A 115,343-nucleotide genomic window follows, 5' to 3' on the forward strand; every position below is an offset into this window, starting at 1 on the left:
ACTCGCAAGGCGGGTTCGGATGGAGGGTCCGTCAGGCAGCGCTTTGCTGGCTCGTGTGCGCGGGCGTAAGGTGGGTCAGCATGCAGCGCCACTGTCCATCCACTCGCCGGTAGATATCGGTGATGTACTCATCGGCGGCCATTGGCGCGCCGTTGAACGTGCCGGTGTTCTGGCCGCGGCCGGTTATCCAGGCCACATCTCCGGCTACGCAGGCATGCGTCGCGACTTTCGTCATCGTGGCGTGGGTAAGAAGACCGGAGGCAATCACGCCGAGGATGCGAGAGCGGGGCACGGGGCCGGCCTCCGGAGTCACCAGTATCCAATCGTCGGTGATGCAGCGCGAAATCTGCTCTACATCGTTGGAGATCATCGCCTTGTTGAAGGCATCCTCGAGTTCCATCAGGAAATCCGGGATATCAGCATGGCTCGTTGTGTTCACGTCCGACTCTCCTGGTGCGTAGTGGCGTCTGATACCTGATTCATCCGGTCCGCGATTAGCCGCTTTTCCGCGTCGGCGACCCCAGCTGCGACCGCCAGTGTCGGGGCATCGGCGCTGAAGCCGCCCTCACAATGTACAGGCCATGGGCGGGCGCAGGGAGAACCCTTCGGCGGCCGCTATCCGGGCCGCGCCGCGAAGCAGCGATGGACCGAATGCATGGGCAAGTGCTGCCGGGTTCGCCATGGCTAGTCCCACTGAGTGGCGTTCTTCGGGAAACCAGGGCGCTGCACCCGGACGACACAGAACCGCTGGCCTGTGGGCGCCTGCATCACGACCCAGCGCTCCAACCGCTCGACGACCGTGGCGCCAAGCGCTTCAAGGCGGGCAACCTCCGCAGGAATATTGTCGGTTTCGATATCGAGATGCACGCGGCTCTCATGGCTGACGCGTTGAATCTGAACGATGGGCTCGTCCGGTGGCGTGTCCAGCATGCGATAGTCGCCGCGTGTACCCGGATGTTCGGGATCGACCGGGCGTCCGAGGGCAGCCGCCCAGAACCGGGCAGCCTCGTCGATATCCGATACCAGGCAGTCGACCAGCAGTGCGCAAAGCCGGGAATGATGCATTTTTCCTCTCCAATGTACGATGCAGACTGATGCCCGGAAGCCGAGCCGGGGTTGTTGGCGGAGGCTCGCCACCTGAGCCAGGCAGAGGTTGGCAAAGAGCCTAGGCAGCGCTTTCGCCAGGTGCAATATCGAAGTGCAGAACGTCTTCGCGGACTCCCAGCTTTGTATACAGGGCAATCGCTGGATCGTCGCCATAATCCGCCTGGACGAAGATTACATAGATACCTCTGGCTGCGGCCAGCCTCTTGAGTCGTTCGATGAGCCCTGTGGCGATGCCGCGCCGACGGTAGGCTTCCTCGACAGCGAGGTCATAGATGTAGAACTCGGAGCGGGCCTGCTCGAACTTGGGGAGCACATAGCCAGCCAGCCCGCCGATCACGCTGGTACCGGCCAGGGCAACGATGGCAACGAAGGTGTCGCCTTCAAGCAGATTCTGCAGATAGCGGTCATCCGGCTGCTTGCCGCTGTATGTTTGCTCATCGTCGAACCCGCGTCCGAACATGGCGAGCATCGCACGAGCCAGCGCCACGTCCTGCGCGCCAAGGACCCGGACTTCGAAAGACTCGGCAGACGATAAAGCACTAGCCACTCGACCTCCTGCTGCTGTCCGACGGCGAATTGCGACGACCCGCGAAGCGGCGCCGGCCTGAATGTTAGATGCTCGGCTGCATCTGCGCCAGCATGAGTACGTAGCCATCCGGGTCCTCCAACCTGCACTCGCCGCCAGGCATGTAGAACGGATGCTTGATCTCGCCAGGCGAATACCCAAGCTCTTCCAAAGCGGCGCGTGTCCGCTTGATGCTGTCGAAATACAGATAGAACAGAATGGCCTGTTGGGATGCGTCGATAGGTCCGGAAGCCAAGTCAACCATCAAGTTGGCCTTCTCACTCTCCAACCAGGCCCAGACTGGCGCCGATTGGCCCTCTGGAACGACGGTGCGCGCAACCTTGAAGCCGAGGCCTGCATAGAACCTGATGCTGCGTTCGACGCTGGCGACGTGCACGAAGGCTACAAGCGGTTGAGTCCGAGCGGCCATATTGCCTCCAAGGCCATCTGACGCCTGGGTTGAGCCGGGCCGAAGCGGGTCCGGCTTGACTGAGTACAAACACCCACCCTTGCTCCCGAAGCCTTGAGCTGGTGCCGATGATGCGCATGCGAATGGCTAGAGCGAGCCCGCGGCGATGACTGCCAAGCAGGCAAAGCCCAGCGAGAACGACACGATCCGCTGCCAAGTCCTAGCGGCACGGTTGGTGACGAGCGAGTAAGCCGACGCCAAGACAAGCCCTAACAGGGCCAGTAGAGCAAAAGCGAGAGTCCATGAGCCAATTTGCCACGCGAGCAAATTGCCCGGGAAAGCCAAGAGGGCTATCGTCGCAACTGCCGCGAGGGCTAAAGCGCCGAAGATGAGCGAGCTTTTGACCACAAATGTCCGATTGGCTGTCATTGCTGCCTAATGCTTGAGTTAAGCCGCCTGCGAAGCGGGTCCGGCTTGAACGAACTGATAGACCTACGTGTGGCCATGATTGAACCCGCCCTCTACGTCTGAGGTTGGGTCGCCGAGCTCGTTGTCAAAAGATTGTCGGATATCAGCGAGAGTGTCCCCTGGGTCCAGCCCGTATTCCTCCTGAAGTGCGTTGGCGATGTGTCGCGCGGCGTCCGCCAGAAGAATGCCCCAACTCAGGGGCTCATCACGTCCGCTGTCGTGCCAAAGGCCAATCTTCATGGCGCAGTGGAGCCCATTCTCCGCCGCCCATGCACTGAATAGCTGTATCGCCTTTTCGTCTCGCTGTGCAGCCGGTGGGACTATTAATGGTTTCATCAGTGGGTCTAACGTGGCTGTAGAAAAAGTCCGACGCCGATTCTACCGCCTCCCGGGGCACCGACAAAAACGCTATGGCTTCCAGATACCCGCGCAGAGAATCCAACAAGCATCAGAAGCGTTGCACTTGGAGTGTTAATTCACCGCACACTGTCGCACCGTACATGCTGCGGCGTAAAGGAATCAACCCTTGCGAAAGCCGGCTTGCCCTCAAACTCGATTGGCTCAGGGATTACTGTTACTTGGTACTCAGCAAGAGTATCGAATGGACAGTTGGAACATTCCCGAGCTGCGAGAACCCGCATGCGAGTCCCCGGTTCGAGTGGGAGGAGAAACGTCCTTTCCGGCCCGCTAAACCCAGGGTTCCAGATAGATACGTAGTCAGTCTTCTTCTCCCGCTCGATCCTGTTCGTAACCCCATGGGCCCGCAGGGTTACAAGCAGCTCGCATGTGTCTCCTATAAGGTCCCGGTACTCAGGCTCGTTAGAAGCGTCCCGATGTGACTGTGTCATTTCGCAGCCGAAGAGCGAGATGGCAAGAACAAGAATCGCGAGCGGCTGAGATAGTTTCATGTGCGCCCTAACGCCTGAGTTAAGCCGGCCCGCCCTGGCCAACTGTCAAATCAAAGCCATAACGATGCGGGCTCGGCTTGAACGAATTGTTAGGCAGTGGGTGGCCGGAATGGCTTGGATGATGCCACCGTGCTCCCCGCACTGCCGCCTGGGGCGAGTGTGCCACAGGTTGCGGGACGGAGCTTGCCCCGCAGCGCCGGCAGCGGAATGCGGCCGAAGACAAAGGCAGCGAGCGCAGCGGGGTAATCACGTCAGGTGGCGAAGCCGCGGCCGAACCGATGACAGCGAACGTGAGAACTACGCCCCGGAGCCGCCCACAGGTAGGTCGCTAAACTAGCCGAAGTGGGAAGCCGCAATGCACTTGCTCCACCACAGCCTAACGCCTGAATTAAGCCGAGCCGCGAAGCGGCTTCGGCTTGAATGAATTGTTAGGGCCCAACCCGCGGCACAGAACGTGGGTCAAGGACGCGACGATGCCCCCGCAAAGGGTAGCAAAGATACCTAGAAAAACGTCGAGTGGCATCGTGGCAACGCCAGGGCCAATACCAAGAAGAATTACGTAGATCCACCGCGGTTTACCGCAGCGAAGCAGTGCAAAATAGAGGGGTGCACCAACAGCTGCTGTAGGAATAGCTCCAAAGAACAATGTAGATTGAAAGAAGAACCTTGCTCCGCCAGTTGGGCCGGTATCAACGGCACCAATCAAGGCCATTCCAGCAGCGACAAGAAGCAGAGACACAGTAGCGGCGATTTGAACAATGAGGAACAACCGGAATGTTCGCATTGGGGCCTAACGCCTGAGTTAAGCCGGCCCGCCCTGGCCAGCTTTCAGATCAAAGCCGTAACGATGCGGGCTCGGCTTGAACGAATGGTTAGGTTGCAACCGAAAGAACCACTGAGACGGCCGATAGTATGGCAGCGAGTGCGCTCAACAGTAGCGGAAGAACGGAATGGGCGCGTCCGGCGATCTGAGCTTGTGCTCGAACCAGTGAAAATCCAAAGGTTGGGATCCAGGCCGCAGCCGATAGCAAGCCAACCATCAGAATACCGCCCAAATACTCCTCCCTGTACGGATTCAGCGGAGCTCTGAAGTAATCAATCAGGTACGACACTTGGAGGTACGAGGCATACGCACATGCCGAGGCACCGAGATATAGAAGTGTTGTACCAACTCTCATTGCAACCTAACGCCTGAATTAAGCCGACTTGCGAAGCAAGTTCGGCTTGAATGAATTGTTAGGCCCCCCCGGCCCTAGCCTATACGGACATTGCGACTGAAAAGAAGCCAGAACTCACCCAGACAATAAGGAGCAGAATCACAGCAGGCACGTGCAGATCTTCGTGCAAGGCGCCGATAATCGCCGTCCCCGCCAACACAGCGGTACAAACCCAGTACATCGTAGATGTGCTTCCCCAGACTAGCAATGTGGTCGGCCCGAGCATAGCGACCTGAAGTATTGATCTTGCAGGTATCCAGTCTGGTTTGTAGGCGGCGATAAAACTAAGCGCCGCATACGTGGCGATGATGGCGAGAATGACAACAACAGCCACCCATCGAGCTATGCTCGTAGCGCTACTTCTTTCTGCATCTACCACCATAGCAATACTCCGGGGCCTAACAACTATTCGACCCCTCAAATGGGGCGTTGCGCGGAGTATGGGGTAGTTTTCGGACAAATCCAATCAGAAGATTCCTACCTGTAAACAAGGGGTTAGGCGATAGGCGCGTGGTCGGAGAAAAGGCAAGCTCCATGCGTTATCGGGCTGAAGTGGGGGCGTATGAAATACGCAGGTGCCAAGGAGGGCGTAACGAACGGGGGAGGGCGCTCGCCCAGGCTGCTGGATCAGGTGCGGGCAGCGGTGCGGATCCGTCATTACAGCCGGCGTACGGAGCAGGCTTATGTAGCCTGGATAAAGCGCTTTGTGCTGGTCAACGGCAAGCGCCATCCGCGCGAGATGGGCGGGCGCGAAGTGGAAGCCTTCCTCACCGACCTTGCTATCCGCCACAACGTGGCCGCAGGCACGCAGAACCAGGCCTTGGCGGCATTGCTGTTCCTGTATCGCGACGTACTTGGCGTTGAGCTGCCCTGGATGTCGGACATGGTGCGGGCCAAGCGGCCGCGGCGAATTCCTGCGGTGCTCGCGCGCGAAGAGGTGGTGCGGCTGCTGGCCGTGCTGGACGGGCAGGCCTGGTTGATGGCGGCCTTGCTGTACGGCACTGGCATGCGTCTGATGGAATGCGTACGGCTGCGGGTGAAGGACGTGGATTTCGCCCGTAACGAAATCACGGTGCGGGGAGGCAAGGGCGGCAAGGATCGGCGCGTGCCGTTGCCGCGACGGCTGTGCGAATCGCTGCAAGCTGCTGTGGAGCGGGTACGGGTATTGCATGCGCGCGATCTGGCCAACGGCGCGGGCGAGGTGTGGCTGCCGCATGCATTGGCGCGCAAGTACCCTGGCGCCGCCCGTGAGCCCGGCTGGCAGTACTTGTTTCCAGCACAGAACCTGTCGCGCGATCCGCGCAGCGGGCGGCAGCGGCGCCACCATGTGGACGAAAGCGTGCTGCAACGTGCCATCAAGCGTGCGCGGGAGCAGGCGGGTATCGAGAAAGCGGCGAGCTGCCATACCCTGCGCCATTCCTTCGCCACCCATTTGCTGGAATCGGGATCGGACATCCGCACCGTGCAGGAGCTGTTGGGTCACAAGGATATTTCCACCACCCAGATCTATACGCATGTGCTGAACCGCGGCGCTGGCGGCGTGCTGAGTCCGCTGGATCGTTGACATGGGAAATGCCGTAGTTCGGTCGGCACCGTCTCGTCTGGGCATTGCCACGGCGGCGGCAACGCTGGCAGGAGTTGGCGCGTGCCTGTGCCTGCCGGCATTGGCGCCCTGGCCGGTCATTGTTGTCTGTCTGTTGCTGGGCGTGGGGATCTGGGCGCGTGGGCGCAGGGCTTATCTGTTGGGGCCGGTCCTGTTCGGATTCGGCTGGGCCAGCCTTCACGCGTCCTGGGGACTGTCGGCGCAACTGCCTGTGGCGATGGAACAGGCCGAACTGTCGGTGGAAGGACGCATTGTCGGTCTTCCGGAAATGGAGGTGCGGCGTACCCGTTTCCGTTTTCGCGTCGACGACAGCCCGACGCAGCCGCAAGCGCTGCGCGGCCGGCTGCTGCAGTTGTCGTGGTACGACGATTTTGGCGCCACCGAGCCAGGGCCGCGCAAGCACCTGCAGGCCGGCGCGCGCTGGCGAATGACGGTAAAACTGCGTGCACCGCGTGGGCTGATCAATCCCGGCGGCTTCGACAGCGAGCGCCATGCGTTGGCGCAACGCATCAGCGCCACCGGCTATCTGCGCCAGCCGCAGACGGCCCGGCGACTGGCCGGGCCGGTCGGTATCGATGCCTGGCGCGAGGCGATGTCCGCACGCATCCAGGCGTCGGCGCCGGCATCTTCTTCGCGCTACGTGCGGGCACTGGCGTTGGGCGATACCAGAGCGCTGGATGACCGCGACTGGGAAATTCTGCGCGCCAGCGGCTTGACCCATCTGATTGCCATTTCCGGGTTCCATGTCGGGCTGGTGTCGGGATTCTTCGCCTTGCTGGGCGCCGGCATCTGGCGATTGTTCCCTCACTGGTCGCGCCGCATGCCGCGGCCGCAGGTGGCAGGGTTGGCGGCTTTGCTGGGCGCTTGCGGCTATGCCGCGGTGGCCGGGTTCGCGTTGCCTACCGTGCGCACGGTCTTGATGATTGCCGTGGTGGTGGCGGCACGCCTGTGGCGCAGGCCGGTGCGGGTGGCAGACGCCTTGGCGCTGGCGATGACGGCGGTACTGCTGTTCGACCCGCTGTCGGTGCTGGTGGCCGGTTTCTGGTTGAGCTTTGCCGGGGTCGCCTGGCTGGTCTGGTGCCTGCCGCAGCAGACTTCGGTTTGGAAGGGGTTCCTGTCGGCGCAGGGCGTGGCCACGCTGGGGTTGCTGCCGCTGACGGTCATCCTGTTCGATCAGGCGTCGCTGGCGGGACCGTTCGCGAATCTGCTGGCGATTCCGTGGTGGAGTCTGGTGGTGGTGCCGTTGTCGTTGATTGGCACTGCGCTGGAAGCGCTGCGGCCGGGCTGGGGCGACTGGGCCTGGCAGGCGGCGGCCTGGTGTTTCGACCTGGCCTGGCCGGTCTTTGTCTGGCTGGCCGAAAGCCGCTTCGCCTTGTGGTGGTTGCCGGAATCGCGCTGGTTTGCGCTGCCGCTGGCGATGCTGGGGGCGTTCTGGCTGCTGCTGCCGCGTGGAGTGCCCGGCAAGGCGCTGGCGGCGCTGCTTTGGCTGCCGTTGCTGTGGCCGGATAGGGAGTTGCCGGCGCAGGGAGAGGCGGAACTGGTGATGGTGGATGTGGGGCAGGGTCTTGCGGTGCTGGTGCGCACGGCCAGTCATGCGTTGCTGTACGACGCCGGCCCGGCCGTGCGCGACGGTTTCGATGCCGGGGAACGCGCGGTGGTCCCTGCGCTGCGCGCCCTAGGCGTGCCGCGGTTGGATCGGGTGGTAGTCAGCCACGGCGACCAGGACCATGCCGGCGGTGTGGAGGCGGTACTGAGCGTCGTGCCCGCTGGCGAGGTTCTGGCGCCGGCCGGGTCGCCGACGCCGGCGGATGCGGCCTGCCAATCCGGGCAGTCCTGGCAATGGGATGGCGTGCGCTTTCGTTTCCTGCATCCGACCGCGCACTTCCCGTACCTGCGCAACGAGGCCAGTTGCGTGCTGCGGGTCGAAACCCGGCATGGCACGGTCCTGCTGACCGGCGACATCGGCGAGGTGGTGGAGCGCGAACTGGTGCGGCGGGACCCGGCGGCGGTGCGCGCGCAGGTGGTCCTGGCGCCGCACCACGGCAGTGCCGGCTCCTCCGATCCGGCGTTCGTCGCCGCCAGCGGCGCCCGGCTGGTGCTGTTCTCCAGTGGTTATGGCAACCGGTTCGGGCATCCCAGGAGCGAGGTGATCGAGCGTTGGCGGGATGCCGGTGCCGAGGTGCTGGTGACCGAATCCAGCGGCGCGGTGCGGGTCTGGCTGGGTGCGGACGGCCTGCAACTGCGTGAACGTCGTCACGACCGGCGCCGGTTATGGCGGGCAACGCGGTGAGGCGGCAGCGTTCTTGAGGGCGGTGCGCAGAACGACCGTTGCCGGGGCAACGTCCGGCGTTGTTGACCGGGTGGCCTGGCCGGCGCTGCCCTGTTCATTGTGTTCCGTTTCTCCTGCGACCGGCACGCCGCCGCTGGCGCTGCGTCTTTGCCGCCGATAACACCCTTCGGGCGCCTGGGCTATCCTATCGGCCATTGAGCGAACGGCCGCAGGGGCTGGAGGACTGAACGTGCTGGAATTGGTCAAGGCCGGTGGTTGGCCGATGATCCCGTTGTTGCTGCTGGCGGTGCTGGCGGCGGCCATCGTGGTTGAACGTTTCTGGACCTTGCGCCGCAAGGAAGTCCTGCCGCCCGGATTGGGCCAGGAAGTGCGTACCTGGGCCACGCGCGGGCAGTTGGAGCCGGCCCATATCGAATCGCTGCGCCGCACCTCGCCGCTGGGCGAACTGCTGGCGGCTGCGCTGGATGTGCGCAACCGGCCGCGCGATCAGATCCGCGAACGCATCGAAGACAGCGGCCGGCATGTGGTGCACCGGATGGAGAAATTCCTCAACACGCTGGGCAGCATTGCCTCGGCCGGTCCGCTGCTGGGCCTGCTGGGCACTGTGGTCGGCATGATCCAGATGTTCCTGGGCATCCTGGACAGCGGCGTGGGCGATGTGAACCAGTTGGCCGGCGGTATCGGCAAGGCGCTGGTCTGCGCGGCGGCGGGCATGATCGTCGCCATTCCGGCATTGATGTTCCACCGCTATTTCCGCGGCCGCATCGCCGATTACGTCATCGAGATGGAAAAGGAAGCCACCGCGCTGGTCGATGCGCTGGAAGCGCGCCACCCGCGTCCGGCCGTGCGTCCGGTGGCCGCGCCGGCCGCCGCCACGGCCGGTGCCTGAGTCTTTCCGATGCGGATACGCGACGACCGTGCCCATGAGGAACCGGAGATCAATCTGGTTCCGCTGATCGATGTGATTCTGGTGCTGATCATCTTCTTCGTGATTACCACCACTTTCGACTCCCGCTCCATGCTGCAGCTGCAACTGCCCAGCGCCACCGGCGAACCGGTGGCCGCGCAGACCAAGGCGCTGAGCCTGCTGGTCAATGCCGATGGCCGCTACTTCGTCGATGAGCGCGAGGTGCTGCGCACCGACATCGACGCCCTGAAGCAGACCCTGTCGCAGGTGGCGGGCGAAGACCGCGAACGCCCGGTGCTGCTGCGCGCCGATGCGCGTACGCCGCACCAGGCGGTGGTGACCGCGCTGGATGCGCTGGGCCAGTTGGGTTTCCGCAAGGTCTCCATCGCCACTGCGCCCGAGGCCCGTCCTTGAGTGCGGCGCAGCAGCCGGTCTGGCCGGTCTACCGCCGCCTGCTGGGCTATACACGGCGCTATTGGCCATATCTGCTGATCGCCATCGTCGGCATGCTGATCGAGGCCGGTGCCGGCGTCGCGTTCGCCCGGTTGATGGAACCGCTGACCAACAACTTCGTCAGTCCGCAGCCGGACATGGCCTGGAAGCTGCCGTTGACCATCGTTGGGCTGTTCGTGCTGCGCAGCACGGCCACCTTCGCTACCGACTACGGCATGGCCCGTACCGGCCGCAGCGTGGTGCGCGATCTGCGCGAACAGGTGCTGGCCAAGTACCTGCGGCTGCCGTCCACCCATTTCGATACCGAATCGACCCCGGTGATGGTCAGCCGGCTCAACTACGACACCGAGCAGGTCACCGAGGCCAGCGCCAATGCGCTGAAGACGCTGGTGACCGATGGCCTGACCATCTCCGGCCTGCTGGGCCTGATGCTGTATACCAGCGCCAAGGTCACCCTGGCGATGCTGCTGATTACGCCCCTGATCGGTGTGATCGTCTGGTACGTGGGCAAGCGCTACCGGCGCATCAGCGGCGGCATCCAGGACAGCATGGGGCAGATGGCGCAGGCCGCCGAGCAATCCCTGGCCGCCCAGCAGGAGGTCAAGGTGCACGGCGCGCAGGCGCTGGAGACCTCGCGTTACGCGGGGCTGGCCAACCGGATTCTGGGTTTGAACATGAAGGTCGAGGCGACCCGCGCCGGGGCCTCGGCAATGGTTCAGTTGCTGGCCGCGATCGCGCTGGCGGTGATCGTGGCGGTCGCAGCCCGCGAGGCGCTGGCAGGGCGCTTGGACGCGGGCCAGTTCATCATGCTGATGACGTCAATGATGGCGATTATCCCGTCGCTGCGCCGGGTCACCAGCGTGCAGACCTCGATATCGCGCGGCATGGCCGCCTCCGAGCGGCTGTTCTCGATTCTTGATGCGCCCGAGGAACGCGATGCCGGCCAGGTCAGCGTCGAGCGCACCCGCGGCGAGCTGGTGTTCGAGCACGTCAGCCTGCGCTACCGCGATCACGACAAGCTGGCGCTGGACGATGTCAGCTTCACCGCGCGGCCGGGCACGGTAACGGCCATCGTCGGGCGTTCGGGCAGCGGCAAGACCAGCCTGGTGCGGCTGGTGCCGCGCTTCTACGAGGCCGACGGCGGCCGTATCACCCTGGACGGGGTGCCGCTGCAGGACTACCGGCTGGCCGATTTGCGCCGCCAGATCGCGCTGGTCGGGCAGAAGGTGATGCTGTTCGACGAAAGCATCGCCCAGAACATCGCCTATGGCGCGCAGGCCGATGCCGCGCGCATCCGCTCGGCCGCAGAAGCGGCCAACGCCTGGGAATTCATCGAGCGCCTGCCGCTGCAGCTGGACACCCGCGTCGGCGAAAACGGCGCGCTGCTGTCCGGCGGCCAGCGCCAGCGCCTGGCCATCGCCCGCGCGATCCTGCGCGATGCCCCCATCCTGATCCTGGACGAGGCCACCGCCGCGCTGGACAACGAATCCGAGAGGCTGGTGCAGAACGCCCTGCAGAAGCTGATGCCCGACCGTACCACGCTGGTCATCGCGCACCGGCTGTCGACCATCGAACATGCCGACCAGGTGCTGGTGCTGGATCACGGCCGTCTGGTCGAACAGGGCACCCACGCCGAACTGCTGGCGCGCGGCGGCCTGTACGCGCATCTGCACCAGATGCAGTTCCGCGAAGGCGAGGCCGGGTGAGCAAGAACGCCAGCAAGACCCCGGGCTACTGGTTCGGGGAGCAGGCCGTGCCGTTGCCGGCGCGCGCGCTTTCCCGGCTGTACGGCGCGCTGGTGGCGCTACGGTTGCGCTTGTACCGCAAGGGCTGGTTGCGCAGCCAGCGTCTGCCGGCGCCGGTCGTCGTGGTCGGCAATGTCAGCGTCGGCGGTACCGGCAAGACGCCGCTGACCATCGCGCTGGTGCAGCGCCTGCGCCAGGCCGGCTTCAAGCCGGGCGTGGCCAGCCGCGGCTATGGCCGTCGCGATCCCAAGCAGGCGCGCTGGGTGGACGCGGCTACGGCGCCGGCCGATGGCGGCGACGAACCGGTATTGATCGCGCGCCAGACCGGATTGCGCGTGCGTGTCGACCGCGACCGCAACGCGGCCGCGCGCGAACTGATCGCCGCCGGTTGCGATGTCATCGTCTGCGACGACGGTCTGCAGCATTACCGGTTGCAGCGCGATATCGAAATCGAGGTCATCGACGGCCAGCGCCGTTATGGCAATGGCCGGCTGCTGCCTGCCGGGCCGCTGCGCGAACCGCCCGAACGCGGCCGCGACTGCGATTTCCGGGTGGTCAACGGCGGCGAGGCCGGCTTTGGCGAATGGCCGATGCGGCTGCACAGCGAGGGCGCGCTGCCGCTGCGCGGCGGCCGTCCGCGGCCGTTGTCGTCCTTCGCCGGGCAGCGCGTGCATGCCATCGCCGGCATCGGCAACCCGCAGCGCTTTTTCGACATGCTGCGCGGCTACGGCATCGGCGTGGTGCCGCACGCCTTTGGCGATCACCACGTCTACGCGGAAGCGGATTTTTCCTTCGGCAGCGAACTGCCGGTGCTGATGACCGAGAAGGACGCGGTCAAGTGCGCCGCGTTCGCCGACGACTGGTTCTACAGCGTGCCGGTCAGCGCGCAGCTGCCGGAGGCGTTCTGGGTCGCCTTGCTGGATCGATTGAGCGTGCTGGCCAGGCCCGCCGCGGCGGATTGACGGCGCCCGCTCCGCTTGCGGCCGCGCCGGTGGCCGGTCCAGTATGACGGCCGTACCCAGCAACGGCGGATGTATGGCACGCGGCCGCTTCACATCGCTTCGCAGCAGCATGCCCGGCATGTTCGCAGTGATCGCCGAATCCGGGCAGTCGTTCGCGCGGCATACCCATGAGCAGTTCGGCATCGGCGTCATCGAGCGTGGCGCCCAGCATTCGCTGAGCGGGCGCGGGCGGGTCGAGGCCGGCCCGGGCGATGTCATCACCGTCAATCCGCGCGAAGTCCACGACGGCACTCCCATCAGCGATGGCGGCCGCTGCTGGCGGATGCTGTATATCGAGCAACAGCTGATGGCGGGTATTGCCGAAGACCTTGATGCAAGCGGCCGTGGCGCCTACGAGTTCTCGAACCCGGTCATCCGCGATGGCCATCTGGCGGATCGGTTCCGCAGGCTGTTCGCGGCCGTTACCGGCATGGCCGCGACCGATGCCCTTCAGCGCGAGGAACTGCTGCTGGGCGTGTTGGCGGCGGCAACGCAGGCAGGCGGGGTCGCGCGGGAACCGCCATCGTTCCCGCCGGCGTTGCTGAAGGCTCGGGCGCGCATCGACGACGACCCGGCGGCACCGGTCAGCTTGGCCGAGCTTGCCGGCGAAAGCGGACTGAGCCGTTTCCAGCTGTTGCGGGCGTTCACCCGTGCCACCGGAATGACGCCGCATGCGTATCTGGTCCAGCGCCGGATCGATCTGGCGCGCCAGCTGATTGCCGCCGGTAGCCCGTTGACCGATGCCGCGCTTGCCAGCGGGTTTGCCGACCAGAGCCATATGACGCGAGTGTTCACCCGCAAATACGGCCTGTCGCCGCGCAGCTTCGCCAACGCCATCGCCTGAGCCGCTGCCGCAATTTCGTTCAAGACCACCCGTGCCGCTGCCTCCAGTCTGGACGTCCGCCAACGTCGATGGAGGTACCCCGATGAAGAACCTGTTGAAGAGCCAGTTGGGACCGGCACTCCTTTGCCTGGCCGGAGTCTGCGCCGCCCCGCAGGCCGCCGCCGGCAGCGCCGAGGAAGTGGTCCGCGCCTATGCCGACGCTGCCAGCCGCAACGATCTGGAGGCGTTTCTGGCGCTGTATGACCCGGATATCCGCAAGTTCCGTTTCCCCGGGGAACTGAGTTCGCAGGGACTGGAACACAACCGCCGCGCGTACGCGCAATCGTTTCCGCGTCATCCGCAGTTGCGCGTCGACATCGTCCAGCTGATCGCGCTGGGAAACAAGGTGATGGTGCATGATCGCGTCAGCGGCCTGCCGGACGGCGCGGTGGTTGACGAGCTCACCGTCTACGAAGTCGACGACGGCCGCATCGTCAACATCATGTATGTGGAGCGGCTGGCGCAGGAGATGCCGCGATGAGCGGGGCCGCCGGGCGCTACGTGCACGGCTACCGGAGCGCGGAAGCCCGCCGCCTGCGCGACCAGGCCGCGGCGCTGGAGGAACTCATCCATGCCGGTACCGTCTACACCGCCGGCAGCGCGGTGCTGGAGGTGGGCTGCGGGGTTGGCGCGCAGACGGTGGCGCTTGCCGGCCGCCATCCGGCGGCGCGCATCACCGCGGTCGACATTTCCGCCGTTTCGCTGGCGCAGGCCCGCGCGCGGGTGGCAGCGGCAGGGTTGGGCAATGTCGAGTTCCTGCAGGCCGACATCCATGCGCTGCCGTTCGCCGCCGCCAGCTTCGACCACATCTTCGTCTGCTTCGTGCTGGAGCATCTGCCGGATCCGGCCTTCGCGCTGTCGCTGCTGAAACCGCTGCTGCGGCCGCGCGGCACCATCACCGTGGTCGAGGGGGATCATGGCTCGGCGTATTTCCATCCGGACAGCGAAGCCGGGCGCGCGGTCATCGCCTGCCAGGTCGAACTGCAGCGCCGCCGTGGCGGCGACGCCTTGCTCGGCCGCCGGCTGTATCCGCTGCTGCGCCAGGCCGGTTTGGCCGGCGTCAGCGTCGAGCCGCGGCTGGTCTACGTGGACGGGAGCCGCCCGGGCCTGGCGGAGGCCTTCACCCGCAATACATTCGCCGCGATGGTGGCAGGCATCGGTGAAGCGGCCATTGCGGAAGGGCTGATCGAACCGGAGCGGTTCGCCGCCGGCATCGAGGCGCTCTGCCGCGCCTGCGAGCCCGATGCGGTGTTCTGCTATACCTTCTTCAAGGCGGTGGCCGCTTGCGCCGATGCGGATCATGACGGCGCCAGGCTGGCGGTAGGCGCTGGCATCGACGCGCCGCAGGCGCCGGGCTCGCGGCTTCGCGCATCGACAGACCCGGCTATCCGGCATGCATGCCCGAGGATGCACCGTATCCGACGGATAACCGCAGGAGCGCCGGCCCGATGCCGGTAGAATCGCCTGTCTCCGAAAGAGGATGCGGGCGATGGACGAACAACGGGCAGGCGAGGCGGGCCAACGAAGCGACAACGCGCCGATGCTCGACAGCGCGGATTTCATCGTCGCCATTCCGGCCCGCTACGCCGCCTCGCGGTTGCCCGGCAAACCGTTGCGGCTGCTGGGCGGCACGCCGCTGGTCATCCATGTGGCGCAACGGGCCATTGCCGCCGGCGCGCGGGAGGTATGGGTGGCCACCGACGACGAACGCATCCGCGATGCCCTGCAGGGCACGCCGGTGCAGGTGGCGATGACTTCGGCGGCGCACGCTTCTGGCAGCGACCGCCTGGCCGAATGCGCGCGCATCGCCGGCTGGTCCGACGAGGCCATCGTGGTCAACCTGCAGGGCGATGAACCGTTCGCGCCGCCGGCGGGCATTCGCGCGGTAGCCGACGCGCTGGCCGCCAGCGGCGCTGAGATGGCGACCCTGGCCACCCCGGTCGAGGATGCCGAGGCGCTGTTCGACCCCAATACGGTCAAGCTGGTGCGGGCAGCCAGCGGCGATGCGCTGTACTTCAGCCGCGCGCCGATTCCCTGGCACCGCGAGGGCTTTGCGCAGAACCGGCAGGCGCTGCCGCCGGGGCAGTGGCTGCGCCATATCGGCATCTACGCCTACCGCACCGGCTTCCTGCAACGCTTCGCGGCGCTGCCGCCGGGCCGGCTGGAACAGGCCGAATCGCTGGAACAGTTGCGGGCGCTGGAAGCGGGGTTCCGCATTGCCGTGGCGCTGACGCCAGAACCGTTCCCGCCTGGTGTCGATACGCCCGAGGACCTGGCCCGGGCCGAAGCGCGGCTGGGCGGCGCATGAAGCTGCTGGTCGTCTGCCTGGGCAACATCTGCCGCTCGCCGATGGCCGAGGGCGCTTTGCGCGCGCAGATTGCCCGCTCGCCGCTGGCGGGGCGGGTGGAAGTGGACTCGGCCGGCACCGGCGACTGGCATGCCGGCCAGCCGCCGGACCGCCGCGCCATCGCCTGCGCGCGCCGCTACGGGGTGGATATTTCCGGCCTGCGCGCACGCCAGCTGGTCGCCGCCGATTTCGAGCGTTTCGATTGGCTGCTGTGCGCCGACCTGCAGAATCTGCGCGATGTGCGGCAGCTGGCGCCGCCGCAGGCGCGGCACAAGGCGGTGCTGCTGCTGGAATGGGCCGGCATTGCCGCCGGCAGCCCGGTGCCGGACCCGTACACCGGCGGCAGCGAGGATTTCGAGCGCACATGGCGACTGGTCGATTCGGCCGCGTCAGCGGTCGTGGCGCGGCTGTTGGCCGGGTGAGTCTGCGGCATAATGCTGCGGACAATGAATATGGATATCGCGCCTGAACTTCCGCAGGGCCTGCAATGGCTCAACGCTCCCGGCGGTTCGCTGCACGAACAGCGCGGACGGATCGTCGCGCTGGCGTTCGTCAATGCCGCCTCGGCCTGGTGCGGGCAGCGGCTGAACGAAATCGCCCAGTTGCAGGCGCGCTATCTGGGGCGCCTGCAGGCGCTGGCGGTGCATGTGCCCCGGTTCGACAGCGAACGCGACCCGCAGCAGGCGCTCAAGCGGCTGCGCCGGCACGGCGTCAGCATGCCTATCGGCCACGACGCCGACTGGGTCGCCTGGCAGCGCTTCGGCATCGAGGCCTGGCCGACCGTGCTGCTGATCGATGGCGAGGGCCATATCCGCCACCGGCTGGTCGGGCTGGAACCGCTGGCGGAGCTGGAGCGAATGGTCGCAACGTTGTGCGACGGACTGCAGTCGCCGCCGGATGACGATCTCGACACCCCGCGGGAACTCCATCCCGAGCCGCGAACGGCGCTGCGGTTTCCGACCGGACTGGCGGTGACCGGCGAGCGCCTGTTCGTTGCCGACAGCGGCCACCACCGCGTGCTCGAGTGCACCCATTCCGGCCGCATCCTGCGCCAGTTCGGCATGAAGGCCGCCGGTTTCGCCGATGGCGAACTGACCCTGGCCGGCTTCTGCCGGCCGCACGGCCTGGTGCTGGAGCGGGAGGCGCTGTATGTGGCCGACACCGGCAACCATGCGCTGCGCCATGTCAATCTGTTCACCGGCACGGTCAATACCTTGTGCGGCAACGGCCGCCCCGGCGACGCGGTCGAAGGCGTGGTGCGGTCGCCGCGCAACGTCGCCCTCAATCACCCGCACGCGCTGGCGCTGGTCAACAACCGGGTGTACCTGGCCCAGGCCGGCGACAACCGGATCTGGAGTTACGACCTGGGTAACCACGAACTGCGCCAGCGCGCCGGGTCCGGCCAGTTGGACGTGCGCGACGGCAGCGGGGCGATGGCCGCCTTTGCACAGCCGGTTGCGCTGGCGGCGGTGCACCAGGCGCTGTACGTCTGCGACGCGGTCGGTTCGGCCGTGCGTTCGATGCAGTTGCGCAGCGGGGTTGTGCAGACGCTGCTGGGCCAGGGCCTGTGGGAATTCGGCAACGAGGACGGCCCGCGCGACACCGCGCGGCTGCAGAACCCGCAGGCCATCGCGCTCAGCCCGGATGCGCCGCAGATGTGGATTGCCGACAGCGGCAACGGCAGCCTGCGCATGCTGCGCCTGGGCGGCGGTGAGCTGACCACGGTGGCGCTGCCGCGGCCGTTGCAGGGGCCGGCGGGGCTGGCGGTGGCGGCCGGTGCGGTCTGGATTGCCGAAACCGACGCCCACCAGGTGTTGCGCTACGACATCGCCAGCGGCGAACTGAGCACAGTCGCCATCGAAGAATGAGCGGCAGCGGAACACCGGACTTCGATGGCAAGGCATACGCCGCGCGGCTCAGCACCGCGCCGGGCGTCTACCGCATGTACGCGGCCGACGACAGCCTGCTGTACGTAGGCAAGGCCGGCGCGCTGCGCAAGCGTGTAGGCAGCTATTTCAGCAACACGCCCAAGGCGCCGCGCACGCTGGCGATGCTGGCGCAGGTGGCGCGGATGGACGTCACCGTCACCCGCACCGAGGCCGAAGCGCTGCTGCTGGAAAACCAGCTGATCAAGTCGCTGGCGCCGCGCTACAACGTGCTGCTGCGCGACGACAAGAGCTACCCCTACGTATTGCTGACCGACCAGGACTGGCCGCGCATCGCCTTCCATCGCGGTCCGCGCGCGGTGCCGGGGCGCTATTTCGGCCCGTATCCGGGCGTCACTGCGGTCCGCGAAACGCTCAACCTGATGCAGAAGCTGTTCAAGATCCGCAACTGCGAGGACAGCGTGTTCCGCAACCGTTCGCGGCCCTGTCTGCAGTACCAGATCGGCCGTTGCAGCGCGCCCTGCGTGGATCTGGTGGCGGCGGAGGAGTATGCCGAATCGGTGCGCCGCGCCGGCCTGTTCCTGGATGGCCGCAGCGACGAGCTGACCGGCGAACTGAGCGCGGCGATGGAGGCGGCCAGCGCCACGCTGGATTTCGAGCAGGCCGCGCGATTGCGCGATCTGATAGCCGCCATCCGCACGCTGCAGGCGCGCCAGTACGTCGACGGCCGCGCTGCGGATCTGGATGTGCTGGCCTGCGTGATGCAGGGCAGTACCGCCTGCGTGCTGCTGCTGGCGTTCCGCGACGGCCGCAACCTGGGCACGCGCACGTTCTTCCCCAAGACCAACGGCGAGGACAGCGCCGAGGAGGTGCTGGGCGCGTTCGTTTCGCAGTACTACGCCGAGCAGACCCCGCCGGCGGAGATCGTGCTGGACCGGCAGATACCCGATGCGGCGATGATCGAAAATGCGCTTGGCGTTTCGGCCAATCGCAAGGTGCAGCTGAAATGGAACGTGCGCAGCGAACGCGCCGGCTATCTGGAACTGGCTCGCCGCAACGCCGAAATCGCGCTGGCCACCGAAATCTCCAGCCGCGGCGCGCAGACCGCGCGCAGCGAAGCGCTGCAGCAGCTGCTGGGCCTGCCGGAGCCGGCCCGGCGCATCGAGTGTTTCGACATCAGCCATACCATGGGCGAGGCGACAGTGGCCTCGTGCGTGGTGTTCGACGCCAGCGGCCCGGTGCGGTCGCAATACCGCCGCTTCAACATCACCGGCATCGAGCCGGGCGACGACTACGCGGCCATGCGCCAGGCCATCGAGCGGCGCTTCCGCCGCGCGTTGGAAGACCATTCCGCCGAAAAGCCGGGCGTGCTGCCGGACGTGCTGTTGATCGATGGCGGCGCCGGGCAACTGGCGCAGGCCAGGGCGGCGCTGGCGGATCTGGGCGTGGACGGGGTGGTGCTGGTCGGCGTGGCCAAGGGCGAGGAGCGCCGCGCCGGCCACGAAACGCTGATCCTGGACGATGGCCGCGAAGTGCGGCCGGGCGCGGCATCGCCGGCGTTGCAGCTGATCCAGCAGGTCCGCGACGAAGCGCACCGTTTTGCCATCACCGGCCACCGCGGCAAGCGGCAGAAGGCGCGCATGACCAGCAAGCTGGAGGATATCGCCGGCATCGGTCCGCGCCGGCGCGCCAGCCTGCTGAAGCATTTCGGCGGACTGGCCGGGCTGAAAGCCGCCGGCGCCGACGAAATCGCCCGTGTCGATGGCATTAACGCCGCACTCGCCGAGCGGATCTACGCTAACCTGCACGGGTTGCCCACGCCGACCACGGGACACGAGTAAGCCTGTAATGAAGTTGACCATCCCCACCTGGCTGACACTGTTGCGGATCATGCTGATCCCGGTGCTGGTCGTGGTGTTCTACCTGCCGTACAAATGGACCAATTTCGGCGCCGCCTTCATTTTCATCCTGGCCGCGGTGACCGATTGGCTGGATGGCTGGATTGCGCGCCGCTATCACCAGTACTCGGCGTTCGGCGCGTTCCTGGACCCGGTGGCCGACAAGCTGATGGTGGCCGTGTCGCTGTTCCTGATCGTGCAGGACAATCCGACCATGTGGATGGCGATCTGGGCCGCGGTCATCGTTGGCCGGGAAATCGCCGTGTCGGCCTTGCGCGAATGGATGGCCGAACTGGGCCAGCGCGCCACGGTCAAGGTTGCCGCGCTGGGCAAAATCAAGACCATCGTGCAGATGGTGGCGCTGGGCTGCCTGTTGTACGCGTCCACCCCGGGCAACATCCAGCGGGCGGATATCTGGCTGGGCGAGTGGGTTTTCGTGATCGGCGACTGGCTGCTGGCCATTGCCGCGTTGCTGACCCTGTGGTCCGGAATCCAGTACCTGCACGCGGCCTGGCCGATTCTGCGCGCGGATGAAAAAAAGGCTGTTGACAGTTCGCGAGATGCAGGTAAAATTTCGCACCTCACCACGCGGGAATAGCTCAGTTGGTAGAGCGCAACCTTGCCAAGGTTGAGGTCGCGAGTTCGAGTCTCGTTTCCCGCTCCAAGACGTGGATCCCTTAGGGAAGTTTCAGAGGGATGGAACAAAACCCCGCTTGCGGGGTTTTGTTTTGTAAGAACCTGTTCGAAGTCTTGCTGCGCTTGCCATCTGGCGCGCGTGCGGTGCTCGAAATGCTCATGTACTGTATGTACACTGCGCTTTTCTGCGCTCCGCCACGCGCCACCTGGCTGCGCTCGCGACAGACTTTGAACAGGTTCGGCGCTTGAAAAGGCGCCTTGATTGCGCCAGTCTGGCGCAGTCGTCACCGGCCTGGTGGCAGAGTGGTCATGCAGCGGACTGCAAATCCGCGTACGCCGGTTCAATTCCGACCCAGGCCTCCATATTTGCCGACGATTCGGCGTAAACCGGCCCTTGCGGCCGGTTTTTGTTTATGCCGGCCGGAGCGGTCCTCAGCGCCTGGCCGCCGCCGGCAACGGCAGGCGCCGCTTTCCAATCGGAGGCGGCTGAGGCAGGCTATCCCCATGCCCGGATGGCGAAATTGGTAGACGCATCGGACTTAAAATCCGCCGGCCGCAAGGCCATGCCGGTTCGATTCCGGCTCCGGGCACCATCTAAGGCCTGTTGCACGCTCGGATGGGACGCGCCGCACGCTGAAACAGGCCTTGCCGCCAACGCGCTCAATCGCGCTTGCGGTTGCGCTCGTCCTCGCGTATCCGGCGGCGCAGGAATACCGCCACCCAGATACCGATGCCGAACATGACAAAGCTGCCGCCTATGGCCAGCCAGCCGACCGGTTCCAACAGTATTTCGCGCAGTATCGGGTGCATGCGTGTTCATCCTTCGGTAGGTGGGCACAGCGTAGTGGCTGGGCAGAACCGGGCATTGACTTCAATCAATCGCCATCCCTCTTGGGGGCACCCCGGGGGGGGGAGGGGGATGCGACTCGGCCGGTTCGAACCGGGACTTGCCGCAAACCAATAGAATCGGGTGCCGGATACGCTTGGCCGAGCGCCGGGCCGCCCCGACTTTCCTGGCCATGGAGTTCCGATGGGACGCTATCTTGCATACGCCGCCAGCCTGCTGCTGACCTTGTTGACGCTGGCGCTGGCCCTGCGCTGGCCGCAGTGGGGTTGGGCGACGCTGGTCTTTGGCCTGCTGGCGCTGCTGGGCAGCTGGGACCTGCTGCAGACCCGCAGCACGCTGCGGCGCAACTATCCGATCCTGGCGCATTTCCGCTACGGGCTGGAATCGGTGGGCCCGGAAATCCGCCAGTACTTCATCGAAGGCGATACCGCCGAGGTGCCGTTCTCGCGCCAGCAGCGTTCGCTGGTGTACCAGCGCGCCAAGGGCGTGATGGATGTGGTGCCGTTCGGCAGCCAGCAGGACGTCTACAGCGTCGACTACGAGTGGATCAACCATTCGATGGCGCCGGCCTCGATCGATTCGCATGACTTCCGCATCGTGATCGGCGCGGCCTGCGCGCAACCGTATTCGGCCAGCGTGTTCAACATCTCGGCGATGAGTTTCGGATCGCTGTCGGCCAACGCGGTGCGGGCGCTCAACGAAGGGGCGCGGCGCGGCAACTTCTACCACGATACCGGCGAAGGTTCGATATCGCCCTACCACCGCGAGAAGGGCGGCGACCTGGTCTGGGAAATCGGTTCGGGCTACTTCGGCTGCCGCGACGAGCATGGCCGGTTCAGCGAGGCGCGCTTTGTCGAGAATGCGCAGACGTCGCAGGTCAAGATGATCGAACTGAAGCTGTCGCAAGGCGCCAAGCCGGGCCATGGCGGGGTGTTGCCGGCGGTCAAGGTCAGCCGGGAAATCGCCGCCACGCGCGGCGTTCCGATGGGCCATGACTGCGTGTCGCCGGCCAGCCATTCGGCGTTTTCCACGCCGGTGGGCCTGCTGCAGTTCGTCGCCCGCCTGCGCGAGTTGTCCGGCGGCAAGCCGACCGGCTTCAAGCTGGCCATCGGCCATCCATGGGAGTGGTTCGGCATCGCCAAGGCCATGCACGAAACCGGATTGCTGCCGGATTTCATTGTCGTGGACGGCGCCGAAGGCGGTACCGGCGCGGCGCCGGCCGAGTTCATCGACCATGTCGGCGTGCCGATGCACGAGGCGCTGCTGCTGGTGCACAACACGCTCATCGGGCTGGGCCTGCGCGACCGCATCCGCATCGGTGCGGCCGGCCGCATCACCAGCGCCTTCGACATCGCCAGGACCATGGCGATGGGGGCGGACTGGTGCAATGCCGCGCGCGGTTTCATGTTCGCGCTGGGCTGCATCCAGTCGATGAGCTGCCACACCGACCGGTGCCCGACCGGCGTGGCCACCCAGGATCCGCGGCGCTGGCGCAGCCTGGACGTGGCGGACAAATCCGTGCGCGTGCAGCAGTTCCATGACAACACGCTGAAAGCGCTGCGCGACATGCTGTGCGCCGCCGGCCTGGAGCATCCGCAGCAACTGGGGCCGGAGCACATCCTGCGCCGGGTCTCGCCGACCGAGGTGCGTTCGCTGGCATCGATTTACCGGTTCGTCGAATTTGGCGAGTTGCTGGACCGTATTCCTGCGCATGCGGTGTTCCGCGACTTCTGGGCCGATGCGCGCAGCGACAGTTTCGCCGCGCCGCGCAAGGTCAGCGCGCTGTGCGATTCGAAGGACCGGTAACGGGCGGAGACTGCGGCAGGGTGGCGCCGGGCGCCGCCCGCCCGAGCGCCGCTACCGGTCCAGCAGTTCCAGCACCCGCTCCGGTGGCCGGCCGATCGTCGCGCGGCCGGCGTGGACAAAGATGGGGCGTTCGATCAGGCGCGGGTGCGCGGCCATGGCGGCAATCAGGGCCTCGTCGGCCAGGGAGGCGTCGGCCAGCCCCAGCGCGGCGTACTCGGCTTCGCCGGTACGCAGCAGGGCACGGGCGGGCAGGCCCAGCAGGGCCAGCAGTTCCCGCAGCGCGGCCGCGGAAGGCGGCTGCTGCAGATAGGGCACAAGCTGCGGCTGGATGCCATGGGCGGCCAGCAGATCCAGCGCCGCGCGCGACTTGGAACAGCGGGGGTTGTGGTACAGCAGGGTCCGGTTCATCCGGCCAGTCTAATCCGATTGACCAAAGCCGCCGGCCCCATTACCATTTGCGCCCCGAACATCGGGCGGTTAGCTCAGCGGTAGAGCACTGCTTTCACACGGCAGGGGTCACAAGTTCAAACCTTGTACCGCCCACCATATTGGCCTCTCGGCCAGGAAACGAAGCCACCCCTGCGGTGGCTTTTTTTCGCCCGCCATCTTCACATCCTGCCGCTTGCCTGCGGCAAAGCGCCGTCGCTACTCTCGGCCGTCGACAAGACAAGATGGGAGAAGGAAATGAACGAACTGCTTAGCGGTGGCATGGGCATCCTCGGCATCGTCATCTTCGTTTTTCTGCTGGCGCTGGCGATCCTGTGGTTTCTGTTGCCGTTCGCGATTTTCGGCACCAAGGACAAATTGAATGCACTGATTGCCGAAAGCCGCCAAATCAATGCCGAACTGGCGCGGGTAACGGCCGAACTGCAGGCCACGCGCGCGTTGATCGCGACGCCGCGGGCGGTAGCGGCGGCGCCGCTGCCCGGCGAGCGGCCGATTCTCTGAGCCGCCGTTTTCGGTCTGCCGCGCCGCCATTTCCGCCGCACAAAAAAACACGCCACCCGAAGGTGGCGTGATGGCTGCAATAGCGGCCGTGGTTACTTGCCGGCGTTGCCGGTGGCCGGGGCGGTCAGGCCGCGTTTTTCCAGCAGCGGTTCGATCTTGGGGTCATGGCCGGCGAAATCGCGGAAGATCTTCATCGCGTCCTGGCTGCCGCCCTGCGACAGCAGGGTCTTGCGGAAATGGTCGCCATTGGCGCGGGTCAGGCCGCCATTGTTCTTGAACCATTCCACGCTGTTGGCGTCCAGCACTTCCGACCAGATGTAGGCGTAGTAGCCGGCCGAGTAGCCGCCCATGATGTGGCTGAAGTAGGGCGTCTTGTAGCGCGGCGGCACCGGCGGGTAGTTGATGCCGTCGGCGGTCAGCGCGTCGGCCTCGAACTTCATCACGCCGGCGGCAGCGGGCACCTGATCGGCGGTGATCTGGTGCCAGCGCTGGTCCAGCATGGCCGCGCCCAGGTACTCGGTGGTCTTGAAGCCTTCGTTGAACTTGGAGGCGGCGATCACCTTGTCCAGCAGCGCCTGCGGCAGCGGTTCGCCGGTCTGGTAGTGCTTGGCGTAGTTCTGCAGGATCGACGGCCAGTCGGCCCACATCTCGTTGACCTGCGACGGGTACTCGACGAAATCGCGCGGCACGCTGGTGCCGCTGAAGTACGGATACTTCACGTTGGAGAACATGCCATGCAGGGCGTGGCCGAATTCATGGAACGTGGTGGTCACCTCGTCCCAGGTCAGCAGGGTCGGTTCGCCGGCCGGCGGCTTGGGGATGTTGAGATGGTTGGCCACCACCGGCTGAAGGCCGCTCAACGCCGACTGCGATACGTAGGAGTTCATCCACGCGCCGCCGCGCTTGGATTTGCGCGCGTACATGTCGGCGATGAAGATGGCCAGTTGGCTGCCGTCTTCGTTGAACACGTCATAGACGGTCACGTCAGGATGGTAGACCGGCAGGTCGGTGCGCTTCTTGAAGCTCAGCCCGTACAACTGGTTGGCGGCGTAGAAGACGCCGTTTTCCAGCACGTTGTTGAGTTCGAAGTAGGGCTTGAGCTGCGATTCGTCGAAGTCGTACTTCTCCGCGCGCACTTTTTCGGTGTAGAACGCCCAGTCCCACGGCTCCAGCTTGAAGCTGGGCTCGCCCTTGGCGGCCTGCTCCTTGTCGATCATCGCCTGCAGATCGGCGGCTTCGCGCTGGGCGTTGGCCACGGCGGCCGGGGCCAGCTGGCCGAGCATCGCGTTGACCGCTTCCGGCGTGCGCGCGGTCTGGTCTTCCAGGCCGTAGGCGGCGTGGTTGGGGTAGCCCAGCAGCTTGGCGCGGTTGGCGCGCAGCTTCATCACCTTGCTGACGATTTCGCGGTTGTCGTATTTGCCGCCCTTGCTGCCGCGGCTGACCGAGGCCTCGTGCAGGCGCTGGCGCAGCGCGCGGTTGGTCAGCTGCGACTCCGGCGGCTGGCCGGTGGTGTTGAGCAGGGTCAGCACGTACTTGCCTTCCAGGCCGCGCGACTTGGCCTCGTTGGCGGCAGTGGCGATCTGGGCTTCGGTCAGACCGTCCAGTTCCTCGGCGCTGTCGACGATCACGGCCGATTCATTGACCTCGTCCAGCACGTTCTGGCTGAACTGGGTGCCCAGGCTGGCCAGTTCGGCATTCATCTGCTTGAGCGTGGCCTTGTCGGTTTCGGACAGGTTGGCGCCGGCGCGGACGAACTGGGTGTGGTAGCGCTCGATCAGGCGTACGCCTTCGGCGTCCAGACCCAGCGAGTCGCGCTGCTCGTACAGCGCCTTGATGCGCGCGAACAGCCTGGGATTGAGGTTGATGGCATCGCCGTGGGCGGCGAACCTGGCCGAGTAGTCAGCGCGCAGCTTGTTGCGGGCATCGTTGGTGTCGGCCCCGACCAGGGCGAAGAACACGGTGGTGGCGCGGTCCAGCACCTGGCCGCTTTTTTCCAGCGCGATGATGGTGTTGTCGAAGGTTGCCGCCTCGGGATTGTTGGCGATGGCCTCCACTTCCTTCAGCTGCTCGGCCATGCCGGCGTCGAAGGCGGGGCCGAAATCGCTGTCGGCGATCTTGTCGAACTGCGGGTAGTGCAGCGGCAGCGGGCTTTCGGCAAAGAAGGGATTGGCCGCCTGGGCGGTCTGTGAGGCCGGGGTGGCGGCCTGGCTGTAGGCGGGCATGGCGAGTCCAAGGGTCGCGGCAAGCGCGATGGCGAGGCGGGTGGTCATGAAACGCAACTTCCTTCCAGATATGGTCCATCAAGGGTAACCCAAGGGTCCGCTGCCAACCCATGACGAAAGGCATAGGCGGCAGCGCCCCGGGGCGGCCATGCTGCGGATTGGACTGCCGCCTGGAGGAAGAGAACCGTGAAGCCGAGCCTCGCCGTTTGTCTGCTGCTGTTTTCCTCTCCGCTGATGGCGGCCGAAACCATACGCTATGTGGCACTGGTCGATGGCGGCACCCAGGCCGGCAGCCAGGTGGTCGTCCATGGCGATGATGGCGTCACCCGGGTCGATTTCATCTTCAAGGACAACGGCCGCGGGCCGGAACTGAAGGAAGAGTACGAACTGGCCGAGGATGGCACTTTCAAGCGCTACCAGGTCAAGGGCAGCTCCACCTTCGGTGCGCCGGTGGATGAAACCTTCACCCGCGATGGCGATACCGGTCGCTGGAAATCCACTTCCGATCAGGGCGAGCACCGCTTTTCCGGCACCGCGCTGTACACGCCGCTGGGCGGCACGCCGCAGAGCTCGTCGGTGGCGATAGCGGCGTTGGCGCGGCGTGCCGACGGCAGGCTGCCGCTGGTTCCCAGCGGCGCGCTGAGCGCGCGCAAGGTCGCCAGCACCGAGGTCGCCAATGGCGCGGACAAGCGCCAGGCGGAGCTGCTGGCGCTGACCGGCATCGGCCTGACGCCGACGTTCGTATGGGTGACCGCTGGAGCGCAGCCGCGGCTGTTTGCCTACATCTTCCCCGGTTTTCTGCAGCTGATCGAAGACGGCTGGCAGGGCAATGCCGACGCCTTGGAGAAGATCCAGAAAGACGCCGAAGGCGAGGCGCTGGCGGACATGCAGAAGCGGCTGGCCCGTCCGTTGGCCGGCACCACGCTGATTCGCAATGCGCGCATCTTCGACAGCGAGAACGCCGTGCTCGGCGATGCCGCCGACGTGGCGGTACGCGACGGCCGCATCGTATCGGTCGGGCCTGCCGGAAGCGCCAGCGTGGACGCGCAACAGGTGGTGGATGCCGCAGGCCGCGTACTGCTGCCGGGCCTGTACGACATGCACGCCCATGCCGGGCGCTGGGACGGCGGCCTGCAACTGGCAGCCGGTGTGACCAGCATGCGCGACATGGGCAACGACAATGCGACCCTGCAGCAGTTGATGGCCGAGCAGAAGGCCGGCACCCTGCTTTCGCCGCAGGTGATAGCCGCCGGATTCATCGAAGGCGAAAGCAAGATGTCCGCGCGCCACGGCTTTGTGATCAAGGACCTGGCCGAAGCGAAGAAGGCAGTGGACTGGTACGCCGACAACGGCTACCCGCAGGTCAAGATCTACAACTCGTTCCCGAAGGAACTGCTGCGCGAAACCGCCGCGTATGCGCACCAGCGCGGACTGCGCGTCAGCGGCCACGTACCGGCTTTCATGCGCGCGCAGGAGGTGGTGGAGCAGGGCTACGACGAGCTGCAGCACATCAATCAGCTGCTGCTGAATTTCTTCGTTACCCCCGAAACCGACACCCGCACGCTGGAGCGGTTCTATCTGGTGGCCGAGAAGACCGACGGCCTGGATTTCGACTCCAGGCCGGTGCAGGACTTCATTGCGTTGCTGGCGGAAAAGAAGATCGTCGTGGACCCGACCCTGGCCACGTTCGAATTCCTGCATCAGCGCGAAGGCCAGCTGTCGCCCATCGTTGCCGATGTGGCCGAACACCTGCCGCCGGACGTGCAGCGCAGCCGCCGCGCCGCCGAGATGAACATCCCCGACGACGCCACCGGTGCGCGCTACAAGCGTTCGTTCGACAAGCTGGTCGATTTTGTCGGCCGCATGTACCGCGCGGGCGTACCGCTGGTGGCCGGCACCGACGAACTGCCCGGTTTCACCTTGCAGCGCGAACTGGAACTGTACGTGCAGGCCGGGCTGACGCCGGCCCAGGCGCTGCAGGTGGCGACCTGGAACGGCGCCAAGTACAGCGGCACGTTGGCCGACAGCGGTTCCATCGCGCCCGGCAAGCAGGCGGATCTGATCCTGGTCGACGGCGACCCGACCCGCGATATCGCCGACATCCGCAAGGTGGCGCTGGTGATCCAGCGCGACAAGGCCTATTACCCCGGCGAGATCCATCAGGCGCTGGGCATCGAACCTTTTGCGCCGGCGGTGCAGGTGCAGACGACGGCGACCGCGGCCACGCGCTGAAGCGAAAACCGGGATTGTGGGCTAGGGCATGTGGAATGTGGGAGCCGTGCCGGCATGCCGGCACGGGTCAGTCGCGATGAAGCTTTACCGATAGGCCGTCGCGACTGATGTCGCTCCTACAAGCGATGAGCAGTGCTAAGCCAGCACCTCGTAGCGGCGCACGATCCAGGACAGCTCATACAGCAGCGCGGCCACCGCGAAGCTGCCGTGGTAGGCGGGCCGGCGGGTGGCGATGGCGCCGATGCAGGCGACCACGTACGCCGCATTGCGGAACCAGTATTCGCCGCCCAACTGGTGCAGATATCCGGCCCCTTTGATGGCGGTGTCGCCGAGATCCACGACGAACATCACCGCCAGCAGGCCGAAGAACCAGTGCCGGCGCGTGTAGAAATAATCGCGGTAGTCCTGATAGTCGTCCACGCTTTCGGGAAATATCAGCGCGCACAGCAGGTACAGCAGCAATGCGTACAGGGTGACGAAGAAATACAGATTGAAATCCCAATGCGCCTGATGCGCCAGGCGGAACTCCCACCACCAGAAATGCAGCAGGTAAATGAACATGAAAAGCGCCCATGCCAGATGCACCCAGTAGACCCTGCGCGCCTTGGGCCGTTCGACGATCTTGGCCAGATTGCGCAACAGATGGGTCAATCCCAGGCCGACGATCATCCCCAGCAGGATGCGGACGTGGACGTAGAGGGTGGCCATCGATGAGGGATCGGGGGCGTGCTGCATCGTCGGCTCCGAGCTGGACAAGGCGTCGGCAAGGCTAGAGCATTTTCGTATCGGCTGCTCGGAACCGGTAACCGGTAACCGACAGCGGCGGGCGGAAAGCGGGAGCATTTGATATCGGATGTCTGTTCGAATCGACAATCCGGCCTCATCCCGGGCGCAGGGCCGGGATGACGATTCTGTCGCGACTGGGGCGCAAGGGTTCTGCCGGCCCATGGGGCGGCTCCCCGGCGGCACGCAGCTTGCCCAATACGGGCAGGCGGTGTCTGATAGCGCAAATCCCAGGGAGACGGCCATGACCACTGCATACGATTTTTCCGCCACGGACATCGACGGTTCGGAGCGTCCGCTGTCCGACTATCGGGGCAAGGCGTTGCTCATCGTCAACGTCGCATCCAAGTGCGGCTTCACTCCGCAATACGCCGGTCTGGAGCAGCTGTGGCGCGATTACCAGGACCGCGGCCTGGTGGTGCTGGGGTTTCCCTGCGACCAGTTCGGGCATCAGGAGCCGGGCGACGAAGCCGAGATCCGCAGTTTCTGCTCGCTGAATTATGACGTCAGCTTTCCGATGTTCGCCAAGATCGAGGTCAATGGCGACGGCACCCATCCGCTGTGGCAGTGGTTGAAGCAGCAGAAGAGCGGGCTGTTGGGTATTTCCGCCATCAAATGGAATTTCAGCAAGTTCCTGATTGGTCGCGACGGCAAGGTGATCAAGCGTTACGCCCCAACCGACAAGCCCGAATCGCTGGCCGGCGATATCGAAAAGGTGCTGGGATCATGAAGAACCTGCGAACACCAATGCCCGGGTAGGAGCGGCCTTTTCGCGGGATCTTTCGCTGTTCGGGTGCTGTTGAGAGGCCCGCGCCGGGGACGGCGTTCCCACGCCGACTATGGCGAATCGAAGACGCCTACTTCTCGACGAATGCGCGCTCGAAGACGTAGTGGCCGGGCGTGCCGATGCGCGGTGCGGCGACAAAGCCGCGGCCATCCAGCAGCACCCGGAAATCGGCCAGCATCTGCGGGCTGCCGCAGATCATCGCGCGGTCGCGTTCGGCATCCAGCGGTTCGATGCCCAGCGTGCGCATCATTTCGCCGCTGGCCATCAGATCGGTCAACCGGCCGTGGTTGCGGAAGGCGTGCCGGGTCACCGCCGGGTAATAGAGCAGCTTCTGGCGAATGACCTCGCCCAGGAACTCGTGCTGCGGCAGTTCCTTCTCGAAATAATCGCGATAGGCCAGATCGGCTTCGTTGCGCACACCATGGGTCAGGATGACGCGTTCGAAGCGCTCGTAGGTTTCCGGGTCCTTGATGATCGACAGCCACGGCGCCAGGCCGGTGCCGGTACCCAGCAGGTACAGGTTGCGGCCGGGATGCAGATCGCTGATCAGCAGCGTGCCGGTGGGCTTGCGACCAATCAGGATGCTGTCGCCGGGCTGGATGTGCTGCAGGCGCGAGGTCAGCGGGCCGTCGGGCACCTTGATGCTGAAGAACTCCAGTTGCTCTTCCCAGTTGGCGCTGGCGATCGAATACGCGCGCATCAGCGGCTTGGTTTCGGTCTGCAATCCGATCATCACGAACTGCCCGTTGTCGAAACGGAAGCCGTCGTCGCGGGTGGTGGTGAAGCTGAAGTAGTCGTCGGTCCAGTGGCGGACGTCCAGCACCGTCTCGGTGCCAAAAGCGGATGACATGGGGAGGAGCGCATCGGGTCGAGTCAGTCGCGTATTGTAGCCCACTGCCGCAGGCCGGCCTTGATCCTGCTCAATGCGTCCGACCGCGCCGCGACGACGGTTCGATCGCATGATGACCAACGCGCCGCAGCGCGTCCGGATGCGAACAAGATGGCTGCGCGCGGCCAACCGGCAGGTGCTCGCGATTCACCCGTGCCGGCACGGCTCCTGCGAGAGCTGCACAAAAGAAAAAGAGCGCCGGAGCGCTCTTTTTCTGTGCCGGTATCAACCGTGCTGGCCGCCGCCGCGCGGACCGCGGTTGCCGCCGCCGGGGCGGCCGCCCGGCCCGCGGGGGCCACGCGGACCGGTGTGCTGCGGCCGGTTGCCGCCGCCCGGGCGGCCCTGCGGCCGCGGACCGCGCGGTTGGCCGTACGGGCTGAAACCGGGGTTGGCGTGGTCGGAGGGAAAGCTGGGGGCATTGCCGGGATGGCCGTAGGGCTTTGCGCTGCGCTGTTGTCCCTGCGCGCCGCGCGGGCCGCGTTCGGCGTTGAAGCCGCTGCGGTCATTGCCGAAGCGATCGCCGCCGAAACCGCCGCCGCCCTGGCCGCGTTCGCCATAGGGCGAGCCGGTGCGTTTGGCGCCTGCCCCGGGGCGGCCGCCCGGCTTGCCGCCATAGGGCTTTTTGGGGCCTTGCGGGCCGGCATTGCGGTGGCCGCTGGGGCCGGTGTCCACGCCTTCGGGCACATACCAGCTGCGGAACGCGGCCGGATTGCCATCGGGCAGCGGCTTGGGGCCCTTGGCGGGGCGCGACTTGAACGGTTTCTGCGACTGCTTGGCCGCCGCTTCGCCGCTGACGGTCAGGCCGCCATGGGGCTTCTTGCCGCGGCCACGGCCACGGTCTTCGCGCACATGATCGAAACGGCGCAGTTCGCGCCCTTCGTCGGCGACGTTGTGGCCGTTGACGTAAGCCTGGCTGCGGCCGTCGCGGGAAACATGCACGGTCGCCTTGGCGGCCTTGCGCTGGCCGATGACCGGCTGCAGCGTCAGCGCGGCCGGCGCGCCGTCTTCCAGGCCCAGTTCCTTGCGCAGCGCTTCGACCTGCGCATCCGACAGTTCCTGCGACTGGCCGCGCAGCAGCGGCTGCGGCAGCGCGACCTTGCCGTAGCGGGTGCGCTTGAGCCGGCTGACCTGGCAGCCCTGCGATTCCCACAGGCGGCGCACTTCGCGGTTACGGCCTTCCTTGACCACCACGCGGAACCAGTCATGCGAATCGGTGCCGCCGATGCGCTCGACCTCGTCGAACTTGGCCGGGCCGTCTTCCAGCGCCACGCCGCGGCGCAGCCGGTCGACCAGATTGTCCGGTACGGTTTCCTGGCCTTCCGGCGCGCGCACGCGCACCACGTATTCGCGTTCGACCTCGTAGGACGGATGCATCATCGCATTGGCCAGCTCGCCGTCGGTGGTCAGCAGCAGCAGGCCGGTGGTGTTGATGTCCAGGCGGCCGATGGCGATCCAGCGCGCGCCCTTCAAGGCCGGCAGCGCTTCGAAAATGGTCGGGCGGCCTTCGGGATCTTCGCGCGTGGTCACTTCGCCTTCGGGTTTGTTGTAGATCAGCACGCGCGACGGTTCGGTCAGCGCGCTGGCGACAAAGGTCTTGCCATCGAGCTCGATGCGGTCGCCGCCCTTGACCGACATGCCGGTCTGCGCGACTTCGCCGTTGACCTTGACCAGGCCATCGGCGATGCGCTGTTCCAGCGCGCGCCGCGAGCCCAGGCCGGCCTGCGCCAGCACCTTGTGCAGGCGCTCTTCCAGCCTGGCGGTGGTTTCGCCGCCATCGGCGCCATCGCGCTTGAGCGAGAGTTTGTTACGGGGGGTAGTGCTCATTGATTCTGCTCCGACGGTGCCCGGCTTTCCTCATCGGAATCGGCGGCGTCGTCATCTTGGGTGGGGTTGTCTTGGTGGGGGGCGCCGGCCGGTTCGCCGGTATCGTTTGGCTGGCCGTCATCGCCGGCAACGTCTTCGGCGCCGGCGGTGGAGGTGCTGTGCCGGAGGTCGTCTTCCTGCTGTCCGTCGGCGAGGCTGTCGTCGGCGACCTGCGGGTTGGCGCTGTCGTCGCCGGCATCGCCGCTTTCGTCTGCGGAGGCTCCAGCGTCCGCCCGGTCTTCCGTACCGGCGCCGGCGTCTTCGGCGGGGCCATCGCCGGAGGCGATGCTGATCGGCAGCGGCGCGTCATCCAGTTGCAGCTGCGGTTCCAGTTCGCCGATGTCCTTGAGTTCGGACAGCGGCGGCAGTTCGTCCAGCCGCTTGAGGCCGAAATAGTCCAGGAAGCCCTTGGTGGTGCCGAATAGCGCCGGTTTGCCGGGCACGTCGCGGTGGCCGACCACGCGGATCCATTCGCGCTCTTCCAGCGCCTGGATGATGTTGCTGCTGACCGCCACGCCGCGAACCTGTTCGATCTCGCCGCGGGTGATGGGCTGGCGATAGGCGATCAGCGCCAGCGTTTCCAGCGTGGCGCGGGTGTACTTGGTCTTGCGTTCGGTCCAAAGGCGGGCGACCCAGGCGTGCACGTCGGCCTTGACCTGGTAGCGGAAGCCGGACGCCACCTCGACCAGCTCCACGCCGCGGTCGGCGCAGGCTTCGCGCAGCTGTTCCAGCGCCTGTTCGACGCTGCCGGGCGGAGCGGGCTGTTCTTCGGGGAACAACCCATGCAGTTGCGCCAGTGTCAGCGGCTGGGTGGCCGCCAGCAGGGCGGCTTCGACAATGCGATTGATCAACGCTTGATCCATGCGGAAGTGGCTTGCGGATGCGGTTGCGGTAGGAAGGGTCAGACTTCGTCGTTGGCGGCGTCGCCATCGTCGAACTCGCTGGAGAACTGCAGCGGCTCGTTGGTGTTGTTCAGCGCCAGCGACTTGACGTAGATGGGCGCCAGGGGAGCTTCCTGGACGATGTCCAGCAACTGCTCCTTGGCCAGTTCCAGCATGGCCAAAAAGGTCACCAGCACGCCCAGCTTGCCTTCCTCGGCGGTGAACATCGACTCGAAGCGGTGGAACCGGCCGTCTTCCAGCCGGGTCAGCACATCGCCCATGCGCTGGCGCACGCTGAGCGCTTCGCGCTTGATGGCGTGGCCGGTGTACAGCTCGGCCCGCTTTAGCACGTCGTACAGCGCCAGCAGCATCTCGCGCAGTTCCACCGGCGGCGGCAGTTTTACCGAGGCGCGGTCCGGCACATGCGCCTGCACCGGCGTGGTGTCGCGGTCCTGGCGGGGCAGGGCATCCAGGTCTTCGGCGGCCTGCTTGAAGCGTTCGTATTCCTGCAGGCGGCGGACCAGTTCGGCGCGCGGGTCGCCTTCCTCGCCTTCCTCGGTCACCGGCCGCGGCAGCAGCATCCGCGACTTGATCTCGGCCAGGATGGCGGCCATGACCAGGTATTCGGCCGCCAGCTCGAACCGCAGCTCCTGCATCACATTGATGTAGTTCACGTACTGGCGGGTGATTTCCGCCACCGGAATGTCCAGGATGTCCAGGTTCTGCCGGCGGATCAGGTACAGCAGCAGATCCAGCGGGCCTTCGAAGGCATCCAGGATGACTTCCAGCGCATCCGGGGGAATATACAGATCCTGCGGGATCTGCAGCACCGGCTGCCCATGCACCACCGCCAGCGGCATTTCCTGCTGCTGGGGGGACTGGCGCTGGGTTTGTGGATTCGCGTCTTGCGCGAGGTCGGAGCTCATCAAAAGAAAGCCGTAGTGCTACTCAAGCCGTAGGTGGCAGGCGTCACGCGGTGGGGGCGTCGCGTTTCCGGCACTGCACGAAATCTGCGCCGCCATTGCGAACGCATTCCCTGTACATCAACAAGCAAGCACGCCGCAGAAGTCGTTGCGGCGGCAGACAGCGGGAGGTGGTCGGGCCCGGGCGGTGTGGGGCAGCGAATCGGTCGTCGTGAAGGGCGGCGGGCGGGCCGGTTCGGGACGGGCCGCTGCTTCCGGCCGTGCAACGGGACAAAGAGTAAGCGCTGACGCGCGCGCTGTCCAGCACCCGGCGGGCGGGAGGGGCACGTACAATTCAGGCCCCGCCGCCATCAGCAATGGAGAACGCCGGATGTGGTACGCCATCGAAGGCTATGACGCCCCCGACGCCCTGCCCAGGCGGCTGGCGGCAAGGCCGCAGCATCTGGCGCGATTGACCGCGTTGCGCGACCAGGGACGGCTGTTGCTGGCCGGCCCATGTCCGGCCATCGATGCCGAAGACCCGGGACCGGCCGGTTACAGCGGCAGCATCGTGATTGCCGAATTCGATTCGCTGGAGGCCGCCCGGGCCTGGGCCGAGGCCGATCCATATGCCGTCGCCGGCGCGTACGCGCGGGTGGAGGTGCGGCCTTTCCGGCGGGTATTGCCGTGAGCCGGGTCGAACGCATCCGTGCCGCGCTCCAGGACGCCTTCGCCCCGTCCCGGCTGGAGGTCGTGGACGACAGCCACCGCCATGCCGGCCACGCCGGAGCCCGTGACGGGCGCGGACATTTCAACGTCGAAATCGTCAGCCAGGCCTTCGCCGGCCTGTCGACGCTGGCCCGGCACCGGCGGGTCTATGCCGCACTTGGGGACATGATGACCACCGACATCCATGCCCTGTCGATACAGGCCATGACGCCGGACGAGGCCAGGTAGGACCGCCGCTGTCCTGCTGGTCCGGGATGCTGCGTCGCAGCAGCCATTTCGACCCCGGAAGGCTTTCAAGTCATTAATTATTAAGGATTTTCTGGCGCAATGCCGGTTGGCTTTACAGAGCGTTATGAAAACGTTTACAGTCCGCGCCACCAGAGCAGTCACAGCCGCGGAGGGCGGTAGATGGCGCGAACCGCAGTCACCATCAAGGATGTTGCCCGTGAGGCCCGGGTTTCCGTGGCCACGGTGTCGCGCGCGCTGAACGGCCACGACAATGTCGCCGAGGCGGTCCGCCAGCATGTGATTGCCACCGCCGACCGTCTGCGCTACCAGCCGCATGCGGCCGCCCGCAGCCTCAGCAGCCGGCGCACCCAGACCATCGGCGTGGTGCTGCCGGACCTGTATGGGGAGTTCTTTTCCGAACTGATCCGCGGCATCGACCAGGTCGCCCGCGCGCACCGCCAGCACCTGCTGGTCTCCAGCTACCACGGCCTGCCGGAAGAGCAGGGCGAGGCGCTACGCGCGATGCGCGGGCGGGTGGACGGCCTGCTGGTGCTGTCGCCGTACTCCGAACGTCCGGGGTTTCTGACCGACAACCTGCCGTCGTCGCTGCCGGCCGTGCTGATCAACACCAATCTGCCGGGCACCGATTACCCGGTGCTGAGCATCGACAACTATGGCGGTGCGGTGGCGATGATGGAACATCTGATTGCGGCCGGGCACCGGCGCATCGCCTTCATTTGCGGCCCGGAAAACAATTTCGATGCGCGCGAACGCCTACGCGGCTATCGCGACGCATTGAAGAAGGGATTGCCGGATGCCGCGCCCTGGGAGTTGCCGGGCGATTTCGACGAAGCTTCCGGCTACGAAGCGGCAAGGCGCATCCTGCAGGCCGAGGAGCGTCCGGATGCGGTTTTCGCCGCCAACGACATGATGGCGCTCGGCTGTCTTTACGCCTTCAACCAGGCCGGCCTGCGGGTGCCGGCCGATATCGCCCTGGCCGGTTTCGACGACATTCCGCTGGCGCGTTTCGTTCACCCCACCTTGACCACGATGAAGGTCAATATTGCCGGATTGGGTGGCGGAGCCATGCAATGCCTCCTGCACTCGATCGATGCCAGGGACTCCACGCCGGCGGCGTCGCAGACCCTGGTCCCCGAGCTGATGGTCCGCGATTCCAGCGTACCGCCGCCGCGGAAACCGGAACCCACGAAAAAGTAGATGCGCCGATGAGGCGCCGTGTTTTTGTCCTTGGATGTAAACGATTACATAACTGGCCACACCGACTTGTATCCCTTGGGAGGGAAATGTCATGAAGCAATCGCGTAACCGGATTCACCGGCCGAACCGCAAGCTGCTGACTTGCGCACTGGCCAGTTGCCTGGCGCTGGCCGCACCGTCGGTGCTGGCCCAGTCCACCGCCGCGACCATCCGCGGCCAGGTGATGGCCGATTCCGCACCCGCCACCGATGCGCGGGTGACGGCCACCAACATCAATACCGGTTTGACCAGGAGCGTGCAGGCCAACGCCAATGGCGGCTATTCGCTGGGCGGCCTGCCGCCGGGCAGCTACCGGATTGACGTCACCGCGGCCGGCCAGACCACCAGCAGGACGGTGACCGTCGCGGTCGGCCAGACCGCGACGCTGAACCTTGGCGTGGGCGGAGTGGCGGAAACGGCGGCGCCGGGCGCGACGACGGATCTTGAGACGGTGAGGGTGACGGCGGATCAACTTGTCGAGACCAGAACTTCTGAAGTTGCCACCTATATTTCGCAGAAGCAGATTGAAGCCCTGCCCCAGGGCACTCGGAACTTCCTAGCCTTTGCCGATACGGTGCCTGGCATGCAGTTCACACAGGGCTCGGATGGTTCTACACGCCTGCGTTCTGGTGCGCAAAGCGCGAACGGCATCAATGTCTTCATCGATGGCGTGGGACAGAAGAACTACGTCCTGCCTGGCGGCATCAGCGGCCAGGACTCCACGCGCGGCAATCCTTTTCCGCAGTCGGCCATTGGCGAGTACAAGGTCATTACGTCGAACTACAAGGCAGAGTACGACCAGCTCAGCAGCGCGGCCATTACCGCCGTGACTCGTTCAGGCAGCAATGAATTCGGTGGCAGCTTCTTCTGGGACAGGACGTCGACCGATTGGCGGCAGCCGTTAGAAAGCGGCGAGAATCCGGAGTTCAAGGAGGAACAGTATGGCGCTTCTTTCGAGGGGCCCATCATCCGTGATCGGCTGCAGTTCTTCCTGGCCTACGAGGCCAAGGAGTACGTTCAACCGCGTGCTGTTGTTCCGGGGCAGGGTTATGCCAGCCGAGTGAGCGAGTTGCCTGATTTCCTGCAACCATTGGTCGGCACCTTCAGCGCTCCATTCAAACAGGACATGTATTTCGGCAAGCTGACCTGGACGCCGGGGGACTCCCATCTGGTCGAGTTGAGCGCGAAAGTGCGCGAGGAAACGGAGTTCAGCAACTTTGATGGCACGCGCACAGCCATGTACGGAAGCAACAAGGACAACGAAGATACCCGCATCGACCTGCGCTACCAATTCAGCGGCGGCCGGTTCCTGAACGATCTGCATGTCACCTACGAAGACGCCTCCTGGCAGCCTCGCGCAGCGAACATCGGGCCGGGATATGTGCTGACCACAGCCGATCAGAATCAAGTGATCTTGGAGGCCGGAGGCGGGCCGGACTACCAAGACAAGGGTCAGAAGGGCCTGGGCTTTCAGAACGACCTGACCTGGAACGCATTCGAATGGGCAGGCAGCCACATCATAAAAATGGGGTTCAAGTTCAAAGATGTGGAAATCACATCGCTGGAGCAAAATCCCTATAACGCTCAATACCGCTACGATATCAATCAGGATGTTGAAATCCCCTATCAGGTGAGGTTTGGAGCGCCGTTGGCAGGAATAGGGACCGGCAGCGTCACGACCCAAGGCAAGCAATGGGGTCTGTACATACAGGATGATTGGGAAGTCAACGACAAGTTGACCCTCAATCTCGGTCTGCGCTGGGATTATGAAACCAATCCCAGCTATACCGACTACGTGACGCCGGATGACTTCGCCACGGCGCTGAGGAACTGGGAGAACATCAATGCGCCGGGGTCCGGGATCAATATCGAGGACTACATCTCCAATGGTTCCAATCGCAGCGATTTCAAGGATGCCTGGCAGCCGCGTGTCGGTTTTTCCTATGATCTGAACGCAGATCAGCGCCACGTCATATTCGGCGGTGCAGGACGCGCTTACGACCGGAATCTCTTCAGCCAATTGGCGCTTGAGACGGTGAAACATTCGTTCCCGGCTTACAACTATTCGTTCAATACTAGCGGCCATGAATGCGACACCTCGCAGCCGACTTGCCTGGAGTGGGATTCCAGCTACTACGACCCCGCAGTGCTGGCTGCACTGGTGGCCGACAACCCCAATCTGGGCGGGGAGCGCTACGTGATGCACAACGACATCAAGACGCCTTACTCCGACCAGTTCAGCTTGGGTATGAGGAACGCGTTGGGAGACTGGGTCAGTGAAGTCACGCTGTCCAGAATCGAAAGCCATGATGGTCTTGTGTTCTTCCTTGGCAATCGCCGCCCTGGAGGGGACTTCTTTGCGCCAGGCACCACTTGGGGGCCGCCATGGGACGATGCTGCCTTCGGCGTGCCTGGCTTTGGACGCTTGATCATCGGAACCAATGGTCTGGAGACCAAGGCCAACTCCGTGTCCCTGAAGATGGACAAGCCTTACACCGCGACCTCCGGATGGGGCGTCACGCTTGCCTACACTTTCACCGATGCCGAACAGAACGCCAACACGACTTCCGGTGGGGCATTCGACTACCCGGACCTTTCCGGGTTTGGCTGGCTGGCGTCCACTGGCGTTCCTGAGCACAGGTTCGTGGCCACGGGCATCTACGATGCCTTCTGGGGAATTACGTTATCCGGCAAGCTGGTGCTTGCTTCACCGAGTCCGCGCCAAGGCACCAACTGCCTGCTGGGCTGGAACGACTGTTTCATCGACTACTACACGCCTGATGGGACGATTGGCTTCAAGCAACTGGATCTGGCAGCGACCAAAACGTGGGATACCGGTACGGATCTCAGCTTCTATGTCCGGGCCGACGTACTGAACGTTTTCGATTGGGTCAACTATGACGGCAGGGACGATTGGTTTGGCGCTCCGGGCGAGCCGAACGCCAATCTCGGCAAACCTACCAGCCAGTTTGCAACGACCCGTACTTTCAAACTTTCATTCGGATTCAACTGGTAACGGCGATAGTGCCGGCTGCCGCGGAGCGGCCGGCTTTTCCAAGCAGCGGATGACAACGTTTCCTCCAAAGGTTCCCGATTTTGAAGAACTCATCTCATACGACCGTATTCGCATGGCTCGCAATCGGAATGCTGTCGGTCGCATTGACGGCCTGCAAGAAGCAGGAAGAGCCGGCCAGGGCGCCGGTTGCCAAGCAGGCGCCTGCGCCGGCAGCGGAGCCCGGGCAGGCCGATGAGCAGCCCAAGCCGCCGGTCAAGCAGGAACTGCCGCCGTTGTTCCGCGATATCGAGCGGCGGACTTTCCAGTTCTTCTGGGACACCAGCAACGAGGTCAACGGGCTGACGCCGGATCGCTATCCGTCGCGGCCGTTCGCCAGCATCGCGTCGGTGGGCTATGCGTTGACCGCTTATCCGATAGGCATCGAGAACGGCTGGGTTAGCCGCACCCAGGCGGTGGACCGCACGCTCACCACCTTGAAATTCTTCCGCCAGCTGCCGCAGGGGCCGCAGCGCGAAGGCAAGGGGGGCTACCACGGCTTCTACTATCATTTTCTCGACATGCGCGATGGTCACCGCTACGACAGCTGGGTGGAGCTTTCCAGCATCGATACCGCGCTGCTGATGATGGGCGTGCTGTTCGCGCAGTCCTATTACGACCGCGACGACCCGCGCGAGAAGGAGATCCGCGAGCTGGCCGAACAACTGTACCGGCGCGTGGAATGGCCCTGGCTGCAGGTCAACAAGCCGTTGATATCGATGGGCTGGTTTCCGGAAAGCGGGTTCATCCCGCACGACTGGATGGGCTACAACGAGGCAATGCTGCTGTACATCCTGGCGATGGGATCGCCGACCTATCCTGTCAGTCCGGACGCGTGGCAGGTATGGACGCGCACCTACAACGATTTCTGGGGCGTCTACCAGGGACAGGAATACCTCACCTTCGGCCCGCATTTCGGCCATCAGTACAGCCATGTGTGGATCGATTTCAGGGGCATCCAGGACGACTACATGCGCGAACGCGGCATCGACTATTTCGAGAACAGCCGCCGCGCCACCTACGCGCAACGCAACTACGCCATCGAGAATCCGATGAAATGGAAGGACTATGGCGAAAACATATGGGGGCTGACCGCAAGCGATGGTCCGCAACAGACGCTGCAGGACTACGAAGGCGAACAGCGGACGTTCCGCCATTATTCCGCGCGCGGAGCCGGCTTCCGCGAAAACTTCGACGATGGCACCATCGCGCCGACCGCGGCGATCGCTTCGTTGCCGTTCGCGCCGGAGATCGTCATTCCGGCGACCGAGGAAATGCACAACCGCTTTGGCGAGTACCTGTATTCCAGCTATGGCTTCCTGGATTCGTTCAACCGCAGTTTCGACTACGACATTCCGTTGAAGACCGGGCGGCTGGTGCCGGATAACGGCTGGGTGTCCAGCGACTACATCGGCATCGATCAGGGGCCGATTCTGGCGATGATCACCAACTACCGCAACGAGTTCGTCTGGAACGTGATGAAGGAAAATCCGCATATCCGGCGCGGCCTGGAACGGGCGGGCTTCAAGGGCGGCTGGCTGACGCCGCCGGGCGAGCCCGTGGAGCTGTCTCCGGCGGACCCGGACGCGGCGGCGGCGCGCGCGCTGGGTACGGCCGAATCGCGCGGCACCAGCAGTCCGCCACCCAGACCGCAGCCGCAGAACTGACAAGCGCATGTTGCCGAATTTCCTTCGCGGAACGCTTTCGCTTGCCGGCCGCGGCAGTAGCCGGTACGGCGGCTGGAAGCTGCTGCTCCTGTTGCTGGCGGCATCCCTGGCGGCGTCCTGCGGCAGGCAACCGCAGCAGCGGGAAACGGTGACCTTCTGGGTGATGGGCTACGAAGGCGAAATCGTCGCCCGGCTGATTCCCGAGTTCGAACGGCAGCATCCGCATATCAAGGTGAATCTGCAGAAGCTGCCGGTGCTGTCGGCGCACGAGAAGTTGCTGACCGCATTCGCCGGCGATTCGCTGCCGGACGTCACGCCGCTGGGCAATACCTGGATTCCGGAGTTCGCGCTGCTGGGCGCGCTGGATCCGCTGGACGAGCGCATCGCTGCCAGTCCGGGGTTCGATGCTGCCGACTATTACCGCGGTCCCTGGGACACCGGGGTGATCGACGGCGTCACCTATGCGGTGCCGTGGTATGTGGAAACGCGGCTGCCGTTCTACCGTACCGACATCCTGCGCAAGGCCGGCGTGGACACGCTGCCGCAAAGCTGGGAGCAGTGGCGGGTGGCGATGGCCGCGATCAAGCGCGAGGTCGGCCCGGACAACTACGCCATCCTGCTGCCGCTCAACGAGTTCGAGCCGCTGTTGAGCCTGGCTATCCAGCAACCGGAGCCGCTGCTGCGCGAGGACGGCCGCTACGGCAATTTCCGCAGCGACGGTTTCAAGCGGACGCTGGGCTTCTACAAGGAAATGTTCGACCAGCAATGGGCGCCGGTGCTGACCAACAACCAGATTTCCAATGTCTGGGACGAATTCGGCAAGGGCTTCTATTCGTTCTATATCTCCGGGCCGTGGAACATCGCCAAGTTCAAGGAGCGTCTGCCGGCCCGGCAGCAGAACGACTGGATGACGATGCCGTTGCCGGGCCCGGATGGGCCGGGAGCCTCGTTGGCCAATGGCACCAGTTTTGTCGTGTTCAAGGATTCCAAGCGCAAGGATGCGGCATGGGCGCTGATCCGCTACCTGTCTCTGCCGGAAACCCAGGCGCGGTTTCATGCGCTGAGCGGCAATCTGCCGCCGCGGCGTTCGCCATGGGAAACGCCGGCGCTGGCCAATGACCCTCACGCGCGGGCATTCCGCGACCAGCTCGAGCGCGCCCGGCCCACGCCCAAGGTGCCGGAGTGGGAACGCATCGCCACCGAGATGCGGCTGGTAGGCGAGGCGCTGGCCAACGGCCGCATCGACGTGGAGGCCGCCGCCGCAGAGCTGGACCGGCGCGCGGACCGCATCCTGGAAAAGCGGCGCTGGATGCTGGATCAGGCGCAGGCTGCGGGAGCCGCGCGATGAGGCCCGGTACCGCCGGCTGGCTGTTCGCCGCACCGGCACTGACCGTGATCGTGGTGTTCTTCGGCTTGCCGGTGTTGGCGGCGCTGGCGCTGAGCCTGACCGACTTCGACATCTACGCGTTGGCCGACATCGGCAATCTGCGCTTTGTCGGCCTGGGCAACTACGCAACGCTGCTGCAGACGCCGCTGTTCTGGAAGTCGCTGGGCAATACGCTGTATTTCGTGCTGGTCGGGGTGCCGTTGTCGGTGGCCCTGTCGTTGGGCGCGGCGCTGCTGCTGCATTCCAAACTGGGGCGGCTCAAGGGTTTCTTCCGCACCGCTTTCTTTGCGCCGGTGGTGACCACGGTGGTGGCGGTGGCGGTGATCTGGCGCTATCTGTTCCATACCCGCTACGGTCTGGTGAACTGGGGGCTGTCCTCGGTCGGCATCGATCCGATCGACTGGTTGGGCGACCCGGCCTGGGCCATGCCGACCATCATCCTGTTCGCGGTGTGGAAGAACTTCGGCTACAACATGATCATTTTCCTGGCCGGGTTGCAGAGCATTCCGGAGGACCTGTACGAAGCCGCGCGCATCGATGGCGCTTCGCGCTGGGCGCAGTTCCGCCACGTCACCTTGCCGATGCTGGGGCCGGTATTGCTGCTGGTCGGTATCCTCACCATGGCCGGTTATTTCCAGCTGTTCGCCGAGCCATATGTGATGACGCAGGGCGGTCCGCTGGAAAGCACCAAGAGCGTGCTGTACCTGATGTACGAGGAAGGCTTCAAGTGGTGGAACCTGGGCAACGCGTCGGCGGTGGCGTTCATGCTGTTCGTGCTGATGGTCGGGGTCACCAGCGGCCTGCTGTGGTTCGCGCGCAGGCGGGGGGTGGAATGAAGCCGCGCCTTGCCACGGTGGCGGTCAATACGCTGCTGGCGCTGCTGGCCATCGTCAGCCTGGGACCGCTGTTGTGGATGCTGTCGGTGTCCTTCATGCAGACCGGCGAAGCCGGGCATTTCCCGCCGCCGCTGGTGCCGGCCGATGCGACCCTCCACAATTACCGCGAACTGTTCGTGCGCGCCGGCATGGGCCGCTACCTGCTCAACAGCCTGCTGATCGCCAGTTGCGTGACGGTGCTGTCGCTGCTGTTCAACACGATGGCCGGCTATGCGTTCGCCAAGCTGCGTTTCCGTGGACGCGACCGCACCTTCCGCGCGTTGCTGGCGGCGCTGGTGATTCCGGCGCAGGTGGCGATGATGCCGCTGTTCCTGCTGCTCAAGCAGATGGGACTGGTCAACACCTATGCCGGCGCCATCATTCCCGGCATGGCGGCAATCTTCGGCATCTTTCTGGTGCGCCAGTACGCGCGCTCGATTCCTGACGAGCTGCTGGAAGCCGCGCGTATCGACGGCGCCGGCGAATGGCGGATTTTCTTCCAGATCGTGCTGCCGGGGCTGAAGCCCATCCTGGTCACGCTGGCCATCTTCAGCTTTCTGGCCGCATGGAACGATTTCATGTGGCCGCTGATCATCCTCAGCGACGACGCGATGCAGACGCTGCCGGTGGCGCTGGCGTCGCTGTCGCGCGAGCATGTGATGGATTACGAGTTGATGATGGCCGGCGCGGTGGTGACGGTGCTGCCGGTGTTGCTGCTGTTCCTGTTGCTGCAGCGCTACTACATCCAGGGCCTGCTGCTGGGAAGCGTCAAGGGGTGAGCGCACGCGCTTGCGAGCCGTCGGCTCGCGCGTGTCCGAACGCTGGGTCATGGATGGCCGGGCCGGCGTATCCGGAACCGGCAACTCGCGCCAGGGATGGCCGCAAACTCAAAGAGCGAACTGGCGATATGACAAGGTGGTTCAGAAAAGCAGCCATATCCGGTGTTGCGGCAGCGTCGGTAACCGTTGCGGCACAAGCGCAGGAAACCCAGCTGCTGGATGACTTCAGCGACGCTTCGCACTGGCGCGTGGTTACCTCCAACCAGGTCAGCGGCGAGCTGCGCAGCGTGGCCGGCATGCAGGGCAAAGCGCTGTGCCTGGACTACGATTTCAACGGCGTGTCCGGTTACGCCGGTATCCAGCGCGACCTGCCGCTGCAGTATCCGCAGAACTACGCGTTCGGCTTTCAGCTGCGCGGCGACTCGCCGGGCAACGATCTGCAGTTCAAGGTCATAGACGCCAGTGGCGACAACGTCTGGTGGGTCAACCGGCCCAGGTACGACTACCCGCGCGACTGGACGCAGGTGCGCTACAAGCGTCGGCATATCGACAAGGCCTGGGGGCCGGATCCCGACCGCGTGCTGCGCAGCAGCGCCAAGCTGGAATTCACCATCTACAACCAGGTTGGCGGCAAGGGTTCGGTGTGCTTCGACCAGTTGACGCTGCAGGTGCTGCCGGAAGACGACCATTCGCCGTTGACCGGCTCGGCCAGCGCATCGACCGCATTGACCGGCAGTTCCGCCGCCAATGCCGTCGATGGCGATCCGCATAGCGCATGGCACGCGGATTTCGCTGCCGCCGACGAACCGCAGATCACGCTGGATCTGGGCAAGCTGCGCGAGTTCGGAGGCCTGAAACTGCGTTGGAAAGCCGGCGAGCACGCTTCGGCCTACCTGGTGCAGTTGTCGGACGACGGCCGCCAGTGGCGCGATGTACGCGCGGTGGCCGATGGCAATGGTGGCACCGACTATCTGGCGTTGCCGGAATCGGAGGCGCGCTATATCCGCCTGCTGCTGGCCGAAGGCCCGCTGGCCTCGTTCGGCCTGGCCGAGATCCAGGTGCAACCGCTGGCGTTCTCCGCCCACCCCAACGATTTCATCAAGGCCTTGGCCGTCGATGCGCCGCGCGGACGATTCCCCCGCGGATTCAGCGGTCAGCAGCCGTACTGGACCATCCTGGGCATCGATGGCGGCAATGAGCAGGGATTGATTGGCGAAGACGGCGCGGTCGAAACGAGCAAGGGCGGTTTCACCATCGAGCCGTTCGTGCGGATCGATGGCAGGCTGGTCAACTGGGCCGATGTGGAGGCCACGCAATCGCTGCAGGACGGCTATCTGCCGCTGCCCAGCGTCGCTTGGCGGCATCCGGATTTCGGTTTGCGCATCACCGCATTCGCCCAAGGCCGGCGCGGCGACTCGCGGCTGCTGGCGCGCTACCGCCTGGAAAACACCGGTAAGCAGGTGCGCGAGTATTCCCTGCTGCTGGCCGCGCGCCCGTTCCAGGTCAATCCGCCCAGCCAGTTCCTCAACACCATCGGCGGCGTCAGTCCGTTGCATGCGCTCGCCGTTGACGGCAGCGTGCTGTCGGTAGACGGGCAACCGCGGGTGTTCGCGTCGCGGTTGCCGGACAACGCGCAGGTCAGCAGTTTCGATGCCGGCCTGTTGCCTTATGAGACGGTGGCGGGAGCTGGCACGACTGTACAGGTCAACGATCCGACCGGCCTGGCCTCGGCGGCGATGGAGTACCGGCTGCGTCTGCAACCGGGCCAGTCGTGGGAAGTGTCGTTGCTGATTCCAATGGATGGTCCGCTGCCGGCGTCCGCTGCAGCCTGGGACGCCGATGCCTTGCAGCAAGCGGTGGCCGATGATTGGCGCAGCCAGTTGGACAAGGTGAGGTTCGAGGTGCCGGCGCAAGGGCAGGCCTTGGTCGATACCTTGCGCACATCGCTGGCGCATATGCTGATTTCGCGCATCGGACCGCGCCTGCAGCCGGGCACGCGCTCGTACGCGCGCAGCTGGATTCGCGACGGCGCAATGATCTCCGAAGGCCTGCTGCGGATGGGGCGCGAGGATGTGGTCCGCGACTACGTCACCTGGTATGCGCCTTACCAATTCAAGGACGGCATGGTGCCGTGCTGCGTGGACGATCGCGGCAGCGACCCGGTGCCGGAGAACGACAGCCATGGCGAGTTGATCTTCAACATCGCCGAGTACTACCGCTACAGCGGCGACCGGGCCATGCTGCATCGGATGTGGCCGCATGTGCGCGGCGCATACGACTACATGGAAAAGCTGCGCCTGAGCGAACGCACCGAGGCCAATCGTGCGGTCAACGAGGCGTTCTACGGCATGATGCCGGCCTCGATCAGCCACGAAGGTTACTCGGCCAAGCCGATGCATTCGTACTGGGACAATTTCTGGGCGCTGCGCGGATACAAGGATGCGGTGGAAGTGGCGCAGGCGCTGGACAAGCCGGCCGATGCCCGCCGGATGGCGGTTTCGCGCGACCAGTTTCGCGAGGATCTGGATGCCTCACTGCGCGCCGCCGCGCGCCTGCACGGCATCGATTACCTGCCCGGTGCGGCCGAGCTGGGCGATTTCGATGCCACTTCGACCACCATCGGGCTGGCCCCGGGCGGCGAGCAGGGCAGGTTGCCGGCGGAATTGTTGAACAATACGTTCGAGCGTTACTGGCAGCGCTTCCTCGACCGCCGCGACGGCCGGCTGGAATGGAACGACTACACGCCCTACGAATGGCGCAACGTCGCCGCGTTCGTGCGGCTGGGCTGGCGCGAGCGCGCCTGGGAAGCGGTGGAGTATTTCTTCGACGACCGCGCGCCGCGGGCGTGGAACCAATGGGGCGAGGTGGTTTCGAAGACGCCGCGCAAGCCATTCTTCCTGGGCGACCTGCCGCATGCCTGGGTCGGCTCGGACTTCGTGCGCTCGGCGCTGGACATGTTCGCCTACGTACGCGAAATCGACGACAGCATCGTGCTGGCGGCGGGTATTCCGGTCAGCTGGCTGGATGAGGGCATCGCCATCCGCGACTTGCGTACGCCCTACGGCCGGCTGGGCTACTCGCTGCGGCGCGAAGCAGGCAGCCTGCGGTTGACGGTGGCCGACGGCCTGCAATTGCCGGCGGGCGGTTTGGTGCTGCCGTGGCCGTTCGCCACGCCGCCGGGCGACGCTCGCATCAACGGCCAGCCGACCGAGTGGAAGCAGGGCGAGTTGCGCATCGTATCGCTGCCAGCCGAAGTGACTGTCGCCGTGCCCTGAATGTAGCGGTTATGCTATCGGCAGCGGAGTGTTCCGCTGCCGACGCCCAGGTTTGCCGTGCCCGGTGCGAAATTCGCGTTGTGGCCTTTGCCGTTGTGCATCGCACTGCTGTTCCTGTTCGCGGTGCATCTGGCCTGGTGGCTGTCCGTGCTGGACGGACATATCCCGGCCTGCAATCCCTATTGGGAAGGTTGTACCTCGGTCAGTCGCGCCGCCCGGCATGGGCTGGGCAATCACCTGTTCCGGCTGGCGGTGCTGCCTTGCGCGTTGCTGCACGCGCTCAACTGGTGGTTGGCCGCCTGCTGGTTTCGCGATTCCGAGCGTGCGATGCCGCTCAATCGAGGCATTCTGTTCGCGTTGGGGACGATATCCGCATTGGCGCTCGCGTTGTATGCGACCTTCCTGGGCACGGAAGGCGAAGCCTACCGCTTCCTGCGCCGCTACGGCGTAGTGCTGTATTTCGGCTGCGGATTCCTGGCGCAGTTGCTGTTCATGCAGTTGGCGATGCGCAGCGGCCGCCTGCGGGGCGGTCTAGCCCGGGGCATGCAGGGCATCTGCGTGGCGATGCTGGCGCTGGGCGTGACGAACGTGGCGGCGTCGGCATTCGTTGCCGATGCGGATTTGCGCGACCGCATCGAGAACGTGTTGGAGTGGCAGCTTGGTCTGCTGCTGGTCGGCTGGTTCGTGTTGCAGGCGCTTTGCTGGCGCCGCGATGGCTATGCGTTGATGCTGATGCGTGGCTGATAGAAACCTGTCATATGTGGGAGTGGCACCGGCATGCCGGTGCCGGTGAGTCGCGATGAAGCTTTCCCGGCAGTCCGTCGCGACTTATGTCGCTCCTACAACCAACAGGTAATGCAGGAATCAGCCGCGAACTTTGCGGACGATGGCGGCGGCCTTGGCCGAACTCTCGGTCACCTTGTCCCAGTCGCCGGCGTCCAGCCAGGCCTTGGGTACCATCCAGGAGCCGCCGATGCAGACCACGTTGGGCTGCGACAGGTAGTCGGCGGCGTTGTCTTCGGTGATGCCGCCGGTCGGGCAGATCTTCAGATCCGACAGCGGCCCGGCCAGCCCTTTCAGCATCGCCAGGCCGCCGACTGCGGAAGCCGGGAACAGCTTGCAGACGCGGAAGCCATGCGCCATCAGCGACAGCAGTTCGGTCGGCGTGGCCGCGCCGGGTACGACCGGAATCGGTGCGGCGGCCAGCGCTTCGGCCAGCGCGGCCGGGGTGCCGGGCGTGACCAGGAAATCCGCGCCGGCGGCGATGGACTGTTCGATCTGATCGGTGCTCAGCACGGTGCCGGCGCCAATCACGATGTCCGGCAGTTCCTGCTTCAGCATCGCCAGCGCTTCCATCGCCACCGGCGTGCGCAGGGTCAGTTCGATCGCCGGCAGGCCGCCCTTCAGCAGCGCGGCGGACACCTTGCGGGCTTCATCCAGCGTATGCACGGTGACCACCGGCAGGATGCCGGCGGCACGGAGGAGGGATTCGGCTTTCTGCTGGCGGGCTTCGATGGTCATGGCAGGGTTTCTTGGAGGACGGGAGATTTCAAGTTGAATGGGTAGCTTTTTGCAGGAGTGGAACCGGCATGCCGGTTCCGGTCAGTCGCGATGCTTTCCGTTTTTTTCAGACAAAGCATCGCGACTTACGTCGCTCCCACAATCGACAATCGGCGCAGCATAGGGCTTGCCGCTCGCGACATCAGGCATCCTTGGCCTCATGCGGAGCTTCGGCCGCGTGCGCGGCATCGCCTAGTTCGTATTCCGAATCGTATTCCCAGGTGCCGTCATGGAAGGGCGGGCCGCAGGAAATCGACAGCGCGCCCTGGTCGGCCGGTGTCACGACATCGCGGTTGATCGCAAACAGGTTGCGGCCCAGATCCAGCGCAGCCGGCGTGGTATTGGGTGCCAGCTCGCGCGCGTCCCATTCCTCCAGCGGCACCAGCGCTTCCAGTGTGCCGGCCTCGGCATCCAGGCGCACGATATCGCCCTCGCGCAGGCGCGCGATGGGGCCGCCGCGCGCGGCCTCCGGGGTCAGATGGATGGCGGCGGGAATCTTGCCCGACGCGCCGGACAGGCGGCCATCGGTGACCAGCGCAACCCGGCGGCCCTGGTTCTGCAGCAGGCCCAGCAGCGGCGCCAGCGAATGCAGCTCGGGCATGCCGTTGGCGCGCGGACCCTGGTAGCGCACCACCGCCACGAAATCCTGCGGCAACACGCCGGCCGCGTGCAGTTTGTTCAGCGCGCGCGGGTCATCCACGACGACTGCGGGCGCCTCGATGAAACGGTATTCCGGCTTGACCGCCGAGGTCTTGATCAACGCGCGGCCGATGTTGCCGCGCAGCAGGCGCAATCCGCCCTGCGCCTCGAACGGTCGCGATGCCGGCCGCACCACGTTTTCGTCGGCGCTGATCGCCAGGCCGGGCGCATAGTCCAGCTTGCCGTCGTGCGAACGCGGTTCGTCGCAATAGGCGCGCATGCCGCCTGGCACGATGGTGGGCAGATCGTGCATCAGTCCGGCTTCCAGCAATTCGCGGAACACGAACTGGGTGCCGCCGGCGGCGGCAAAGCGGTTCACATCGGCCTCGCCGTTGGGATAGACGCGAGCCAGCAGCGGCACGGTCTGCGAAATCAGATCGATATCGTCCCAGGTCAGCACGATGCCGGCCGCGCGCGCCACCGCCACCCAGTGGATGGTGTGGTTGGTCGAGCCGCCGGTGGCCATCAAGGCGGCCATCGCGTTGACGATGGCGCGTTCGTCGATCAGGCGGCCAATCGGACGGTAATCGCCGCCCAGCGCGGTGATGCGCAATGCGCGTTCGGCGGCGGCGCGGGTCAGCACATCGCGCAACGGCTGATCGGGATTGACGAACGAAGTGCCCGGCAGTTGCAGGCCCATCGCTTCCAGCAGCACCTGGTTGGAATTGGCGGTGCCGTAGAAGGTGCAGGTGCCGGCGGCATGATAGCTGCCGGCCTCGGCTTCCAGCAGTTCCTCGCGGGTGGCCTCGCCGGCGGCGTAGCGTTCGCGGACTTCTGCCTTCTTCTTGTTGGGAATGCCCGGCGTCATCGGGCCGGCCGGTACGAATACCGCCGGCAGATGGCCGAACGCCAGCGCGCCGATCAGCAGGCCCGGCACGATCTTGTCGCAGACGCCCAGGTACAGCGCCGCATCGAACATGTCGTGACTCAGCGAAATCGCCGTGGCCTGGGCGATGTTGTCGCGCGAGAACAGCGACAGTTCCATCCCGGGCCGGCCCTGGGTGACGCCATCGCACATCGCCGGTACGCCGCCGGCGACCTGTGCGGTGGCGCCGAGTTCGCGCGCCACCGCGCGGATCTGTTCGGGATAGTGTTCGAACGGCTGGTGCGCCGACAGCATGTCGTTATAGGCGTTGATGATGCCCAGATTCGGGGTCACATCGGCGCGCAGGCGGCCCTTGTCGGTCGGACCGCAGGCCGCGAAGGCGTGGGCCAGATTGCCGCAGCTCAGGCGCGTGCGATTGGGACCTTCGCGGTGCGCGGCCTCGATGCCTTCCAGATAGGCGCGGCGCAACGGCACGCTGCGCTGGCGGATGCGTTCGGTGATTTCTTGGATGCGGGGATGCAGGCTCATTGGCGTCGGCTGGACTGCGAAAGGGTAATTTTGCGCCTAAATCGTCGCGCTTGCCGGTGCCGGGATCGCAAACCGTTCATGCCGAACGTGCAACCGCACCCATCGGCGCATGCGCCTGCGGCCGTCGGGCCGCGGCAGTGCGTGCGATTGGGGCGGGAAGAAAGCGGATCAGAGCAAAGGAAACGACGACAGCAAAAGCATGCGCACGTTCTACTGGCTTTGCACCGGCATGGGAAGTGACCAAAGCAAGACCAGTAGGGCCTGTTGCCGATCCGGCGCGCAAATGGCCGCTCGTTTCGCGGAAGCGGCCGACCAGCCATTGGGCCGTTGAAAACCGGCCGCGACGCTCCTGCCGCGGATGGTCGCGGTTGTTGAAGCCGCTCCCGCATCATCCACCGCTGTGGCGGCGCTTCACAGCGTCGCGTGGCGGTTCAGTCGTTGCAGCCGAAACTTTCCACCGCCATCGCGGCCGCGCCCAGCAGGCCGGGACGCGGGTGGACGATGGTCAATGTGGGGATGCGCGCCATCGTTGCGGAGAAGCGCCCCTTGTGTTCGAAACGTTGGCGGAAGCCGGAATGCTGCAGCGAGGGCAGCAGCTTCGGGGTCAGCCCGCCGGTCAGGAACACGCCGTCCCACGCGCCAAGGGTCAGCACCAGATCGCCGGCGACCGCACCAAACACGGCGCAGAACACGTCGATCGCGTTGCCGGCGCGCGGATCGCCGGCCAGGGCGCGCGCCGTCACGTCGGCCGGTTGCAGGTTGCCGGGATCCTCGCCGGCGATCTGGCACAGCGCCCGATGCAGGTTGACCAGGCCGGGGCCGCAGATCAGCCGCTCGATGGAAACGCGTCCGTATTGCGCGGAAAGCTGTTGCAGAATCTCGATTTCCTGCGGCGTGCCGGGCGCAAAGCTGACATGGCCGCCTTCGGTTTCCAGCGCAATGCGTTTGCCGTCGCGAATCAGCAGCGCGCCCACTCCCAAGCCGGTACCGGGACCGATGACGGCGTAGGTGCGGGTGGTGGCCGGCGGGCCGGGCACCCAGCCGGCGCTCCCGATCGAGACCACATCGGCCTGGCCAAGCAACGGAATGGCCATGGCCTGCGCGGCGAAGTCGTTGACCAGGCGGATATCGTCGAAGCCCAGCGCGCTGCGGGTGCGGGACAGCGAGATGACCCAGGGATGATTGGTGATGCGGGCCTCGTCGCCATCGACCCGGCCGGCGACAGCGAATACGCCGTGTTTGACCGAAACCCCCAGGTCCTTGATCGACGGCTCGTCGAGGTAATGCTGGGCCGCGTCGGCCAGCGACGGGAAATCGGCGACGGCAAAGCCGCGGACGCTTTCTTCCAGCAAGGGCGTGGCGGCCTGGAGGTCGGCCAGTGCGAAACGCGCGTTGGTGCCGCCGATGTCGGCCAGCAGGGTACGTTTGGCGCTGCTCACGCGGAGTACTTCTTCAGTCGGAAAGCCGGGCGGGCGGAGCTGTTGCGGGGCATGCGCGTCTGGGGTCCTGATTGATTGGCCGACCGGCCGTTGGGGTGGGAGAGGCTGCCGGATGATAGCGTGCGCGCCCGCCCGGGCGGCAGACCGGCAGTCTCCGCATCCGTGCCGTCAGCCGCCATCGCCGTTCGCCAGATGATGCGGAAGGTAGGGCGGGTTGTGCCGTGAAAACGATTACATGGCAGAATAGCCCAACTTCCCGGACGTTGAAACGGGAGGCCGGCGCCGCGCATGTATACGTATGCGCCAACTGTCACGGGAGGGCCCGGCGGCAGGGCTCGACAACACCTCGCAACCGGGGCGGCAGCCCGACCGGGAGAACAGATGGCAAGCGTCCGACTCGACAACGTCCGCAAGGTCTACGGCAACGGCCAAGTCGCCGTCCATGGCGCCAGTTTCGACATTCGCGATGGCGAACTGATGGTGCTGGTGGGGCCGTCGGGCTGCGGCAAGTCGACGTTGCTGCGGATGATCGCCGGCCTGGAGGAAATTTCCGCCGGCACGGTGGCCATCGGCGAACGCGTCGTCAACGATGTGGCGCCGAAGGACCGCGATATTGCCATGGTGTTCCAGAGCTATGCGCTGTATCCGCATATGACGGTGGCGGAAAACCTGGCCTTCGGCCTGAAGCTGCGCAAGCACGACAAGGCCACCATCGAAAAGCGCATCGCCGCCGCCGCCCAGACCCTGGGCCTGGCGGAAATGCTGGGCAAGCTGCCGCGCGAGATGTCCGGCGGACAGCGCCAGCGCGTGGCGCTGGGGCGGGCGCTGGTGCGCGAGCCGTCGGTATTCCTGCTGGACGAGCCGTTGTCCAATCTGGATGCCAAGCTGCGCCACTCGGTGCGTACCGAAATCGCCCGCCTGCACCGGCAACTGGGCACGACGATGGTCTACGTGACCCACGATCAGGTCGAAGCGATGACCCTGGGCCAGCGCATCGTGGTGCTGAAGGACGGACAGATCCAGCAGATCGACACGCCGATGGCGCTGTACGAACGGCCGGCCAATCTGTTCGTGGCCGGCTTCCTGGGCAGTCCGGCAATGAACGTGCTCACCGGCGTGTTGCAGCGCCAGGACGGATTGCGGCTGCGGCTGGACAATGGCACGGGCCTGCCGATGGGACAGGCGCAGGTGCCGGAAAGCTGGCTGGGCCGGCGCATCGCGCTGGGCGTGCGGCCGGAGCACCTGCAGCCGGACGGCAGCGGCGATGCGGCCTTCAGCGCGCGCATCGACGTCATCGAACCGGTCGGCAACGAGGTGTTCGTCAACCTGGACTTGGCGGGCATGCCGCTGGTGTCGCGGGTAAGCCCGCGCGCGCTGCCGGCCATAGGCGAGTCGTTGCCGATGGCGCTGGACAGCGCCCACCTGCATTACTTCGATACCGACAGCGGGCTGCGGCTGGAGCGCTGAACCAATCAGGGGACGCGCGGCAGGTCATTGAAGCCGGCTGTGGGAGCGACGTAAGTCGCGACAGGAACCTGAAGGACTCGTTAGTCGCGACTTACGTCGCTCCCACAGGATCGTTCCTCGCCGTGGTCGACATCGTTCGGCAAGGTTGACCAAACACCGCAGGCCTTCTTCGTGACAGAGAAGCAGGACGGAACTCTCCATAAGTACAAACAAAAAGGGAGGCTGACGCCTCCCTTCTGTATTGCGATGAAGCGGACGCAAACTCAGCCGCGGCTGACCGCGTAAACCGCCTCGGCCACCTTGTCCAGGTTGCCGCTGTTCAGCGCGGCCACGCAGATGCGGCCGGTGCCGATGGCGTAGATGGCGTATTCCTCGCGCAGCCGGTCCACCTGCGCCTTGCTGAGGCCCGAATAGGAGAACATGCCGGCCTGCTGCTGGATGAAGCCGAATTCCGGCGCTCCCAGTGCGGCCAGCTTGCTCACCAGCCCTGCGCGCAACTGGTGGATGCGTTCGCGCATTTCGCCCAGTTCCTGTTCCCACTGCGCCCGCAGCTCGTCACTGCCCAGCACCGCAGCCACCATCGCGCCGCCGTGGGTGGACGGGCTGGAGTAGTTGGAACGGATGGTGCGCTTGATGTTGGATTGCACGCGCTTGGCTTCGTCGCGGTCGGCGGCGACCACCGACAGCGCGCCGACGCGTTCGCCGTACAGCGAGAACGATTTGGAATATGAGCTGGCCACCAGGAATGCCGGAATGCCGGAATCCACGAACAGGCGGATGGCGGTGGCGTCGGCGTCGGTACCCTTGTCGAAGCCCTGATAGGCGATATCGATGAAGGGCAGCAGGCCGCGTTCCTTGACCAGCGCCACCACCTGCGACCACTGCGCGGCGGTCAGGTCCACGCCGGTCGGGTTGTGGCAGCACGCGTGCAGCAACACGACCGTGCCCGGCTCCAGCGCGCCCAGGTCGGCCAGCATGCCGGCAAAGTCGAGGCCGTGGCTGGCCGGGTCGTAATAGCGGTAGTCGCTGACCTCGAAACCGGCGGTGCCGAACACCACGCGGTGGTTTTCCCAGCTCGGGTTGCTGATGGCGATTTTCGCCTGCGGCAGCGTGCGCTTGAGGAAATCGGCGCCGATACGCAATGCGCCGCTGCCGCCGATGGTCTGCGAGGTCACCACGCGGCCGGCTTCCAGCGCCGCCGATTGCGCGCCGAACAGCAGCTTCTGGGTGGCCAGATCGTAGGCGGGCAGGCCGTCGATAGGCAGGTAGCCGCGCGGTTTGGCTTCGGCGGCCATGGCCTGTTCGACCTGCCGGACGCAGCGCAGCAGCGGAATCCGGCCCTGTTCGTCGTAGTAGATGCCAACGCCCAGATTGACCTTGCCGGGGCGGGGATCGGCGTTGTAAGCCTCGGTCAGTCCCAGGATGGGATCGCCTGGAACCATTTCGACAGATGCAAATTGAGACACGTCTTTGGGGCCCGTGGTGGGAGTGGAAAGTGGGGAGGATTCAAACCCGCCAATCGTAGCAGGCATGCCGCGCCGGCGGCGGCGGCAATCTCCCGGATACGGCGGCAGGCGCGGAATCTTCAACCTGTGTTGCGGGCCGAATCGGAATATTCGCCATGCCGGCCATCGGAGCGGCGCCGGAACCCGGTAGTCCAGCTCTGCCGGAGATCCGCGACCGCCGCGGTGGGACATCACCGCAGCGGCCGATGCCCACAGGTCGGCACTACCGTAGCGGGGCAATGCGGCCGTGCCGCGGCTGGACAGAACCTGGCCGGGATAGCGCCGGAACCGTCAATCCGGGTTCGCCGGGCCTCGCCGCAGCCCGTTATACTCATGGGTCGCTTCGACAATGCTGCCGAGTGATTGTTAATAAAATCAATGGCTTGGCGAAATTAGTTAATTAAAAACTTACTGTTGGCCGCGCGCCGCCATGGCGGCTGCGATGCCAGGAAGCCCACGCCGCATGCGCCTTTCCACCATCAAGCTGTCCGGTTTCAAATCCTTCGTCGACCCGACCACGCTGCACTTGCCGACCAACATGACCGGCGTGGTGGGGCCCAACGGCTGCGGCAAGTCCAACATCATCGACGCGGTGCGCTGGGTGATGGGCGAAAGCTCGGCCAGCCGCCTGCGCGGCGATTCGCTGACCGACGTGATCTTCTCCGGTTCGGCCGCGCGCAAGCCGGTTTCGCAAGCCACCGTCGAGCTGATCTTCGACAACAGCGATCACACCGTCAGCGGCGAGTTTGCCGCGTTCAACGAGATCTCGGTCAAGCGCCTGGTCAGCCGCGACGGCACCAGCAGCTACTACCTCAACGGCACCAAGTGCCGCCGCCGCGACATCACCGATCTGTTCCTGGGCACCGGCCTGGGCCCGCGCAGCTACTCGATCATCGAGCAGGGCATGATCAGCCAGATCATCGAGGCACGCCCGGAAGATCTGCGCATCTACCTGGAAGAGGCCGCCGGCATCTCCAAGTACAAGGAGCGCCGCAAGGAAACCGAAACCCGCATCCGCCACACCCGCGAGAACCTGGAGCGGCTGGGCGATCTGCGCGAGGAAATCGGCAAGCAGCTCGAACACCTCAAGCGCCAGGCCAAGCAGGCCGAACAGTACCAGGCCCTGCAGGAAGAGCGCCGGGTCAAGGACGCCGAATGGAAGGCGCTGGAGTACCGCGGCCTGGACGGCCAGCTGCAGGCGCTGCGCGAAGGCCTGTCGCAGGAGGAAACCAAGCTGCAGCAACTGATCGCCGAGCAGCGCGAAGCCGAAGCCAACATCGAAACCGACCGTGTGCGCCGCGAGGAATCGGCCGAAGCGCTCAACCGCGCCCAGGCCGAGGTCTACCAGGTCGGCAGTGCGCTGGCGCGCATCGAACAGCAGATGCAGCATCAGCGCGAGCTGTCCGAGCGCCTGCGCAAGGCGCACGAAGAGGCGCAGGCGGCGCTGTCGGAACTGGGCGAACACATCAGCGGCGACGAAACCCGGCTCAACGTGTTGCGCGAATCGGTCGCCGAGGCCGAACCGCAGTTGCAGCAGTTGCAGGAAGACGACCTGTTCAAGCAGGACGCGCTGCGCGAGGCCGAAGCCCGGCTGGCGGACTGGCAGCAGCGCTGGGAGGCGCACTCGCGCGAATCGGCCGAGGCCGCGCGCGCCGGCGAGGTCGAGCGCACCCGCGTCGACTACCTGGACCGGCAGGCATTCGAAGCCGACCGCCGCCGCCAGGCGCTGGCCGGTGAGCGCAGCAGCCTGGATCTGGACGCGCTGGCGGCGGCGTTCGAGCAACTGCAGCTCCAGCACGATACCCAGAAGGAATCGCTGGAGTCGCTGACCGAACAGGTCGAAACCCGCAAACAGGCCGCTGCCGCCGTGCAGGAGCAGCAGCGCGCCACCCAGACCGAACTGTCGGATCTGCGCAAGCGCGCGCAGGAATCGCGCGGCCGGCTGTCGTCGCTGGAAACGCTGCAGCACGCCGCACTGGGCCAGGAGCAGGGCGCCGCGGTCGCCTGGCTGAAGGCACGCGGGCTGGACAGCGCCGCCCGCGTCGGCGAGCGTCTGAGCGTCGAATCGGGCTGGGAAAACGCCGTCGAAGGCGCGCTGGGCCAGTTGATCGAGGGCGTGCTGATCGAAGCTCCCGAAACCTTGGTCGATGCGCTGGGCGAACTGGGCGAGGGCCGCATCGCCCTGGTTTCGTCCGATGGCGCGGATATTCCGTTCGCCGCCACCTCGCTGGCGGCCAAGGTGCAGGGGCCTGCCGCCATCCGCCGCTTGCTGGCGCGCCTGCACACGGCCGAGGATCTGGCCGAAGCGCGCCGGCTGCTGCCGCAGCTGGGCGAGGGCGATTCGGTCATCACCCGCAGCGGCGAGCGCCTGGGCGAAGGCTGGGTGCGGGTATCGCGGCAGGGTGCGGCCAAGCAGGGCGCGCTGCTGCGCGAGCGCGACATCCAGGCGCTGCGGCTGGAAATCGAAACCCTGCAGGAGCGCGAAGCCGAACTGGAACAGCGCCTGCTCAGCCTGCGCGATCAACTGCTGGCCGCCGAGCAGCAGCGCGAGGACGCCCAGCGCGCGCTCTACATGGCCCACCGCAGCGTGTCCGAACTGGCCGGCCAGTTGCAGAGCCAACAGGGCAAGGTGGAATCGACCCGCAACCGCATCGACAAGATCGATGCCGAACTGGCGCAGCTGATCGAAACGCTGGACGCCAGCCGCGAACAGGCGCGCGAAGCGCGCACTCGGCTGGAGGACGCGGTCGGCCAGATGGGCGATCTGGAAAGCGCGCGGCAGTCGCTGGAGGCCGAACGCCGTCAGCTGGTCGAAGCGCGCGACGCCGCCCGCGATGCGGCACGCGCCTCGCGCGACGCCGCCCATGCGCTGGCGTTGACGCTGGAATCGCAGCGCGCGCAGATCGTCGGCCTGAGCCAGGCGCTGGAGCGCATGGGCAGCCAGCGCGGGCAGCTGGATTCGCGCCTGGACGAGTTGAATGCGCAGCTGTCCGAAGGCGATTCGCCGGTGCAGGAGCTGGAAGCCCAGCGCCAGGCCGCGCTGGAGCAGCGCGTCAATGCCGACCGCAAGCTGGCCGAGGCGCGCAGCGCGCTGGAAGGCATCGACAACGAACTGCGCCAGTACGAACAGACCCGCCACCAGCGCGACGAGCAGGCGCTGGCCCAGCGCGAGCGCATTTCCCAGCGCAAGCTGGATCAGCAGGCGCTGGTGCTGAAGGCCGAGCAGCTGTCCACGGCTGTGGTCGCTGCCGGCTTCGTGCTGGAGGATGTGATCAACACGCTGCCGGAAGCGGCCAATCCGGCCGAATGGGAGCAGGCGGTCAACCAGATCGATGGCCGCATGCGCCGGCTGGAGCCGGTCAACCTGGCCGCCATCCACGAGTACGGCGAAGCCTCGCAGCGGTCCGAATACCTGGACGCGCAGGATGCCGATCTGACCTCGGCGCTGGAAACGCTGGAAGAGGCCATCCGCAAGATCGACCGCGAAACCCGCGGCCGTTTCAAGGATACCTTCGACCGCGTCAACGCCGGCGTGCAGTCGCTGTATCCGCGCCTGTTCGGCGGCGGTCACGCCTATCTGGAACTGACCGGCGAAGACCTGCTGGATACCGGCGTGGCGATCATGGCGCGCCCGCCCGGCAAGCGCGTGTCCAACATCTCGCTGCTGTCCGGCGGCGAGAAGGCGATGACCGCGGTGGCGCTGGTGTTCGCCATCTTCCAGCTCAACCCCGCGCCGTTCTGCCTGCTCGACGAGGTCGACGCGCCGCTGGACGAGGCCAACGTCGGCCGCTTCACCAACATGGTCAAGGAGATGAGCGAGAAGGTGCAGTTCCTGTTCGTCAGCCACAACAAGGCGACGATGGAAGCCGCGCATCAGCTCAGTGGCGTTACCATGCGCGAACCGGGTGTCAGCCGGCTGGTGTCGGTGGACCTGGAAGAGGCCGCGCGCCTGGCGGGAGCGGCGTGACCGTCCCGACGGCGTTGACTAATCCCTGGCGGAGGAGAAACCGATAGTGTCCGACATGGCAATGCTTCGAATCGGCATCCTCATCGCCGGCGTGATCCTGCTGGTGGCGATCTTCTTCTTCGGCCGGCCCAAGAAGGCCAGCCAGGGGCGGCGGCTGGAACCCAGCGAACGCGACACGGCGCGGGTCGAACCCAGCCTGGCCGCCGATTCGCTGCAGGAATCGGACTACAGCGGCGACAACGTCATCCAGCCCGAACTGGGGTTGCCCGGGACCGGTCCTGCCGCGCAACCGGACAGCGATCTGGGCAAGCGCCCGGACCAGGATTTCGACAAGATCGTTTCGCTGTACGTCGCCGCCAGGGCAGGGCACATGCTGCGCGGCGAGGACATCGTGGTCGCCGCCGAGAAGACCGGCCTGACCTTCGGCCACATGAACGTGTTCCACCGCCTGATCGAAGGCCACCCGGAGCGCGGCCCGGTGTTCAGCATGGCCAACATCCTGCAGCCGGGCAGCTTCGACATGGCCAACATCCGCGAACTGGAAACCCCGGCCATCGCCTTCTTCCTGACCCTGCCGGCGCCGATGACCGCGCTGGAAGCCTGGGAGAAGCTGCTGCCCAATGTCGAACGCATGGCCGAACTGCTCAATGGCGTGGTGCTGGACGACAGCCGCAACGCGCTGGGCCGCCAGCGCATCCAGCACATCCGCGAGGAATTGCGCGCCTACGACCGCCAGCACGAAGCACCGCCGTTGACCAAGTCGCCGCGGTGGTGAATCGGTAAGGGCGGTGTTCGCCCGTTAGCGACGTCCGATGGCCGCAGGCGTTGGCCGCCAGCGAACGGCAAGCGGGCATCCGGCGGAATCGCCGCATGAGGTTGCGGCATCGGCGGCAGTTGCGCCGAAGGCCACACGCGGCAAACGCCCGGCCGGTTTAGAATTCACCCATGACGAAGCCAACGCCCGCCACCCGCATCGCCGAACTGCGCCGCCAGCTGGAAGACGCCAATTACCGCTACCACGTGCTCGATGAGCCGAACATCCCGGACGCCGAGTACGACCGCCTGCTGCGCGAGCTGGATGAACTGGAAGTCGCGCATCCGCAGCTGCTGACCGCGGACTCGCCAACCCAGCGCGTGGGCAATGCGCCGTCGGCAAAGTTTGCCGAAGTGCGCCATGCCATTCCGATGCTGTCGCTGGGCAATGCCTTCAGCGACGAGGAAGTCCACGATTTCGTCCGCCGCATTGCCGACAAGCTCAAGCGGCCGACCTTGCGTTTTTCCGCCGAGCCCAAGCTGGACGGCCTGGCCATCAGCCTGCGCTACGAAAAGGGTCATTTCGTGCAGGGCGCCACCCGCGGCGACGGCGCCACCGGCGAGGACGTCACCGTCAACCTGCGCACGGTCAAGGCCATTCCGCTGCGTTTGCGCAGCGGAATGGCGGGAATGGGGAAAGGGGAATCGGGAGCGGCTCAAAACGCAGATGAGGCCGCTTCTCCGATTCCCGAGGTACTGGAGGTCCGCGGCGAGGTCTACATGCCGCGTGCCGATTTCGAGAAGTACAACGAACAGGCCCGCCTGCATGGCGGCAAGGTGCTGGCCAATCCGCGCAACGGCGCTGCCGGTTCGCTGCGCCAGCTGGACCCGCGCATCACCGCGCAACGGCCGCTGGCATTTTTCGCATACGGCACCGGCCTGGTGGAGGGCGCGGTCCTGCCGGATTCGCATTCGGCCACGCTGGCGCAACTGCGGCAATGGGGTTTCCCGGTCAGCGGCCTCAGCGAAGTGGTGGAAGGCGCCGAAGGCCTGCTGGATTACTACCGCCGCATCGGCGAACGCCGCGACGCGCTGCCGTTCGATATCGATGGCGTGGTCTACAAGCTGGACGATGGCGAAGGACAGCGCGAGATGGGGTTCGTCTCGCGCGCGCCGCGCTGGGCCATTGCGCACAAGTTCCCGGCGCAGGAGCAGGCCACCACGGTCCAGGCCATCGAGATCCAGATCGGCCGTACCGGCGCGGCCACGCCGGTGGCGCGGCTGGCGCCGGTGCAGGTGGCCGGCGTCATCGTCACCAACGCAACGCTGCACAACGCCGATCAGATCGCGCGGCTGGACGTGCGCGTGGGCGATGCCGTGATCGTGCGCCGCGCCGGCGACGTGATCCCGGAAGTGGTCAGCGTGATTCTCGAGCGCCGTCCTGCCGGTACCCAGGCCTGGCAGATGCCCGCGCAATGCCCGGTGTGCGGCTCGGAAATCGTCCGCGAAGAAGGCGAGGCGGTCTGGCGCTGCTCCGGCGAACTCAGCTGCCCGGCGCAGCGCAAGGAAGCCATCCGCCATTTCGCCTCGCGCCGTGCGATGGATATCGAAGGTCTGGGCGACAAGTACATCGAGACCCTGGTCGATGCCGGCATCGTGCGCGGCGTCGCCGATCTGTACCAACTGCGGCGCGACCAACTGTTGCATCTGAAGCTGGTACTCGATGCCGAATCGCCGCAGGCGCTGGCCGGCGCGGTCAAGCCGCACCTGCGTCCGGAAGGCAGCGGAGAGGTGCTCAACGCCATCGCCAGGCTCGATGGCGGTAGCAAGGATTGGCGCGCGCGCGCGCTGTCGCAACAGATCGACTTCGAATGGAACCCGAAGAAGATCGCCACCAAGTGGGCCGACAATCTGATCGCGGCCATCGACGCCAGTCGCGACGCCATGCTCGAGCGGCTGTTGTTTGCGCTGGGCATCCAGCACGTGGGTGAGAGCACGGCCAAGGCGCTGGCCCAGTGGTTCGGCGATCTGGACCTGATCCGCCGCCTGCCGTGGCCGCTGTTCAAGCGGGTGCCGGACATCGGCGGCGAAGTGGCGCGCTCGCTCGGGCACTTCTTCGAGCAGCCGGGCAATCAGCAGGCCATCGACGATCTGTTGACCGTCGGCAAGGTACGTATCCGCGACACGCATCCGCCGACGGCCAGGCTGCGCGATGGGCTGGACCTGGCCACGCTGCTGGTGGATCTGGAGATTCCCAAGGTGACCCGCGTGCGTGCCGAGCAACTGGCGTCGACCCTGGCCGAAGTCTCGCCGGGCGCGATCAACCGGTTTGCGCAGGCATTGCCGGATGCGCCAACGCACAACTTCGTCAGCGCCGGCCTGCCGGCGGAGTCGGCCAACGCACTGACGGCATGGCTGCAGGTCCCGGATAACGCCAGGTTGCTGACGCGCAGTGCCGGTGCGCTGGCCGAACTGCTGGAAAAAACCCCGGAAGGCGTGGTCGAAGCCACCGGCCCGCTGGACGGCAAGACCGTCGTGCTGACCGGCGGCCTGTCTTCGATGAGCCGCGATGAGGCCGGCGCCAGGCTCGAAGCGCTGGGCGCCAAGGTCGCCGGCAGCGTGTCGAAGAAGACCCACCTGGTGGTGGCCGGCGAAGCGGCCGGTTCCAAGCTGGCCAAGGCGCAGGAACTGGGGATCGAAATCTGGGATGAAGCACAGTTGCTGGACTTCCTGGCCAAGCACGATGCCGCCTGAGAAAGCACGCTTTGGGCTGCCTCTCCCCCTTTTGCGGTGGAGAGGGCTGGGGAGACCGGGGATGACGTCATCCGGGAATTCAAGTTTTTGGCCCCTTCTCCCCCGCTTGCGGGGGAGAGGGCAGGGAAGACCGGGGACGACGTCATCCGGCAGCGCAAGCTTTTCGCCCCCTCTCCCCCTTTTGCGAAGGAGAGGGCAGGGAAGACCGGGGATGATGTCATCCGGGAACGCAAGCTTTGGGCCCCCTCTCCCCCGCTTGCGGGGGAGAGGGCTGGGGTGAGGGGGAGATGGATCACGCCAAGCGAATGCGTACTGCGCCGACCGATGCCGAACATCGGCTCTGGCAGCGCCTGCGCAACCGGCAACTGGGCTTCAAGTTCCGTCGGCAGCATCGGGTTGGCGGCTACATCGTCGATCTGATCTGCGTGGAAGCGGGCGTGGTTATCGAGGTGGACGGCGGGCAGCACATTGAGCTTGCAGGCAACGATGCGGAGCGGACGGCCTATCTGGAGTCGGTTGGACTGCGGGTACTGCGCTTCTGGAATGACGATGTGCTGTTGCGAACCGATTCGGTGATGGATGCGATCTGGCATGCCTTGCAGGAGCGGCCCCCTCACCCCAACCCTCTCCCCCGCGAGCGGGGGAGAGGGGGCAGAAGCCCAAGCCCAAGCCAAAGCCAAAGCCCAAGCCCAAGCCAAAGCCAAAGCCAAAGCCAAAGCCAAAGCCAAAGCCAAAGCCAAAGCCAAAGCCAAAGCCAGGAGCGGAATCAGGATGGCCGGGAACACTGCCAGCAGAGCCAGGATCAGAGCTCGCGCCCAGGTGATGATTGGGACCAGGGTCAGAGCCCGGGGGAGGTTCAGCACCAAGGCCAGGGTCGGGGCGATGCTCCGAATCCCGCCGGGAACCACGCGCAACCGCGCAGTCGGCAGCCGAATTCCATGGACCAGCGAACGCAACAGCAGCCTGTGCCGGCAGCGGCGTGCAAGCCTGGTGCAGCCAGTGCATCCACCCCCTCTCCCCCGCCTGCGGGGGAGAGGGTTGGGGTGAGGGGGCAAGCGTGGCAGTCGGGTCCGCCGTGGCCGGATGGCATTGGCGCAGCGTTGCCCTGGGCGCCTTCCGCCTCGCGCGATGCCCTTCGCCTGCGAGCGGCGCTGAACCGGTTGGTGCGCGAGTTCTTCCATGCGCGCAACGTGCTGGAAGTCGAGACGCCGATGATGTCGCAGGCCGGCAATACCGATCCCAATATCGCCTCGTTTTCGCTGGAGTTCGGCGGGCACGTCGACGCCGGGCCGCGCCAGCGCTGGCTGCGGACCTCACCGGAGTTTCCGCTCAAGCGCCTGCTCGCTGCCGGCCTGGGGGATTGCTACGAGTTGGGTCGGGTGTTTCGCGATGGCGAAGCCGGCGGCCGCCACAACCCGGAATTCACGATGCTGGAATGGTACCGGCTGGGTTGGGATCTGCCGCAACTGATCGATGAAACGGTCGAACTGGTGCAGGCCGCGTTGGCGATGATCGGGCGCACCGCCGCGGTGGCGCGAATTTCTTTCCGGGAGATCTACCGGCAGCGCCTGGGCATCGACCCGATGACCGCGGATGAGGGAATGCTGCGCGCCGCAGCGGCGGACATCGCCGTCGACGGCGAGGGCCTGACGCGCGACGACTGGCTGGACCTGCTGATGACCCATCGCCTGCAACCGGATTTTCCCGCCGGGCAGTTGCTTGCCGTCTACGACTATCCGGCATCGCAGTGCGCGCTGGCGCGGTTGCGCGATGACGGCGATGTCCAGGTGTCCGAGCGCTTCGAACTGTACCTGGGCCCGCTGGAACTGGCCAACGGCTATCACGAACTCGCCGATGCGCGCGAACAGCGTGCCCGGTTTCTGCGCGACATCGACATCCGCCGTACCCGCGGTATCGGCACGCCGGCCATCGACCAATCGCTGCTGGATGCGCTGGACGCTGGCTTTCCCGACTGCTCCGGAGTGGCGCTGGGCGTGGATCGCCTGCTGATGGCGATGCTGGAAACCGCGCGCATCGCCGATGCGCTGGCCTTCGATTTTTCCAGAGCCTGAGCGGCGGCATAACGGTCAGCTGGATGCGCTGCGGGCGTAAACGGTTTCTTGCATTCACGTTCATGATGGCGCGGTAGATTCGTCTGCAGTTACCGCCACTGGAGAGAGAGCCATGCGCAGTCTGCTGACGTTCGCCTTAGCGCTGGTCGGTTTTTCCGCCGCCAATCAAGCATTCGCTGGGCCGCACCAGGAGCGCGGCTACGGTTACGGCGATGGCTATGGACAGACCTTCCGCTGCGAATCCGATGGCAACCGCACCCGCCACTGCCGCGTCGATACCTATGGCGGCGTCGTGCTGGTGCGTCAGCTTTCCAGTACGCGCTGCGTGGAGGGGCGCAACTGGGGCTACGACCGTGGCGGGGTCTGGGTCAGCCAGGGCTGCCGTGCCGAATTCCGTAGCGGAGGCGGCGGTTATGGCCCCGGCTGGGGCAACGCGCAGACGCTGCGCTGCGAATCGGACAATGGCCGCCACCGAACGTGTGCGATTCCCCGCAACGGCCAGGTGCGCCTGGTCCGCCAACTGTCCGGCACCCGCTGCATCGAAGGCCACAACTGGGGCCGGCAACGCGGCGCCATCTGGGTTTCGCGCGGTTGCCGTGGCGAATTCCAGGTCAGCCGGCGCGGCGGCAACTGGGGCGGCGGAGGTTGGGATGACGGATACGGCCATGGCGGCGGACAGTTGTTCCGTTGCGAATCGGACAATGGCCGGACCCGCTATTGCCAGGTCGATGGGCGCCGCGTGAGCCTGCAGCGGCAACTTTCCAGTTCGCCCTGTATCGAGGGCCGTACCTGGGGCACCGACCGTCGCGGCGTCTGGGTCAGCCACGGCTGCCGTGGCGAATTCCGCGCGTGGTGAGGCGCCGGGTAAAGTCCCCGCGCAGGCGCACGGGGACTTTACGGCGGACGGCTACAATAGCGGGATGAACGACAGCATCGACAATGACAGCATCGACTACGCCCGCTACGACCGCATCCGCCCGATTCGCTGGACCGGATCCGCGTTGGAGCTGCTGGATCAACGGCAACTGCCATTCAAGGTCGAGTACCTGACCTGCACCAGCAGCGACGAAGTCGCCGCCGCCATCCACGCGCTGGCGGTGCGCGGTGCGCCGGCGATCGGCATCGCCGCGGCCTGGGGCGTGGTGCTGGCCGCCCGCGAAATAGTCGCGGCGGATCCGGCCGAAGCGCTGGCCAGGCTGGAGCCGGCGCTGCAGCGGCTCAACGCGGCGCGTCCGACCGCGGTCAATCTGGCCTGGGCCTTGCAGCGCATGCGTACGGCATTGCGCGCCGCCGGCAACGACTGGCGCGGCATGCTGGAACTGGAAGCGCTGGCCATCGCCGAAGAGGACCTGGCCGCCAACCGGTTGATGGGGACGCTGGGGGCGGCATTGATCGCGCCCGGCAGCGGCGTGCTGACCCATTGCAACACCGGTTCGCTGGCCACGGCAGGTTTCGGTACCGCGCTGGGCGTGATCCGCGCCGGTGTCGCCCAGGGGCGTATCGGCAAGGTGTACGCCGGCGAAACCCGGCCGTGGCTGCAGGGCGCCCGGCTGACCGTATGGGAGCTGCAGCAGGACGATATTCCGGCCACGCTGATCGCCGATTCCGCCGCCTCGCATCTGATGAAGACCGGCGCGGTGCAGTGGGTGGTGGTAGGTGCCGACCGCATCTGCGCCAATGGCGATGTCGCCAACAAAATCGGGACCTACCAACTGGCCATCACCGCCCATCATCATGGCGTGAAGGTGATGGTGGTTGCGCCGTCCTCGACGGTGGACATGGCCACCGCCAGCGGCGAGAGCATCGAGATCGAGGAACGCGAACCGGGCGAGATGTTCGGCATCGGCGGCGTGCGCACGGTCGCCGAGGGCATCAGCGCATGGAATCCGGTGTTCGACGTCACCCCCGCCGCCTTGATCGACGCCATCGTCACCGAGAAGGGCGTGATTGAGCGGCCCGACGAAGAAAAGATGCGCGCCGCCTTCAGCGCCCCGTAGGGCGGGCCCCGGGCCGCCGCCATTGCCGCGTGCAACCCACCATTCCGGCAACGACCGGTGGCGCAAGCAAGGCACGTCGTCGGTTTCGTGACCAGGCGTGACAACGACTGGAATCCGTAGGGCGGGCCCGGCCGGCCATCGGTTTTCGTCCGCGGTCGTGACGGTGGCTTGGCGGCGGGCCTGGGCCATCCTAAGTGCTTGTTTCTGTAAGCCATGGACGGGCAATCCATGCCCGCTTGTGGTATCATCGACAGGTTAGAAATCCCACCTTTTTCCGGCTTGCCGACAGCGTTTCGGCAGCCCGGTTATTGGCCGAAAACCAGAACCCAGAAACGGACCCCGAATGGTCGATCTCGCCAAGGAAATCATCCCCGTCAACCTCGAAGACGAGATGCGCAAGAGCTATCTCGATTACGCGATGAGCGTGATCGTGGGGCGCGCGCTCCCGGATGTCCGGGACGGCCTAAAGCCGGTCCATCGCCGCGTGTTGTATGCGATGAACGAACTCGGCGCGCACAGCAACAAGGCCCACTTCAAGTCGGCGCGTATCGTCGGCGACGTCATCGGTAAGTACCACCCGCACGGCGACCAGTCGGTCTACGACACCCTGGTGCGCATGGCGCAGCCATTCTCGCTGCGCTACCTGCTGGTGGACGGGCAGGGCAACTTCGGTTCGGTCGACGGCGATTCCGCCGCGGCAATGCGCTACACCGAGGCGCGCATGTCGCGCCTGACCCACGAGCTGATGGCCGACATCGACAAGGAAACCGTCGATTTCCAGCTCAACTACGACGAAAAGGAATACGAGCCGTCGGTGATGCCGACCCGGTTCCCGAACCTGCTGGTCAACGGCTCTGCCGGCATCGCCGTGGGCATGGCCACCAATATTCCGCCGCACAACCTGGGCGAGGTCATCGACGGCCTGCTGGCGCTGATCGAAGACCCGGAGATCGACGTCGATGGCCTGATGCAGTACATCCCCGGCCCGGATTTCCCCACCGCCGGCATCATCAACGGCACCAGCGGCATCGTCGCCGGCTACCGCACCGGCCGTGGCCGCGTGCGCATGCGCGCCAAGGCCGATATCGAAGTCGATGACCGCACCGGCCGCGAGTCGATCATCGTCACCGAGATTCCGTACCAGGTGAACAAGGCGCGGTTGATCGAGAAGATTGCCGAGCTGGTCAAGGAAAAGCGCCTGGAAGGCATCAGCGAGCTGCGCGACGAGTCCGACAAGGACGGCATGCGCATCTACATCGAGGTCAAGCGCGGCGAGTCGGCCGAGGTGGTGCTGAACAATCTGTACTCGCAGACCCCGATGGAGTCGGTGTTCGGCATCAACATGGTCGCCCTGGTCGATGGCCGCCCGCAGCTGCTGAATCTCAAGCAGATGCTGGAAGCCTTCGTGCGCCACCGCCGCGAAGTGGTCACCCGCCGCACCATCTTCGAGCTGCGCAAGGCGCGCAACCGCGCGCACATCCTGGAAGGCCTGACCGTCGCATTGGCCAACATCGACGAGATGATCGAACTGATCAAGACGTCGGCCAATCCGCAGGAAGCCAAGGAGCGCATGCTGGCCAAGACCTGGGAACCGGGTCTGGTCGGTGCGCTGCTGGCCGCGGCCGGCGCCGAATCCTCGCGCCCCGAGGACCTGCCGGCCGATGTCGGGTTCCTTGACGGTCCTGATTCCAGCAAGGTGTACCAGCTGACCGAGACCCAGGCTACCCAGATTCTGGAAATGCGCCTGCATCGCCTGACCGGGCTGGAGCAGGAAAAGCTGACCGAGGAATACAAGCTGCTGCTGGAAACCATCGCCGGCCTGATCCGCATCCTGGAAAACCCGGATGTGCTGATGCAGGTGATCCGCGACGAGCTCGACAACGTCAAGGCCGAGTTCGGCGATGCCCGCCGCAGCGAGATCCGCCACAGCGAAGAGGATCTGGACATCCTGGATCTGATCGCGCCGGAAGACGTGGTGGTGACGCTGTCGCACGCCGGCTATGCCAAGCGCCAACCGGCCAGCGCCTACCGTGCGCAGCGCCGCGGCGGCCGCGGCCGCAATGCGGCGGCGACCAAGGACGAGGACTTCATCGACCAGCTGTGGCTGGTCAACACCCATGACACCCTGCTGACCTTCACCAGCAGCGGCAAGGTGTTCTGGCTGCCGGTGCATCAGCTGCCAGAAGCCGGCCCCAATGCCCGCGGCCGCCCGATCATCAACTGGATTCCGCTGGAAGCCGGCGAGAAGGTGCAGGCGGTGCTGCCGATCCGCGCCTATGAAGAAGGCCGCTATGTGTTCTTCGCCACCCAGAACGGTACGGTCAAGAAAACCCCGCTGACCGAATTCGCGTTCAAGCTGGCGCGCGGCAAGATTGCGATCAACCTGGACGAAGGCGATGCGCTGGTCGGCGTGGCGCTGACCGATGGCGAACGCGACGTGATGCTGTTCGCATCCAACGGCAAGGCGGTGCGCTTTGCCGAGAACGAAGTCCGCTCGATGGGCCGTACCGCCACCGGCGTGCGCGGCATCCGTCTGGCCGAAGGCGAGGAGGTGGTCAGTCTGATCGTGGTCGAAGGCGATGGCGACATCCTGACCGCCAGCGCGCGCGGTTACGGCAAGCGCACGCCGGTGGACGAATACCCGCGCAAGGGCCGCGGTACCCAGGGTGTGCTGGCCATCAAGACCAGCGAGCGCAACGGCAAACTGGTCGGCGCCATCCAACTGTCCGACCATCATGAGGTGCTGCTGATTTCCGATGGCGGCACGCTGGTGCGCACGCGGGCGTCGGGAATCTCGCAGGTCGGCCGCAATACCCAGGGCGTCACCCTGATGCGCCTGTCCGAAGGCGAAACCCTGCAGGCGGTCGAACGCCTGGACGCCTCGCTGGACGAGGACGATGGCGAGGCGGATGCCGTCGCCGAGACGGTTGTGGAGCCGCAGCCGCAGGCATGAGTGCCGTTGCCGGGACGCGCATTGCGCGCGTCCCGGCGCTTCCGGCAGCGTCGGCGGAAGGGACATCCGGTAGGAACATTCCGTAGGAGCGATGTGAGTCGCGACGGGCTTTCCCATGGAAGCTTCATCGCGACTCACGTCGCTCCTACAAGGTTCCGTGTTTTTTCGGCACGATGGCCAGCAAGCCGCCGGTCTCCGTTCTATACTGCCGACAACATCGGGGCAGGGATAGGCACATGGAACCGGCATCGCAACGCTTCGCCAACGCGCGCACCCGTCTGGGCCGCGCGTTTTTCGTTCTGGCCTTGTTCGCCGCGCTGGCGGGGGGCTGCAAACGCAACGAGAGCGGCCAGTTGCCTGCCGCCAGCGGCGATCCGATCAAGGCCCAGCGCGAGGAAATGAAGGACTTCGGGCTGGCGTCCATCTATCCCGATCAGCACGACGGCAGCCTGGCCATCGCGCTGGAATTCAGCCGGCCGCTGGTCGGTTCGCAGAATTTCGACGAGTTGCTCGTGGTTTCCGGCGCCAAGGGCGAAGCCGTCAAGGGCGGCTGGGTGCTGGACGACAAAGGACTGATCCTGCGCTTTCCGTCGGTCGAAGCGGCCAAGGACTATCAGGTGCTAGTCAAGCCGGATCTGCTGGCGGCCGACGGCAGCCGGCTGGGCAAGGAACTGAAGGAAACCATCCATACCGGCCAGTTGGACCCCGCGGTAGGCTTCGCCTCGCAGGGCAGCGTGCTGCCGGCGCGCGAAAGCCGCGGTCTGCCGGTAGTGTCGCTGAATGTCGATGAGGTCGATGTCGAGTTCCTGCGCGTCACCGAGAAATCGCTGCCGCGCTTCTTTTCCGAGTACCAGCGCGGCGGCCGCCGCGGCAGTTGGGACCTGGACAGCGACTACGGCGACAATACGCCGCTGGGGCAGTTGGCCGAACCGGTCTATCTCAACCGCTTCGTGCTGGGCGGCAAGCCCAACGAACGCATGCTGACCTATCTGCCGATCCAGGAGGTCAAGGAACTGCAGGAGCCGGGCCTGTACTTCGCGGTGATGAAGCGCACCGGCAAGTTCTCCGGCGATTTCGAGACCGCCTTCTTCACCGTCAGCGATATCGGCCTGCATACCCGCGCCTACAAGGACAAGCTGTTCGTGCATACCGCCTCCTTGCACGGCGGCGAATCGCTGGGTGGAGTGGAGCTGCGCATCCTGGACAGCAAGGGCGAGACCTTTCTGGCCGGCAAGACCGACAGCAACGGCAATGCGCTGCTGAACTACGCGCTGGACGCCGGCCATGTGCTGGTGGCGCGCCGCGGCAAGGATGTGTCGATGCTGCCGTTCAACCAGCCGGCGCTGGATCTGTCCGAGTTCGCCGTCGCCGGCCGCCAGCAGGCCTGGTTCGACGTGTTCGCCTGGTCGGGCCGCGATCTGTACCGGCCCGGCGAGACGGTGCGCATCTCGGCGCTGTTGCGCGACAACGACGGCAAGCCGGTCGCCGGTCCCGACAAGGGCGCGCAGCCGGTGTTCCTGCGGCTGAAGCAGCCTGACGGCAAGACCTTCCGCGAAACCCGCCTGCAGGCCGGCGCGCAGGGCTATTTCAGTTTCGAGCAGGTCATCCCGCAGGAAGCGCCCACCGGCCGCTGGCAGGTCGAGTTCCGTACCGATCCGGCCAGCAAGGAAGCGGTGCAGGGGATGACGCTGCGCATCGAGGAGTTCCTGCCCGAGCGCATGAAGCTGGATCTGGAAACGCCGCAGCAAGTCCTGAAGCCGGGCGAGCCGTTCAAGCTGCAGGCCGTGGCCGCCTACCTGTACGGCGCGCCGGCGGCCGGCAACCGCTTTACCGCCAAGCTGGCGGTGGCGGTGGAACAACATCCGCTGCAGCAGCTGCCGGGCTATTTCTTCGGCGATCCGACCCTGCGGTTGCCGCGCGAAGCCAAGGACGTGGTGGACGCCGCGTTCGACGACAGCGGCCGTTACCAGGAAGACATCGCGCTGCCGGCCGAAGCCAAGCCGGTCAGTCCTATCGCCGCGCTGGTATCCGGCAGCGTCTACGAGACCGGCGGCCGCACCGTCAACCGCACGCTCAAGCGGGTGCTGTGGCCGGCCGATGCGCTGGTGGGCGTGCGCCCGCTGTTCGACGATGGCGACGGCGCCGATGCCAACAGCGATGCCGGTTTCGAACTGGTGCGCGTGGATGCGCAGGGCACGCCGCAGCCGGTCAAGGGCGCCAAGGTCACGCTGGTGCGCGAGCACCGCGACTACCACTGGAATCACGATGACGAAGGCGGCTGGAACTACGACTTCACCCGCCGTTTCGAAAACCTGGAAACCAAGACGCTGGACATCGGCAGCGGCGCGGCGAAGGTCAGCTATCCGGTGCAATGGGGCGAATACCGGCTGGACGTGTTCGACCCGGCCACCGGCCTGACCACCCGCTACCCGTTCCGCGCCGGCTGGAGCTGGGACGATCAGAATCGCGGACTGGATGCGCGTCCGGACAAGGTCAAGCTGGCGCTGGACAGGACCGGCTACAAGGCGGGCGACACGCTGGAAGTGACGGTGACGCCGCCGCACCCCGGCAAAGGCCTGCTGATGGTCGAAACCGACCGCATGCTGTACGTGCAGGACATCGACGCCAAGCCGGGCAGCAAGTTCAGGATACCGGTGACCAAGGACTGGGAACGCCATGACGTCTACGTGACCGCATTGGTGTTCCGCGGCGGCTCGGTGCCCAGCAAGATCACGCCGGCGCGTGCGGTGGGCGTGGCCCATGTGCCGATGGACCGCAAGGCGCGGCGGGTGGCGGTAGGCCTGTCGATGCCGCAGCAGATGCGTCCCGAGCAGGATCTGCCGGTGACCGTCAGCGTGCCGGAGCTGGCAGGCAAGCAAGCGCACGTGACCGTTTCCGCGGTCGATGTCGGCATCCTCAACATCACCCGCTTCCCGGTGCCGGACGCCAACGCGCAGTTCTTCGCCCAGCGCCGGCTGGGAGTGGATGCGTACGACATCTACGGCCGCGTCATCGAGAGCTTCGAAGGCGGCAGCGCAAAACTGCGTTTCGGCGGCGATATGGCGCTGGACGCATTGCCGCAGGCCAAGCGCCCGACCTCGCGCGTGCAGACGGTGGATCTGTTCGCCGGCCCGGTGAAACTGGACGCCAAGGGCAACGCGCGGGTGAAGCTGCGGGTGCCCGATTTCAACGGCACCCTGCGCGTTTCGGCACTGGTGTATTCGGACGAACGCTACGGCAACCGCGACCGCGAAACGCTGGTGCGCGCGCCCATCGTGGCCGAGGCCAGCCTGCCGCGGGTGTTGGCGCCGGGTGATCGCAGCACGGTAACGCTGGATGTGCAGAACTTCACCGGCAAGCCGGGCGAGTTCAGCGTGACCGTCAATGGCGAGGGCCCGCTGTCGTTCGGCGAGCCCACGCGCACGGCCAAGCTGGCCGCCGATGCCAAGGCCACGTTGAGCTTCCCGGTTACCGCCGGCGAAGGCTATACCACCGCCAAGGTGCGGGTGCGCGTGGACGGCGGCGGCTTCAAGGTGGACCGGCGCTACGACCTGCCGGTGCGCGCGGCATGGCCGTCGGTGCTGCGCGCGCAGACGCGGGTGCTGGACCCGGTGGCGCCGGTCGAACTGGGCGCCGGTTTTGCCGATGGCCTGATGACCGGATCGGTCAGTGCGCGGATGGTGGTCAGCGCACTGCCGCCGATTCCCTTCGCCAGCGCCCTGCAGGGCGCGTTGAACTATCCCTACGGCTGCGCCGAGCAGACCACCAGCAAGGGCTATGCCGCGCTGCAGCTGGATGAGGAAACCGCCAGGCAACTGGGTGTCGGCGGGCTCGATGCTAAGCAGCGCCGCGAGCGGATGGAAGGCGCGTTCGGCCGGCTGGCTTCGATGCAGGTCGCCAACGGCCATTTCTCGATGTGGGGCGACGACGGCTACGTCAATCCGGGGCTGACGCCTTATATCGTCGAATTCCTGCTGGACGCGCGCGATGCCGGGTTCGCGGTGCCCGATGCGGTCTTGCAGAAGGCGTTGACCCGCCTCAGCGAGGATCTGCTGTCCGGCGGCGCGCAGTTCTACGGCGCAAGCCATCGCGACCATCTGCGCTTCGCCTATCAGGCCTATGCCGGCTACGCGCTGGCACGGGTGGGCCGCGCGCCACTGGGTACCTTGCGCGCGCTTTACGACAACGAGCGCGGCAAGAGCATGACCGCTTTGCCGCTGGTGCATCTGGGGTTGGCCCTATCGCTGCAGGGCGACCAGAACCGCGGCGCCAAGGCGATCGCCGCCGGTTTCGGCAAGGACGGCGAACGTCCGGAGTACCTGGGCGACTACGGCACCCGTCTGCGCGATGACGCGCTGATGATCGCGCTGGTGCACGAGCGCAAGCTGGCCAAGCCCGAGTACGACGCGCGCTCGGTGGCGTTGGGCCGCGAACTGGACGCGCGCCGCAACCGCGGCTACCTGTGGCTGAGCACGCAGGAGCAGGTGGCGCTGGCGCGCCTGGGTAAGGCGCTGATGGTCGATCAGAAGAAGCTGGTATCCGGGCAATGGAGCGTTGGTGGCGACAGCGAGACCATCGCCGCCACCAAGGTGTTCGGCCGCAGCTTCGACTACGCAACCCTGGCCAAGGGCGTGCGCTTCGATCCGGAAGGTCAGCCGCCGTTGTTCGCCAGCCTGGAAGTCGCCGGCGTGCCGCGCACCGCCCCGGCGCCGGACAACAGCCAGATCGGCATCGAGCGCCGTTACTACACCACCGACGGCAAGGAATGGAGCGGCGGCAATCTGAAAGAAGGCGAGGCGCTGATCGTAAGGGTCGGCATCACCGCCAACGTCAGCATGCCCGACGCGCTGTTCACCGATCTGCTGCCGGCCGGCCTGGAAATCGAGAACTTCAACCTGGGCGATGCCAAGCAATGGGCCGAGGTGGTGGTCGACGGTATCGCAATCAGCGACCGCGCCAGCGCCGCCGATGTGCAGCACGAGGAGTTCCGCGACGACCGCTACGTGGCCGCGCTCAAGTTGAACCGCGGCAGCACCGCCAAGCTGTTCTATCTGGTGCGCGCGGTGACGCCCGGCACCTACACCGTGCCGCCGTCGTTGGTGGAGGACATGTACCGGCCGGAGATTCGCGGGGTAGGCAGGTCGTCGCCGGCGACGATGACGGTGGTGCAGCCTTGAAGCGAGGAGCGAGGAGCGAGGAACGAGTGAAGAGGAGTGAGAAACGAGTAAGAGCGGACATCCTCGGGTCTGGACGGGGTGCTGTCCTTCGGCAATGAAGAAGTCGCGCTTCCACTCGTTCCTCGTTCCTCTTCACTCGCTCCTCGCTCCGCGCGTGCATCCGCGGGAAACGCACGAGGCGCGACAAACCTAATCCGGCAATGAAGCAGTCGCGCTTCCACTCGTTCCTCGTTCCTCTTCACTCGTTCCTCGCTCCGCGCGCGCATCCGTGGAAACGCACGAGGGCGCGACAAACCTAATCCGGCAATGAAGAAGTCGCGCTTCCACTCGTTCCTCGTTCCTCTTCACTCGTTCCTCGCTCCGCGCGCGCATCCGTGGAAACGCACGAGGGCGCGACAAACCTAATCCGGCAATGAAGAAGTCGCGCTTCCACTCGTTCCTCACTCCTCTCCACTCGTTCCTCGCCTTCCTGCGCTGGAGCGCCGTCGCCTTACTGCTGACGCTGCTGGCGCTGGATTTCGCGTTTCCGCCGCCATTGCCCAAGGCGCGCGATACCAGCACGCTGGTGGTGGCGCGGGATGGCACGCCGCTGCGGGCGTTCGCCGACCGCGATGGGGTCTGGCGCTATCCGGCCACGCCGGAAAGCGTGTCGCCGCTGTATCTGCAGGCGCTGCTGAGTTATGAGGACCGTTGGTTCTGGCGGCATCCGGGCGTCAACCCGTGGGCGCTGCTGCGTGCCGGCGGGCAGTGGCTGCGCGGCGGACGCATCGTTTCCGGCGGTTCCACACTGACCATGCAGGTGGCGCGGTTGCTGGATCCGCACAGCCGCACGCCCTGGGGCAAGGCCAAGCAGCTGTTGCGGGCGCTGCAACTGGAAGCGCATCTGTCGAAGGCGGAAATCCTGACCTTGTACCTGCAGCGGGCGCCGTTCGGCGGCACCATCGAAGGGGTGGAAGCGGCCAGTTGGGCGTATCTGGGCAAGCCGGCTGCGCGGCTGTCGCAGGCCGAGGCGGCGTTACTGGCGGTGTTGCCGCAATCGCCCAGCCGGTTGCGGCCGGACCGCCACCCGCAAGCGGCCCAGCGCGCCCGCGACAAGGTGCTCGGGCGGATGCAGGCGCTAGGCGTATGGTCGGCCGAAGAGGTTGCCGATGCGCGCATCGAGCCGGTGGTGGCACGCTCGCTGCAGTCGCCGATGAGCGCTGCGCTGCTGGCCGAACGGCTGCGGCGCGACCAGCCCGGCCAGGCACGCATCGAATCGACCATCGCCCCCGGCCTGCAGCGCACGCTGGAAGAACGGGTGGCGGCGTATTTCTCGCAACTGCCCGAGCGCACCTCGGCGGCGCTGCTGGTCGTCGACAACGCCAGCATGGAAGCGTTGGCCTATGTCGGTTCGGTGTCGTTCGGCGACAAGGCGCGCCTGGGCCACGTCGACATGGTGCAGGCCTGGCGTTCGCCGGGCTCCACGCTCAAGCCGTTCCTGTACGCGTTGGCGCTGGATGATGGGCTGATCCACTCTGAGAGCCTGCTGATCGATGCGCCGCAGTCGTTTGGCGGTTACCGGCCCGGCAATTTCGATGCCGCCTTCAACGGCCCGGTCGGCGCCGCCACCGCTCTGCGGCTGTCATTGAACGTGCCGGCGGTGGACCTGCTGGAGCGGGTGGGGCCGGCGCGGTTCTCGGCGCGGTTGGCCAACAGCGGGGTGGAGCTGAAGTATCCGCGCGGCGCCAGCCCCAATCTGGCGCTGATTCTGGGCGGCACCGGCGCCCGGCTGGAGGATCTGGTCGGCGCGTTCGCCGCGCTCAACCGCCAGGGGCTGTCCGGCCGGGTGCGCTATACCCCGGCCGATGCCGGTGCCGACCGCCGCTTGATGTCGGCCGGTGCGGCCTGGATTACCCGCGACATCCTCGAATCCAATCCGCGGCCGGGCTATGGCACGGGCACCTTCGATACCGGCTCGCGTCCGCGGGTGGCGTGGAAAACCGGCACCAGCTATGGCTTCCGCGACGCCTGGGCCATCGGCAGCACCCGCCGCTATACGGTGGGGGTCTGGGTCGGGCGGCCGGACGGTACCCCGCTGCCGGGGCAGTACGGGGCGGTGACCGCGTTGCCGCTGATGTTCGAGGTCATCGACAGCCTGCCGCGGGCGCGCGGCGATTCGGTGCCGCACCCGCCGCCGGCCAATGTTGCCGAAACCGAAATCTGCTGGCCGCTGGGGCTGCCGCCGGAACCTGGCGCGCCGCAACTGTGCCAGCGCCGGATGAAGGCGTGGACGCTGGATGGCGTGGTGCCGCCGACCTTTGCCGAGCGCGATGCGCGATTGTGGAGCGCAGGCCGGCTGCGTTTCGACGTGGATACCGCCACTGGCCTGCGCCTGTCCGCCGATTGCGCCAGGCCGCACCAGGCCCGCAGTACCGAAATCGCCCGCTGGCCGGCATTGGCTTCGCCATGGTTGCCGGCACAGCACCGGCTGGCGTCGCGCCTGCCCGCGCTGTCGCCCGATTGCGCGGCCGATGGCCGCGAGGCGGCAGAAGAGCTGCGCATCGAGGGCCTGAACGACAACGCCCGGCTGGCGCGCGCGCCAGGCAGCGCCCACGGCGTGCGCCTGCAACTGCGCGCCCTGGGGACCGACAGCCGCGTGCAATGGCTGCTGGATGGCCGCTGGATAGCCGAAACCCGCGGCGCCCAGGCGTTCCAGCGCGACTTCGCGGAAACCGGCGAGCACCAGCTGACCGCGCTGGCCGACAGCGGCGCATGGACGCGGGTGCGCTTTGCCGTGCTGCGCTGAGCTGATCGCCTTGTAGAGCCGAGCAAGCTCCGCTCTATGCCTTTCTCACGGGGCGGGCATCAACCGATCTGTTCCAGCACATGTTCGGCCGACGACACCTGGTATTCGCCCGGCGCCTCGACAAACACGTTGCGCACGACGCCGTCTTCCACGTACAGCGCAAAGCGCCGGGCGCGGGTGCCCATGCCGTAGGCGCTGGCGTCCATTTCCAGGCCCAGCGCACGGACCAGATCGGCATTGCCGTCGGCCAGCATCTGCAGGCCGTCGGGGACGTGCTGGGTCTTGCCCCAGGCCTGCATGACGAACGGGTCGTTGACCGAGACGCAGAACACGTCGATGCCGCGATGGCGGAACTGGTCGAAATGCTGCACGTAGCTGGGCAGATGCTTCTCCGAACAGGTCGGCGTGAACGCGCCGGGCACCGCGAACAACACGGCCTTGCGGCCTTCGAACAGGGCATGGGTATCGATGGTTTCCACCCCCTCGCGGATGCGCTTGAGGATGACTTCGGGGATGCGGTCGCCAATCTGGATGGTCATGCGGGAGGCCTGCGGTAGAGGGTAGCTGAACGGATTTTAGCGCCACTGCCTTCAGCGGACGTGAGGGGCTTGAAAAATCGCCGGAAAAACCTACGTGGGGTGGAGCGGCGCCACCATCGCGGCGCTCTAACCAGGAGAAACCAGATGAGTATCGTGCAGTACAACCCGTGGGCCAATCCGCGCGGCCTGCAGGAAGAAATCCGTCAGGTCTTCGACCGTTTCCTCGGCGACGGCGAAGGCGACCAGTCAAACGTCGTCACCAGCCAGTGGGTGCCGCGCGTGGACATCCGCGAGGACGCCGACCGCTTCGTGATCCTGGCCGATATCCCCGGGGTGGACCCGAAGGACATCGAAATCCATATGGAAAAAGGCATTCTGACCCTGCGCGGCGAGCGCAGCGCCGAAAAGCGAGAGGAAGGCGAGCGCTATTCGCGCGTGGAACGCTCGCACGGCACGTTCTACCGCCGCTTCGCGCTGCCCGACAGCGCCAATGCCGACGGCATCACCGCCAGCGGCAAGCTGGGCGTGTTGCAGATCGATATTCCCAAGAAGCCGGAAACCACCCCGCGCCGCATCCAGGTGCAGTAAACAGGGCGCGGACCGCAGGGCAGAGGCCCAATGATTGCCATCGGCAATGGCGGCCAGCCTTGCGGGAAGTCGCCTGGGACGCGCCGGTATTGCGCTGCGCGGTTTGCCCGGGCTGGCTGCCTGGGCAGCCGCGCCCGTCTTGTCGCTACGCGTTACCAGCGGCTTCGCGCTCACCTCAAAGTACACAACACGCTCTAGAATCGGCCCGCGGCGTTCGCGTCGCGGGCCCTTCTTGGCCGGGCGCTGCCGTTGCCTCGCAACGATGCGGCCCCTGTCGCGCAACGCGGAGTCTGCATGCAGTTCAAGGATTACTACGCCGTGCTCGGGGTCGAACCCAGCGCCGGCGACGCCGAAATCAAGACGGCCTATCGCCGGCTGGCGCGCAAATACCATCCCGACGTCAGCAAGGAGGCTGGTGCCGAGGATCAGTTCAAGGCCGTCAACGAGGCCTACGAGGCGTTGCGCGACCCGCAGAAGCGCGCGGCCTACGATCAGTTGCGCGCGCGCGGCTACCGTCCGGGCGAGGAGTTCCGCCCGCCGCCGGATTTCGGGCAGGGCGGTTTTGGCGGCGGCCAGGGCTTCGATTTCGAGGAAGTCTTCGGCGGCAACGGTGGCGGCGCCGGCTTCAGCGATTTCTTCGAAGGGCTGTTCGGACGCCGTGCGCAGGGAGCGCAGCCGCGCGGCCCGCAACCGCCGCGCGATTCGCGCGCCAAGCTGGCGGTGCCGCTGCAGGTGGTGCACGACGGCGGCAGCGTGCGGGTCAACGTCAATGGCAGGCAACTGGATGTACGCGTCCCGACCGGGGTCAAGCCCGGACAGGTCATCCGGCTGGGCGGGCAGGGCACCGGTGGCGGCAATCTGTTGCTGGAAATCGAGTATGCCGCCCATCCCCAGTTCGAAGTGGATGGCCGCAACATCATTTTCGTATTGCCGGTGACGCCATGGCAGGCGGCGCTGGGCGCAACCCTGAGCGTGCCGACCCTGGGAGGTCCGGTCGATCTGAAGATCCCCGCCGACTCCGATGCCGGCCGCAAGCTTCGCCTGCGCGGACGCGGGCTGCCGGGCACGCCGCCAGGCGATCAGATCGTCGAACTGGAAATCACCGCGCCGCGCGCCACCGGCGAGACGCAGCGCGCGGCGTACCGCGAGCTGGCCAAGGCTTTCGGCGAAAAGAGCGGCTGAGCGTTCCAGCCCTGTAGGAGCGACGCGAGTCGCGACGGCGCTTTACCGGGAACGCTTCATCGCGACTTGACCAGCTGTTCGGCTATGGAGAGCTGTCGCTCCTACAGATGGGGCGGCGGATACGAGAAGAGCAGGCCGGGGCCTGCTCTTCTGCATTGTCAAAGTGGACGGGCAGGTTCAGGCGGCCGGCGGCGCTTCGCTGGCGCTGAAGATGCGTTCAATGACCTCGGCCAGTTCGTCCTCGGAGAACGGCTTGGTCAGGTAGGCCTTGGCGCCCTGCCGCAGGCCCCACATGCGGTCGGTGTCCTGATCCTTGGTGGTCACCAGGATCACCGGGATGTGCTTGGTGGTGGATTCGCGGCTCAGCGTACGCGTGGCCTGGAAGCCGTTCAAGTTGGGCATCACCACGTCCATCAGCACCATGTCCGGCAACTCGCGCTTGGCGACTTCCACGCCCGCGGCGCCATCCTCGGCGGTCAGAGATTCATGCCCCAGTTTTTCGACGATGCGCTGGATGCCCAGCAATTGCGATGGTGAATCGTCGACGATAAGAATACGTGCCATGGAGTTCCCCAAGTTGTCCCCGCGTCGATTGTAGAGCCTGATTGGAGGAACAAAAAGCCAGCCGCCAGCGGCCGGTGCCGGCGCCTGCTGTGACGGGAGTCCGGTTTACCCGATTTTCACCAGAGTACGACCACGGGAAGCGCCCGCCAGCATCATGTCGAACACCCCGGAAAGCCCGTCCAGCGTGGTTTCCCGGGTGCAAATCGCATCCAGATGCGCCGGTTTCCAGTCGTCGGCCAAATGCCGCCAGATGTCGTCTCGTATTCCGCGCGCGGTTCCCGCCGAAGCCACGCCGACGAGCGAGACGCCCCGGATGATGAACGGCATGACGGTGGTGTCCAATTGCTGGCTTGCGGCAAGCCCTGCCGTGGCCACGTTGCCGTAAGGCGCGGTCTGCGCCAGCAGGCTGGCCAGCATCGGACCGCCCACATTGTCCAGGCCGCCGCCGAAACGGGCGGTTTCCATCGGCCGTTGCGTGGCCAGGGCGTCGCGACCCAGGACCTCGCTGGCGCCGATGGCTTTCAGGAAATCCGCATGTTCGGGTTTGCCGCTGATCGCGTGCACCTGGAACCCGGCACGGCTGAAGATGTCCACGGCCAGCGAGCCGACCCCGCCGGTGGCGCCGGTGACGGCCAGCGGCCCCAGTTCCGGCGTCTGCCGGTTGTCGAGCATCCGGTACAGCGCCAGCGCCGCGGTGAAGCCGGCGGTGCCCAGGATCATGCTTTCGCGCAGGCCCAGGCCGGTAGGCAGCGGGATGACCCACTGCGCCTGCAGCCGCACGTATTCGGAGTAGCCGCCGTCGCGGGTTTCGCTGAGGCCGCAGCCGGTCACCAGCACCGGGTCGCCTTCCTTGAAGGCCGGATCGGTGGAGGCCACCACATGCCCGGCCACATCGATACCGCCGACCAGCGGAAACCGGCGCAGGATCTTGCCCTGACCGGTGCCGGCCAGGGCGTCCTTGAAATTGACCGAAGAATAGGCCGCCTTGATGACCACCTCGCCCGCGCTCAGGTCATCGACGGAAACCGATTCGACGCCGCTGCGGTAGCCGCTGGCGTCGTTGTGGATGCGGAAGGCGGAGAAAGATGTTGGAAAGGCCATCGCTATTGCTCGTCGTTCCGGCGAAGGCCGGGACAGTGGCTTGGATTCTTGCTGCTTACTGCACCGAATGCAAAGGCGATGGCGCCCGGCCTGGTGAGCCATCCGGCTGTTGAAAGCCGCCGGAACAACGGAAGTTGCGGGGGAGCGTGGCTTTCAGGCAATGGCTATCGCAGGCCGGGTATAGGTCGCGCCAGTACGGGTTGGCATTTTCGATCAGCGCGATCTTCCACGCGCGCTTCCATCCCTTGAGCGCTTTCTCGCGCGCTATCGCCGATTCCATGCTGTCGTGCGCTTCGTGCCAAACCAAGATATGCACGCCGTAGCGCCGAGTGAAACCCGATACTTGGTCACTCTTGTGTTGCCAGACGCGCGCGGGCAGATTGGAAGTGACGCCGATATACAGCGTGCCATTCCGCTTGCTTGCAAGGATATAGACGCAGGGAATCCGTTCCCGCATAGCGTGTTCCGTGGTGCCGCTCGTTCTTGGAGCGGGATACTGCCGTTCTATCCAAGATGATGCGAGAGCAAAGACGCTGGGTCCCGGCTTGCGCCGGGACGACGGTCTTTTTCAAGTGATACGAGCGTGCTGAACTCCATGGATGGAACCGAAGCAATAGTTCCTACTGGCGGACCATCTCCAACCGCCGTCATCCCGGCGCAAGCCGGGACCCAGCGTCTTGCGCCCAGGTCAACCTTTTCGCTCAGCGGCTCAGCGGCTCAGCGCTACCGCAACGACTGCCGCCGCTTCTCATCGATCCATTTGGACGCTTGCGCAGGACGGTAGTCCTTCATCCATTGCATCAGCGCATCGAGATCTTCGCCGTGCCACAGATCGTTGCGCTGATCCGGATGCAGGAAGCGTTCTTCGACCATGCGGTCGATCATGCCGATCAGCGGGGCATAGAAACCCTCCACGTCGAGGAAGGCGCAGGGCTTGTTGCCGATGCCCAGCTGGCGCCAGGTCAGCATTTCGAACATCTCGTCCAGCGTGCCGAAGCCGCCGGGCAGGGCGATGAAGCCGTCGGCCAGGTCGAACATGCGCTTCTTGCGTTCGTGCATATTGGCCACCACTTCCAGCCGCGTCACGCCCTTGTGCGCGACTTCCCAGCCCATCAACTGCTCGGGAATTACGCCGATCACCTCGCCGCCGGCCTGCAATGCCGCATCGGCGGCGATGCCCATCAGCCCGACGTTGCCCCCGCCATAGACCAGTTGCAGCCCTTCCTTGGCGATTCGGTCGCCCAGGGCGATGGCGCGTTCGCTGTAGGCGGGTTTGCTGCCGGCGTTGGAGCCGCAATAGACGCAGATGCTTTTCATGGAAGCCGTGAATAGTGAATAGATTGCACGCTTCGCGCGCTCAACAGAAAAGGGAAAGGGCGCTTTTCTTCGCCCTTTCCCCTTCGCCATTTACTACCCGTCAGTTGGCCTTGTGAATCGCACGCTTGTCCACCGCCATCGCGGCGTCGTGGATGGCCTCAGACAGGGTGGGGTGGGCGTGGCAGATGCGGGCCAGGTCATCGGCCGAGCCGTTGAACTCCATCGTGATCACGCCTTCGTGGACCAGTTCGGACACGCCAACGCCGACCAGGTGCAGGCCCAGGATGCGGTCGGTTTCGGCATGCGCCAGCACCTTCACGAATCCGGCCGGCTCGCCCATGGCCACCGCGCGGGCGATGGCGGCGAACGGGAAGCTGCCGGCCTTGTACGGGATGCCTTCGGCCTTGAGCTGCTGCTCGGTCTTGCCGACCCAGGCGATTTCCGGCTCGGTGTAGATGACCCACGGCACGGTGTCCAGGTTGACGTGGCCGGGCAGCCCGGCAATCAGCTCGGCAACCGCGATGCCTTCCTCGAAACCCTTGTGCGCCAGCATCGGCCCGCGCACGCAGTCGCCGACCGCCCACACGCCGTCCACGCCGGTGTGGCAATGCTCGTCGACTTCGATCTGGCCGCGCTCGTTGACCTTGACGCCGGTGCCTTCGGCCAGCAGGCCTTTGGTCGCGGCCTTGCGGCCGACGGCGACCAGCAGCTTGTCGACGGTCAGCGATTTCTCGCCTTCGCTGTCGGTGTAGCTGACGATGACTTCCTTCTTCTTGCCCTTGCCGGCGATCTCGGTCTTGCTGACCTTGGCGCCCAGGCGGATATCCAGGCCCTGTTTCTTGAATTCCTTGGCGGCGGTCTTGGCGACTTCGGCATCGGCAGCGGCCAGGAAGTCCGGCAGCGCTTCCAGGATGGTGACTTCGGCGCCCAGGCGCTTCCACACGCTGCCCAGTTCCAGGCCGATCACGCCGGCGCCGATCACGGCCAGGCGCTTGGGCACTTCGGTGAAGTCCAGCGCGCCCACGTTGTCGACGATGTATTCGTTGTCGAACTTGGCGAACGGCAGTTCGATGGAATCCGAACCGGCCGCAATCACCACGTTGGTGCCCTTGAGTTCGACTTCGCTGCCGTCGTGTTGCTTGACCTTGACGATGTTGCCCGGCTGCAGCTGGCCGTAACCGTAGTACGGCGTGATCTTGTTGGCCTTGAACAGCATGGCGATGCCGCCGGTGAACTGCTTGACGATCTTGTCCTTGCGGCCAACCATCGCCTCGACGTCCATCTTGGCGTCCTTGAAGCTGATGCCGTGGTCGCCGAACAGGTGGCTCATGTTCCAGAACTGGCGCGAGGAATCCAGCAGCGCCTTGGAAGGCACGCAGCCCACGCGCAGGCAGGTGCCGCCCAGCGCCGGCTTGCCGTCCTTGCCCAGCGCCGCATCGATGCAGGCGGTCTTCAGGCCCAGTTGCGCGGCGCGGATGGCGGCGTGATAGCCGGCCGGACCGGCACCGATGACGACGACGTCGAATTGTTCAGCCATTGCGGAAATCCTTGTTGCCTAAGGGCGAGGAACGAGAAGCGAGAAGCGAGGAACGAGAAGTGAGAAACGAGGAACGAGGAACGAGGAACGAGGAACGAGCAGGGTGCAAGGAGCGAGGCGATCTACTCGTTCCTCGTTCCTCTCCACTCGTTCCTGGCTCTTACAGGTCGAACAGCATCCGGCTGGGGTTTTCCAGCTGGTTCTTGATGTCGACCAGGAACAGCACCGCGTCCTTGCCGTCGATGATGCGGTGATCGTAGGACAGCGCGATGTACATCATCGGCGCAATCACGACCTGGCCGTTCTCGGCGATCGGGCGTTCCTTGATGGCGTGCATGCCCAGGATGGCGCTCTGCGGCGGATTGACGATGGGCGTGGAGAACAGCGAACCAAAGGTGCCGCCGTTGGTGATGGTGAACGTGCCGCCCTGCAGATCGTCCAGGCCCAGCTTGCCGTCGCGGGCCTTGGCCGCGTACTCGCCGATGCCCTTTTCGATGTCGGCGAACGACATCCGTTCGACATTGCGCAGCACCGGCGTGACCAGGCCTTTCTCGGTCGATACGGCGATCGAGATGTCGGCGTAGCCGTGATAGATGATGTCCTTGCCGTCGACCGAGGCGTTGACCACCGGGAAGCGCTGCAGCGCGTTGGCGGCGGCCTTGGCGAAGAAGCTCATGAAGCCCAGCTTGACGCCGTGGGCCTTCTGGAATTCCTCGCCGATCTGCTTGCGGGCGGCGGCGACCTTGCTCAGGTTGACCTCGTTGAACGAGGTCAGCATGGCGATCGATTCCTTGGACTGCATCAGCCGCTCGGCGATGCGCTGGCGGATGCGGGTCATCGGCACGCGCTCTTCCGGGCGTGCGCCTGCGGCCTTGCCGGCGCCGCCGGCCTTGGCGTAATTGACCAGGTCTTCCTTGGTCACCGCGCCGCGGCGGCCGGTGCCTTCGACATTGGCCGGGTCGATGCCCTGGCTGACCGCGGTGAAGCGCGCACCCGGGGGCAGGCCATCGGCGCTGGCGACCGGGGCCGGCTTGGTGCTGGCCGGCGCCTTGGCTTCGGCCTGGGCGGCTGCGCCCCTGGACTGGACTTCCTGCGCGCCGGCATCGGGCTTGGCTTCACCGGATTTTTCCTCGGCTGGTGCGGCGGCGGTGGCGCCCTCTTCGATGATCGCCAGCAACTGCGAACTGGTGACGGTGTCGCCTTCGGCGAACTTGATTTCCTTCAGCACGCCATCCACCGGCGACGGCACTTCCAGCACGACCTTGTCGGTCTCCAGGTCGACCAGATTCTCGTCGCGCTTGACCGCGTCGCCGGCCTTTTTGTGCCAACTGGCGATGGTGGCATCGGAAACGGATTCGGGAAGAACCGGAACTTTGACTTCGGTGGCCATGGGGTGGGGCGTCCTGGTGGTGTTAATCGGGTAATGGTTCGAATTGCGGGGCAGCCGGCGCCTATTCGGCGACGGTCTGGTCGCCGAGCTTGTTGACCAGCGCATCGGCGATCAGCTTCAGTTGCTCTTCGACATGTTCGGCAAGATGCCCGGCGGCCGGCGACGGCGAACGCGGGCGGCCGGCGTAGTGCAGAACCTGCTTGTCGCCAAGGCAGGCATTGAGGTGGTGGCGGATCTGGTACCACGCGCCCTGATTCTGCGGTTCTTCCTGGCACCAGACCACGTCGGTGGCCTTGCCGAAGCGCTTGAGTTCGGCGGCCAGCGCCTCGCGCGGGAACGGGTACAACTGCTCGACGCGCAGGATGGCGACATCGTCCTGGCCGCGCTTGTGCGCGTCTTCCAGCAGGTCGTAATAGACCTTGCCCGAACACGCCACCACGCGCTTGACCTTCTTCGGGTCGGCGGCATCGTCCGGAATCAGGTGCTGGAACTCGCCGTTGGCCAGTTCGTCCAGGCTGGACACGGCCAGCTTGTGGCGCAGCAGCGACTTGGGCGTCATCACCACCAGCGGCTTGCGGGTGGTCATGCGCATCTGCCGGCGCAGCATGTGGAAGCACTGGGCCGGGGTGGTCGGTACGCAGACCAGCATGTTTTCCAGCGCGCACAGCTGCAGGAAGCGCTCCAGGCGCGCCGAGCTGTGTTCCGGGCCCTGGCCTTCGTAGCCGTGCGGCAGCAGCAGGGTCAGGCCGCTGATACGGCCCCACTTGGCTTCGCCGGCGGCGATGAACTGGTCGATGACCACCTGCGCGCCGTTGGCGAAATCGCCGAACTGCGCTTCCCAGATGCACAGCGTGTTGGGATCGGTGGTGGAAAAACCGTACTCGAACGCCATCACCGCTTCCTCGCTGAGCAGCGAGTCGATGACGGTGGCCTGCTCGGGCTGTTCCACCAGCTGCCGCAGCGGCAGGAACCAGCTGTCGGTCTTCTGATCGTGCAGGATGGCGTGGCGGTGGAAGAACGTGCCGCGGCCGGCGTCCTGGCCGACCAGGCGCAGGCCATGGCCTTCGGCCAGCAACGTGGCGTAGGCGAGATTTTCGGCGAAGCCCCAGTCGCCCGGCAGTTCGCCGGCGGTCATCTTGGCGCGGTCTTCGTAGATCTTGGCCACACGCGGGTGCAGGGTGACGCCGGTCGGAATGGTGTTGATGATCCTGGCCAGCTGTTCCAGCGACTGCCGCTTGACCCGGGTATCGACCGGATCGCTGATCTTGCCGGTCACGTACTTGGACCAGTCGATCGCCAGGTCTTCGGTCTTGGCCTTGGCCAACTCGGTGGTGAACTCGCCCGAATCCAGCTTGGCGCGGAATTCATCGGCCATGGCCTTGCCGCGATCGGCCGCAATCACCCCGTCCGCTTCCAACTGCCTGGCATAGAGCTCGCGGGTGGTCGGATGCTTGCGGATGGTCTGGTACATCAGCGGCTGGGTCGCCGCCGGCTCGTCGGCCTCGTTATGGCCGTGGCGGCGGTAGCAGACCAGATCGATGACCACATCCTTCTTGAACTGCTGGCGGAAGTCGTACGCCAGGTTGGCGCAGAACACCACCGCTTCCGGGTCGTCGCCGTTCACATGCAGCACCGGCGCGCCGATCATCTTGGCCACGTCGGTGCAGTAGAGGGTGGAGCGGGCGTCGTCGCGGGCGCTGGTGGTGAAGCCGATCTGGTTGTTGATGACGATGTGCACGGTGCCGCCGACGGCGAAACCGCGCGCCTGCGACATCTGGAACAGTTCCATCACCACGCCCTGGCCGGCGAAGGCGGCATCGCCGTGCATGATGATGGGCAGCACCGCCTTGCGCTCGCTGTCGCCGCGGCGTTCCTGCCGCGAACGCGCGCTGCCGACCACGACCGGGTCGACGATTTCCAGGTGCGAGGGGTTGAACGCCAGCGCCAGATGGACCGGACCGCCCGGCGTGGCGATGTCGGCCGAAAAACCCATGTGGTACTTGACGTCGCCAGCGTGGGCCAGGCTGTCGTGCTCGAACTTGCCTTCGAATTCGTCGAACAGCTTGCGCGGGCTCTTGCCCATCGTGTTGACCAGCACGTTGAGGCGGCCGCGGTGGGCCATGCCGACCACGATGTCCTTGACCTGGCCTTCGCCGGCGCGCCGGATCATCACGTCCAGCATCGGGATCAGCGAATCGCCGCCTTCCAGCGAGAAGCGCTTCTGGCCGACGTACTTGGTGTGCAGGTAGCGTTCCAGGCCCTCGGCGGCGGTCAGCCGCTCCAGCGTGCGGCGCTTGTCGTCAGGCGACAGTCCGTAGTTGCCGCCGGCCGCTTCCAGCCGCTGGTACAGCCATTGGCGTTGCTCGAATTCCGGAATATGCATGAATTCGGCGCCGATCGAGCTGGCATAGGTCGCCTTCAGCCGGGCCAGCAGATCGCGCAGCTTCATCCGCGGCTGGCCGGCCAGGCCGCCGGTGCTGAATTCGCTGTCCAGGTCTTTTTCGGACAGGTTGTGGAAATCCAGGCCCAGATCCGGCGGGTTCACCGGCGGGCTCAGGCTCAGCGGGTCCAGCCGCGCGCCCAGGTGCCCGCGCGAGCGGTAGGCGGTGATCAGGCGGCCGATATTGCGCTCGCGCTCATCGCCGCTGCCGGACGGGGCGGCGGCATAGCCGTTGTTGGCGGCCTGGCGGGCGGCGCCGCTGATCTGTTCGATGACCACCGAATGTGGAATATCGCCGGCTTCGCGGCCCTTGAAGCCGTCGAAGAAGGCCTTCCATTTGGGGCCGACGCTATCGGGAGCGACCAGGTACTGCTCGTACAGGTCTTCAACATAGGAGGCGTTGCCTCCGTTGAGCTGCGAGGATTGCGCAAACTGCTTCAGGAGATTGTCCACGATGGCGATAGCGATGGCGTGCGTAGGGGTGGGAGGCTGGTTCGGCGGGCGATGACGGCCGCTCGCCGGAACGGAAGGCAATTTTCGAATTATACCCGTATGCCAGCGGAGGGGCGTACGCACATAGGACTAAAGGAGCAAGATGCAGGGCGGGCGCACGGAATCGGCGCCTATCGTGCCGGCAAGCCCGTCGCTCCGCACCCATCGCCGGTGCGCTGTCCCGGCGACATGCCATTGCATGCGATCAGATGCCCAGCGCGCGGTACTCGCTGCAGGGGCGTGCCCGTTCCCAGATGCGGGCGAATTCCTCCTGCAACTGGCGCGCACGGCCCGGGCTTTCCAGATCGGTCTCGCCGTCGAAACGATGCCCCAGCGGACGGAAGTAATAGCCGCCGGCATCGTTGGCCACGAACGCGGACGGGTAGGCGCGATCGACCGGGTCGGAGACCTCGCGGAACGCGAATACGCTGGGCAGGCGCTGGGCCAGCCCCAGCAGCGGCGCCAGGTTGCGTTGCGGAGCCGCCGCGTCCTGCAGCAGGATGCGCACCTCGCCGCCGCGCCCGCGGATAGCGAAGCGGCGCAGCGCTTCCAGCGCCTGCGGATGATCCAGCAGGCCCGGGTCGAGCTCGCGGCTGTAGATCGACAGCGAGCGGCGGGCCTGGGTCACCAGCCCGACCACTGCGGCGACCGCCACCGGCGCCAGCTCCACCGCGGCCGCGCCGCCAAGGCGCCTGCGCATCGACTGGTGTTCGATGCCGGCTTCCCAGAACCTTTCGCCATAGGGCAGGAAGCCGTGCCGGGCATAGAAGGGCTCGGCGCTGACCTGGGCATGCAGCGAGACTTCCGGCCAGCGCTGCTGCCGGGCCTGCTCCAGCAACGCCAGCAGCATGGCGTCGCCGACGCCGCGCCCGCGCCATGGGCCCAGCACCGCCATCCGCCCGATCTTGCGTTCGGGCGTCAGCCGGCCGGTGCCGATCGGCTGGCCGGACGCATCGCGGGCAATGACGTGCCGGCAGAGCGGGTCCAGGGCGTCCCATTCCTCCTCCACAGGCACCTGCTGCTCCTGCACGAACACCGCTTCGCGCACCCGGCGCAGATCGTCGCAGCCGCTGGCGTAATCGATCGATTCGACCCGGAAATCGGCCATCCTCAGTCCTCGTCGCCCAGCAGCAACTGGTAATGGCCCTGGGTCATCAGTGCGATGACGGCGTCGCGGCCGCCGTCGGAAAGCGCCGCGTAGGCGGCGCCATCCAGCGTTTCGGCCGCGGCAATGCGCTGCGCGTCGGCGACCGGCAGGGCGTAGTCGTCGCCGTTGCAGAACAGGCTGGCGCCGCGCTTGCGCCGGCGCCAGGCCAGCCGCGAAAACGGGTGCCGCTGCAGCACGGCACCCTGGCCGAGATCCCATTCGACCTCGATGCGAGAGCGGCTTTCCGGTGCCGGCATCACTTCGCCGGAAGCGCGATAGGTGGTGATGAAACGGCCGAACCAGTCGCCCAGCCTGTCGGGATCGTTCATGCGCAGCGCGTTGAGCGCTTCGACCACGCGCGCCATCGCCGCGGCGTCGATCTCGTTGGGGTCCTTCGGCGGCGCCAGATCCTCGTCGTGGTAGCGGATGGCCTCGTCGGCGTCGGCGACCAGGGTGTCCAGGTAGTCGCCGATCAACTCGGCCGAGGAGGGCGCGCGCATGCCGAAGGAAAAGGTCAGGCACGGGTTGACCGCCACCCCGTGGTGCGGCATGCCCGGCGGCAGGTACAGCATGTCGCCCGGCTCCAGCACCCAGTCGTGGGTCGGGGTGAACTGGCGCAGCAGCTTCAGTTCGGCATCATCGCGGAACGCGGTGGGGGGATTGGGGCCGGCATCGATCTGCCAGCGGCGCTGGCCCTGCGCCTGCAGCAGGAACACGTCGTACTGGTCCACATGCGCGCCGACCGACCCGCCGGTGGCGGCGAACGACACCATGATGTCGTCCAGCCGCCAGCGCGGCAGGAAACCGAAGTGGCGCAGCAATTCGCGCACGTCGGCGTCCCATTTGTCCACGTCCTGCACCAGCAGGGTCCAGTCGTGGTCGGGCATGCCGGGGAATTCCTCTTCCTGGAATGGCCCGCTGCGCAGCGTCCACCGGTCCTGCTGGCGGTCGTGCACCACGATGCGCGACAGCGCCGCTTCCTCGCAGGCCAGCCCGGCCAGATCCTCCGGTTCTATCGGCGAGACGAAATCGGGGAAGGCATTGCGGATCAGCAGCGGCTTCTTCTGCCAGTACTCGCGCAGGAAACGCGCGGCGGGCATGCCGAGGAAATGCTTGGCGGTGGCGTGGACTTCGATCATGGCGCGGTCTTTTCGGCAGGGGCGGCAGCTTCTTCGGCCAAGCGCGCGTCCAACCGCCTGCTGGCCGCTTCGCTGTAGGCGCGGCAGGCGCCGGTGTTCGCCAACGGTTCGCTGGCGCCGGCGCCCAGGCGCGACCAGAGCCGGCTGGCCGACGGATGCGGCGTGATCAGGATGTCGCAGGGCAGTCCGGCGACGCGCGCCAGGCTCTGGCGGAAGGCGGCGACGTAGCCCGGATGCGCGGCCTCGTCGCTGTAGCGGTATTCGTTGTCGGAGATGGCGGTCAGGCTGTCGGCGTAGACGATCTGGCGGCAGTCGCCGTCTTCGCACGAGCGCCAGGTCCAACTGGTGCCGCCAGGCGTGTGGCCCGGCGTGGCGAGCGCCTGCAGCGCCAGCGTCCCGATCCTGACCACTTCGTCATCGGCGATGGTCCGCACGTTGGCGACCGCGGCGAAGGGTTGCAGCTCGAGCAACTGCGGGTCGCTGCGATCGCTGGCGCCGCGCTGGAGCGTGGCCACGGCGGCTGCGCGCGACAGCACCGGCGCGCCGCTCGCGCGTTGCAGTTCGGCCAGGCCGCCGGCGTGATCGAAGTGTTCGTGCGAGAACACGATGGCGCGCACGTCCTCCGGCTTGAAACCCAGCGTGCGGATGTTGGCGAGGATCTGCGCACCGCCCTCCGGTGTGGCGCCGTCGATCACGATATGCCCCTCGGGCGAGGCGATCAGCAGCGCGCTGATGCCGCAGGTGCCGACGTACCAGCTATCGCCGTGGATGCGCTGCGGTACGGCGGGGTCGTTCCAGCCGGCATTGGCGGCGCAGGGCTTGGGCGTGGCGTCGGCCGTCGTCGGAGCCGGTGCAGTCGATGGTGCGGTGCTGCAGGACGCCAGTGTGGCGAGCGTGAAGCCCGCAAACAGGGCGGCCCGCATGGCGCGCACCGGAAGCCTCAAAGAACACCCGGCGCGGCCATCCCGGCGCAGGCCGGGACCCGGTGCCTTTGCGCGTTCCTCACCGGAAGCCGCCGGGTTCCCGCTTGACCAGCCGTTCGGCTGTTGAAAGCCGCCGGAATGGCGGGAGGAACGGCCTGTTGTGTCCAGCGAACGCATGCAGATCCTTTTCAGTTCGTCGTGATTTCATCGTAGCCGCGGCCCACGAACTGCAACAGGCACCAGCCGTGGCCGAACGGGTCGGCCAGGCGCACGATGCGGCCCCAGTTCGCTTCGCGGAGTTCGGTTTCCTGCCGCATGCCGGCCTGCAGGGCGCGCTCGAGGGCAGGTTCCAGCCGCTCCACGGCCACATCCAGATGGATCGGCGTCCAGTGTCGGCCATAGCCGCGGCGCGCGTCCGCGGCGGCCACGCTGCCGGCCGCGTTCTGCAGCAGATAGATGGGCGCCTGCAAGCCCAGCAGTTCCACGCCGCCGGCACCGAAGCGGTGGCCGGCAGTCAGATCGAATGCCTGCGTATACAGCGCTTCGGCAGCCGCCAGGTCGGGGACATCGATGTTGATCAGCAACTGCATGTTCACCGTCCTTTTGCCGGATGGCGCCGAGCTTGCCCGGCTGAATCTTCTCCGAGGCCTTTCCGAAGTCCTCCCGCCGACAAAGGCCGGCGCTCCGCCGCTCGGTCAGATGCCGCGCGCCAAGCGTTCGGCCAGCCCGGTGTAGCTGCCCGGCGTCATCGCGATCAGGCGTTGCTTGGCATCGGCCGGCAGATCCAGCGATTCGATGAAGCCGCGCATGGAATCGGCGGTGATGCCCTGGCCGCGGGTCAGTGCCTTGAGCTGCTCGTACGGGTTGGGCAGGCCGTGGCGGCGCATGACGGTCTGCACGGCTTCGGCCAGCACTTCCCAGGCCGCGTCCAGGTCGGCATCCAGCCGCTCCGGCGCCACGGTCAGCTTGCCCAGGCCCTTGGCCAGCGAATCCAGCGCAACCTGGGTATGGCCGAAGGCGGTGCCGAGCGCGCGCAGCACGGTGGAGTCGGTCAGGTCGCGCTGCCAGCGGCTGATCGGCAGCTTGGCGCTGAAGTGCTCGAACAGCGCATTGGCCAGGCCGAAGTTGCCCTCGGCGTTCTCGAAATCGATGGGGTTGACCTTGTGCGGCATCGTCGACGAGCCCACTTCGCCTTCCTTCAGCCTCTGCCTGAAGTAGCCCAGCGAGATGTAACCCCAGACATCGCGCGCCAGGTCGATCAGGATGATGTTGGCGCGGCGGGCGGCATCGCCTATCTCGGCGATGTTGTCGTGCGGTTCGATCTGGGTGGTGTAGGGGTTGAACACTAGGCCCAGGCTCTCGACGAAGCGCTGCGCGAAGGCCGGCCAGTCCACGTCCGGATAGCTGGCGACATGGGCGTTGTAGTTGCCGACCGCGCCATTGATCTTGCCGGTCAGCTCGACCGCGGCGATCTGTCTGCGCTGGCGCTCCAGGCGGGCGACGACGTTGGCGATTTCCTTGCCCAGCGTGGTCGGCGAGGCGGTCTGGCCATGCGTGCGCGACAGCATCGGCTGCGCCGCCTGGGCGTGGGCCAGGTCGCGCAGCGTGGCGGCGACACCATCCAGCGCCGGCAACAGCACTTCGCGCCGCGCCTGTTCCAGCATCAGCCCGTAGCTCAGGTTGTTGATGTCTTCGCTGGTGCAGGCGAAATGGACGAATTCCAGCGCCGGCCCCAGTTCGGCATCGTGCTTCAGCTGTTCCTTGATGAAGTACTCGACCGCCTTGACGTCGTGGTTGGTGGTGCGTTCGATTTCCTTGACCCGCGCGGCATTGGCGACCGAGAAGTCCGAAGCCAGCGCGCGCAGGCGTGCCGCGGCGGCGGCCGAGAATGGTGCCAGCTCGGCGATGCCTGGTTCGGCGGCCAGCGCCAGCAGCCATTCCACCTCCACCGTGACCCGCGCTTTGATCAGCCCGTATTCGGAAAAGATGGGGCGCAGCGCATCGACCTTGCCGGCGTAGCGGCCATCGAGCGGGGAGAGGGCGAGCAGTTGGGTTTCCACGGACATGCGGGTTCGGAGGCGGGAGAGGGCAAACCGCAATTCTACCGGGGTTGGCTGGGGGATGGGCCGGAGCGAAGCGGCTTTTCGGAACGACGGAATGCGGATCCAGGCAGACCGGCACCGGGAGGCGCGACTTTCGGCAACACGGATGTCGCCGAAAAAAACTCCAATGGATGGATTCACGGCCTGTTGCGCCACCTGGGGCACGTCTGCGCCGCTCATGCCCGACCATCGGCGTAAGATCTGGAGTTTCCGCAAGAACGGAGCGCAACCATGGCCGAGAAGCAGCAGCGCGGACGCGCCTATCGTACCGAGCGCGACAGCATGGGCGAGTTGCAGGTGCCCGCGGCCGCCCTCTGGGGCGCGCAGACCCAACGCGCCGTGCAGAACTTCCCGGTATCCGGCAGGCCGATGCCGCGCGGCTTCATCCGCGCGCTGGGCCTGGTCAAGGCCGCCGCCGCCGAGGTCAACGCCGAACTGGGCTTGCTGCCCAAAGGCATTGCCCGGGCGGTGCGCGCCGCTGCGCTTGAGGTCGCCCAGGGCCGCCATGATGGCCAGTTCCCGGTCGATGTGTACCAGACCGGCTCCGGCACCTCTTCCAACATGAACGCCAACGAGGTGATTGCCGCGCTCGCCTCGCATGCTGCCGGCAAGCGCCGGAAGGGTGCGGCGGTGCATCCCAACGACCACGTCAATCTGGGCCAGAGCTCCAACGACGTGATTCCGACCGCCATCCGGGTGTCGGCGCAACTGGCGGTCGTCGAAGACCTGCTGCCGGCGCTGGCGCACCTGCGCAAGACCATCGACCGTCGCGGCAAGGCGTTGGCGAAGGTGGTCAAGACCGGCCGCACCCATCTGATGGACGCGATGCCGCTGACTTTCGGACAGGAGTTCTCGGCCTGGTCCGCGCAACTGGCCTCGGCAGAACAGCGTTTCGCCGATACGCTGAAGCGCCTGCGCCGCCTGCCGCTGGGCGGCACCGCCATCGGTTCGGGCATCAACGCCGACCCGCGCTTCGGCGCAAAAGGCGCCAAGGCGCTATCGGCGCTGACCGGGTGCAAGTTCGAGAGCGCCGGGAACAAGTTCGAAGGCCTGGCCGCGCAGGACGACGCCGTCGAGCTGTCCGGCCAGCTCAACGCCCTGGCGGTGGCGCTGATCAAGATCGCCAACGACCTGCGCTGGATGAACTCCGGCCCGCTGGCGGGCCTTGGCGAGATTGAGCTGCCCGCGCTGCAGCCGGGCAGTTCGATCATGCCGGGCAAGGTCAATCCGGTGATTCCCGAGGCCACGGTGATGGCCTGCGCGCAGGTGATGGGCCACCATACCGCGGTCACCATTGCCGGGCAGACCGGCAACTTCCAGCTCAACGTCGCCCTGCCGCTGATCGCGGTGAACCTGCTGGATTCGATCGCGCTGCTGGCCAATGTCTCGCGACTGCTGGCCGACTCGGCCATCGCCGGGCTCAAGGTGCGCGAGGACCGCGTGCGCGAGGCGCTGGATCGCAACCCGATCCTGGTCACCGCGCTCAACCCGGCGATCGGCTACGAAAAGGGCGCCGCCATCGCCAAGCAGGCCTACCGGCAGAACCGGCCAGTGCTGGAAGTGGCGATGGAAGTGACCGGGCTGGCGGAAACCACGCTCAGGCCGCTGCTGGACCCGGCCGTGCTGGCCAGGGGCGGCATCCACGGCAAACCGGGCGGCGGCGGCGGGTGAATCGACGCGACGCCAAGCTGGTTCTCGTCGCGCCCGCCGCTGTCATCAATCGCCGGTACTGTCGATGCGGCAGTTCCTGGCTTCGTCGTCGCTGATGTTGGCGTAAGGCTGGAATTCCGGCAGCGCGGCGGCCACTGCGTCCTGCGCTGTTTTCAGTGCCGCCACCCGGTCGCAGATCTTCAGCGCTTCCTGTTGCAGCTTTTGCGATTCGGCTTCGATCTTTTCGCGACCGGCATCGGGATTGCCGCTGAGAACGCCCTTGATCGCCTCTTTCGCCGCCTTGCCGCCCAGCGCCGCGCCCTGTATGCCGATTTCGGCGCCCTGCTGCGCGATCCCCTCCATCTCCTTGCGGTAGGCCAGCAGCAATGCGCGCTGTTCGGCGTTGGTGTCGACCTTGTCGCCGCCGATGACCAGTTCACCATCGGCGGTGATTTTCGCCTTGGGCATACCGGTCGCGCTGAGGGTGATGTCCTTGCCGCGAAGGCCGGCGCTGACTTTTTCGCCGACCGTGCCGGTGTCGGGTTTGCAGGCGGCCAGCGCCATGACGGACAGCAAGGCGAGCAGGGCGGTATGTCGTATCGGCATGGCGGGAGTCCTTGTTGGAAACGGGATGTACGAATGAATCAGCGCTTGCGCGGCAGATCCACCCGGCCCGAGACATTGGAATGCTTCAGCGAACCGCTGCCGCTTGAGCGCACGGTGAAATCGCCGCCGACATCGCGCGCATCGACGCTGCCGGAGCCGACCGAACCGACGCTCACGCTGCCGGCGATGTTGCGCAGGTCGGCATCGCCGGATCCGATGGAGCCGATTTCGACGTCGCCATCGGCGCGGTCCAGTTCGAAGTCGCCCGAGCCGATGCTGCCCACCTTGGCGTCGCCGCGGACCTGCCTGGCCCCCACGTCGCCGGAGCCGATGGAAAACACCTGCAACGAACCGACGTCTTCAAAATTGATATCGCCCGAACCGACAGACGCTGCCGCCAGTCCGCGGATGCCGCGGGCAAGGACGTCGCCGGATCCGACATCGACGCTTAGCACCGGCGCGCCGGTGACCTCGGCATCGCCGGAACCGACCTTCAGCTGCACCGGCATGTCGTCTGGCAGGCTGGCGCTCAATTCCATGTAGGCGTAATTGCGGCCAAAGAAGAGACCATAGGACTGGTCGTCACGCGCGGCCCGGACCAGCAGTTTGTCGCCTACCTTCTGCTGGGTCAGCTTCAGTTGCTCCAGGCTGCCGGCTTCCGAGGCACAGGCGCGTCCATGGACGGCGGCGCTGGCGCCGGGACGGGAATCCACCTTCAGCTCGTGGGGACCGATCTCGAACACCACGGCCTTCACGCCGGCCAGTTCGAGCTGGAGATCGCGGGGTTGGGAATGCTTGCAGTTTTCGCCAGCCAGTGCGGTGGCTGGCAGCGACAGCAGGGCGGCGATCAGGAATTTATGCATTACTGGGTTCTCCAGGTAAAAGGCTGAAGCTGCGAGAGGGTCGATAGTCCCGGCGTGGCGCGGGAATCAGTCGCTCTCGCGCCAGCGGCGCAGATAGATGGCTCCGGCGATCAGGGCGATGCCGGCCACGGCGCCAATCCATAGGTCGGCGGTTCCGAAGATGTGCCAGTTGTTGCCCAGGTTCAGCATCCGGATCAGATCGGCGGGCGATTCCACCTGCGTCTGCGCCAGTTCGCTGCCGGTCTGCAGGCTGCGCGGCGACCAGGCGCCCGGCAGCACGCTGAGCAGGCCGCGATAGACCACCGTGTACCACAAGCCGGCATAGGGAATCTTGATGCCCAGGATGCCCAGCATGCTCACCATCACGCAGGCCAGCACCGGAATCAGCACCGCCCACAGGAACGGCTTGCTGCGTGCCCAGGCCGAGCAGAACATCAGCCAGCCAACCGCCGGCAGGGCCCAGAACAGATACAGCGGGATGGTCGACAGCGCGTTGCCGATGACCGTCAGCGGATGCGAGTGGGTGAACATGGACAGCCCGCCGGGCACACCCATCACCGCCATCGAGCCGGCGGTGATGATCCACAGCACCAGTCCGACCAGCATGCCGATGACGATCGACAGCACCGGGGCCAGCAACAGCGCCCAGGTTGCCTTGGACAGCACCATCTGGGTGTCGGAAACCGGCAGCGATTTCCAGAACAGCACGCTGCGATCGCGGCGGTCGTCGTAGAGCGTGCCCAGCGCGTAGAAGAACACCACGAAGGCCAGCACGATCTGGGTCAGTCCCAGTCCGCCCATCAGGATGCCGTCGCCGACGGCGCCAATCTGGCGGGCGTACTCGACCGCATCGTCGCCGATGTTGATGTCGAAATCCGCGTTGCTCTTGACCTTGACCACGCCGATGATCGAGGCGATGAGCGTCAACGCGCTGACGATGGCGCCGGTTACCACCGGCGCCCAGAAGAAGCCGCCGCGGTTTTCCCAGAACTCGCGCTTCAGCAGCCACTTGAAGGCAGTGCCTTTGGAGGCGTGTGCGGTCGTCACAGCGTTCATGCGTAGGTTCCTTTCATGATGGCGACGAACAGATCGGCCAGTCCGGGGGTACGGGTTTCGCCCAGCAGCGCCAGTTGCTCGCGCGATGCGCCATCGAACAGCAGCACGGTCTTGCCGAACGGCAGGCCGCGTTCGTCGATGGGCTTCAATGCGCGCGCCTGTTCCACCTTGTCCGCCGAAACCAGGGCTTCGGTATAGCGTTCGGCGACTTCCTCCATCGGCGAAGCCAGCACTATCCTGCCGTCGCGGATGAACATCACATCGGTCAGGATGTGCTCGATTTCCTCCACCTGATGGGTGGTGACGATGATGGTCTTCTGTTCGTCGAAGTAGTCTTCCAGCAGGCGCTGGTAGAACTGCTTGCGGTACAGGATGTCCAGGCCCAGGGTGGGTTCGTCCAGCACCAGCAGCTTGGCGTCGATGGCCATCACCAGCGCCAGATGCAACTGCACGATCATGCCCTTGGACATCTCGCGCACGCGCAGGTTGGGCTTGAGCTGGGTGTTGGCGATGAAACGCTCGCACTTGGCGCGGTCGAAGCGCGGGTGGACCCCGGCGACGAAGTCGATGGCCTCCTTCACCCGCATCCAGCGCGGCAGCACGGCCACGTCGGCGATGAAGCAGACATCGTTCATCAGCTCATCGCGCTGCTTGCGCGGGTCCAGGCCCAGCACCTTCAGCTGGCCCTCGAAGGGGATCAGCCCCAGGATGGCCTTCAACGCCGTGGTCTTGCCGGCGCCGTTGGGCCCGATCAGGCCGATGATCCTGCCGGCTTCGATATCGAAGCTGGTGTCGTTCAACGCAAGCTTGTTCTTGTAGGCCTTGCGCAGGCCGTGGGCGGAAACCACCGTGTCAGGTGCCATTCCGTCGGAAATCGCGGCGCTCATCATTTCTTCCCCTTGGATTGCAACAATTCTTCCAGCGACAGGCCCAGGCGTTCGATGCGCTCGGCCACCGCCGGCCATTCCTCGTGCAGGAAGCGCTCGCGCTCGCTGCCCAGCAGCTTCTTGGACGCTTCCTCGGTCACGAACATCCCCAGTCCGCGGCGCTTCTCCACCAGCGCTTCGTCGGCCAGTTCCTGATAGGCGCGCGATACCGTGATCGGATTCAGCTGGTACTCGGCGGCCACCTGGCGCACCGAGGGCAGCGCGTCGCCCGGCTTCAACAATCCGTCCAGCATCATCGCGATCACGCGATCCTTCAGCTGGCGGTAGATGGGAGCGCCGTCGCTCCACTGGATGGAGGTCATGTTTCAGCTCCGCGGACGCAGCGACTGCGCAAAAGAGAAGTAGGGCATCGACAGCGAGGCGCGTGCGCGGCGCGGCTTGGGCTTGCCGGCAGTTTCGCTTTCGGGCGTCAGCAGTTCCGCCTTGAGCGCTCCGGACAGCGGGTCGTCCATGCCGGCATCCGGCAACAGTCCGGGCCGGGCGCCTCCGTTCAGCAGGCCCATGGCCAGCAGCGCAAGACCGGCGCCGGTCACGGACAATGGATAGGTGAGCTTGTGGTTCATGGCGTCCCCCCTGTCAACTGGGTGAGTGGTGTTGTATGTAACTATAACACCGATACACGCAAGGTCAAGTCATCCGGCAGGTTTTTGCCACCCAACTAAAGGCATACTGTCCCCAGCCCTGATGGAGTTCTGGCGATGAACATCAAGTTATTGAAAAGTATCGGTTTATCTGCGTTCCTTCTGGTCTCGGCCAGCGCCCTGGCAAGCGATCTGCTGGACCTCAGCTACCGTCCGCTGGCCGGAAAAGAGCCGGTCAACCTGAAGCAGACCTATGCGGGCCAGGTCCTGCTGGTGGTCAACACCGCCAGCAAATGCGGGTTCACCCCGCAGTACGAGGGCCTGGAAGCGCTGCAACAGAGATACGGCGGGCAGGGTTTCAATGTGCTCGGATTCCCGTCCAACGATTTCATGGGGCAGGAGCCCGGCAGCGAAGAGGAGATCCAGGAATTCTGCACGCTGACCTACGGGGTCAAGTTCCCGATGTTCGAAAAGGTGCAGGTCAAGGGGCCGCAGGCCACACCGCTGTACCGTTCGCTGGCGCAGGCCACTGGCGTGGCTCCCGGCTGGAACTTCCACAAGTACCTGATTGCGCGCGATGGCCGCGTGGTGGCCAACTTTCCCAGCAAGGTCAAGCCCGACGATCCTCAGCTGATCGCGGCCATCGAGCGTGAGCTGAAGAAAGAGAAGCCGGCTAGATAGAGGTGTTATGGACTTTGGGATGAGATGCGTTGCCCGCCAGCGCCGCTGCAGCAAGGCGGCCGGCGCCGACCTTGGGTGTGGTGCCCAAGGCCAGCCGGGCAACGCGGCTGCGGCGACGCTGGCGGGCAACCCTTCGGGAAGGCCGCTGTTGCGGCGCCATGCGGCGTTGCCCGCCTTGGCCAGGCGGCCAGCCTGCCCCGCAGCGTGCGCCTTGCCTGACACCGCAACAGCGGCCTTCGCATTCACCCCAAAGTTCATAACACCCTCTAGGCGGTTGCGCGCATATGCCACAATAACGGTTTGCTGCCATGGCGTTCATGGCACGGGTTTGAGGAGTTCTGGATGAAGCGGTCGGTCAGCGGCATTGCCGCTTTGGTGGCAATCACGATGTCAATGCTGGGAGGCAGTTTGTCTGCACAGGAAAAAACCGCGCTGGTAAGCGAGCGCGACAAGGTCAGTTATGCGGTTGGCGTGGACGTGGCCAGCTCGTTCGAACCGGTCGGTCCGTTCATCGATCTGGCCGCATTCGAGAAGGCGCTGAAGAACGCGTTCAGTGGCGGACAGCCGCTGATCTCGGAAGACGAAGCCCGCCAGACCGACCAGGCGCTGCGGGTCAATATCGCCGCCAGCCAGGGCCAGCCGATTCCGGGCATGCCGCCCGGCAGCACGCCGCCTCCGGTCGATAAAAGCAAGGTCGGCCTGATGCTGGGCGGATTCGTCGTGGGCCAGGCGCTGGCGCCGATGAAGGACGACATCGACGTGGCGGTGCTGATGCAGGCCATGCGTACGGCGTTGGGCAAGACCGGCACGCCATTGCTGACGGTGGAGCAGGCGCAGGCCGAGATGCAGGCGTTCATGACCCGGCAGCAAGGTCAGGCCGGCGCCAAGAACCGCGCCGAGGGCATCAGCTTCCTGGCCGAGAACAAAACCAGGAAGGGCGTCATCACCACCCCGACCGGGTTGCAGTACATGGTGCTGCGCGAAGGCAATGGCGCGCGTCCGCTGCCCAGCAGCCGGGTGCGCGTCAACTACGTGGGCACGCTGTTGAACGGCACCAAGTTCGACAGTTCCTACGATCGCGGCCAACCCGCCGAGTTCGGCCTGAACCAGGTCATTCCGGGCTGGACCGAAGGTGTGTCGCTGATGCCGGTCGGTGCCAAGTACCGGTTCTGGATTCCGTCGGAACTGGCGTACGGCCCCAATGGCGCGCCGGGCGGCGTGATCGGTCCTGACGCCACGTTGACCTTTGATGTCGAATTGATGGGTATCCTGCAGTAGTAGTTCCTACTCCCCCAAGTCTTCAGGAGCTGTCTGGATGCGAGTTGCGATATTCGGGACCGGCTATGTCGGTCTTGTCACTGGTACCTGCCTGGCCGAAGTAGGCCATGATGTTTTCTGCGTCGACATCGACCAGGCCAAGGTCGATGGCCTGAACCGCGGCGTGATTCCGATTTATGAGCCCGGCCTGGAAGCGATGGTCAAGGCCAACCATGCCGCCGGCAGATTGCGTTTCACTACCGACGCCGCCCAGGCCATCGGCCATGGCGAGATCGTGTTCATAGCGGTGGGCACGCCGCCGGACGAAGACGGCAGCGCGGATCTGCAGTACGTGCTGGCGGTGGCCCGCACCATCGGCCGCCACATCCAGCGGCCGACAGTGGTGGTGGGAAAGTCGACGGTTCCGGTGGGTACCGCCGACAAGGTCAAGGCCGCGATCGCAGGCGAACTGGAGGCGCGCGGCGCCGCGATAGCGTTCGATGTGGTGTCCAATCCCGAGTTCCTGAAGGAAGGCGATGCGGTCAACGACTGCATGCGCCCGGACCGCATCGTGATCGGCTCGGACAATCCCGAGGCGGTGGAGAAACTGCGCCGCCTGTACGCGCCGTTCAACCGCAACCACGAACGCATCGTGGCGATGGATGTGCGTTCGGCCGAGCTGACCAAGTACGCGGCAAACGCGATGCTGGCGACCAAGATCAGTTTCATGAACGAGATCGCCAACATCGCCGAGCGGGTCGGCGCCGACATCGAGCACGTCCGCCACGGCATCGGCTCGGACCCGCGCATCGGTTGGCACTTCATCTATCCCGGCGCCGGTTACGGCGGCTCCTGCTTTCCCAAGGACGTGCAGGCGCTGGCCCGCACCGCCCACCAGTACCGCTACGAAGCGCGCCTGCTCAACGCCGTCGAGGCGGTCAACGATGCGCAGAAGGGCCATCTGTTCGAGCTGATCCAGCGCCATTACGACCTGGGCGAGGACGAAGGCGTGCGCGGCAAGACCTTTGCGGTCTGGGGCTTGGCGTTCAAGCCCAACACCGACGACATGCGCGAAGCCTCCAGCCGCCGCCTGCTGGCGCAGCTGTGGGAAGCCGGCGCCCGCGTGCGCGCCTACGACCCCGAGGCGGGCGAGGAGGCGCGGCGCATCTTCGGGGAACGGGATGACCTGATCTTCTGCGATTCGGCCACGACGGCCGTGCAGGGCGCGGACGCATTGGCGGTGGTGACCGAGTGGAAGCAGTTCCGCAGTCCGGATTTCGGCCAGCTGAAATCCGCGCTGAAGGACGCGGTGGTCTTCGACGGCCGCAATCTCTACGAGCCATCGGAAGTCGAGGCGGCGGGCATCGCCTATTACGGTATCGGCAGGGGACGTTCGCTGCATGCAGGGTGATTTGCCGCTGTCGGACAGGGCACTGGAGCAACGGCTGGTGGAACTGGAGACCCGGCTGGCGTTCCAGGAACACGCGCTGGCCGAGCTCAGCGAAGCGCTGGCCGACGCGCGCGCCGAAGGCAGCCGCAACGCCGAGCTGCTGCGGCACATGCTGTCGGATCTGCGCAAGGTCCGCACCGAGCTGTACGCGGATCCGGGCGAAGAACCGCCGCCGCCGCATTATTGATACGCTGGGGCCGCGCCGGATATCCGGCGCAACGGCTTCCATTTCACGAAAGCAAGCATGAGCGATTCCCTACGCGATCAACTCCTCGGTCTTGGCTTCAAGCCGGCCCCGAAGCCCGAACGCCAGCCCGAGCGGAAAAGCGGGCCCACGCCTGGCCACAAGCCGGGCGGCAGACCCGGGCGGAACCAGGAAAACGGCTCCGGGCGCAGGCAGGATTCGCGCAAACCGGGCGGCGGCAGCGGCAAGCCGCATTCTCCACACAAGGCCGGCGGCAACCGGCCCGCACGCACGCGCGAAGAGATCGACCTGGCCAAGGCCTACGCCATCCGCGCGCAGAAGGAAAAAGAAGAGCGCATCGAGGCCGAACGCCTGAAGCAGGAAGAGGCGCGGCAGCGCCGCGAAGCCAAGGCAAAGCTGGAAGCGCTGTTGAAGGACAAGGCGCTGAACGATCCCGATGCCGAGATTGCCCGGCATTTTCCCTATGGCGGCAAGATCAAGCGCATCTATGTCAACGAAACCCAGCTCAAGGCGCTTAACGCCGGCGAACTGGGCGTGGTGCAGCAGAATGGCCGCTATCTGCTGGTGACGGCGGAAACCCTGGCGCAGGCCGAAGCGGCATTTGCGCCCAGCATCGCCCTGAAGGTCGATCCCGATGCGCCGGCGGAAGAGGACCCTTATGCCGATCCGCAGTATCAGGTGCCTGACGATCTGGTCTGGTAGCCGGTGCCGGCGCGGCGGCTGACGCTATGCCTGCTGCCCGGGCTGGATGGCAGCGGTCTGTTGTACCGGCGTTTGGCTGAAGCGCTGGGCGCCGACTTCGATATCCAGGTTCTCGACTACCCCGCGGACAGCTTCCGCGGTTACGACTGGCTGGCCGAAAGGTCGTTGCCACAGCTGTCGGCCGGGAATTCTGGTTGTTCTTTGAAGTGGGGGCATGTCCACGTGGAAGCCGGTGGCCACGACGATGCGGGAAGCGCAGCAAATGCCCGCTTCGCAAGCGCTTGCCTCACCCATGTGGCCGCGTACGGGGCGTCCGTGCCGCGTACGGTCCCGCACCGCTGTGACCACCGGCTTCTGGGTGGATTGTCGGCGTTTGGGAAAAAACAGCCGAAGTCGCGTCTTCGGTAGGAGCGATGTAAGTCGCGATGAAGCGTTACCGATAATGCTTCATCGCGACTTACATCGCTCCTACAAGGAAAACCGCATCGAAGCGCCGCATTTCATCTTCCAGACCGCGGCTGCGCAATGCGCGGCTGCGATCCGCGACCATCTGCAAAGGCGGTTGTCGGGAACCGCGTTAGAATGACGCCGAGCCGCTGTCCGCGGCGGCAGGGTCAGAAGCGATGCCCGGCCTGCGGGTGCCGGGTCAACCAGTACCAGGCGATGGCTGCGCCCAGCAGCGCGAAGCCGGCCGCTGCCAGGAATGCTGCCTGGCCGCCGAACCGCCACAGCTGACCGGCGATCAGTGCGCCGGCGACGCCACCGACGCCCGAGGACAGGCCATAGAAAACTCCTTGCCCGTGCCCGTTCATGCGCCCGGGGAAGAATCTCGCCAGCAATTGCATTACCGCGGCGAAGAAGGCGCCGAAGTTGATCGCATGGGTCAGCTGGGCCAGCAGCATCACCGCCATCTGTTCCGGCCACAACGCGGTTGCCGTCCAGCGCAGCGCAGCGCTCAGCAGCGCGAACGTCAGTACCTTGCCGGCGTCCCAGCGCCGGAAGATGCGACTGGCCAGGAAGAACACCGCGATCTCGGCCAGAACGCCGACGGTCCAGTACATGCCCAGCATGGACGCCGAGTAGCCGTGTTCGGCCAGATAGATGGAAAAGAACGTGTAGTACGGCCCGAACGAGATCTGGGCCAGGAACGCGGCCGCGAAGAAGGCGATGACCTGCGGGTGTTTGAGCCGGGTGCGGAAAGCTATCGGCTGCGCGTCGGCGCTGTCCTCGGGCAGGTGCGCATAGCGGTTGCAGAACGAGGACAGCAGCAGGCCTGCCAGCAGGGGCAGCATCAGCCAGGGCAGGGTGGCCACGCCGAAGCGATCGATCAGCACGCCGTATCCGGCCACCACCATGATGAATCCGATCGATCCCCATACCCGGATGCGTCCATAGCGATCGCTGCGTTCGCCCAGGTGCGACATCGTGATCGCCTCGAACTGCGGCATCACCGCGTTGTAGGCAAAGCAGAACGCACACATCACGGCAAACAGGCCGGCGAAATCCAGCGGCAGCAGGAACGCGGTGAAACTGAGCAGCGTCAACGCGCAGCCGGCGCGCAGCCAGCGGATCGGCGCTGACGAATGCGCGGCCAGCGTGGTCCAGGTGCTGGGCGCGACGATGCGGGTGGCGTACCACAGGCTCATCAACACGCTGATGGCCGCCACGTCCGTGCCGCGCGACTGCAGATACAGGCTCCAGTACGGCGTGAACGCGCCCAGCGCGGCGTAGTAGGCCAGGTAGAAGCTGGACAGCGGGATGTGCGGAATGGCCCGGGCTGCGTTTTCCGCTGGGTTGGCGCCGGTCCCGCTCACTCCGGATCGTAGTCCAGGTTGGACGCCAGCCAACGCTCGGCTTGCACCAGATCCACACCCTTGCGCCGGGCGTAGTCGGCGGCCTGCTCCTTGGACACGCGGCCGACCACGAAGTACTGGCTCTGCGGATGGCTGAAGTAGTAGCCGGATACCGCGGCGGTCGGCAGCATCGCGAAGCTTTCGGTCAGGCTCATCCGGGCATTGCGGCCGGCATCGAGCAGACGGAACAGCGTCGCCTTTTCGCTATGTTCCGGACAGGCCGGATAGCCCGGAGCCGGGCGGATGCCGCGGTACTTTTCGGCAATCAACGCCTCGTTGTCCAACGACTCGTCCGCGGCAAAGCCCCAGAATTCCTTGCGCACGCGCTGGTGCAGGCGCTCGGCCAGCGCCTCGGCCAGGCGGTCGGCCAGCGCCTTGAGCAGGATCGCGTTGTAGTCGTCGTGATCGGCCTCGAAGCGGGCGACATGCTCGTCGATGCCGATGCCGGCGGTGACCGCGAAGGCGCCAATCCAGTCCTGCTTGCCTGAGTCCTTCGGCGCGATGAAATCGGCCAGGCAGAAATCCGGTCGTTCGACAGGCTTGTCGACTTGTTGGCGCAGGAAATGCAGGAGAAGCCGGGACCGGGGACCCGGGACCGGGGACCCGGAAAAGCCGGGTGCTGCATCGCTACCGGAGGACGCTGTCGCTTCTTCCCGGTCCCCGGTCCCCGGTCCCGGGGACCCCGCTAGCACGACCTCCACATCGTCCCCAACGCTATTCGCCGCCCAGATACCGAACACCGCCTTGGCCGTCAGCCATTTCTCGTTGACGATACGGTCCAGCATCGCGCGGGCGTCGCGGTACAGCTCGCTGGCCTGGCTGCCGACCACCTCGTCGGTCAGGATGGCCGGGTATTTGCCGGCCAGTTCCCAGGCCTGGAAAAACGGTGTCCAGTCGATGTAGTCGACCAGTTCGGCCAACGGGTAGTCGTCGAACACGGTGACACCGGGCTTGTTCGGTGCCGGCGGCGTGTAATCTGCCCAGCCGCCGTCGAACTTCTGTCCGCGCGCCTTCTCCAGCGATACCAGCCGCTTGGCGTCGCCGCGGTTGCGGTGGCGTTCGCGGATCTCCGCGTAGTCGGCATCGTTGGCGGCGACAAAGCGCTGCTTCATGTCGATGCTGATCAGCGACTGCGCCACGCCGACCGCGCGCGAAGCGTCCTTCACCCACACCGTCGGCGCCTGGTAGTGCGGATCGATCTTCAATGCGGTATGCGCGCGCGAGGTTGTGGCGCCGCCTATCAGCAGCGGAATGGTGAAGCCCTGGCGCTGCATTTCGCGCGCAACGTGGGTCATCTCCTCCAGCGATGGCGTGATCAGGCCGGACAAACCGATCAGATCGGCGTTCTCGGCGCGGGCGGCATCCAGGATCTTCTGCGTAGGCACCATCACGCCCAGATCCACCACGTCGAAGTTGTTGCAGGCCAGCACCACGCCGACGATGTTCTTGCCGATGTCGTGCACATCGCCCTTGACCGTGGCCATCACGATCTTGCCGTTGGACTTGCCGACGTCGCCGGTGCGCAGTTTCTCGGCTTCGATGAAAGGCAGCAGATAGGCGACGGCCTTCTTCATCACCCGCGCCGACTTGACCACCTGCGGCAGGAACATCTTGCCGGCGCCGAACAGGTCGCCGACCACGTTCATGCCGTCCATCAGCGGGCCTTCGATGACATCCAGCGGCCGCGTCGACTGCTGGCGCGCTTCCTCGGTATCGGTTTCCACGTACTGATCGATGCCGTGCACCAGCGCATGCGCCAGCCGCGCCCGTACCGGCTTGTCGCGCCAGGTCAGATCCTCGACCTGGGCCTGGCCCTTCTTTCCCTTGTAGCGTTCGGCGATTTCCAGCAGCCGCTCGGTCGAGTCCTTGCGCCGGTTGAGGATCACATCCTCCACGCGTTCGCGCAGCTCCGGATCCAGGTCGTCATAGATCGGCATGGCGCCGGCATTGACGATGCCCATGTCCATGCCGGCCCTGATGGCGTGGTACAGGAACACCGAGTGGATGGCCTGGCGCACCGGCTCGTTGCCGCGGAACGAAAACGACACGTTCGACACGCCGCCGGAGACGTGGCAATGCGGCAGAGTCTGCTTGATGATGCGGGTGGCTTCGATGAAGTCCACCGCGTAGTTGTCGTGTTCCTCGATGCCGGTGGCCACGGCGAAGATGTTGGGATCGAAGATGATGTCTTCCGGCGGGAAGCCCACGTCTTCGGTCAGGATGCGGTAGGCGCGCGTGCAGATCTCCACCTTGCGCGCGCAGGTATCGGCCTGGCCGTCCTCGTCGAAGGCCATCACCACCGCGGCGGCGCCGTAGCGCAGCACCTTGCGGGCGTGCTCGACGAAGGCCGCCTCGCCTTCCTTCAGCGAGATCGAATTGACCACGCTCTTGCCCTGCAGGCACTGCAGGCCGGCCTCGATGACGCTCCACTTGGACGAGTCCACCATCACCGGGATGCGGGCGATGTCGGGCTCGGACATGATCAGGTTGAGAAAACGCACCATCGCCTTTTCCGAATCGATCAACCCCTCATCCATGTTGACGTCGAGGATCTGCGCGCCGTTGGCGACCTGCTGGCGCGCGACCTCCACGGCCTCCTCGTAGCGTTCTTCCTTGATCAGCTTGCGGAACTGCGCGCTGCCGGTGACGTTGGTGCGCTCACCCACATTGACGAACAGCAGCTGGGGTGTGATGACCAGCGGTTCGAGGCCGGAGAGGCGGGTGGGGCGGGGAGTGGTGGAAGGAGCGGTCGTCATCGGTGGATTCTCGGGTTCGAGAAGTGAGCGGAGAGGAGTGAGTAAAAGCAAGCGCTCACTCGCTTCTCACTCCTTTCCACTCGCTCCTCAGCTATTCACGCAGCCTGGTCCAGCGCCCGCGGCAGCTCCCGTGGCGGGATGCCGCGTACTGCCTCGGCGATGGCCTTGATGTGCGCCGGGGTGGTGCCGCAGCAACCGCCGACGAGGTTGAGCAGGCCTGATTGCGCGAATTCCTTCAGCGTGGCGGCCATTTCTTCCGGCGTCTCGTCGTACTCGCCGAACGCGTTGGGCAGGCCGGCATTGGGGTGGGCGCTGACATAGGCATCTGTCGAGACCGCCGCCAGCGTTTCCACATGCTCGCGCAGATCCTTGGCGCCCAGTGCGCAGTTCAGGCCGATCGACAGCGGCCGGCCATGCGAGACAGAGGCGTAGAAGGCTTCGGCGGTCTGCCCGGACAGCGTGCGTCCGGAGGCATCGGTAATCGTGCCGGAAATCATCACCGGCAGGCGCCCGCCGCGCGCCTCGAACGCCTCCTCGATGGCGTACAGCGCCGCCTTGGCGTTGAGGGTGTCGAAGATGGTCTCGACCATCAGCGTGTCGGCGCCGCCGTCGATCAGGCCCTCGGTGGCTTCGCGATAGGCCTGGCGCAGCTCGTCGAAACTGGTATTGCGGAAGCCCGGGTCGTTGACGTCGGGGCTGATGGAGGCGGTGCGGCTGGTCGGGCCCAGCACGCCGATGACGAAGCGCGGTTTGTCGGGCCTGCCTGCGGCGGCATCCGCGGCTTCCGCCTCATCGCAACAGGCGCGGGCTATCCGGGCGCCTTCCCTGTTGAGCTCGTAGACCAGGTGTTCCAGGCGGTAGTCGGCCTGGCTGATCCAGGTGGCGTTGAAGGTGTTGGTTTCGATCAGATCCGCGCCGGCTTGCAGATATTCCGTATGCACGCCGGCAATCACTTCCGGCTTGGTCAGCAACAGCAGATCGTTGTTGCCTTTCAGGTCGTGATCGCAGTGGGGGCCATGCGCGTGCTTGTCGGCCGGCAACTGGCTGTCGCAGCCATCGGCGAAACGTTCGCCGCGGTAGTCGGCTTCCTCCAGCCGGTGGCGCTGGATCATCGTGCCCATCGCGCCGTCGATGATCAGGATGCGCTCGCGCAGCGCGGCGAGCAGGGCTTCGGTGCGGACGGGATTCAACCAGGGCAGCGTGTTCATAGGCTCAGGGCTTGCTGGCGGTCAGGGAAATGACTTCGAAATGCGGCGGCCGGCGTTCGCGTGTCACGGTTTCGGCCTTTGCGATGACCAGGCCGGCTTTTTCGGCGAACCGGCGCAGTTCCTTGTCGGTGAAGCCGAGGTTGACGTGGCCGTAGGCTTCGACCACCGCGCGATGCTCGTGCCGGGCCAGGCTGCTCAGCAGCAGCCGGCCGCCGCGGCGCAGTACGCGGGCGGCCTCGGCCACCGCCTGCGCCGGTTTGCCGGCGTAGGTCAACGCGTGCATCAGCACCACCAGATCGAAGCTGTTGTCCTTGAACGGCAGCGCATGCATGTCGCCTTCGCGCACTTCCACGTTGGGGAAGCGGCGCAGCCGTTCGCCGGCCGCGGCGACGACGCGGGCGCTGGTGTCGACGCAGACATAGCGCTTGGCATGCGGCGACAGCAGTTCGGCCAGCACGCCGTCACCGGAGGCGATATCCAGCACGTCGCCGGTTTCCAGCAGCGGCAGGGCGGTCCGCGCCAGCGCTTCCCAGGTGCGGCCTGGCGAGTAGTGGCGTTCCATGTCGCCGGCCACCGAATCGGCCCAGTTCTGGTCAAGCGCGCGGCTGGCCAGCACCGCAGGGACGCGTTCGGCATCCTGGCGCAGCAACGGATCGTCGCTGCCTTCCTTCAGCGCCCGCCACAGTTCGCGCTGGGCGGCGTCCAGCTGTTCCTCGTCGAAGCGGTAGTAGGCCGAAACGCCGGCGCGGCGGTCGCGCACCAGGCCGGCTTCCTTCAATTTGGCCAGGTGGGTGGACACGCGCGGTTGGGCCAGCTGGGTGATCGCCGACAACTCGGCCACGGTCAGCTCCTCGCGCGCCAGTAACGCCAGCAGGCGCACGCGGGTGGCGTCGGCAAAGACTTTCAGCCGGGTCGACCAGGCTTCCAGGTCCATAAATATCTTCCTATCGCGATATAAAGATATTGTCCGACCAGTGTCCGCCCGGGTCAAGCGGCATACGCCAGCGCACGGTGTGCCGGCTACAATGGCGGCTTCAATTGGTATGTGAGGGGTAGTTGTGGATTTCGCATTCACCGAAGAGCAGTTGATGATTCAGGACGTGGCCAGGCGCATCGCGCAGGAGAAGATCGCGCCCAGCGCCGAGCACTTCGACCGGGTGGGCGAGTTCCCGCTGGACAACATCCGCCTGCTGGGCGAGAACGGCCTGATGGGCATCGAGGTGCCGGCCGAGTACGGCGGCGCCGGCATGGACCCGATTGCCTATGTGCTGGCGATGATCGAGATCGCCGCCGGCGATGCCGCCCATTCGACCATCATGTCGGTCAACAACTCGCTGTTCTGCAACGGCATCCTGAAGTACGGCACCGAGGAACAGAAGCAGAAGTATGTCCGCGCCATTGCCGACGGCAGCGAGATCGGCGCCTTCGCGCTGACCGAGCCGCAGTCCGGCTCCGACGCCACCGCGATGCGCTGCCGCGCGGCCAGGCAGGCCGACGGCAGTTTCGTCATCAATGGAAAGAAAAGCTGGATCACCTCCGGTCCGGTCGCCAAGTACATTGTGCTGTATGCGATGAGCGAGCCCGACAAGGGCGCGCGCGGGGTTACCGCGTTCCTGGTCGATACCGCCAAGCCGGGTTTCCACCGCGGCAAGACCGAACCCAAGCTGGGCATCCGTGCCTCGGCCACCTGCGAGATCGAGTTCGCCGACTATGTGGTCGCCGCCGAGGACGTGCTGGGCGCCGAAGGGGAGGGCTTCAAGATCGCAATGGGCGTGCTGGATGCCGGCCGCATCGGCATCGCTTCGCAGGCCATCGGCATCGCCCGCGCGGCCTATGAGGCCACCATCGCCTATGTCAAGGAACGCAAGGCCTTCGGTGCGCCTATCGGCACCTTCCAGATGACCCAGGCCAAGATTGCCGACATGAAGTGCAAGCTGGACGCGGCGCTGCTGCTGACCTTGCGCGCGGCGTGGGTGAAGGGCCAGGGCCAGCGCTTCAGCAACGAGGCGGCCATCGCCAAGCTCACCGCTTCCGAGGCAGCGATGTGGATCACCCATCAGGCCGTGCAGATCCACGGCGGCATGGGCTACTCCAAGGAAATGCCGCTGGAGCGGTACTTCCGCGACGCCAAGATCACCGAAATCTACGAAGGCACCAGCGAAATCCAGCGCCTGGTGATCGCCCGCAACGAGACCGGGCTGCGCTGAAGGTTATGCCTGGACACCCCGCCGGCAACGGCAGGGTGCCCCGGCCCTTTCAGTAGGGGCACGGTCCCCGGCGCGTGCTCTTGCCTCTCCGCATGTCCGGTCGCTGGACAGGAGCCTTGGGCTGCGACTGGGCGGACAGGGTGCTGTTCGCCATTCGGACGCGCTGCGGCGCGTCCGTCATTGCGTATGCGGAAAGGTTATGGGGGCGCCCCCATCTTTAGTAATGGGACGGACCTATGGCGGTTCCGCTAGAGTCGCCCGATGCGGGAGTCCATCTCCCGTGTCCCAACAGGAGAACCCGATGCGTAAAACCCTGATCGTCAGTGCCCTTGCGCTGGCCCTGACCCTGAGCGCCTGCGACCGTACGCCCACCTCCGACACCGGGGCAACGCCAGCCGTCGCCGTGTCCCAGGCCGACATCGCCGCCGAAACCGAACGCCTGAACCAGTGGTTCGAGAAGAAGTACGAAGAGCAGTTGCAGTTCAGCCCGCTGCAGCTGACGTTCCAGGGCCGCAAGGACCTGTACGATCAGATCGACGACCTGTCCGAGCAGGCGCAACTGGACCAGGTGGCCTGGCAGAAGGCCAGCGTCGAGGAAATGGAATCGGCCTTCGACTACGCCAAGCTGAACGACGAGGCCAAGTTCTCCTACGACCTGTGGAAACTGCAGTACGAGAACGCGCGCGACGGCGTGCCGTTCATGGCCGATGGCTATGCGTTCGACCAGATGAACGGCGCGCAGAGTTTCTTCCCGACCGTGATGATCAGCTTCCACAAGGTGGAGGAAGAGTCCGACTACACTGCCTACGTCTCGCGCCTGAAGGCCAGCGCGCGCGCGTTCGACCAGTTGCTCGAGCGCGGCCGCAAATCGGCCGGGCAGGGCATCCGTCCGCCCAAGTTCGCCTATGAAGGTGTGATAGACCAGTCGCGCAAGGTCATCACCGGTGCGCCCTTCACGTCCGGCAAGGATTCGGCCATCTGGGCCGATGCCCAGGCCAAGGCCGATGAGCTGGTCAAGAATGGAAAGATCAGCGCCGAGCGCGCGGCCGAGCTGAAGGCAGAAGCCCGCAAGGCGCTGCTGGAGCAGTTCAAACCGGCCTACGAACGCATCATCGCCTGGTGCCAGGAAGATCTGCCCAATGCTGCGGTGAACGCCACCGGCGTGGGCAGCACTCATCCCAACGGCAAGGCGTACTACGAGTACCAGCTGCGGCAGATGACCACCACGGACATGAGCGCCGAGGAAATCCACGCGCTGGGCCTGAAGGAAGTGGAGCGCATCCGCGGCGAGATGACCGCGCTGAAGGACAAGGTGGGCTTCGAGGGCGACCTGGATGCCTTCTTCTCCTTCATCGATTCGGACCCGCAGTTCAACTTCCCCAACACCGATGCCGGCCGCCAGGCCTATATCGACCAGGCCACCCAGGCCATCGACAACATCAAGAAGGAACTGCCGAACTATTTCGGCCTGCTGCCGAAGGCGGATCTGGTGGTCAAGCGGGTGGAGGCGTTCCGCGAGCAGGATGGCGCCGCCCAGCACTACTTCCCGGGTACGCCGGACGGTTCGCGTCCTGGCATCTATTACGCGCATCTGTCGGACATGAGCGCGATGCCCAAGCCGGAACTGGAAGTCATCGCCTACCATGAAGGCCTGCCCGGCCATCACATGCAGATTTCGATCGCGCAGGAACTGACCGGCGTGCCGAAGTTCCGCACCCAGGCCGGCTTCACCGCCTACGCGGAAGGCTGGGGGCTGTACTCGGAATGGCTGGCCAAGGAAATGCCGAACACCTACCAGGATCCGTATTCCGAGTTCGGCCGTTTGAGCTCCGAGATGTGGCGCGCCATCCGTCTGGTGGTGGACACCGGCCTGCACGCCAAGGGCTGGACCGAGCAGCAGGCGGTGGAGTATTTCGATGCCAACAGCGCCGTGCCGCTGGCGGCCATCAAATCAGAGGTGCAGCGCTACCTGATCATGCCGGGCCAGGCCACCGCCTACAAAATCGGCATGATCCGGATCCAGGAACTGCGCAGGAAAGCCGAGGCCGAACTGGGCGAGAAGTTCGACATCAAGGGCTTCCACGACACCGTGCTGGGCGGCGGCGCTTTGCCGTTGACCTTGCTGGGCAAGCGCGTGGACCAGTGGATCGCCCGTGTGAAGGCGGAACAGGGCTGAGCCGGACGCGGATAGCCGCACCGAAGAACCCCGGCCAAGGCCGGGGTTCTTCGTTCACCGGGGGCAGGATGGCGCCCGGTGCGCCACGCGGCGCGCGTCAGGCGGCGAACAGCGAGGCGCCGTTGCGCGCCAGCCAGTCCTCGAAGGTCTGCGGCGTCCGGCCGGTCAGGGCGGCATAGTCGTCGGTGATCTGGCCCAGGTCGCCGGCGGCGGTGGCGACATCGAACGAGGCGAACACCTCGGCCAGCGCGGGCGGAAAGCCATGCGCGAGCAGGCCTTCCTTCAACTGCTCCACGTTCACGTCGATCACTTCCAGCGGCTTTCCGGCCGCGGCGGCAACGCGTGCGGCAACCTCGCGGGCGTTGAACGCCTGCGTGCCGGTGAGGGTCAGCGTGCGGTTGGCGGTTTCCCCGGAAGCCAGCGTCGCGGCCGCTGCGCGGGCCAGGTCATCGCGCGCGATGTAGGCAATG

General features: G+C 65.8%; 91 protein-coding genes, 4 tRNA genes and 2 pseudogenes (1 of these 97 only partly in view). 54 read left to right on the forward strand and 43 right to left on the reverse strand.

The window, feature by feature from the left end; genetic code table 11:
- Positions 1–31 precede the first annotated feature (31 nt).
- From CRO39_RS02085 to CRO39_RS20370, 7 genes are all read right to left on the reverse strand, one after another.
- Positions 32–439, reverse strand: a complete 408-nt coding sequence (locus CRO39_RS02085; RefSeq protein ID WP_202926299.1) for a nuclear transport factor 2 family protein — start codon at positions 437–439, stop codon at positions 32–34.
- A 245-nt stretch (positions 440–684) separates the two neighbouring features.
- Positions 685–1,065 carry a VOC family protein gene (locus CRO39_RS02090; RefSeq protein ID WP_097120202.1) on the reverse strand — a complete coding sequence of 127 codons (381 nt, stop codon included), beginning with the start codon at positions 1,063–1,065 and terminating at the stop codon, positions 685–687.
- Between the two features lie 100 nt (positions 1,066–1,165).
- Positions 1,166–1,654, reverse strand: coding sequence for an AAC(3)-I family aminoglycoside N-acetyltransferase (locus CRO39_RS02095; RefSeq protein ID WP_274382259.1), 489 nt, complete (start codon positions 1,652–1,654; stop codon positions 1,166–1,168).
- 64 nt (positions 1,655–1,718) lie between these two features.
- A complete protein-coding gene (locus tag CRO39_RS02100; RefSeq protein WP_097120204.1) occupies positions 1,719–2,102 on the reverse strand; it encodes a VOC family protein in 384 nt (127 codons plus the stop codon).
- Between the two features lie 126 nt (positions 2,103–2,228).
- Positions 2,229–2,510, reverse strand: a complete 282-nt coding sequence (locus tag CRO39_RS02105; RefSeq protein ID WP_097120205.1) for a hypothetical protein — start codon at positions 2,508–2,510, stop codon at positions 2,229–2,231.
- A 63-nt stretch (positions 2,511–2,573) separates the two neighbouring features.
- A complete protein-coding gene (locus CRO39_RS21370; RefSeq protein ID WP_097120206.1) occupies positions 2,574–2,885 on the reverse strand; it encodes a DUF5076 domain-containing protein in 312 nt (103 codons plus the stop codon).
- 1,829 nt (positions 2,886–4,714) lie between these two features.
- Positions 4,715–5,056, reverse strand: a complete 342-nt coding sequence (locus CRO39_RS20370) for a hypothetical protein (RefSeq protein ID WP_141400681.1) — start codon at positions 5,054–5,056, stop codon at positions 4,715–4,717.
- A gap of 180 nt (positions 5,057–5,236) precedes the next feature.
- On the opposite strand from CRO39_RS20370, the gene CRO39_RS02120 reads away from it, so the two are divergent.
- The 17 genes from CRO39_RS02120 (at position 5,237) to CRO39_RS02200 (ending at position 20,916) form a co-directional block, all read left to right on the forward strand.
- Entirely contained in the window at positions 5,237–6,238 is a 1,002-nt protein-coding gene (locus tag CRO39_RS02120) for an integron integrase (RefSeq protein WP_097120207.1), read from the forward strand.
- A 1-nt stretch (position 6,239) separates the two neighbouring features.
- The gene (locus CRO39_RS02125; RefSeq protein ID WP_097120208.1) at positions 6,240–8,567 is read left to right on the forward strand and encodes a DNA internalization-related competence protein ComEC/Rec2; all 2,328 of its coding nucleotides are present in this window, start codon (positions 6,240–6,242) and stop codon (positions 8,565–8,567) included.
- Positions 8,568–8,796: 229 nt separating this feature from the next.
- A complete protein-coding gene (locus CRO39_RS02130; protein WP_097120209.1) occupies positions 8,797–9,456 on the forward strand; it encodes a MotA/TolQ/ExbB proton channel family protein in 660 nt (219 codons plus the stop codon).
- A gap of 9 nt (positions 9,457–9,465) precedes the next feature.
- The gene (locus CRO39_RS02135) at positions 9,466–9,888 is read left to right on the forward strand and encodes an ExbD/TolR family protein (protein WP_097120210.1); all 423 of its coding nucleotides are present in this window, start codon (positions 9,466–9,468) and stop codon (positions 9,886–9,888) included.
- Positions 9,885–11,633: a lipid A export permease/ATP-binding protein MsbA gene (msbA, locus tag CRO39_RS02140; RefSeq protein ID WP_097120211.1), complete on the forward strand. Its 1,749-nt coding sequence runs from the start codon at positions 9,885–9,887 to the stop codon at positions 11,631–11,633. The genes CRO39_RS02135 and msbA overlap by 4 nt, the downstream gene beginning before the upstream one ends.
- Positions 11,630–12,634 (forward strand): tetraacyldisaccharide 4'-kinase, encoded by a 1,005-nt coding sequence (gene lpxK / locus CRO39_RS02145; RefSeq protein ID WP_097120212.1) that lies wholly within the window; start codon positions 11,630–11,632, stop codon positions 12,632–12,634. The genes msbA and lpxK overlap by 4 nt, the downstream gene beginning before the upstream one ends.
- 118 nt (positions 12,635–12,752) lie before the next feature.
- A complete protein-coding gene (locus CRO39_RS02150; protein ID WP_202926298.1) occupies positions 12,753–13,517 on the forward strand; it encodes an AraC family transcriptional regulator in 765 nt (254 codons plus the stop codon).
- An 82-nt stretch (positions 13,518–13,599) separates the two neighbouring features.
- Positions 13,600–14,037, forward strand: a complete 438-nt coding sequence (locus CRO39_RS02155; protein WP_097120213.1) for a nuclear transport factor 2 family protein — start codon at positions 13,600–13,602, stop codon at positions 14,035–14,037.
- Positions 14,034–15,014: a methyltransferase domain-containing protein gene (locus CRO39_RS02160; RefSeq protein ID WP_097120214.1), complete on the forward strand. Its 981-nt coding sequence runs from the start codon at positions 14,034–14,036 to the stop codon at positions 15,012–15,014. Before CRO39_RS02155 ends, CRO39_RS02160 begins: the two co-directional genes overlap by 4 nt.
- Positions 15,015–15,096: 82 nt before the next feature.
- A complete protein-coding gene (gene kdsB / locus CRO39_RS02165; RefSeq protein WP_097120756.1) occupies positions 15,097–15,864 on the forward strand; it encodes a 3-deoxy-manno-octulosonate cytidylyltransferase in 768 nt (255 codons plus the stop codon).
- Complete coding sequence (locus CRO39_RS02170) at positions 15,861–16,325, forward strand: low molecular weight protein-tyrosine-phosphatase (protein WP_097120215.1); 465 nt, start codon at positions 15,861–15,863, stop codon at positions 16,323–16,325. Before kdsB ends, CRO39_RS02170 begins: the two co-directional genes overlap by 4 nt.
- A 24-nt stretch (positions 16,326–16,349) precedes the next feature.
- Positions 16,350–17,771 carry a redoxin domain-containing protein gene (locus CRO39_RS02175; protein ID WP_097120216.1) on the forward strand — a complete coding sequence of 474 codons (1,422 nt, stop codon included), beginning with the start codon at positions 16,350–16,352 and terminating at the stop codon, positions 17,769–17,771.
- Positions 17,768–19,630, forward strand: a complete 1,863-nt coding sequence (gene uvrC, locus CRO39_RS02180) for an excinuclease ABC subunit UvrC (protein WP_097120217.1) — start codon at positions 17,768–17,770, stop codon at positions 19,628–19,630. The genes CRO39_RS02175 and uvrC overlap by 4 nt, the downstream gene beginning before the upstream one ends.
- 7 nt (positions 19,631–19,637) lie before the next feature.
- Positions 19,638–20,285: a CDP-diacylglycerol--glycerol-3-phosphate 3-phosphatidyltransferase gene (pgsA, locus tag CRO39_RS02185; protein WP_097120218.1), complete on the forward strand. Its 648-nt coding sequence runs from the start codon at positions 19,638–19,640 to the stop codon at positions 20,283–20,285.
- Positions 20,276–20,351: transfer RNA gene (locus CRO39_RS02190), tRNA-Gly, on the forward strand. Before pgsA ends, CRO39_RS02190 begins: the two co-directional genes overlap by 10 nt.
- A 261-nt stretch (positions 20,352–20,612) precedes the next feature.
- Positions 20,613–20,686, forward strand: a tRNA-Cys gene (locus CRO39_RS02195).
- Between the two features lie 143 nt (positions 20,687–20,829).
- Positions 20,830–20,916: transfer RNA gene (locus CRO39_RS02200), tRNA-Leu, on the forward strand.
- Positions 20,917–20,983: 67 nt separating this feature from the next.
- On the opposite strand, the gene CRO39_RS02205 is transcribed toward CRO39_RS02200, so the two are convergent.
- Positions 20,984–21,133: a DUF3149 domain-containing protein gene (locus tag CRO39_RS02205; RefSeq protein ID WP_097120219.1), complete on the reverse strand. Its 150-nt coding sequence runs from the start codon at positions 21,131–21,133 to the stop codon at positions 20,984–20,986.
- A 220-nt stretch (positions 21,134–21,353) separates the two neighbouring features.
- Here CRO39_RS02205 and CRO39_RS02210 point away from each other — a divergent pair, with 220 nt between their 5' ends.
- A complete protein-coding gene (locus tag CRO39_RS02210) occupies positions 21,354–22,976 on the forward strand; it encodes an FMN-binding glutamate synthase family protein (protein WP_097120220.1) in 1,623 nt (540 codons plus the stop codon).
- A gap of 51 nt (positions 22,977–23,027) precedes the next feature.
- Here CRO39_RS02210 and arsC read toward each other — a convergent pair whose 3' ends face one another.
- On the reverse strand, positions 23,028–23,384 hold the full coding sequence (arsC, locus tag CRO39_RS02215; protein WP_097120221.1) for an arsenate reductase (glutaredoxin): 357 nt from the start codon (positions 23,382–23,384) through the stop codon (positions 23,028–23,030).
- A gap of 63 nt (positions 23,385–23,447) precedes the next feature.
- Between arsC and CRO39_RS02220 the strand changes: the two genes are divergently transcribed.
- Together CRO39_RS02220 and CRO39_RS20375 are read left to right on the forward strand one after the other, a co-directional pair.
- Positions 23,448–23,522: transfer RNA gene (locus CRO39_RS02220), tRNA-Val, on the forward strand.
- The gene (locus CRO39_RS20375) at positions 23,508–23,924 is read left to right on the forward strand and encodes a hypothetical protein (protein ID WP_141400682.1); all 417 of its coding nucleotides are present in this window, start codon (positions 23,508–23,510) and stop codon (positions 23,922–23,924) included. Before CRO39_RS02220 ends, CRO39_RS20375 begins: the two co-directional genes overlap by 15 nt.
- 92 nt (positions 23,925–24,016) lie before the next feature.
- Here CRO39_RS20375 and CRO39_RS02230 read toward each other — a convergent pair whose 3' ends face one another.
- Positions 24,017–26,194, reverse strand: a complete 2,178-nt coding sequence (locus tag CRO39_RS02230) for a M3 family metallopeptidase (protein ID WP_097120223.1) — start codon at positions 26,192–26,194, stop codon at positions 24,017–24,019.
- A 138-nt stretch (positions 26,195–26,332) separates the two neighbouring features.
- Between CRO39_RS02230 and CRO39_RS02235 the strand changes: the two genes are divergently transcribed.
- Positions 26,333–28,378 (forward strand): amidohydrolase family protein, encoded by a 2,046-nt coding sequence (locus tag CRO39_RS02235; RefSeq protein ID WP_238394506.1) that lies wholly within the window; start codon positions 26,333–26,335, stop codon positions 28,376–28,378.
- A gap of 135 nt (positions 28,379–28,513) precedes the next feature.
- Here the strand turns inward: CRO39_RS02235 and CRO39_RS02240 are convergent, their stop codons facing one another.
- Positions 28,514–29,113 (reverse strand): hypothetical protein, encoded by a 600-nt coding sequence (locus CRO39_RS02240; protein WP_141400683.1) that lies wholly within the window; start codon positions 29,111–29,113, stop codon positions 28,514–28,516.
- A 292-nt stretch (positions 29,114–29,405) separates the two neighbouring features.
- On the opposite strand from CRO39_RS02240, the gene CRO39_RS02245 reads away from it, so the two are divergent.
- Complete coding sequence (locus tag CRO39_RS02245; RefSeq protein WP_097120226.1) at positions 29,406–29,891, forward strand: glutathione peroxidase; 486 nt, start codon at positions 29,406–29,408, stop codon at positions 29,889–29,891.
- A gap of 127 nt (positions 29,892–30,018) precedes the next feature.
- On the opposite strand, the gene CRO39_RS02250 is transcribed toward CRO39_RS02245, so the two are convergent.
- From CRO39_RS02250 to CRO39_RS02265, 4 genes are all read right to left on the reverse strand, one after another.
- Positions 30,019–30,798 carry a ferredoxin--NADP reductase gene (locus CRO39_RS02250; RefSeq protein ID WP_097120227.1) on the reverse strand — a complete coding sequence of 260 codons (780 nt, stop codon included), beginning with the start codon at positions 30,796–30,798 and terminating at the stop codon, positions 30,019–30,021.
- Between the two features lie 264 nt (positions 30,799–31,062).
- Positions 31,063–32,661, reverse strand: coding sequence for a pseudouridine synthase (locus CRO39_RS02255; RefSeq protein ID WP_097120228.1), 1,599 nt, complete (start codon positions 32,659–32,661; stop codon positions 31,063–31,065).
- Complete coding sequence (scpB, locus tag CRO39_RS21135) at positions 32,658–33,563, reverse strand: SMC-Scp complex subunit ScpB (protein ID WP_244904248.1); 906 nt, start codon at positions 33,561–33,563, stop codon at positions 32,658–32,660. Before scpB ends, CRO39_RS02255 begins: the two co-directional genes overlap by 4 nt.
- Positions 33,564–33,601: 38 nt before the next feature.
- Complete coding sequence (locus CRO39_RS02265; RefSeq protein ID WP_097120229.1) at positions 33,602–34,507, reverse strand: segregation and condensation protein A; 906 nt, start codon at positions 34,505–34,507, stop codon at positions 33,602–33,604.
- Between the two features lie 367 nt (positions 34,508–34,874).
- Between CRO39_RS02265 and CRO39_RS02270 the strand changes: the two genes are divergently transcribed.
- The 10 genes from CRO39_RS02270 (at position 34,875) to CRO39_RS02315 (ending at position 48,476) form a co-directional block, all read left to right on the forward strand.
- Complete coding sequence (locus tag CRO39_RS02270; protein ID WP_097120230.1) at positions 34,875–35,174, forward strand: YciI family protein; 300 nt, start codon at positions 34,875–34,877, stop codon at positions 35,172–35,174.
- Positions 35,171–35,440, forward strand: coding sequence for a BolA family protein (locus CRO39_RS02275; protein ID WP_097120231.1), 270 nt, complete (start codon positions 35,171–35,173; stop codon positions 35,438–35,440). Before CRO39_RS02270 ends, CRO39_RS02275 begins: the two co-directional genes overlap by 4 nt.
- A 180-nt stretch (positions 35,441–35,620) precedes the next feature.
- Entirely contained in the window at positions 35,621–36,658 is a 1,038-nt protein-coding gene (locus CRO39_RS02280; protein ID WP_097120232.1) for a LacI family DNA-binding transcriptional regulator, read from the forward strand.
- Between the two features lie 91 nt (positions 36,659–36,749).
- Positions 36,750–39,713: a TonB-dependent receptor gene (locus CRO39_RS02285; protein WP_097120233.1), complete on the forward strand. Its 2,964-nt coding sequence runs from the start codon at positions 36,750–36,752 to the stop codon at positions 39,711–39,713.
- A gap of 128 nt (positions 39,714–39,841) precedes the next feature.
- Positions 39,842–41,416, forward strand: coding sequence for a glucoamylase family protein (locus CRO39_RS02290; protein WP_097120234.1), 1,575 nt, complete (start codon positions 39,842–39,844; stop codon positions 41,414–41,416).
- Positions 41,417–41,423: 7 nt separating this feature from the next.
- On the forward strand, positions 41,424–42,764 hold the full coding sequence (locus tag CRO39_RS02295) for a sugar ABC transporter substrate-binding protein (protein WP_097120235.1): 1,341 nt from the start codon (positions 41,424–41,426) through the stop codon (positions 42,762–42,764).
- Positions 42,761–43,639, forward strand: coding sequence for a carbohydrate ABC transporter permease (locus CRO39_RS02300; RefSeq protein WP_097120236.1), 879 nt, complete (start codon positions 42,761–42,763; stop codon positions 43,637–43,639). The genes CRO39_RS02295 and CRO39_RS02300 overlap by 4 nt, the downstream gene beginning before the upstream one ends.
- Complete coding sequence (locus CRO39_RS02305; RefSeq protein WP_097120237.1) at positions 43,636–44,457, forward strand: carbohydrate ABC transporter permease; 822 nt, start codon at positions 43,636–43,638, stop codon at positions 44,455–44,457. The genes CRO39_RS02300 and CRO39_RS02305 overlap by 4 nt, the downstream gene beginning before the upstream one ends.
- Before the next feature lie 128 nt (positions 44,458–44,585).
- The gene (locus CRO39_RS02310) at positions 44,586–47,732 is read left to right on the forward strand and encodes a discoidin domain-containing protein (protein ID WP_097120238.1); all 3,147 of its coding nucleotides are present in this window, start codon (positions 44,586–44,588) and stop codon (positions 47,730–47,732) included.
- 57 nt (positions 47,733–47,789) lie between these two features.
- Positions 47,790–48,476 carry a hypothetical protein gene (locus CRO39_RS02315; RefSeq protein ID WP_141400684.1) on the forward strand — a complete coding sequence of 229 codons (687 nt, stop codon included), beginning with the start codon at positions 47,790–47,792 and terminating at the stop codon, positions 48,474–48,476.
- Positions 48,477–48,596: 120 nt separating this feature from the next.
- On the opposite strand, the gene CRO39_RS02320 is transcribed toward CRO39_RS02315, so the two are convergent.
- The 3 genes from CRO39_RS02320 to glk form a co-directional block, all read right to left on the reverse strand.
- A complete protein-coding gene (locus tag CRO39_RS02320; protein ID WP_097120240.1) occupies positions 48,597–49,253 on the reverse strand; it encodes a bifunctional 4-hydroxy-2-oxoglutarate aldolase/2-dehydro-3-deoxy-phosphogluconate aldolase in 657 nt (218 codons plus the stop codon).
- Positions 49,254–49,434: 181 nt separating this feature from the next.
- Complete coding sequence (edd, locus tag CRO39_RS02325) at positions 49,435–51,345, reverse strand: phosphogluconate dehydratase (RefSeq protein WP_097120241.1); 1,911 nt, start codon at positions 51,343–51,345, stop codon at positions 49,435–49,437.
- Between the two features lie 431 nt (positions 51,346–51,776).
- The gene (glk, locus tag CRO39_RS02330; protein ID WP_097120242.1) at positions 51,777–52,784 is read right to left on the reverse strand and encodes a glucokinase; all 1,008 of its coding nucleotides are present in this window, start codon (positions 52,782–52,784) and stop codon (positions 51,777–51,779) included.
- Positions 52,785–53,165: 381 nt separating this feature from the next.
- On the opposite strand from glk, the gene CRO39_RS02335 reads away from it, so the two are divergent.
- Positions 53,166–54,251 carry an ABC transporter ATP-binding protein gene (locus CRO39_RS02335; RefSeq protein WP_097120243.1) on the forward strand — a complete coding sequence of 362 codons (1,086 nt, stop codon included), beginning with the start codon at positions 53,166–53,168 and terminating at the stop codon, positions 54,249–54,251.
- Between the two features lie 263 nt (positions 54,252–54,514).
- Here the strand turns inward: CRO39_RS02335 and CRO39_RS02340 are convergent, their stop codons facing one another.
- Positions 54,515–55,717: an amino acid aminotransferase gene (locus CRO39_RS02340; RefSeq protein ID WP_097120244.1), complete on the reverse strand. Its 1,203-nt coding sequence runs from the start codon at positions 55,715–55,717 to the stop codon at positions 54,515–54,517.
- 502 nt (positions 55,718–56,219) lie between these two features.
- On the opposite strand from CRO39_RS02340, the gene smc reads away from it, so the two are divergent.
- From smc to pbpC, 10 genes and pseudogenes are all read left to right on the forward strand, one after another.
- Complete coding sequence (smc, locus tag CRO39_RS02345) at positions 56,220–59,723, forward strand: chromosome segregation protein SMC (RefSeq protein WP_097120245.1); 3,504 nt, start codon at positions 56,220–56,222, stop codon at positions 59,721–59,723.
- Positions 59,724–59,769: 46 nt separating this feature from the next.
- The gene (gene zipA / locus CRO39_RS02350; RefSeq protein ID WP_097120246.1) at positions 59,770–60,498 is read left to right on the forward strand and encodes a cell division protein ZipA; all 729 of its coding nucleotides are present in this window, start codon (positions 59,770–59,772) and stop codon (positions 60,496–60,498) included.
- Between the two features lie 170 nt (positions 60,499–60,668).
- Positions 60,669–63,230 (forward strand): NAD-dependent DNA ligase LigA, encoded by a 2,562-nt coding sequence (gene ligA, locus CRO39_RS02355; RefSeq protein ID WP_097120247.1) that lies wholly within the window; start codon positions 60,669–60,671, stop codon positions 63,228–63,230.
- Positions 63,231–63,517: 287 nt separating this feature from the next.
- Positions 63,518–63,817: pseudogene (locus CRO39_RS20790) on the forward strand (endonuclease domain-containing protein); the annotation flags it as partial.
- A 513-nt stretch (positions 63,818–64,330) separates the two neighbouring features.
- Entirely contained in the window at positions 64,331–65,302 is a 972-nt protein-coding gene (gene epmA / locus CRO39_RS20795; protein WP_238394524.1) for an EF-P lysine aminoacylase EpmA, read from the forward strand.
- Positions 65,303–65,414: 112 nt separating this feature from the next.
- Entirely contained in the window at positions 65,415–66,158 is a 744-nt protein-coding gene (locus CRO39_RS02365) for a DUF3011 domain-containing protein (RefSeq protein WP_097120249.1), read from the forward strand.
- A gap of 64 nt (positions 66,159–66,222) precedes the next feature.
- Positions 66,223–67,299, forward strand: a complete 1,077-nt coding sequence (gene mtnA / locus CRO39_RS02370; protein ID WP_097120250.1) for an S-methyl-5-thioribose-1-phosphate isomerase — start codon at positions 66,223–66,225, stop codon at positions 67,297–67,299.
- Between the two features lie 343 nt (positions 67,300–67,642).
- Positions 67,643–70,252, forward strand: a complete 2,610-nt coding sequence (gene gyrA / locus CRO39_RS02375; RefSeq protein WP_097120251.1) for a DNA gyrase subunit A — start codon at positions 67,643–67,645, stop codon at positions 70,250–70,252.
- A 236-nt stretch (positions 70,253–70,488) separates the two neighbouring features.
- The gene (locus CRO39_RS02380; RefSeq protein ID WP_097120252.1) at positions 70,489–75,429 is read left to right on the forward strand and encodes an alpha-2-macroglobulin family protein; all 4,941 of its coding nucleotides are present in this window, start codon (positions 70,489–70,491) and stop codon (positions 75,427–75,429) included.
- Between the two features lie 412 nt (positions 75,430–75,841).
- Positions 75,842–78,214, forward strand: coding sequence for a penicillin-binding protein 1C (pbpC, locus tag CRO39_RS02385; RefSeq protein ID WP_097120253.1), 2,373 nt, complete (start codon positions 75,842–75,844; stop codon positions 78,212–78,214).
- A 59-nt stretch (positions 78,215–78,273) separates the two neighbouring features.
- On the opposite strand, the gene CRO39_RS02390 is transcribed toward pbpC, so the two are convergent.
- Positions 78,274–78,753 carry a peroxiredoxin gene (locus tag CRO39_RS02390; protein WP_097120254.1) on the reverse strand — a complete coding sequence of 160 codons (480 nt, stop codon included), beginning with the start codon at positions 78,751–78,753 and terminating at the stop codon, positions 78,274–78,276.
- 144 nt (positions 78,754–78,897) lie between these two features.
- On the opposite strand from CRO39_RS02390, the gene CRO39_RS02395 reads away from it, so the two are divergent.
- Together CRO39_RS02395 and CRO39_RS02400 are read left to right on the forward strand one after the other, a co-directional pair.
- Complete coding sequence (locus CRO39_RS02395) at positions 78,898–79,341, forward strand: Hsp20/alpha crystallin family protein (protein ID WP_097120255.1); 444 nt, start codon at positions 78,898–78,900, stop codon at positions 79,339–79,341.
- 294 nt (positions 79,342–79,635) lie between these two features.
- Positions 79,636–80,523 carry a DnaJ C-terminal domain-containing protein gene (locus CRO39_RS02400; RefSeq protein WP_097120256.1) on the forward strand — a complete coding sequence of 296 codons (888 nt, stop codon included), beginning with the start codon at positions 79,636–79,638 and terminating at the stop codon, positions 80,521–80,523.
- A 177-nt stretch (positions 80,524–80,700) separates the two neighbouring features.
- Here the strand turns inward: CRO39_RS02400 and pilH are convergent, their stop codons facing one another.
- The 12 genes and pseudogenes from pilH to purB all read right to left on the reverse strand — a co-directional run bounded on the left by pilH (position 80,701) and on the right by purB (position 94,639).
- Positions 80,701–81,087 carry a twitching motility response regulator PilH gene (gene pilH, locus CRO39_RS02405; protein ID WP_097120257.1) on the reverse strand — a complete coding sequence of 129 codons (387 nt, stop codon included), beginning with the start codon at positions 81,085–81,087 and terminating at the stop codon, positions 80,701–80,703.
- 105 nt (positions 81,088–81,192) lie between these two features.
- Positions 81,193–82,188, reverse strand: a complete 996-nt coding sequence (locus CRO39_RS02410; protein WP_097120258.1) for a YhdH/YhfP family quinone oxidoreductase — start codon at positions 82,186–82,188, stop codon at positions 81,193–81,195.
- A gap of 55 nt (positions 82,189–82,243) precedes the next feature.
- Positions 82,244–82,645, reverse strand: a complete 402-nt coding sequence (locus CRO39_RS02415; RefSeq protein ID WP_097120259.1) for a GIY-YIG nuclease family protein — start codon at positions 82,643–82,645, stop codon at positions 82,244–82,246.
- A gap of 266 nt (positions 82,646–82,911) precedes the next feature.
- On the reverse strand, positions 82,912–83,505 hold the full coding sequence (locus tag CRO39_RS02420) for an LOG family protein (RefSeq protein ID WP_097120260.1): 594 nt from the start codon (positions 83,503–83,505) through the stop codon (positions 82,912–82,914).
- Positions 83,506–83,605: 100 nt separating this feature from the next.
- On the reverse strand, positions 83,606–85,042 hold the full coding sequence (gene lpdA / locus CRO39_RS02425; RefSeq protein ID WP_097120261.1) for a dihydrolipoyl dehydrogenase: 1,437 nt from the start codon (positions 85,040–85,042) through the stop codon (positions 83,606–83,608).
- Positions 85,043–85,202: 160 nt separating this feature from the next.
- Positions 85,203–86,432 carry a dihydrolipoyllysine-residue succinyltransferase gene (sucB, locus tag CRO39_RS02430; protein ID WP_097120262.1) on the reverse strand — a complete coding sequence of 410 codons (1,230 nt, stop codon included), beginning with the start codon at positions 86,430–86,432 and terminating at the stop codon, positions 85,203–85,205.
- A gap of 61 nt (positions 86,433–86,493) precedes the next feature.
- The gene (locus tag CRO39_RS02435; protein WP_097120263.1) at positions 86,494–89,325 is read right to left on the reverse strand and encodes a 2-oxoglutarate dehydrogenase E1 component; all 2,832 of its coding nucleotides are present in this window, start codon (positions 89,323–89,325) and stop codon (positions 86,494–86,496) included.
- Positions 89,326–89,569: 244 nt separating this feature from the next.
- Positions 89,570–90,472 (reverse strand): GNAT family N-acetyltransferase, encoded by a 903-nt coding sequence (locus tag CRO39_RS02440; RefSeq protein WP_097120264.1) that lies wholly within the window; start codon positions 90,470–90,472, stop codon positions 89,570–89,572.
- 5 nt (positions 90,473–90,477) lie between these two features.
- Positions 90,478–91,650: pseudogene (locus CRO39_RS02445) on the reverse strand (ribosomal protein uL16 3-hydroxylase); the annotation flags it as partial.
- Positions 91,647–92,573, reverse strand: coding sequence for a subclass B3 metallo-beta-lactamase (gene bla, locus CRO39_RS02450; RefSeq protein WP_162125662.1), 927 nt, complete (start codon positions 92,571–92,573; stop codon positions 91,647–91,649). The pseudogene CRO39_RS02445 and the gene bla, both read right to left, overlap by 4 nt.
- 188 nt (positions 92,574–92,761) lie before the next feature.
- Positions 92,762–93,163: a VOC family protein gene (locus tag CRO39_RS02455; protein ID WP_097120267.1), complete on the reverse strand. Its 402-nt coding sequence runs from the start codon at positions 93,161–93,163 to the stop codon at positions 92,762–92,764.
- Between the two features lie 105 nt (positions 93,164–93,268).
- The gene (purB, locus tag CRO39_RS02460) at positions 93,269–94,639 is read right to left on the reverse strand and encodes an adenylosuccinate lyase (RefSeq protein ID WP_097120268.1); all 1,371 of its coding nucleotides are present in this window, start codon (positions 94,637–94,639) and stop codon (positions 93,269–93,271) included.
- A 267-nt stretch (positions 94,640–94,906) separates the two neighbouring features.
- On the opposite strand from purB, the gene CRO39_RS02465 reads away from it, so the two are divergent.
- Positions 94,907–96,346 (forward strand): class II fumarate hydratase, encoded by a 1,440-nt coding sequence (locus CRO39_RS02465; RefSeq protein ID WP_097120269.1) that lies wholly within the window; start codon positions 94,907–94,909, stop codon positions 96,344–96,346.
- Between the two features lie 45 nt (positions 96,347–96,391).
- Here CRO39_RS02465 and CRO39_RS02470 read toward each other — a convergent pair whose 3' ends face one another.
- From CRO39_RS02470 to CRO39_RS02495, 6 genes are all read right to left on the reverse strand, one after another.
- Entirely contained in the window at positions 96,392–96,931 is a 540-nt protein-coding gene (locus CRO39_RS02470) for a YggN family protein (protein WP_097120270.1), read from the reverse strand.
- A 38-nt stretch (positions 96,932–96,969) separates the two neighbouring features.
- Positions 96,970–97,794, reverse strand: a complete 825-nt coding sequence (locus CRO39_RS02475; protein WP_097120271.1) for a DUF4097 family beta strand repeat-containing protein — start codon at positions 97,792–97,794, stop codon at positions 96,970–96,972.
- A gap of 66 nt (positions 97,795–97,860) precedes the next feature.
- Positions 97,861–98,850, reverse strand: coding sequence for an ABC transporter permease (locus CRO39_RS02480; protein ID WP_097120272.1), 990 nt, complete (start codon positions 98,848–98,850; stop codon positions 97,861–97,863).
- Positions 98,847–99,713 (reverse strand): ABC transporter ATP-binding protein, encoded by an 867-nt coding sequence (locus CRO39_RS02485; RefSeq protein ID WP_425479655.1) that lies wholly within the window; start codon positions 99,711–99,713, stop codon positions 98,847–98,849. The genes CRO39_RS02480 and CRO39_RS02485 overlap by 4 nt, the downstream gene beginning before the upstream one ends.
- Positions 99,714–99,736: 23 nt before the next feature.
- Complete coding sequence (locus CRO39_RS02490) at positions 99,737–100,099, reverse strand: GntR family transcriptional regulator (RefSeq protein WP_097120274.1); 363 nt, start codon at positions 100,097–100,099, stop codon at positions 99,737–99,739.
- A gap of 3 nt (positions 100,100–100,102) precedes the next feature.
- Positions 100,103–100,360: a hypothetical protein gene (locus CRO39_RS02495; RefSeq protein WP_097120275.1), complete on the reverse strand. Its 258-nt coding sequence runs from the start codon at positions 100,358–100,360 to the stop codon at positions 100,103–100,105.
- Between the two features lie 135 nt (positions 100,361–100,495).
- Here CRO39_RS02495 and CRO39_RS02500 point away from each other — a divergent pair, with 135 nt between their 5' ends.
- From CRO39_RS02500 to CRO39_RS20800, 6 genes are all read left to right on the forward strand, one after another.
- The gene (locus tag CRO39_RS02500) at positions 100,496–101,059 is read left to right on the forward strand and encodes a glutathione peroxidase (protein ID WP_097120276.1); all 564 of its coding nucleotides are present in this window, start codon (positions 100,496–100,498) and stop codon (positions 101,057–101,059) included.
- A 342-nt stretch (positions 101,060–101,401) separates the two neighbouring features.
- The gene (locus CRO39_RS02505) at positions 101,402–102,337 is read left to right on the forward strand and encodes an FKBP-type peptidyl-prolyl cis-trans isomerase N-terminal domain-containing protein (RefSeq protein ID WP_097120277.1); all 936 of its coding nucleotides are present in this window, start codon (positions 101,402–101,404) and stop codon (positions 102,335–102,337) included.
- A gap of 37 nt (positions 102,338–102,374) precedes the next feature.
- Positions 102,375–103,727, forward strand: coding sequence for a UDP-glucose dehydrogenase family protein (locus CRO39_RS02510; RefSeq protein WP_097120278.1), 1,353 nt, complete (start codon positions 102,375–102,377; stop codon positions 103,725–103,727).
- A complete protein-coding gene (locus CRO39_RS02515) occupies positions 103,717–103,953 on the forward strand; it encodes a SlyX family protein (protein WP_097120279.1) in 237 nt (78 codons plus the stop codon). Before CRO39_RS02510 ends, CRO39_RS02515 begins: the two co-directional genes overlap by 11 nt.
- A 57-nt stretch (positions 103,954–104,010) precedes the next feature.
- Positions 104,011–104,673: a DUF2058 domain-containing protein gene (locus CRO39_RS02520; protein WP_097120280.1), complete on the forward strand. Its 663-nt coding sequence runs from the start codon at positions 104,011–104,013 to the stop codon at positions 104,671–104,673.
- A 442-nt stretch (positions 104,674–105,115) separates the two neighbouring features.
- Positions 105,116–105,259, forward strand: coding sequence for a hypothetical protein (locus CRO39_RS20800; protein ID WP_162125663.1), 144 nt, complete (start codon positions 105,116–105,118; stop codon positions 105,257–105,259).
- 28 nt (positions 105,260–105,287) lie between these two features.
- Here CRO39_RS20800 and CRO39_RS02525 read toward each other — a convergent pair whose 3' ends face one another.
- The 4 genes from CRO39_RS02525 to CRO39_RS02540 form a co-directional block, all read right to left on the reverse strand.
- Complete coding sequence (locus tag CRO39_RS02525) at positions 105,288–106,487, reverse strand: MFS transporter (RefSeq protein WP_238394508.1); 1,200 nt, start codon at positions 106,485–106,487, stop codon at positions 105,288–105,290.
- Positions 106,484–109,282 (reverse strand): methionine synthase, encoded by a 2,799-nt coding sequence (gene metH, locus CRO39_RS02530; protein WP_097120281.1) that lies wholly within the window; start codon positions 109,280–109,282, stop codon positions 106,484–106,486. Before metH ends, CRO39_RS02525 begins: the two co-directional genes overlap by 4 nt.
- A gap of 95 nt (positions 109,283–109,377) precedes the next feature.
- Positions 109,378–110,490, reverse strand: a complete 1,113-nt coding sequence (locus CRO39_RS02535; protein WP_097120282.1) for a homocysteine S-methyltransferase family protein — start codon at positions 110,488–110,490, stop codon at positions 109,378–109,380.
- Between the two features lie 4 nt (positions 110,491–110,494).
- On the reverse strand, positions 110,495–111,424 hold the full coding sequence (locus CRO39_RS02540) for an ArsR/SmtB family transcription factor (protein WP_097120283.1): 930 nt from the start codon (positions 111,422–111,424) through the stop codon (positions 110,495–110,497).
- Between the two features lie 124 nt (positions 111,425–111,548).
- Here CRO39_RS02540 and CRO39_RS02545 point away from each other — a divergent pair, with 124 nt between their 5' ends.
- Together CRO39_RS02545 and CRO39_RS02550 are read left to right on the forward strand one after the other, a co-directional pair.
- Positions 111,549–112,697 carry an acyl-CoA dehydrogenase family protein gene (locus CRO39_RS02545; protein WP_097120284.1) on the forward strand — a complete coding sequence of 383 codons (1,149 nt, stop codon included), beginning with the start codon at positions 111,549–111,551 and terminating at the stop codon, positions 112,695–112,697.
- A gap of 301 nt (positions 112,698–112,998) precedes the next feature.
- Positions 112,999–114,873: a DUF885 domain-containing protein gene (locus CRO39_RS02550; RefSeq protein WP_097120285.1), complete on the forward strand. Its 1,875-nt coding sequence runs from the start codon at positions 112,999–113,001 to the stop codon at positions 114,871–114,873.
- A gap of 97 nt (positions 114,874–114,970) precedes the next feature.
- On the opposite strand, the gene CRO39_RS02555 is transcribed toward CRO39_RS02550, so the two are convergent.
- Positions 114,971–115,343, reverse strand: the final stretch of a protein-coding gene (locus CRO39_RS02555; protein WP_097120286.1) for an NmrA family NAD(P)-binding protein. Its footprint extends 527 nt past the window's final position; only the last 373 of its 900 coding nucleotides appear in the window; its start codon lies beyond the right edge, outside the window; it ends in the stop codon at positions 114,971–114,973.

Source organism: Pseudoxanthomonas wuyuanensis, from assembly GCF_900215535.1.
GTDB lineage: Bacteria > Pseudomonadota > Gammaproteobacteria > Xanthomonadales > Xanthomonadaceae > Pseudoxanthomonas_A > Pseudoxanthomonas_A wuyuanensis.

Bases quoted from the DNA above. Each gene is read 5' to 3' on its own strand.
- CRO39_RS02090 (WP_097120202.1), bottom strand. From the start codon at position 1,065: ATGCATCATTCCCGGCTTTGCGCACTGCTGGTCGACTGCCTGGTATCG.
- CRO39_RS02100 (WP_097120204.1), bottom strand. From the start codon at position 2,102: ATGGCCGCTCGGACTCAACCGCTTGTAGCCTTCGTGCACGTCGCCAGC.
- CRO39_RS02105 (WP_097120205.1), bottom strand. From the start codon at position 2,510: ATGACAGCCAATCGGACATTTGTGGTCAAAAGCTCGCTCATCTTCGGC.
- CRO39_RS21370 (WP_097120206.1), bottom strand. From the start codon at position 2,885: ATGAAACCATTAATAGTCCCACCGGCTGCACAGCGAGACGAAAAGGCG.
- CRO39_RS20370 (WP_141400681.1), bottom strand. From the start codon at position 5,056: ATGGTGGTAGATGCAGAAAGAAGTAGCGCTACGAGCATAGCTCGATGG.
- CRO39_RS02120 (WP_097120207.1), top strand. From the start codon at position 5,237: ATGAAATACGCAGGTGCCAAGGAGGGCGTAACGAACGGGGGAGGGCGC.
- CRO39_RS02125 (WP_097120208.1), top strand. From the start codon at position 6,240: ATGGGAAATGCCGTAGTTCGGTCGGCACCGTCTCGTCTGGGCATTGCC.
- CRO39_RS02135 (WP_097120210.1), top strand. From the start codon at position 9,466: ATGCGGATACGCGACGACCGTGCCCATGAGGAACCGGAGATCAATCTG.
- CRO39_RS02150 (WP_202926298.1), top strand. From the start codon at position 12,753: ATGTTCGCAGTGATCGCCGAATCCGGGCAGTCGTTCGCGCGGCATACC.
- CRO39_RS02155 (WP_097120213.1), top strand. From the start codon at position 13,600: ATGAAGAACCTGTTGAAGAGCCAGTTGGGACCGGCACTCCTTTGCCTG.
- CRO39_RS02160 (WP_097120214.1), top strand. From the start codon at position 14,034: ATGAGCGGGGCCGCCGGGCGCTACGTGCACGGCTACCGGAGCGCGGAA.
- kdsB (WP_097120756.1), top strand. From the start codon at position 15,097: ATGCTCGACAGCGCGGATTTCATCGTCGCCATTCCGGCCCGCTACGCC.
- CRO39_RS02170 (WP_097120215.1), top strand. From the start codon at position 15,861: ATGAAGCTGCTGGTCGTCTGCCTGGGCAACATCTGCCGCTCGCCGATG.
- CRO39_RS02175 (WP_097120216.1), top strand. From the start codon at position 16,350: ATGAATATGGATATCGCGCCTGAACTTCCGCAGGGCCTGCAATGGCTC.
- uvrC (WP_097120217.1), top strand. From the start codon at position 17,768: ATGAGCGGCAGCGGAACACCGGACTTCGATGGCAAGGCATACGCCGCG.
- pgsA (WP_097120218.1), top strand. From the start codon at position 19,638: ATGAAGTTGACCATCCCCACCTGGCTGACACTGTTGCGGATCATGCTG.
- CRO39_RS02205 (WP_097120219.1), bottom strand. From the start codon at position 21,133: ATGCACCCGATACTGCGCGAAATACTGTTGGAACCGGTCGGCTGGCTG.
- CRO39_RS02210 (WP_097120220.1), top strand. From the start codon at position 21,354: ATGGGACGCTATCTTGCATACGCCGCCAGCCTGCTGCTGACCTTGTTG.
- arsC (WP_097120221.1), bottom strand. From the start codon at position 23,384: ATGAACCGGACCCTGCTGTACCACAACCCCCGCTGTTCCAAGTCGCGC.
- CRO39_RS02230 (WP_097120223.1), bottom strand. From the start codon at position 26,194: ATGACCACCCGCCTCGCCATCGCGCTTGCCGCGACCCTTGGACTCGCC.
- CRO39_RS02240 (WP_141400683.1), bottom strand. From the start codon at position 29,113: ATGCAGCACGCCCCCGATCCCTCATCGATGGCCACCCTCTACGTCCAC.
- CRO39_RS02245 (WP_097120226.1), top strand. From the start codon at position 29,406: ATGACCACTGCATACGATTTTTCCGCCACGGACATCGACGGTTCGGAG.
- CRO39_RS02250 (WP_097120227.1), bottom strand. From the start codon at position 30,798: ATGTCATCCGCTTTTGGCACCGAGACGGTGCTGGACGTCCGCCACTGG.
- CRO39_RS02255 (WP_097120228.1), bottom strand. From the start codon at position 32,661: ATGAGCACTACCCCCCGTAACAAACTCTCGCTCAAGCGCGATGGCGCC.
- scpB (WP_244904248.1), bottom strand. From the start codon at position 33,563: ATGGATCAAGCGTTGATCAATCGCATTGTCGAAGCCGCCCTGCTGGCG.
- CRO39_RS02265 (WP_097120229.1), bottom strand. From the start codon at position 34,507: ATGAGCTCCGACCTCGCGCAAGACGCGAATCCACAAACCCAGCGCCAG.
- CRO39_RS02270 (WP_097120230.1), top strand. From the start codon at position 34,875: ATGTGGTACGCCATCGAAGGCTATGACGCCCCCGACGCCCTGCCCAGG.
- CRO39_RS02280 (WP_097120232.1), top strand. From the start codon at position 35,621: ATGGCGCGAACCGCAGTCACCATCAAGGATGTTGCCCGTGAGGCCCGG.
- CRO39_RS02285 (WP_097120233.1), top strand. From the start codon at position 36,750: ATGAAGCAATCGCGTAACCGGATTCACCGGCCGAACCGCAAGCTGCTG.
- CRO39_RS02290 (WP_097120234.1), top strand. From the start codon at position 39,842: ATGCTGTCGGTCGCATTGACGGCCTGCAAGAAGCAGGAAGAGCCGGCC.
- CRO39_RS02295 (WP_097120235.1), top strand. From the start codon at position 41,424: ATGTTGCCGAATTTCCTTCGCGGAACGCTTTCGCTTGCCGGCCGCGGC.
- CRO39_RS02300 (WP_097120236.1), top strand. From the start codon at position 42,761: ATGAGGCCCGGTACCGCCGGCTGGCTGTTCGCCGCACCGGCACTGACC.
- CRO39_RS02305 (WP_097120237.1), top strand. From the start codon at position 43,636: ATGAAGCCGCGCCTTGCCACGGTGGCGGTCAATACGCTGCTGGCGCTG.
- CRO39_RS02310 (WP_097120238.1), top strand. From the start codon at position 44,586: ATGACAAGGTGGTTCAGAAAAGCAGCCATATCCGGTGTTGCGGCAGCG.
- CRO39_RS02320 (WP_097120240.1), bottom strand. From the start codon at position 49,253: ATGACCATCGAAGCCCGCCAGCAGAAAGCCGAATCCCTCCTCCGTGCC.
- edd (WP_097120241.1), bottom strand. From the start codon at position 51,345: ATGAGCCTGCATCCCCGCATCCAAGAAATCACCGAACGCATCCGCCAG.
- CRO39_RS02335 (WP_097120243.1), top strand. From the start codon at position 53,166: ATGGCAAGCGTCCGACTCGACAACGTCCGCAAGGTCTACGGCAACGGC.
- smc (WP_097120245.1), top strand. From the start codon at position 56,220: ATGCGCCTTTCCACCATCAAGCTGTCCGGTTTCAAATCCTTCGTCGAC.
- ligA (WP_097120247.1), top strand. From the start codon at position 60,669: ATGACGAAGCCAACGCCCGCCACCCGCATCGCCGAACTGCGCCGCCAG.
- CRO39_RS02365 (WP_097120249.1), top strand. From the start codon at position 65,415: ATGCGCAGTCTGCTGACGTTCGCCTTAGCGCTGGTCGGTTTTTCCGCC.
- mtnA (WP_097120250.1), top strand. From the start codon at position 66,223: ATGAACGACAGCATCGACAATGACAGCATCGACTACGCCCGCTACGAC.
- gyrA (WP_097120251.1), top strand. From the start codon at position 67,643: ATGGTCGATCTCGCCAAGGAAATCATCCCCGTCAACCTCGAAGACGAG.
- CRO39_RS02380 (WP_097120252.1), top strand. From the start codon at position 70,489: ATGGAACCGGCATCGCAACGCTTCGCCAACGCGCGCACCCGTCTGGGC.
- pbpC (WP_097120253.1), top strand. From the start codon at position 75,842: ATGAAGAAGTCGCGCTTCCACTCGTTCCTCACTCCTCTCCACTCGTTC.
- CRO39_RS02390 (WP_097120254.1), bottom strand. From the start codon at position 78,753: ATGACCATCCAGATTGGCGACCGCATCCCCGAAGTCATCCTCAAGCGC.
- CRO39_RS02395 (WP_097120255.1), top strand. From the start codon at position 78,898: ATGAGTATCGTGCAGTACAACCCGTGGGCCAATCCGCGCGGCCTGCAG.
- CRO39_RS02400 (WP_097120256.1), top strand. From the start codon at position 79,636: ATGCAGTTCAAGGATTACTACGCCGTGCTCGGGGTCGAACCCAGCGCC.
- pilH (WP_097120257.1), bottom strand. From the start codon at position 81,087: ATGGCACGTATTCTTATCGTCGACGATTCACCATCGCAATTGCTGGGC.
- CRO39_RS02410 (WP_097120258.1), bottom strand. From the start codon at position 82,188: ATGGCCTTTCCAACATCTTTCTCCGCCTTCCGCATCCACAACGACGCC.
- CRO39_RS02415 (WP_097120259.1), bottom strand. From the start codon at position 82,645: ATGCGGGAACGGATTCCCTGCGTCTATATCCTTGCAAGCAAGCGGAAT.
- CRO39_RS02420 (WP_097120260.1), bottom strand. From the start codon at position 83,505: ATGAAAAGCATCTGCGTCTATTGCGGCTCCAACGCCGGCAGCAAACCC.
- lpdA (WP_097120261.1), bottom strand. From the start codon at position 85,042: ATGGCTGAACAATTCGACGTCGTCGTCATCGGTGCCGGTCCGGCCGGC.
- sucB (WP_097120262.1), bottom strand. From the start codon at position 86,432: ATGGCCACCGAAGTCAAAGTTCCGGTTCTTCCCGAATCCGTTTCCGAT.
- CRO39_RS02440 (WP_097120264.1), bottom strand. From the start codon at position 90,472: ATGGCCGATTTCCGGGTCGAATCGATCGATTACGCCAGCGGCTGCGAC.
- bla (WP_162125662.1), bottom strand. From the start codon at position 92,573: ATGCGGGCCGCCCTGTTTGCGGGCTTCACGCTCGCCACACTGGCGTCC.
- CRO39_RS02455 (WP_097120267.1), bottom strand. From the start codon at position 93,163: ATGCAGTTGCTGATCAACATCGATGTCCCCGACCTGGCGGCTGCCGAA.
- purB (WP_097120268.1), bottom strand. From the start codon at position 94,639: ATGTCCGTGGAAACCCAACTGCTCGCCCTCTCCCCGCTCGATGGCCGC.
- CRO39_RS02465 (WP_097120269.1), top strand. From the start codon at position 94,907: ATGGCCGAGAAGCAGCAGCGCGGACGCGCCTATCGTACCGAGCGCGAC.
- CRO39_RS02470 (WP_097120270.1), bottom strand. From the start codon at position 96,931: ATGCCGATACGACATACCGCCCTGCTCGCCTTGCTGTCCGTCATGGCG.
- CRO39_RS02475 (WP_097120271.1), bottom strand. From the start codon at position 97,794: ATGCATAAATTCCTGATCGCCGCCCTGCTGTCGCTGCCAGCCACCGCA.
- CRO39_RS02480 (WP_097120272.1), bottom strand. From the start codon at position 98,850: ATGAACGCTGTGACGACCGCACACGCCTCCAAAGGCACTGCCTTCAAG.
- CRO39_RS02485 (WP_425479655.1), bottom strand. From the start codon at position 99,713: ATGGCACCTGACACGGTGGTTTCCGCCCACGGCCTGCGCAAGGCCTAC.
- CRO39_RS02490 (WP_097120274.1), bottom strand. From the start codon at position 100,099: ATGACCTCCATCCAGTGGAGCGACGGCGCTCCCATCTACCGCCAGCTG.
- CRO39_RS02495 (WP_097120275.1), bottom strand. From the start codon at position 100,360: ATGAACCACAAGCTCACCTATCCATTGTCCGTGACCGGCGCCGGTCTT.
- CRO39_RS02500 (WP_097120276.1), top strand. From the start codon at position 100,496: ATGAACATCAAGTTATTGAAAAGTATCGGTTTATCTGCGTTCCTTCTG.
- CRO39_RS02505 (WP_097120277.1), top strand. From the start codon at position 101,402: ATGAAGCGGTCGGTCAGCGGCATTGCCGCTTTGGTGGCAATCACGATG.
- CRO39_RS02510 (WP_097120278.1), top strand. From the start codon at position 102,375: ATGCGAGTTGCGATATTCGGGACCGGCTATGTCGGTCTTGTCACTGGT.
- CRO39_RS02515 (WP_097120279.1), top strand. From the start codon at position 103,717: ATGCAGGGTGATTTGCCGCTGTCGGACAGGGCACTGGAGCAACGGCTG.
- CRO39_RS02520 (WP_097120280.1), top strand. From the start codon at position 104,011: ATGAGCGATTCCCTACGCGATCAACTCCTCGGTCTTGGCTTCAAGCCG.
- CRO39_RS20800 (WP_162125663.1), top strand. From the start codon at position 105,116: ATGCTTCATCGCGACTTACATCGCTCCTACAAGGAAAACCGCATCGAA.
- metH (WP_097120281.1), bottom strand. From the start codon at position 109,282: ATGACGACCGCTCCTTCCACCACTCCCCGCCCCACCCGCCTCTCCGGC.
- CRO39_RS02535 (WP_097120282.1), bottom strand. From the start codon at position 110,490: ATGAACACGCTGCCCTGGTTGAATCCCGTCCGCACCGAAGCCCTGCTC.
- CRO39_RS02540 (WP_097120283.1), bottom strand. From the start codon at position 111,424: ATGGACCTGGAAGCCTGGTCGACCCGGCTGAAAGTCTTTGCCGACGCC.
- CRO39_RS02550 (WP_097120285.1), top strand. From the start codon at position 112,999: ATGCGTAAAACCCTGATCGTCAGTGCCCTTGCGCTGGCCCTGACCCTG.